Origin of the sequence: Chitinophaga filiformis, assembly GCF_900102545.1 — a bacterium.
GTDB classification, from domain to species: domain Bacteria; phylum Bacteroidota; class Bacteroidia; order Chitinophagales; family Chitinophagaceae; genus Chitinophaga; species Chitinophaga filiformis.
In genome coordinates, this window is sequence record NZ_FNBN01000003.1 from 1179517 (window position 1) to 1294859 (window position 115343).

90 protein-coding genes and 1 tRNA gene (2 of these 91 only partly in view) are annotated in these 115343 nt (G+C 47.1%); 53 read left to right on the forward strand and 38 right to left on the reverse strand.

Annotated features, from left to right (window positions below; genetic code table 11):
• Together BLR32_RS16950 and BLR32_RS16955 are read right to left on the reverse strand one after the other, a co-directional pair.
• A protein-coding gene (locus BLR32_RS16950; protein WP_089834192.1) for a glycoside hydrolase family 76 protein crosses the window boundary here: on the reverse strand, nucleotides 1–573 show its 5' portion. It extends 564 nt beyond the left edge of the window; only the first 573 of its 1137 coding nucleotides appear in the window; the start codon lies at nucleotides 571–573; its stop codon lies beyond the left edge, outside the window.
• Between the two features lie 168 nt (nucleotides 574–741).
• Nucleotides 742–1554: a 2,3,4,5-tetrahydropyridine-2,6-dicarboxylate N-succinyltransferase gene (locus BLR32_RS16955; RefSeq protein ID WP_089833842.1), complete on the reverse strand. Its 813-nt coding sequence runs from the start codon at nucleotides 1552–1554 to the stop codon at nucleotides 742–744.
• A gap of 90 nt (nucleotides 1555–1644) precedes the next feature.
• Between BLR32_RS16955 and BLR32_RS16960 the strand changes: the two genes are divergently transcribed.
• The 5 genes from BLR32_RS16960 (at nucleotide 1645) to miaA (ending at nucleotide 6407) form a co-directional block, all read left to right on the forward strand.
• Nucleotides 1645–2775 carry a glycosyltransferase family 4 protein gene (locus BLR32_RS16960; protein WP_089833844.1) on the forward strand — a complete coding sequence of 377 codons (1131 nt, stop codon included), beginning with the start codon at nucleotides 1645–1647 and terminating at the stop codon, nucleotides 2773–2775.
• 3 nt (nucleotides 2776–2778) lie between these two features.
• A complete protein-coding gene (locus BLR32_RS16965) occupies nucleotides 2779–3348 on the forward strand; it encodes an L-threonylcarbamoyladenylate synthase (protein ID WP_089833846.1) in 570 nt (189 codons plus the stop codon).
• Between the two features lie 30 nt (nucleotides 3349–3378).
• Nucleotides 3379–4812 (forward strand): CCA tRNA nucleotidyltransferase, encoded by a 1434-nt coding sequence (locus BLR32_RS16970; protein ID WP_176842318.1) that lies wholly within the window; start codon nucleotides 3379–3381, stop codon nucleotides 4810–4812.
• A 123-nt stretch (nucleotides 4813–4935) separates the two neighbouring features.
• Complete coding sequence (locus BLR32_RS16975; RefSeq protein ID WP_089833850.1) at nucleotides 4936–5511, forward strand: IS1096 element passenger TnpR family protein; 576 nt, start codon at nucleotides 4936–4938, stop codon at nucleotides 5509–5511.
• Nucleotides 5511–6407: a tRNA (adenosine(37)-N6)-dimethylallyltransferase MiaA gene (miaA, locus tag BLR32_RS16980; protein ID WP_089833852.1), complete on the forward strand. Its 897-nt coding sequence runs from the start codon at nucleotides 5511–5513 to the stop codon at nucleotides 6405–6407. Before BLR32_RS16975 ends, miaA begins: the two co-directional genes overlap by 1 nt.
• On the opposite strand, the gene BLR32_RS16985 is transcribed toward miaA, so the two are convergent.
• The 3 genes from BLR32_RS16985 to BLR32_RS16995 all read right to left on the reverse strand — a co-directional run bounded on the left by BLR32_RS16985 (nucleotide 6397) and on the right by BLR32_RS16995 (nucleotide 10768).
• Nucleotides 6397–7956, reverse strand: coding sequence for a hypothetical protein (locus BLR32_RS16985; protein ID WP_089833854.1), 1560 nt, complete (start codon nucleotides 7954–7956; stop codon nucleotides 6397–6399). The genes miaA and BLR32_RS16985 overlap by 11 nt on opposite strands.
• A gap of 119 nt (nucleotides 7957–8075) precedes the next feature.
• Nucleotides 8076–9665 (reverse strand): OmpP1/FadL family transporter, encoded by a 1590-nt coding sequence (locus BLR32_RS16990; RefSeq protein WP_089833856.1) that lies wholly within the window; start codon nucleotides 9663–9665, stop codon nucleotides 8076–8078.
• Between the two features lie 83 nt (nucleotides 9666–9748).
• On the reverse strand, nucleotides 9749–10768 hold the full coding sequence (locus BLR32_RS16995) for a hypothetical protein (protein ID WP_089833858.1): 1020 nt from the start codon (nucleotides 10766–10768) through the stop codon (nucleotides 9749–9751).
• Nucleotides 10769–11012: 244 nt separating this feature from the next.
• Here BLR32_RS16995 and proS point away from each other — a divergent pair, with 244 nt between their 5' ends.
• The 3 genes from proS (at nucleotide 11013) to BLR32_RS17010 (ending at nucleotide 16250) form a co-directional block, all read left to right on the forward strand.
• Nucleotides 11013–12488 (forward strand): proline--tRNA ligase, encoded by a 1476-nt coding sequence (gene proS / locus BLR32_RS17000; RefSeq protein ID WP_089833861.1) that lies wholly within the window; start codon nucleotides 11013–11015, stop codon nucleotides 12486–12488.
• 76 nt (nucleotides 12489–12564) lie between these two features.
• Nucleotides 12565–15492: a sensor histidine kinase gene (locus BLR32_RS17005; RefSeq protein WP_089833863.1), complete on the forward strand. Its 2928-nt coding sequence runs from the start codon at nucleotides 12565–12567 to the stop codon at nucleotides 15490–15492.
• The gene (locus BLR32_RS17010; protein WP_012793534.1) at nucleotides 15489–16250 is read left to right on the forward strand and encodes a LytR/AlgR family response regulator transcription factor; all 762 of its coding nucleotides are present in this window, start codon (nucleotides 15489–15491) and stop codon (nucleotides 16248–16250) included. Before BLR32_RS17005 ends, BLR32_RS17010 begins: the two co-directional genes overlap by 4 nt.
• A 2075-nt stretch (nucleotides 16251–18325) precedes the next feature.
• Here the strand turns inward: BLR32_RS17010 and BLR32_RS17025 are convergent.
• On the reverse strand, nucleotides 18326–19864 hold the full coding sequence (locus tag BLR32_RS17025; protein ID WP_089833870.1) for a trypsin-like peptidase domain-containing protein: 1539 nt from the start codon (nucleotides 19862–19864) through the stop codon (nucleotides 18326–18328).
• Nucleotides 19865–20157: 293 nt separating this feature from the next.
• A complete protein-coding gene (locus BLR32_RS17030) occupies nucleotides 20158–21150 on the reverse strand; it encodes an acyl-CoA reductase (RefSeq protein ID WP_089833872.1) in 993 nt (330 codons plus the stop codon).
• 92 nt (nucleotides 21151–21242) lie between these two features.
• On the opposite strand from BLR32_RS17030, the gene BLR32_RS17035 reads away from it, so the two are divergent.
• From BLR32_RS17035 to BLR32_RS17100, 14 genes are all read left to right on the forward strand, one after another.
• Nucleotides 21243–21590 (forward strand): 4Fe-4S dicluster domain-containing protein, encoded by a 348-nt coding sequence (locus tag BLR32_RS17035; RefSeq protein WP_089833874.1) that lies wholly within the window; start codon nucleotides 21243–21245, stop codon nucleotides 21588–21590.
• Nucleotides 21591–21773: 183 nt separating this feature from the next.
• A complete protein-coding gene (locus BLR32_RS17040; RefSeq protein WP_089833876.1) occupies nucleotides 21774–22763 on the forward strand; it encodes a D-alanine--D-alanine ligase in 990 nt (329 codons plus the stop codon).
• Between the two features lie 37 nt (nucleotides 22764–22800).
• Nucleotides 22801–23631 carry a PASTA domain-containing protein gene (locus BLR32_RS17045; protein WP_089833878.1) on the forward strand — a complete coding sequence of 277 codons (831 nt, stop codon included), beginning with the start codon at nucleotides 22801–22803 and terminating at the stop codon, nucleotides 23629–23631.
• A 66-nt stretch (nucleotides 23632–23697) separates the two neighbouring features.
• Nucleotides 23698–24006: a rhodanese-like domain-containing protein gene (locus BLR32_RS17050; protein WP_089833880.1), complete on the forward strand. Its 309-nt coding sequence runs from the start codon at nucleotides 23698–23700 to the stop codon at nucleotides 24004–24006.
• Between the two features lie 100 nt (nucleotides 24007–24106).
• Nucleotides 24107–24664, forward strand: coding sequence for an RNA polymerase sigma factor (locus BLR32_RS17055; protein ID WP_089833881.1), 558 nt, complete (start codon nucleotides 24107–24109; stop codon nucleotides 24662–24664).
• A 98-nt stretch (nucleotides 24665–24762) separates the two neighbouring features.
• Nucleotides 24763–25932 (forward strand): FecR family protein, encoded by a 1170-nt coding sequence (locus tag BLR32_RS17060; protein ID WP_089833883.1) that lies wholly within the window; start codon nucleotides 24763–24765, stop codon nucleotides 25930–25932.
• A 46-nt stretch (nucleotides 25933–25978) separates the two neighbouring features.
• On the forward strand, nucleotides 25979–29311 hold the full coding sequence (locus BLR32_RS17065) for a TonB-dependent receptor (protein ID WP_089833885.1): 3333 nt from the start codon (nucleotides 25979–25981) through the stop codon (nucleotides 29309–29311).
• 17 nt (nucleotides 29312–29328) lie between these two features.
• Entirely contained in the window at nucleotides 29329–30753 is a 1425-nt protein-coding gene (locus tag BLR32_RS17070) for a RagB/SusD family nutrient uptake outer membrane protein (protein WP_089833887.1), read from the forward strand.
• A 113-nt stretch (nucleotides 30754–30866) separates the two neighbouring features.
• Nucleotides 30867–31619, forward strand: a complete 753-nt coding sequence (locus tag BLR32_RS17075; protein ID WP_089833888.1) for an SGNH/GDSL hydrolase family protein — start codon at nucleotides 30867–30869, stop codon at nucleotides 31617–31619.
• 21 nt (nucleotides 31620–31640) lie between these two features.
• The gene (locus BLR32_RS17080) at nucleotides 31641–33272 is read left to right on the forward strand and encodes an FAD-dependent oxidoreductase (protein ID WP_089833890.1); all 1632 of its coding nucleotides are present in this window, start codon (nucleotides 31641–31643) and stop codon (nucleotides 33270–33272) included.
• A gap of 248 nt (nucleotides 33273–33520) precedes the next feature.
• Nucleotides 33521–35110, forward strand: coding sequence for a tetratricopeptide repeat protein (locus BLR32_RS17085; protein ID WP_245705448.1), 1590 nt, complete (start codon nucleotides 33521–33523; stop codon nucleotides 35108–35110).
• A gap of 215 nt (nucleotides 35111–35325) precedes the next feature.
• On the forward strand, nucleotides 35326–38091 hold the full coding sequence (locus BLR32_RS17090) for a TonB-dependent receptor (protein WP_176842319.1): 2766 nt from the start codon (nucleotides 35326–35328) through the stop codon (nucleotides 38089–38091).
• A 19-nt stretch (nucleotides 38092–38110) separates the two neighbouring features.
• A complete protein-coding gene (locus BLR32_RS17095) occupies nucleotides 38111–39469 on the forward strand; it encodes a hypothetical protein (RefSeq protein WP_089833895.1) in 1359 nt (452 codons plus the stop codon).
• A gap of 125 nt (nucleotides 39470–39594) precedes the next feature.
• Nucleotides 39595–40923 (forward strand): histidine-type phosphatase, encoded by a 1329-nt coding sequence (locus tag BLR32_RS17100; RefSeq protein WP_089833899.1) that lies wholly within the window; start codon nucleotides 39595–39597, stop codon nucleotides 40921–40923.
• 228 nt (nucleotides 40924–41151) lie between these two features.
• Here BLR32_RS17100 and BLR32_RS17105 read toward each other — a convergent pair whose 3' ends face one another.
• The 6 genes from BLR32_RS17105 to BLR32_RS17130 form a co-directional block, all read right to left on the reverse strand.
• Nucleotides 41152–42351: a hypothetical protein gene (locus BLR32_RS17105; protein WP_089833901.1), complete on the reverse strand. Its 1200-nt coding sequence runs from the start codon at nucleotides 42349–42351 to the stop codon at nucleotides 41152–41154.
• Entirely contained in the window at nucleotides 42348–43181 is an 834-nt protein-coding gene (locus tag BLR32_RS17110; RefSeq protein ID WP_089833903.1) for a type 1 glutamine amidotransferase, read from the reverse strand. Before BLR32_RS17110 ends, BLR32_RS17105 begins: the two co-directional genes overlap by 4 nt.
• 16 nt (nucleotides 43182–43197) lie before the next feature.
• A complete protein-coding gene (locus BLR32_RS17115) occupies nucleotides 43198–44298 on the reverse strand; it encodes a carboxylate-amine ligase (RefSeq protein ID WP_089833905.1) in 1101 nt (366 codons plus the stop codon).
• Nucleotides 44299–44375: 77 nt separating this feature from the next.
• Entirely contained in the window at nucleotides 44376–45482 is a 1107-nt protein-coding gene (locus BLR32_RS17120; protein WP_089833907.1) for an ATP-grasp domain-containing protein, read from the reverse strand.
• Nucleotides 45483–45596: 114 nt separating this feature from the next.
• A complete protein-coding gene (locus BLR32_RS17125) occupies nucleotides 45597–46304 on the reverse strand; it encodes an alpha/beta hydrolase-fold protein (protein ID WP_089833909.1) in 708 nt (235 codons plus the stop codon).
• Between the two features lie 131 nt (nucleotides 46305–46435).
• Nucleotides 46436–49729 carry a TonB-dependent receptor gene (locus BLR32_RS17130; protein ID WP_089833911.1) on the reverse strand — a complete coding sequence of 1098 codons (3294 nt, stop codon included), beginning with the start codon at nucleotides 49727–49729 and terminating at the stop codon, nucleotides 46436–46438.
• 368 nt (nucleotides 49730–50097) lie between these two features.
• Here BLR32_RS17130 and BLR32_RS17135 point away from each other — a divergent pair, with 368 nt between their 5' ends.
• Nucleotides 50098–51300, forward strand: coding sequence for a bifunctional 3,4-dihydroxy-2-butanone-4-phosphate synthase/GTP cyclohydrolase II (locus BLR32_RS17135; RefSeq protein WP_089833913.1), 1203 nt, complete (start codon nucleotides 50098–50100; stop codon nucleotides 51298–51300).
• Between the two features lie 571 nt (nucleotides 51301–51871).
• Nucleotides 51872–52345 (forward strand): hypothetical protein, encoded by a 474-nt coding sequence (locus tag BLR32_RS17140; protein WP_089833915.1) that lies wholly within the window; start codon nucleotides 51872–51874, stop codon nucleotides 52343–52345.
• 81 nt (nucleotides 52346–52426) lie between these two features.
• On the opposite strand, the gene BLR32_RS17145 is transcribed toward BLR32_RS17140, so the two are convergent.
• The 6 genes from BLR32_RS17145 to ggt form a co-directional block, all read right to left on the reverse strand.
• Entirely contained in the window at nucleotides 52427–57160 is a 4734-nt protein-coding gene (locus tag BLR32_RS17145; RefSeq protein ID WP_089833917.1) for a translocation/assembly module TamB domain-containing protein, read from the reverse strand.
• A gap of 191 nt (nucleotides 57161–57351) precedes the next feature.
• The gene (locus BLR32_RS17150; RefSeq protein ID WP_089833919.1) at nucleotides 57352–58224 is read right to left on the reverse strand and encodes a TraB/GumN family protein; all 873 of its coding nucleotides are present in this window, start codon (nucleotides 58222–58224) and stop codon (nucleotides 57352–57354) included.
• Between the two features lie 2 nt (nucleotides 58225–58226).
• Complete coding sequence (locus tag BLR32_RS17155; RefSeq protein ID WP_089833921.1) at nucleotides 58227–59273, reverse strand: aminotransferase class I/II-fold pyridoxal phosphate-dependent enzyme; 1047 nt, start codon at nucleotides 59271–59273, stop codon at nucleotides 58227–58229.
• Nucleotides 59274–59281: 8 nt separating this feature from the next.
• A complete protein-coding gene (locus BLR32_RS17160) occupies nucleotides 59282–59710 on the reverse strand; it encodes a hypothetical protein (protein ID WP_089833923.1) in 429 nt (142 codons plus the stop codon).
• Between the two features lie 6 nt (nucleotides 59711–59716).
• Nucleotides 59717–60250: a DUF1572 family protein gene (locus BLR32_RS17165; RefSeq protein ID WP_089833925.1), complete on the reverse strand. Its 534-nt coding sequence runs from the start codon at nucleotides 60248–60250 to the stop codon at nucleotides 59717–59719.
• Nucleotides 60251–60271: 21 nt separating this feature from the next.
• Nucleotides 60272–61969 (reverse strand): gamma-glutamyltransferase, encoded by a 1698-nt coding sequence (ggt, locus tag BLR32_RS17170; RefSeq protein WP_089833927.1) that lies wholly within the window; start codon nucleotides 61967–61969, stop codon nucleotides 60272–60274.
• Between the two features lie 161 nt (nucleotides 61970–62130).
• Between ggt and BLR32_RS17175 the strand changes: the two genes are divergently transcribed.
• The 3 genes from BLR32_RS17175 to BLR32_RS17185 all read left to right on the forward strand — a co-directional run bounded on the left by BLR32_RS17175 (nucleotide 62131) and on the right by BLR32_RS17185 (nucleotide 68032).
• Nucleotides 62131–64905: a TonB-dependent receptor gene (locus tag BLR32_RS17175; protein ID WP_089833929.1), complete on the forward strand. Its 2775-nt coding sequence runs from the start codon at nucleotides 62131–62133 to the stop codon at nucleotides 64903–64905.
• A 140-nt stretch (nucleotides 64906–65045) separates the two neighbouring features.
• The gene (locus BLR32_RS17180; RefSeq protein ID WP_089833931.1) at nucleotides 65046–65468 is read left to right on the forward strand and encodes a toxin-antitoxin system YwqK family antitoxin; all 423 of its coding nucleotides are present in this window, start codon (nucleotides 65046–65048) and stop codon (nucleotides 65466–65468) included.
• Between the two features lie 50 nt (nucleotides 65469–65518).
• Nucleotides 65519–68032, forward strand: coding sequence for a M14 metallopeptidase family protein (locus BLR32_RS17185; protein WP_089833933.1), 2514 nt, complete (start codon nucleotides 65519–65521; stop codon nucleotides 68030–68032).
• A gap of 114 nt (nucleotides 68033–68146) precedes the next feature.
• On the opposite strand, the gene BLR32_RS17190 is transcribed toward BLR32_RS17185, so the two are convergent.
• The 15 genes from BLR32_RS17190 to BLR32_RS17260 form a co-directional block, all read right to left on the reverse strand.
• Entirely contained in the window at nucleotides 68147–68749 is a 603-nt protein-coding gene (locus BLR32_RS17190; RefSeq protein ID WP_245705449.1) for a redoxin domain-containing protein, read from the reverse strand.
• Nucleotides 68750–68873: 124 nt separating this feature from the next.
• Complete coding sequence (locus BLR32_RS17195; RefSeq protein ID WP_089833935.1) at nucleotides 68874–69845, reverse strand: YihY/virulence factor BrkB family protein; 972 nt, start codon at nucleotides 69843–69845, stop codon at nucleotides 68874–68876.
• Between the two features lie 11 nt (nucleotides 69846–69856).
• Nucleotides 69857–70915 carry an endolytic transglycosylase MltG gene (gene mltG / locus BLR32_RS17200; RefSeq protein WP_089833937.1) on the reverse strand — a complete coding sequence of 353 codons (1059 nt, stop codon included), beginning with the start codon at nucleotides 70913–70915 and terminating at the stop codon, nucleotides 69857–69859.
• Between the two features lie 69 nt (nucleotides 70916–70984).
• Nucleotides 70985–71383, reverse strand: a complete 399-nt coding sequence (secG, locus tag BLR32_RS17205; RefSeq protein ID WP_089833939.1) for a preprotein translocase subunit SecG — start codon at nucleotides 71381–71383, stop codon at nucleotides 70985–70987.
• 11 nt (nucleotides 71384–71394) lie between these two features.
• Nucleotides 71395–72660: a hypothetical protein gene (locus BLR32_RS17210; protein WP_089833941.1), complete on the reverse strand. Its 1266-nt coding sequence runs from the start codon at nucleotides 72658–72660 to the stop codon at nucleotides 71395–71397.
• Nucleotides 72661–72707: 47 nt separating this feature from the next.
• On the reverse strand, nucleotides 72708–73223 hold the full coding sequence (gene lptE / locus BLR32_RS17215) for an LPS assembly lipoprotein LptE (RefSeq protein ID WP_089833944.1): 516 nt from the start codon (nucleotides 73221–73223) through the stop codon (nucleotides 72708–72710).
• Between the two features lie 55 nt (nucleotides 73224–73278).
• The gene (locus tag BLR32_RS17220; RefSeq protein WP_089833946.1) at nucleotides 73279–74532 is read right to left on the reverse strand and encodes a sigma-54 interaction domain-containing protein; all 1254 of its coding nucleotides are present in this window, start codon (nucleotides 74530–74532) and stop codon (nucleotides 73279–73281) included.
• A gap of 68 nt (nucleotides 74533–74600) precedes the next feature.
• Nucleotides 74601–76022 carry a tRNA (N6-isopentenyl adenosine(37)-C2)-methylthiotransferase MiaB gene (gene miaB / locus BLR32_RS17225; protein ID WP_089833947.1) on the reverse strand — a complete coding sequence of 474 codons (1422 nt, stop codon included), beginning with the start codon at nucleotides 76020–76022 and terminating at the stop codon, nucleotides 74601–74603.
• Nucleotides 76023–76107: 85 nt separating this feature from the next.
• Nucleotides 76108–76734 (reverse strand): response regulator transcription factor, encoded by a 627-nt coding sequence (locus tag BLR32_RS17230; RefSeq protein WP_089833949.1) that lies wholly within the window; start codon nucleotides 76732–76734, stop codon nucleotides 76108–76110.
• Nucleotides 76718–77590, reverse strand: a complete 873-nt coding sequence (locus BLR32_RS17235; RefSeq protein WP_089833951.1) for a sensor histidine kinase — start codon at nucleotides 77588–77590, stop codon at nucleotides 76718–76720. Before BLR32_RS17235 ends, BLR32_RS17230 begins: the two co-directional genes overlap by 17 nt.
• Nucleotides 77591–78273: 683 nt before the next feature.
• A complete protein-coding gene (locus BLR32_RS17240) occupies nucleotides 78274–78855 on the reverse strand; it encodes a histidine phosphatase family protein (RefSeq protein WP_089833953.1) in 582 nt (193 codons plus the stop codon).
• A gap of 60 nt (nucleotides 78856–78915) precedes the next feature.
• Nucleotides 78916–79584: a response regulator transcription factor gene (locus BLR32_RS17245; RefSeq protein WP_089833955.1), complete on the reverse strand. Its 669-nt coding sequence runs from the start codon at nucleotides 79582–79584 to the stop codon at nucleotides 78916–78918.
• 59 nt (nucleotides 79585–79643) lie between these two features.
• The gene (locus BLR32_RS17250) at nucleotides 79644–80384 is read right to left on the reverse strand and encodes a sensor histidine kinase (RefSeq protein ID WP_089833958.1); all 741 of its coding nucleotides are present in this window, start codon (nucleotides 80382–80384) and stop codon (nucleotides 79644–79646) included.
• A gap of 38 nt (nucleotides 80385–80422) precedes the next feature.
• Complete coding sequence (locus BLR32_RS17255; RefSeq protein WP_089833960.1) at nucleotides 80423–81085, reverse strand: hypothetical protein; 663 nt, start codon at nucleotides 81083–81085, stop codon at nucleotides 80423–80425.
• Between the two features lie 23 nt (nucleotides 81086–81108).
• A complete protein-coding gene (locus BLR32_RS17260) occupies nucleotides 81109–81621 on the reverse strand; it encodes a hypothetical protein (RefSeq protein WP_089833963.1) in 513 nt (170 codons plus the stop codon).
• A gap of 283 nt (nucleotides 81622–81904) precedes the next feature.
• On the opposite strand from BLR32_RS17260, the gene BLR32_RS17265 reads away from it, so the two are divergent.
• Nucleotides 81905–82519 (forward strand): MarR family transcriptional regulator, encoded by a 615-nt coding sequence (locus tag BLR32_RS17265; protein WP_089833964.1) that lies wholly within the window; start codon nucleotides 81905–81907, stop codon nucleotides 82517–82519.
• A 38-nt stretch (nucleotides 82520–82557) separates the two neighbouring features.
• Here BLR32_RS17265 and BLR32_RS17270 read toward each other — a convergent pair whose 3' ends face one another.
• A complete protein-coding gene (locus BLR32_RS17270) occupies nucleotides 82558–84015 on the reverse strand; it encodes an aminotransferase-like domain-containing protein (RefSeq protein ID WP_089833966.1) in 1458 nt (485 codons plus the stop codon).
• 65 nt (nucleotides 84016–84080) lie between these two features.
• Between BLR32_RS17270 and BLR32_RS17275 the strand changes: the two genes are divergently transcribed.
• The 8 genes from BLR32_RS17275 to BLR32_RS17310 all read left to right on the forward strand — a co-directional run bounded on the left by BLR32_RS17275 (nucleotide 84081) and on the right by BLR32_RS17310 (nucleotide 91252).
• Entirely contained in the window at nucleotides 84081–84431 is a 351-nt protein-coding gene (locus BLR32_RS17275) for an ArsR/SmtB family transcription factor (RefSeq protein WP_245705450.1), read from the forward strand.
• A 75-nt stretch (nucleotides 84432–84506) separates the two neighbouring features.
• A complete protein-coding gene (locus BLR32_RS17280; protein ID WP_089833968.1) occupies nucleotides 84507–85115 on the forward strand; it encodes a TetR/AcrR family transcriptional regulator in 609 nt (202 codons plus the stop codon).
• A 52-nt stretch (nucleotides 85116–85167) separates the two neighbouring features.
• On the forward strand, nucleotides 85168–86409 hold the full coding sequence (locus tag BLR32_RS17285; protein ID WP_245705451.1) for a TolC family protein: 1242 nt from the start codon (nucleotides 85168–85170) through the stop codon (nucleotides 86407–86409).
• 18 nt (nucleotides 86410–86427) lie between these two features.
• On the forward strand, nucleotides 86428–87360 hold the full coding sequence (locus BLR32_RS17290; protein WP_089833970.1) for an HlyD family secretion protein: 933 nt from the start codon (nucleotides 86428–86430) through the stop codon (nucleotides 87358–87360).
• Between the two features lie 2 nt (nucleotides 87361–87362).
• On the forward strand, nucleotides 87363–88286 hold the full coding sequence (locus tag BLR32_RS17295) for an ABC transporter ATP-binding protein (RefSeq protein WP_089833972.1): 924 nt from the start codon (nucleotides 87363–87365) through the stop codon (nucleotides 88284–88286).
• Nucleotides 88279–89022, forward strand: a complete 744-nt coding sequence (locus tag BLR32_RS17300) for an ABC transporter ATP-binding protein (RefSeq protein WP_089833974.1) — start codon at nucleotides 88279–88281, stop codon at nucleotides 89020–89022. Before BLR32_RS17295 ends, BLR32_RS17300 begins: the two co-directional genes overlap by 8 nt.
• A gap of 11 nt (nucleotides 89023–89033) precedes the next feature.
• Nucleotides 89034–90140, forward strand: a complete 1107-nt coding sequence (locus BLR32_RS17305) for an ABC transporter permease (protein ID WP_089833977.1) — start codon at nucleotides 89034–89036, stop codon at nucleotides 90138–90140.
• Nucleotides 90137–91252: an ABC transporter permease gene (locus tag BLR32_RS17310; RefSeq protein WP_089833979.1), complete on the forward strand. Its 1116-nt coding sequence runs from the start codon at nucleotides 90137–90139 to the stop codon at nucleotides 91250–91252. The genes BLR32_RS17305 and BLR32_RS17310 overlap by 4 nt, the downstream gene beginning before the upstream one ends.
• 73 nt (nucleotides 91253–91325) lie before the next feature.
• On the opposite strand, the gene BLR32_RS17315 is transcribed toward BLR32_RS17310, so the two are convergent.
• Nucleotides 91326–92753: an aminotransferase-like domain-containing protein gene (locus BLR32_RS17315; protein WP_089833981.1), complete on the reverse strand. Its 1428-nt coding sequence runs from the start codon at nucleotides 92751–92753 to the stop codon at nucleotides 91326–91328.
• Nucleotides 92754–93619: 866 nt separating this feature from the next.
• Between BLR32_RS17315 and BLR32_RS17325 the strand changes: the two genes are divergently transcribed.
• The 11 genes from BLR32_RS17325 to BLR32_RS17375 all read left to right on the forward strand — a co-directional run bounded on the left by BLR32_RS17325 (nucleotide 93620) and on the right by BLR32_RS17375 (nucleotide 103740).
• Nucleotides 93620–94150: an ArsR/SmtB family transcription factor gene (locus tag BLR32_RS17325; protein WP_089833985.1), complete on the forward strand. Its 531-nt coding sequence runs from the start codon at nucleotides 93620–93622 to the stop codon at nucleotides 94148–94150.
• 589 nt (nucleotides 94151–94739) lie between these two features.
• Nucleotides 94740–95738: a DNA-3-methyladenine glycosylase family protein gene (locus tag BLR32_RS17330; RefSeq protein WP_089833987.1), complete on the forward strand. Its 999-nt coding sequence runs from the start codon at nucleotides 94740–94742 to the stop codon at nucleotides 95736–95738.
• A gap of 311 nt (nucleotides 95739–96049) precedes the next feature.
• Nucleotides 96050–96586: a methylated-DNA--[protein]-cysteine S-methyltransferase gene (locus tag BLR32_RS17335; RefSeq protein ID WP_245705452.1), complete on the forward strand. Its 537-nt coding sequence runs from the start codon at nucleotides 96050–96052 to the stop codon at nucleotides 96584–96586.
• A 128-nt stretch (nucleotides 96587–96714) separates the two neighbouring features.
• Nucleotides 96715–97104, forward strand: a complete 390-nt coding sequence (locus tag BLR32_RS34075; RefSeq protein WP_089833991.1) for a hypothetical protein — start codon at nucleotides 96715–96717, stop codon at nucleotides 97102–97104.
• 11 nt (nucleotides 97105–97115) lie between these two features.
• A complete protein-coding gene (locus tag BLR32_RS17345) occupies nucleotides 97116–98522 on the forward strand; it encodes a pyridoxal phosphate-dependent decarboxylase family protein (protein ID WP_089833993.1) in 1407 nt (468 codons plus the stop codon).
• A 37-nt stretch (nucleotides 98523–98559) separates the two neighbouring features.
• A complete protein-coding gene (locus BLR32_RS17350; protein WP_089833995.1) occupies nucleotides 98560–99477 on the forward strand; it encodes an EamA family transporter in 918 nt (305 codons plus the stop codon).
• Nucleotides 99458–100393 carry a GNAT family N-acetyltransferase gene (locus BLR32_RS34080; protein WP_176842320.1) on the forward strand — a complete coding sequence of 312 codons (936 nt, stop codon included), beginning with the start codon at nucleotides 99458–99460 and terminating at the stop codon, nucleotides 100391–100393. The genes BLR32_RS17350 and BLR32_RS34080 overlap by 20 nt, the downstream gene beginning before the upstream one ends.
• 108 nt (nucleotides 100394–100501) lie before the next feature.
• Nucleotides 100502–101059: an NUDIX domain-containing protein gene (locus tag BLR32_RS17360; RefSeq protein WP_089833997.1), complete on the forward strand. Its 558-nt coding sequence runs from the start codon at nucleotides 100502–100504 to the stop codon at nucleotides 101057–101059.
• 38 nt (nucleotides 101060–101097) lie between these two features.
• The gene (rlmB, locus tag BLR32_RS17365; protein ID WP_089834000.1) at nucleotides 101098–101889 is read left to right on the forward strand and encodes a 23S rRNA (guanosine(2251)-2'-O)-methyltransferase RlmB; all 792 of its coding nucleotides are present in this window, start codon (nucleotides 101098–101100) and stop codon (nucleotides 101887–101889) included.
• 15 nt (nucleotides 101890–101904) lie between these two features.
• Complete coding sequence (locus BLR32_RS17370) at nucleotides 101905–102750, forward strand: hydroxymethylglutaryl-CoA lyase (protein ID WP_089834002.1); 846 nt, start codon at nucleotides 101905–101907, stop codon at nucleotides 102748–102750.
• A 9-nt stretch (nucleotides 102751–102759) separates the two neighbouring features.
• Nucleotides 102760–103740, forward strand: a complete 981-nt coding sequence (locus tag BLR32_RS17375) for a GSCFA domain-containing protein (RefSeq protein ID WP_089834004.1) — start codon at nucleotides 102760–102762, stop codon at nucleotides 103738–103740.
• Between the two features lie 774 nt (nucleotides 103741–104514).
• On the opposite strand, the gene BLR32_RS17380 is transcribed toward BLR32_RS17375, so the two are convergent.
• Nucleotides 104515–105999 (reverse strand): MFS transporter, encoded by a 1485-nt coding sequence (locus BLR32_RS17380; protein WP_089834006.1) that lies wholly within the window; start codon nucleotides 105997–105999, stop codon nucleotides 104515–104517.
• 165 nt (nucleotides 106000–106164) lie between these two features.
• On the opposite strand from BLR32_RS17380, the gene BLR32_RS17385 reads away from it, so the two are divergent.
• Nucleotides 106165–108405 carry a patatin-like phospholipase family protein gene (locus BLR32_RS17385; RefSeq protein ID WP_089834008.1) on the forward strand — a complete coding sequence of 747 codons (2241 nt, stop codon included), beginning with the start codon at nucleotides 106165–106167 and terminating at the stop codon, nucleotides 108403–108405.
• Here the strand turns inward: BLR32_RS17385 and miaE are convergent.
• Nucleotides 108402–108998, reverse strand: coding sequence for a MiaE family protein (gene miaE / locus BLR32_RS17390; protein WP_089834010.1), 597 nt, complete (start codon nucleotides 108996–108998; stop codon nucleotides 108402–108404). The genes BLR32_RS17385 and miaE overlap by 4 nt on opposite strands.
• Nucleotides 108999–109024: 26 nt before the next feature.
• On the opposite strand from miaE, the gene BLR32_RS17395 reads away from it, so the two are divergent.
• From BLR32_RS17395 to BLR32_RS17415, 5 genes are all read left to right on the forward strand, one after another.
• Nucleotides 109025–110134, forward strand: coding sequence for an aminotransferase class I/II-fold pyridoxal phosphate-dependent enzyme (locus BLR32_RS17395; protein WP_089834012.1), 1110 nt, complete (start codon nucleotides 109025–109027; stop codon nucleotides 110132–110134).
• Nucleotides 110135–110185: 51 nt separating this feature from the next.
• Entirely contained in the window at nucleotides 110186–112609 is a 2424-nt protein-coding gene (locus BLR32_RS17400; protein ID WP_089834014.1) for a penicillin acylase family protein, read from the forward strand.
• A 74-nt stretch (nucleotides 112610–112683) separates the two neighbouring features.
• Nucleotides 112684–112756 (forward strand) — tRNA-Lys (locus BLR32_RS17405).
• 94 nt (nucleotides 112757–112850) lie between these two features.
• On the forward strand, nucleotides 112851–113636 hold the full coding sequence (locus BLR32_RS17410; protein WP_089834196.1) for a Fic family protein: 786 nt from the start codon (nucleotides 112851–112853) through the stop codon (nucleotides 113634–113636).
• Between the two features lie 445 nt (nucleotides 113637–114081).
• Nucleotides 114082–115343, forward strand: the 5' portion of a protein-coding gene (locus BLR32_RS17415; RefSeq protein ID WP_089834016.1) for a TlpA family protein disulfide reductase. The gene runs 154 nt beyond the window's last position; only the first 1262 of its 1416 coding nucleotides appear in the window; the start codon lies at nucleotides 114082–114084; its stop codon lies beyond the right edge, outside the window.

The window sequence follows — 115343 nt, forward strand, 5'->3', positions numbered from 1 at the left end:
ATTCACACAGGCGTTTTTAGTATTGTTGGCAGTTGTCCACCAAAGACCACCACCAAGATTCGTATCCCACGCGCGGTTCCAGACCATGTCAAAGTTGTTCTTCGCCATATCTTTCATACCACCATCGTTGGTGATCTGAAAAGCGCGGATGCACATCAGGGCGCCCCAGATCACGTCATCGTTGAAGGTATTGGAGCTCCATAAGAGACCGTAGGCATCCCGCATGCCGTTGTAGAGATAGATCATCTTATTCCGCAGATCAGCGTCGTTGTTGACTGTATACGCATCAATCAGCGTCTCAATAGCCTCCGCCGTCCTCCAGAAATCCATTCTGCCGGTACGGGTGACGTCTGAGTAGTAATAAGACTTGTAAGAAGGACCATAAGTGCCATACTGCACATAAAACGCATTGTTATAGCACTGCATCGCTAGCAAAGCTTCCGAACGGGTAGGCTGTGCAGAAGCGACGGTAACAACAGCTTTAGTGGCATCAGCAGGAGATAATTTTTCAGCATCTTTTTTCCCGCAGCTGGTCATAGCAAGGACAAAGAGCATTAACAGTGGAATTCTCATGTTTTTCATTTTTTATGAGTGAAGGGTTTTATAACGTGATTCGTGGAAACGTGGGTTTTCGATCTGCTACAATAACAAGACAGCCGGGAGCAAAAAATTCCTTACAGACAATAAAAAAAAGCCGCTCCCTGAGAAGGAAGCGGCTCTGAAAAACATATGCAAATAGGCTTAAACAGCTACATTGAATTCTCTCAGTGTGTCGTTCAGACTGGTTTTCAGGTCTGTAGATGCTTTACGCTGACCGATGATCAGTGCACAAGGTACCTGGTATTCGCCGGCAGGGAATTTCTTGGTGTAAGAACCTGGAATTACCACGCTGCGTGCTGGTACACGGCCTTTATATTCAACTGGTTCCGGACCGGTTACATCGATGATCTTGGTGCTCTTGGTCAGTACTACGTTAGCGCCCAGTACCGCCTCTTTTTCCACGATCACACCTTCTACCACGATGCAGCGGGAGCCTACGAAGCAACCATCTTCGATGATCACCGGACCTGCCTGCAGCGGTTCCAGTACGCCGCCGATACCCACGCCACCGCTCAGGTGCACATTTTTACCGATCTGCGCGCAGGAGCCTACGGTAGCCCAGGTATCCACCATGGTGCCCTCGTCAACATAAGCGCCAATGTTTACGTAAGATGGCATCAGGATAGCTCCTTTACCAATAAAAGCGCCGTAACGGGCTATAGCATGAGGCACAACACGTACGCCCAGATCCTTGTAGCGGGATTTCAGTTTCATTTTATCATAGAACTCGAATGGTCCGAGATCTATGGTTTCCATTGGTTGAATAGAGAAATACATTAAAATGGCCTGTTTAACCCATTCATTTACCACCCATCCGTTCTCTCCAGGTTCTGCTACTCTGCTCTTGCCTTTGTCTACAGCTTCGATCACACATTTTACAGCATCACTATATTGTGATTCCTGTAATAAAGCGCGGTTCTCCCAGGCTGCTTTTACTAGTTCTTTTAGCTCCATCGTTGAAATTTTTTACAAACATAAGGAAAACCTGTTAGTAGTTGCAAGCTGGGGGCGATTGTGTAACTTTACAGCCCTTTAAATGACGCTATGAATATTGCTTTTGACGCAAAACGGGCCTACCAGAATAATACCGGGTTGGGAAATTACAGCCGGACGCTGATTAGCTCCCTGGCAACGTACTATCCTCAGCATAATTATTATCTCTATGCGCCGAAGCTGACAGACATGTACACAACGGAAGCCTATTCTAACATGCAGCTTGTATTACCGGAAAAACGGCTGCACCGCTGGTTCCGCAGTGCATGGAGAAGCAAATATGTGGTAGGGGAACTGGAAGCGAAAGGCATGGACATCTACCACGGACTCAGTCATGAAATCCCGTTTGGCATTCACGAAAGCAGTGTGAAGAGCGTCGTGACCATGCACGATCTTATTTTCGAACGCTATCCCGGACAATACAATCCCATCGATGTACAGACCTACCGGAAAAAGGCGAAATATGCCTGTCAGTATGCAGATAAAGTGATCGCCATCAGCGAACAGACCAAACAGGATCTTATTCAGTTTTATAAAACTCCTGCGGAAAAAATAGAAGTTGTTTATCAGAGTTGTGATGAATCCTTTGCCCTTACACACGATAAAACACGTATCGGGCAGATGAAGGAACAGTATGGACTGCCGGCATCCTACTTTCTGTATGTTGGTTCCATTATTGAAAGAAAGAACCTGATGGGAATTCTGCAGGCCATGCTGCAGTTGAAAGAAGAGATAGACATTCCGCTCGTCATATTAGGCGGTGGCAGTAGTTATAAGAATAAAGCAAAAGCTTTTGCGCAGAAACATGATCTTGCTGACCGGATCATCTGGCTGAATGAAAAAGCCAGAATAGCCGACGCAGACGTACCATTATTATACCAGGGTGCGGAAGCATTGATATATCCCTCTATCTTTGAGGGATTCGGTATTCCCATCCTGGAAGCACTCTGGAGCCGTACACCGGTGATCACCTCTTCCGGTTCCTGCTTCGGAGAAACAGCCGGCGATGCAGCGCTGTATATCAATCCCCTGCAGCCGGCCACGATTGCAGATGCGATGAGGAAGGTACTGAGCGACCAGTCATTCGCAGCGGCAATGAGAACAAAAGGATGGACGCATGCACAACTGTTCAGCCGGGAAAAATGTGCTGCGGCCGTGATGAAGGTCTACGAAAGTTTATAAATTATGATTGATTTTGAAAATGATGTAACGGCATCCCTGCAGGTATTACGCACCGGGGGACTGATCCTCTATCCCACAGACACCATCTGGGGTATAGGTTGCGATGCGACCGACGAAGCGGCCGTTAGAAAAGTATTTGACCTGAAGCAGCGTCCGGAGGCAAAAAGCCTGGTCATTCTGCTCACAGAAGTACGGGACCTGTTGAAATATGTAGCACATACCCCTCCTGATATTGCGGATATTATCGCCGGGTTCGACCGGCCTACCACCGTCATTTATGAAGGAGCGCTTGACCTTGCTCCCAATGTGATCAACAGTGATGGTACCGTTGCCATCCGGATCGTACAGGATACTTTCTGCCGTCACCTTATCAAGCGCCTACGGAAGCCGCTGGTGTCTACTTCTGCAAATATCAGCGGACAGCCCTCGCCGGCATCCTTCGGGGACGTAGACGCGAAAATAAAAGAGGGGGTGGACTATGTTGTTAACTACCGGCAGGATGATATTACGCCCGCAACGCCCTCCCGCATTATTAAGCTCCTGAAAGATGGCAGTGTTCAGGTGATCAGATAAAAAAACTTACTTTTGCCGTTTTACTCATTTATGATCAGCAGAAAGCCTATAGATATTCCCTGTACGCTGCAGGAACGGAAAGTGTTGGAACAGATAGCCTTAGCGGCCCACGAACTGGGTACGCCCTGCTACCTGATCGGCGGCTTTGTGCGGGATAAAATACTGAACAGGCGTACCAAAGATATGGACGTCGTATGCGTGGGAGACGGTATCGCCCTTGCCCATAAAGTGGCTGAATATTTTGATAATGCGAAGGTTAGCTTCTTCAAAACCTATGGCACCGCACAGGTGAAATGGAATGAGCTGGAAATCGAGTTCGTCGGCGCCAGGAAAGAAAGCTACCGCCATGAATCCCGGAACCCTGATGTACAACCCGGTACCCTCAAAGATGACCAGCTACGCCGTGACTTTACCATCAACGCCCTGGCTATCAGCCTGAATGAGGAAGATTATGGCAGCCTGGTGGACCCCTTTGGCGGTATTGCCGATATCGAGGCAAAAATCATCCGTACTCCACTGGAGCCTGCACAGACATTCATAGACGATCCCCTGCGTATGATGAGGGCTATACGTTTTGCGTCACAACTCCAGTTTACTATCTCTGAAGAAGCTTTCAGAGGTATTAAGGAAAATGCAGAACGTATTAAGATCATCTCACAGGAGCGTATCACGGACGAACTGAATAAGATCATGCTGTCTCCGGTGCCTTCCGTAGGTCTCGACCTGCTCTATAAAGCCGGTATTATGAAAATCATACTGCCGCAGATGGTAGACCTGGTAGGGGTAGAAACGGTGGATGGAAAAGGACACAAGGACAATTTCTACCATACCTTACAGGTAGTGGATAATATATCCCGCAATACCAAAGACCTTTGGCTGCGCTGGGCCGCTTTGCTGCATGATATCGGCAAGCCAGCCACCAAACGCTTTGAGCCCGGACATGGCTGGACCTTCCATGGTCACGATGCGGTGGGAGGAAAGATGGTAACCCGTATTTTTACCAAGCTGAAACTGCCGCTACATGAAAATATGCGACTGGTAAAGAAGCTGGTGGAATTGCACCTGCGCCCGATCAGCCTTACCAAAGAGAATATAACCGACTCTGCTATACGCAGATTACTATTCGACGCAGGAGATGATATAGACGGCCTGATGATGCTTTGTGAAGCAGATATCACCTCAAAGAATAAAGCGAAAGTAAAACGTTACCTGGAGAACTTCGAACTGGTGCGCCAGCGCCTGAAAGAAGTGGAGGAGAGTGACCGTATCCGCAACTGGCAACCACCCGTTACAGGAGAATTAATTATGGAGACTTTCGGTCTTTCGCCTTCCAGAGCAGTGGGAGACCTGAAAAATGCTATCCGTGAGGCGATCCTGGATGGGGTGATTCCCAATACCTACGAAGCTGCCTACGCATTCCTTCTCGAAAAAGCGAAAGAGATGGATTTGACACCAGTTAAATAAAAATGTTAATTTAGTAGTGTTAATTAATGTTAACACTGCCTTTTTCAGGATCAGGTGTGAAGTTTGTTTATATTCCGATCTGATCCTGGAAATACCAGATTATTAATAAAATCCTTTATTGTCATGCCTGTTTTGAAATTCAGAGTTTACTGGGAAGAAGATGAAAGTGTGTACAGGGATATTTCCATTAAACCGGACCAGACATTTTTACAATTTCATCAAACTATTTTACAGTCATTCGAATTTGACAATAAACATAAAGCGACTTTTTTCCGTAGCAATGATAACTGGCAACGGGGCAGAGAGATCATTCTTGAACAGGATGGCGCTGCGCGTAAAGTAGAACCACTGTTAATGGAAGATACGCCTATTGCTGCAGCTGTAAAAACACCCAATCAGAAGTTCATTTACCTCTATGACTATGCGAAAAACTGGACATTCCTGGTAGAACTGATCGGTGTATCAAAAGATGAAAACTCCAAAGTAGCATATCCTTTCTGTACAAGGAAAGAAGGCTTAGCCCCCAGCCAGTACGGTACCAAAGGCCTCGTAGGCGACAAACTGGTGGAAATGGAAGAGAAATATGACCTCAACAAAGAAGGCATGAGTGAGGATGGCTTTGGGGAAGAAGGAGAGGAAGATAATACTGATTCGGACGAAGAAGCAGGCGAAGAGAACAGCAACGAAGACATGTATTAGTGAAGACCGTTATTATCATCGCAGGTCCCACGGCGGCGGGCAAAACGGCTAAAGCAATAGAAGTGGCTCAACACTTTGATACAGCCGTTATCTCTGCAGACTCCCGCCAGTGTTATCGTGAAATAAGTATAGGTACAGCAAAACCCAGTCCGCAGGAACTGCAGGCTGTTCACCACTATTTTATTAATTCCCATTCCATACGGGAGGAAGTGAATGCCGGTCTTTATGAAAGACTGGCATTGGACTATGCTGCCGAAGTCTGGAAAGACCGGGACGTTGTGGTGATGTGTGGGGGTACAGGCCTGTATATCAAGGCTTTCTGTGAAGGTATTGATAACATTCCCGCAGCTCCCGCTGAAGTCCGGTCTTCTATCCAGGAGCGCTATGAAAAGGAAGGCCTGGCCTGGCTGCAACAGGAAGTGCAGGAGAAAGATCCTGCGTTTTATGCGGTAGCAGAGATCCAGAACCCGCAGCGCCTCATGAGGGCACTGGAGGTGCTGTATACTACCGGCCAGTCTATTACCAGTTTCAGAACAGGTAATACGGTAAAACGGGACTTTAATATCATCAAAACAGCCATTACGCTTCCTAAAGAACAACTGCACGACAATATTACACGCCGCGTACACCAGATGGTGGCCGAAGGCCTGCTGGAAGAAGTACGGGCTGTGTTGCCTTACCGCAATCATAACGCCCTGCAGACCGTTGGATATAAAGAGGTATTTGATTACCTGGATGGTACACTGAGCTGGGATGAGGCGGTTGAACAGATCGTCATCCATACCCGCCAGTATGCCAAAAGACAACTGACCTGGTTCCGGAAAGACAAGGATTTCAGGTGGTTTGAAGCCGGCGAAGGCTTGCTGGAAGAAGTAGATCAGCTGATCAAAACCTGACCCCACAGGTCAGCGCCATTCTCGTCGTAACACTGGTGATCTGTGCTGCCGGCGGATTCACATAGCCATAATTGTTTGGTAATAGCTCGTAAGGCGTCTCCCGCCGCTGCTGATGTCCTCCTGTAATCAGCGAAAGATCTATATAATAGCCGTCATTAGCCTTATAGCCTACACCCCCGCTGTAATAAGTCCGGGTACCATCAATATTGCTGTCCTTATAAGGACTGCCATACCGGGCAAAGCCAAGCCTTAATGCATAGCAGAGATATTTCAGTTCTGCACCCGCACGAACGTTGTCGGCAGTGCGATAGGTAGCTTTTACCAGTTCACTGTTGTAGTGATTATCCAATGCATTCCCATATTTCAGCTTCATGGAACGATAGTCATCCAGCTCATAATCAACGCTGATGAACCCTTGTGGACGATCAGTATTGCCTCCTGTATTGAACAGTAACACGGCGCTGGCAGTAGCCTTCCAGGGCGTTCTGAGACTATAGTTGAGATTGTCTTTGTCCGATTGGGTGGTATCATCGACCATATAGACCGTAGATGCCGTTACCACACCGGCCGATTTGGTATCAGTCAGCATTTCCGTCTGATAGTCCTTATTCACCCCATACCAGGTGGGCGATTGCAGGGTAAGGCCCAGGTTGAGCGGAAGGACCGGTTTATAGATACCCCCTAATTTCAGATTGACGCCTATACCGTTTGTCGTAGTGGTTTGTGTTACCTTGAAATAGTTCAGGTCAGCATGCACCGGGTTGATATTCGTTTCTGTCCAGATGTTCTGCTGTCCCTGTTTGATAAAGTCAAAATTCATACTACCCCCGAGGAACAGCTTGTCACTGCGCTGCTTTCCGAACACAAGGGCCAGTTCTGTAACGCCTCCATGAGCAATGGTATGATTGGATTGATGCACCAGCACACTGTAGTCGTCCGCTTCAGCAGCAGACGTAAACTTATATTGATCGCCGTCCCTGTGGGGATTAATCAGGTAAGTCTGGTAGGCCAGGGTAGCGGTATGCCTGAGCGTTACATCCTCTCCGGCGGATAATAAGGCGTCAGGGTTTTTTACATGGGCATTGTCTGCCTGGATAAAATAGTTGAGCGACTGGGAGGAATTGGCGATGCTTCCCTGGTAGAATACATCGTCCCGGAAGTTGTTCGTCCTGTTTACGCCCATGGCAAAGACCAGGGGGCGCTCTTTTTCCTTGCTGCGTATCAGTAGGGTGAAATTGTCAAATTTCAGGCTTCCCTTTTTAGCATTGTCTTTATTGCCAAGATAAGTGTCGGTATTTTTAATGTGCTGATAGCCAATAGAAAAGGAAAGGTCATTATGCTGGAAAAAACCGGCGGCAGCAGGATTCACATAGATCGCAGCTATTTCCCCTCCCAATGCGCCTGTAGCGCCTCCGATGGCTTGTCCGCGGGCTGAGCCGACGGATATGTCGCTGCTGAATTTTAGTGCCTCCTGTAATGTTTGCGCGGTAACAGGATACGCCATCGCCGCTAAGGCAACAGCCAGTAATAGTGACAGTTTGTAAGTCATAGGTTTGTATAGCCGGCGCAAAAATAGAGAAAAATGAGTTGATCTCTCCTCCATTCATAAAAAGGGCGTCCACGATAAGCGGACGCCCTTTTTAAATAGCATATGTTTTACTGACCGGATTAGAATTTCCAGCCAAAAGTAGCATTGATATTTGCTTGTTTGCTGTCGATCGTTGCAGGAGCCGGTGTTGTATAGTGGTCAGCCGGATCAGCATTGGATGACAGAACATAAGGCTGGTTGGTGAAAGTATTACTACCGTATACCAGGCCCAGGTCCAAATAGAAACCACGGTTCCTGTAGCCAATACCACCGGTAAAGTACTCGCGCTTACCATCAATAGCACTGTTCTTATAAGGACTTGCATACAGCGCATAACCCAGTCGGAAAGCGATAACATGCAGCTTTAACTCGCCACCCACGCGGATATTGGATGCTCCCTGGTAAGTGGATTTGATAGCCTGATTACGCTGGTCGGAATCTTCCTTGTCAAAGCTGTTGTCGTTCCGGAAACGCATTTTCATGGAAGCATAGTCCATGTATTCATAGTCGAAGGTGATGAAACCTGTCGGCTTCCTGGTGTCGGCTGAAGGAGCGAACAGGAAGGCCGCGCTCAGTATTCCTTTCCAGGGAGTTCTCACAGTGTACTTTGACTCATCTTCAAAACCATCATTGGTATCGGTAGAGGAGGAGGACAGTACGCCCAGCGTCTTGGTAGAGGCGGTCATATCTGTTCTGTAGGTATCTGTGAAGCTGATCCAGGAAGGAGAGTGGAAGGCCGCACCCAGGCTTAAGGCTTTAACAGGTTTGTAGATACCACCGATCTTGAGGTTGATACCGGTTCCTTCTGATCTGAGATGCTCGGTAACATCAAAACTGTTGAGGTCTGTCGGCACCGTATTCTGGTTTGTTTCCTTCCATGTCCTTGAATTTTTGTAAGTCATGGTCGGAATATTCAGACTACCACCCAGGTATAACTTATCATCATAGTTAGCTGCGAAAGCGAATGCCACATCATAGGCGCCGCCTTTTGCATCAACGATATTCTCCTGTTTTACATTGATACTGCGGTCCTGTGCCTGCGCCGCAGAATAGAAGGTGCCGTCAGGCTGGTTGTTATTGTCCGTATAAGGAGAAATAAGCCCTGTCTGATAAGCCAGCGCAGAAGTGTGGGCAAGGGAGCCGATCGTCTGACTGCCGCCTAGCTGTTGATCCGGGTTGGTAACGCCGGCAGCTTCTGCGTCCAGGTAATAATTCAGCGACAGGGAGGAACTTGTATTGGTGCCCGTATAATAGATGCGCTGATTGTAATTCTGCGTACGGTTCAGACCCAATCCGAAGCTGAAGTTCTGCCATTTACTTTCCGGCTTTTTCCTTCTGCCACCAAAGATCAGGGTCACATTAGAAATAAGCGGAATGAACTTATTATCGTCACCTTTCGTATTCAGGTAAGTGCCGGTGTTGGAAATATTCTGAAAACCAACAGTAAAAGAGAAATCATTTGTTCTGAAGAAACCAACGCCTGCCGGGTTGACATACAGGGAAGAGGCCTCTCCTCCCAATGCGCCTAAAGCGCCGCCTACGGATTGTCCTCTTGTTGTACCTGAAGGTGCAGTCGTGCTGAATCGTAAAGCATCGTCTATTGTTTGTGCCTGCAGGGATATACAGGTTCCCGTCAATGCCAGTGCGAACACCATTCTTTTAATCATCATAGTAGAATTAAGGGTTAAAAAATACCCTGGCTTTTGACCAGGGTACATTTCGTAGAATATCAATGATCAAATCATTTTAGGTATTAGTTCCTTGATCTGCCTGCGCGACCACCGCCGCCGCCACCACCGATGGAACCACCACCGCCGCCACTGGATCTTGGCGTATAGGATGGAGCCGGTGTATAAGAACGCTGTGGTTGCTGCGCTGGCTGGAATGACCTGGTAGGAGGATTGTAAGAGCCACTGGTGCGGCCACCGCCATCACTACCTACAGGACGTTCGCCGGAAGAAGGCGTAAATGAACGTCTTGGTGTGTAATAACCATCAGGGTTATTTCTGCTACCGGTAGTAGGACGATCTACTACACGTCCGCCAGGATCAGTAGTACCCGAACCCCTTCTGGCAGGAACATAGTCTGTTCTGGTTGTACGACCACCAGGATTTGGCGTTGTACCACCAACTACTCTGCCGCCTGGGTAAGATGTACCAAAGCTGCCGCGTGTACGACGTCCCGGAGAAGAATAACCGTAGTAGCCTCCGTGACCACCGTAGTAGCCTGGATAGTAGCCACCATAATATCCGCCATAGTACCATGGGTTGTATGACCAGCTGCTATACCACGGACTGTACCAAGGATTGTAACCCCAGCCATAACCGAAGCCTATGCTGATAGAAGGACCCCAGAAAGAACTGTAGTAAGGTGAACCCCAGCCATAGCCTCCACCATAGCCGTAGTAGCTGCTGATACCCCAGCCACTGCCGTAGTAAGGACTACCGTAGTAGGGGCTGCCATAAGCACCGGAATAGACATTAGGTGAATAGTAGTCGTAGTAAGAACCCTTATAGTTATTGTTGTTAAACATGTCTATACGACGTGAATAATCCCCCTGGTCTTCATCATCATATGTAACATAAGTACCACCGTCACCAGCAGCATCAGTTGAACTAACGTTATCGTTATTTTGATTATTGCTTGCGGCATAAGTGGGTTTAACTCTCGGAGAGTAGTACACATCGTCCGGTGTTTGTGTGGTTTTATATGCTGACGAACAACTGCTTAGAATAAACAGCGCCAGTGCAGCGAGGTAAGGAACTGATTTCATTTTCGGAATTTTTAGCCTGATTTCTATAGTAAATTTACACTATTTTTAACGTAAAGAACGGTTAATGCTACAATAATATCTAGCCACTCATAATATTTTACCAAACTGTTTGCACGTTTCTGATTTTCATGTAGGTTTGTGACATTTTACCTTTTGGTAATATATCCAGTACAAATATTAAGCCAAATTCAGATTTGATTTTAAATATATGTACCGGCCATGATTATAAATATTTCAACACTATATGAGTAAAGAGATCACAGCCCGTTCTGAAGATTATTCACAATGGTATAATGATTTGGTTCTGAAAGGAGGATTGGCAGATTATTCTGCGGTGAAGGGATGTATGGTGATCAAGCCATACGGTTTTGCACTTTGGGAAGGCATGAGAGATGTGCTGGACAAAAAATTCAAAGACACCGGACACCAGAACGCTTACTTCCCCTTATTCATTCCTAAAAGCTTCCTGAGTAAAGAGGAAGATCATATTGAAGGCTTCGCAAAGGAATGCGCCGTTGTAACACACCACCGTCTGATGAAAAATCCGAACGGTAAAGGTGTCGTGGTAGATCCTACCGCTAAATTGGAAGAAGAGCTGATCGTTCGTCCTACTTCTGAAACGATCATCTGGAATACATATAAAGACTGGATCCAGTCTTACCGTGACCTGCCGCTGCTGATCAACCAGTGGGCAAACGTAGTGCGTTGGGAAATGCGTACCCGCCTGTTCCTGCGTACCGCTGAATTCCTCTGGCAGGAAGGTCATACCGCGCATGCTACTGCTGAAGAAGCAATTGCGGAGACCGAGCAGATGCTGGAAGTGTATGCTGACTTCGCCGAGAACTATATGGCAATGCCGGTAGTAAGAGGAGTTAAATCGCCTGCTGAACGTTTTGCAGGTGCTATCGACACTTATTGTATCGAGGCCCTGATGCAGGATGGTAAGGCCCTGCAGGCAGGTACTTCCCACTTCCTGGGACAAAACTTCGCTAAGGCGTTTGATGTGCAGTTCTCCAATAAAGAGAACAAACTGGAATACGTTTGGGCTACTTCCTGGGGTGTGTCCACCCGTCTGATCGGTGCACTGGTAATGGCGCACAGCGATGACGACGGTCTGGTGCTGCCTCCACGCATCGCTCCTTTACAGGTAGTGATCGTGCCTATTTATAAAGGTGATGAACAGAAGGCAAAGATCGACGCAAAAGTACATGAGATCATGGCCGACCTGAAAAAAGCCGGTGTCCGTGTAAAATACGACGACAGCGACAACGCACGTCCAGGATGGAAATTTGCAGAATATGAAATGAAGGGCGTACCTGTGCGTATTGCACTGGGTGCCCGCGATCTGGAGAACAACGTGGCTGAGGTAGCCCGTCGCGACTCCAAAACAAAGGAAAGCCTGCCACTGGATGGCTTGGCTGCACGTATCGGTACACTGCTGGAAGATATTCAGCAGCAGATGTACAACAAGGCGCTGGCCTTCCGTGACGAGCATATTACACCTGCTGATACCATGGAGGAATTTGAACGCCTGCTGGAAGAAAAAGGCGGCTTCATTTCTGCTCACTGGGATGGCACCACAGAGACGGAAGAAAAGATTAAGGAGCGCACTAAAGCAACAATACGTTGCATACCTTTAAACAACAAACAAGAGGCAGGTACCTGTATCCTTACAGGCAAGCCTTCTACGCAAAGGGTTTTATTTGCCCGCGCATATTAAATAACAAGATTTTCCGGTAGTGCCAGCCAGACAAGCTGGTACTGCCGGTTTTATTGTCAAAATCCGACTCGTCCTGATGCCTAAGATCCGTTATATATTTTTATGGTGGATACTAATGGTTCTGAGCATTGGCCAAGCCCTTGCTCAGGGGCTGATGATCCGTAATTACAACGTAAAAGACGGTCTGGCAAACGCTACGGTCTACGATGCGGTGCAGGATAAAGAAGGATTTATCTGGTTTTCTACCCCTACCGGCGTCAGTAAGTTCGACGGCAAACGCTTCCGTAATTATTCCAAAAAAGACGGACTCACAGACAACGACGTCGTAAAACTTGCTGCCGATTCAAAAGGACGCGTCTGGTTTTTTACTCTCAACGGCTTACCTTCTTTCTTTTGGAATTATACCATTCATACCAGTCAGAATGACTCCTCCCTGTATGTGGATGCCCGCGGACTATACATGCAGTATATGTTCGAAGACTATGCGGGATTCATCTGGTTCCTGAATACGGGTAACCGTATTATTCAATACAGCGGGAGAAAGACTACTTACGACAAACTGGGCGCCAAGCGCGCCGACCTGTTCTACTTCCTCCGTAACGATACTATTTTTAAACCCCGGCAGTCCTACTTCAATCTGCCTGACCTGAAAGATGTCGATAGCGCTGATCAGAAAATATCAAATGTGTGTTCTTTTCCCCTTGATCAGGAGACAGTCCGGCGTATACGGAAGCAACCGGTGATCATCGTGGATAATAACCTCTATCTATACAATAACAAAGAAACCGTTTGTTTTCTCAAAGGAAGCGACTGGGGCATCAAGGATGAGATCAGTAACATTTGTGTAGATAACGATAACCTGTGGATAGGCACCCCGAGAACACTTTATTATCTGAAAGGATTTTTCCGTGGCGAAAAGAAGCCCGTCAAATTATTGCAGAACCATTATATCACTTCGCTGCTCAAAGACAGAGATGGGAATATCTGGATCACAACATTCGGAGATGGTGTTTATAACATACCCTACAAGAATTTTTACTTTAACTATCTCGACAATACGAATGGCCTGTTTTCACACTCCATTTTCAGTATCTGCAAGGACCAGAAGACCGGCCTGCTGCTGATAGGACAGAACGCCGGCGTATTGAATACGATAGACAGCAATAACAGATACCGTCAGTTCAACCTGGATACCAGCAGTGGGCGCAACAGTATCCTCAGCATCCAGCCCTATAAGCCAAACGAAATGCTGATCGGTGCTGATAACGGATTATACTCATTCAATACCGTTCTGCAGCGAAAAACATTGCTGCAACGTGTGAATACACTTAAGGATGTGGATATCAGTCCCGGTGGCAAAATACGGATAGCTGCCAAAAACCAGGTGATCTGTGACGGTTATAAAATTGATAAAGAGGATGAGCTGCTCACCTCTATAGCCTGTATCAATGACTCTGCTTATTACGTCGGTTCCAACGCCGGCCTGTTCTATGGCAGCGATGGCACGCGTGCATTGAAAATACGGAGCACCAGACCTGCTTTGCATTTAAGCATAAAAGACCTGAAATGGATCAATGGCGAACTCTGGGTCGGTACCGCCGATCACGGAATATACGTGTTCAGGGCAGATAACAGCCTGGAAGCACATCTGAGCACAGCAGATAAACTGGTCAGCGATATTTGTCAGCAGCTCTACTACGATGGTATAGGCCGCTTGTATGTTGCGACCAATAAAGGCGTTTCCGTTATAGACGCACAAACAAAAAGACTCATCCGCAATATCACCTCCAACGACGGTCTGATGAGTGATGATGCGCGGGGAGTATATTATCATAAGGGGATTTTATATATAGCTACTTCCAATGGACTGAGCTATTTCAATGATGCGAAGATGCCGGTAGATACAGTACCGCCGGCTATTTATCTGAATCATGTGCGGTATGGCGACAGCTCTTACCTGCCTGGCAAACAGTTTGTGCTGATGTACAAGCGGAAGGCCTCATTTGAGGTGGAATTTGGCGCGATTGCCTATGACCTGCCTGAGCTGGTAGAGTACCAGTACAACTTTTCAAGCGATACCTCAAGTGGATGGATCACGACAATGTCTAATATCGTACCTTTCCCGGACCTGCAGCCGGATACCTATCAACTGCAGATCAGGGCCAGGAAATATAGAAGTAACTGGAGTCGGCCGGTGGTCATTACTGTTACTATCCTGCCGCGCTGGTATCAGCAATGGTGGGCACGGGGTGTTCTGATACTGCTGGGATTAATACTGATGGCCTTCGTGTTAAGGGATGTGATCAGAAGGATACAGCGGGCAGAGATGAGGAAGACCGAGTATAACCGGCGGATAGCAGAACTGGAGGCCAAAGCGCTGACAAACCAGATGAATCCTCACTTCATCTTCAACTCCCTGAATTCAGTACAGCACCTGATCATGGAAAAAGAGGAGAAGCAGGCATTGAACTTCCTGGCAGATTTTGCCACCCTGATGCGGCAGATGCTGAACAACTCCCGGAAATCATTTATATCGCTGGAAGAAGAAATTGCCTTCCTGACACGGTATATTGAACTGGAGAAGATCCGTTTTGCGAATGTGTTTACGTATCACTTCCTGCTGCAGGATGACCTGAAAGATTATACGATCTATATACCGCCCATGATTATACAGCCGATTGTAGAAAATGCCATTAAGCACGGACTGGCTCCGAAAAATGGAAGCGGGCGACTGGAAGTAAAACTGGTGCTCCGCGAGGATATGTTATACTGCTCCGTAGATGATGACGGGATCGGGTGGGACCGTGCCAATGAGATCAAAAGCGGGCGATTGGTAAGGCATGAATCCACCGCTCTGAGCGTGATTAGGGAAAGGTTGCAGATTATAAAATCTTTTAATGGAAATGTTGGAAAGTTAGAAATTATTGATAAATTTAAGTCTGGTTTCGGCAATAAGGAGGGTACCCTGGTTGAAATTCTGATTCCCATTGTTAAGATGTTATGAGTAATATTAAAGCTGCGATCGTAGACGATGAAGTCCGCAACATCCATATTTTGCGAAATATTCTGGAGAATTACTGTAAAGATGTTACGGTAGCGGGTGAGGCGCAGAACATTCATGACGCGGCGGAAATGATCAAGAATACCCAGATAGACGTTTTGTTTCTGGATATTGAAATGCCGCCCCATAATGGCTTCCAGCTACTGGAAATGTTCCCTGTGTTGAACTTCGAAGTGATATTCATTACAGCCTTTCAGGAATATGCATTGCAGGCGATCAAATTTGCTGCGTTGGATTATCTGCTCAAACCTATCAAGGTGAGTGAGGTGGAGGATGCTTTGGAAAAAGTGAAGAAGAGCAAAAAAGGCCGCCTGAATGAACTGGCTTCTATCCTTAAGGACTACGTTAAGAACAATGACAATGCTTTCTCCAAGATAGTCATCCCCGTTAATGACGGTTACAACGTTATCGATCTGAAAGATATCATTTACTGTGAAGCATTTGACAGCTATACCAAAATACAGCTGATCAATAACGTGTCACATCTTATCTCCAAATCACTGAAGGAGTATGAAGAAATGTTGTCAGATAAGGGTTTCTATCGTGTACATAAATCCTTCCTGATCAACATTCACCATATTGTCAAGATCATCAAAGGTCTGGGTACCGCTGTTGTCATGAGCGACCAGAAAAACATCCCGATTTCTTCCCGTAAGAAAGACGAGTTCTTCGCACAACTGAAAGGGGTGATCAATTTGTAAGCGATTATCATTTATTGTTATTAACTGCTGCCGCCATAAGGGGGCTTTTGGTGTTTATGTGTTCCTGGTTTTATTATCATCGGCGTTGTAATCATTAATTGTTATGAACAAACGTCCCGGGGTGAAATCTCGGGCTACAAACCACCCGGGGTTGAAAACCCCGGGCTACAAACACCACGACCCCTATGGGGTCGATTGATTTTTTGTTTCCCGGTTTTATTATCATCGGCGTTGTAATCATTAATTGTTATGAACAAACGTCCCGGGGTGAAATCTCGGGCTACAAACCACCCGGGGTTGAAAACCCCGGGCTACAAACACCACGACCCCTATGGGGTCGATTGATTTTTTGTTTCCCGGTTTTATTATCATCGGCGTTGCATTCATTAATTGTTATGAACAAACGTCCCGGGGTTAAAAACCCCGGGCTACAAACACCACGACCCCTATGGGGTCGATTGATTTTTTGTTTCCCGGTTTTATTATCATCGGCGTTGTAATCATTAATTGTTATGAACAAACGTCCCGGGGTTGAAACCCCGGGCTACAAACAACACGACCCCTATGGGGTCGATTGATTTTTTGTTTCCCGGTTTTATTGTCATCGGCGTTGTAATCATTAATTGTTATGAACAAACGTCCCGGGGTTTTCAACCCCGGGCTACAAACACCACGACCCCTACGGGGTCGATTGATTTTTTGTTTCCCGGTTTATTATCATCGGCGTTGCATTCATTAATTGTTATGAACAAACGTCCCGGGGTTGAAAACCCCGGGCTACAAATAACACGACCCCTATGGGGTCGATTGATATTTTGTTTCCCGGTTTTATTATCATCGGCGTTGTAATCATTAATTGTTATGAACAAACGTCCCGGGGTTAAAAACCCCGGGCTACAAACAACACGACCCCTATGGGGTCGATTGATATTTTGTTTCCCGGTTTTATTATCATCGGCGTTGTAATCATTAATTGTTATGAACAAACGTCCCGGGGTTAAAAACCCCGGGCTACAAACAACACGACCCCTATGGGGTCGATTGATATTTTGTTTCCCGGTTTTATTATCATCGGCGTTGTATTCATTGATTGTTATGAACAAACGTCCCGGGGTTGAAAACCCCGGGCTACAAACACCACGACCCCTATGGGGTCGATTGATGTTTGTTTCCCGGTTTTATTATCATCGGCGTTGTAATCATTATTGTTATGAACAAATGTCCCGGGGTTGAAACCCCGGGCTATAAACAACACGACCCCTATGGGGGCGATTGATATTTTGTTTCCCGGTTTTATTATCATCGGCGTTGTATTCATTGATTGTTATGAACAAACGTCCCGGGGTTGAAAACCCCGGGCTACAAACAATACGACCCCTATGGGGTCGATTGATTTTTTGTTTCCCGGTTTTATTATCATCGGCGTTGTAATCATTAATTGTTATGAACAAACGTCCCGGGTTAAAACCCCGGGCTACAAACACCACGACCCCTACGGGGTCGATTGATTTTTTGTTTCCCGGTTTATTATCATCGGCGTTGTAATCATTAATTATTATGAACAAACGTCCCGGGGTTAAAAACCCCGGGCTACAAACAATACGACCCCTATGGGGTCGATTGATGTTTTGTTCCACGGTTTTTATTACGACCGGCGTTGTATTCATCAATTGTTATGTTGGTTGTAATGTACTCTTTCATATAGCCGGCCTAATATAATTGAGGAGGCCGTACGCAGGCGAGCGGGCAGGTGGGAATCACTGGCCTTAGTTATTTGAAGTGCTGACGCGCCCTACCAGGGGTTTAATAAACATTCCGAAGCTAATCCGCCTTCCCGAGGCCCAATGTTAAGGAACTTCAAAGAACTACAGCCAGTGATCCCAGCCTGCACCGTGAGCCAAGTAGGCCGGCACAATAATCGCCATCAGCCTAAGAAGCATTCGCTGCATTGAGTCCCAGCCTGCACCGTGAGCAGTAAGGCCGGCGCAATAATAGCTGTCGACCTGATAAAAAAAGAAAGTCCCGGAACATTCCCGGGACCCTCTCTCCTTAACCTATAAACCTATATGAAAACGTTAGAACTCTGCTCCATTAGCAAGGTCGATATTATAGTAGTACACACCGTTTAGCTCCGGGTACACCCCCTCTACCTGCACTTTCTTCTGCTTATCCAATATCCTCCTCAGATCCTCTACTGAATTCACCGGCTGCCCGCCAGCTTTCAGAATAATGAAAGACTGTTTCATGTTAGTTTGTTTCTTGAGAATACCACCACTGATGTTATCTACATACACACCACCACGAATACCCAGTTTAGCCGCATCGGCCTTATCAAGCGTAATCAGGTCAGCACCTAACGCATCCAGTACATTGGTCTTAACGATATCCGTATTACCATCTGCATTTTTAAGAATGGTGCTGGTAGTATATGACTTATTATTACGCATATAGCTGATGCTGATCTTGTCGCCTGGTTTGTAACGGGCGATCTGCTCTGTCATCTGTGGAATAGAAGGGGTTTCTATACCATTGATACCAGTGATCACGTCGCCTTTCTTAATACCCGCTGCAGCAGCAGAACCGGTTTCCTGTACACCTGTAACGGTCACACCCACGATATCTCTTCTGATACCTGCTTCCGCCCATCTTTCTTCCGGAATGCTGGTAGGATCCTGGTAGTAGATACCCAGGTACGCACGTTGTACGTTACCATATTTCATCAGGTCATTCACCACTTTCTTCACCAGGTTCACCGGGATAGCGTAGGAGTAACCAGCATATGCACCGGTAGGAGAAGCGATGGCAGAGTTGATACCGATCAGTTCACCCGCAGTGTTGATTAACGCACCACCACTGTTACCCTGGTTCACTGCAGCATCTGTCTGGATGAATGATTCGATAGCATTTCTTCTTACCTGTTTATTTATACCGATGGTACGGGCTTTAGCACTTACTATACCCGCAGTAACGGTGGTTTCCAGGTTTAAAGGATAACCCACTGCCAGTACCCACTGGCCTATCTCCACGTCGTCGGAGTTACCATACAGCAGGTAAGGAAGATTTTTTGCGTCAATCTTAATCACTGCCAGGTCAGTATTCGGGTCGGTACCAATTACTTTGGCTTTGTAAGTTTTGTAGTTGTTGAGTGTTACGGCTATTTCATCCGCATCGTCCACTACGTGGTTGTTAGTGATGATATAACCATCGTCGGAGATCAGCACACCGGAACCGGAGGCCATCTGACCTGGGACATAGTATTTACGTCCGCCGCCTTCACCCTGGAATTCATCACCGAAAAAGTCATCGCCAAAAAGGTCCTGTAACACACTTCTCCTTCTCTGGAGATTGTTCGTCACCTGACGGGGATTGATCTTTGTCTTGATATGTACTACACCAGGTACAGCTATTTTAGCGGCCTGGCTAAAATCGGTAGGAGGCGTTGCATTCTTTACTTCGGCACCAGGCATGTAGCTGGTGTAATTTACCGGAATGTTTTCTGATCCATTTTGATAGGGGCCTGCCTGCCGGGGTTGGTACCTGTTGTACGCATAGATGCTGGCAACAGCAGTTGCCGCGCTGATTAGTACAGTTGCCGCAATTTGCCGGAATTTCATATGTTTCGTTGTTTAAAGTTTAAATTTTATAAGGAATGAATATCAATTTGCATGCCTTGTGATACAAATTTAAGGGGGCACGCCACTGAACAAGAACCACTCCTGTTACTTTAACACATTTTTATATGAATAGTTAATATGATCTTAACGCCGGTACTGACAGATTGTTGTTTTTCATGACAAGATTGTAGGCATTTACACGCCGGGAACAGACATTGTTGCAGGCCTGATACCCGGTGGTAGGGACGGCATCCAACGGATTATCCGCTGATGCCACCGGACCATAATGACGCTTATAATCCTGTCAGGAACTGCATGGTATCTACACCATCCGCATAATCTGACAGGGAGGGCTGCTGCGCCATTCCAAAGGGAGTGAAGCCATGTCCGACAATACATTGAAGGTCATTATTTCCCTTCAGCTCTTCACGCAGCATGGCAGCATCGGTATAATAGCTGTAATGCAGCACGCTGATAGGAGAAAAAACAGCAGCAGATTCCTGCAGAATGATATTGTCGTTCGTGAGGTATGCAGTATTGCTCAGCAGCACCAGCGCCAGGTTATAGTCGTAGTTGTTCTTATACTTATGATGATCTGCCAGGTAGGAGTATTTGCGGAGAGCTTTCAGCAGCGCCTCGAAATCGTAGTTTTCCGGAACGAAGATGCTGGTTACGTTCCTGCAGCCCAGACCAAAGTAAAGCATGACATCATCTGCCAGTGCTTCCAGTTCGGTAGCTGTTTCAGTTCCATCCAGCACGGCTACGGAAGTCCGGTTCCTGCGGATGATATGTGGATATTTGGCAAAGTAGTATTCAAAGTAACGGGCAGAATTGTTGCTGCCGGTAGCAATATAGGCGTCGCAGTTCTTCAGTATGTCCTGTACCTGGGTCTGCTCAGCATATTCAGGATACCATTCCTTGACTTTGTCAATGACATGCTGCATCAATATCGTATCTTTGGAAGAGAGCTTCAGGCGTACCTGATGCCCGCTAAGAAAGCCGCAGAGCCAGTCGTGGAAACCTACCAGCGGAATATTGCCCGCAGCAACTATACCAACCTGACGGGGAGAAGAGACAGGAGCAGTATAAGCAGCCAGCCATTCATTTAAGCGGGATTCGTCCAGGTAATAACGGCAAATGTTTTGCAGGGAAAGATCAATAAACTCGGGAGTAAACCATCCGTTGGCCTGAAAGGCCCTGTCCTTCACTATCTGAAGGTCTGAATCATTGCCTGACAGGTATTGTCCTAAACGTACCAGGGCTGTTACTTTTGCTGAACTGCTCATGAAACTGTATAAATAATTAACTTTTTAAACCTAGATATTCTATTTTTGTCTGCAAAATTAATGGCTTACTACTTAAACAAAAAGTTTATACTATGGCAATAAAGATAACAGACGAATGTATTAATTGTGGTGCTTGTGAACCTGAATGTCCGAATAACGCTATTTATGAGGGTGGTGTTGAATGGGCAATGGCAGATGGTACTACCGTTAAAGGTCCATACGTATTGATGGATGGATCCTCTATGGATGCTGATCAACGTAATGCCCCAATTAGTGTAGACACTTATTATATCGTTCCTAACAAGTGTACAGAATGCCAGGGCTTCCATGAAGAGCCTCAGTGTGCAGCTGTTTGTCCGGTTGATTGCTGCGTTCCTGATGAAATGTACCAGGAAACAGTAGACGAACTGCTCGCCAAGAAAGAAAAATTGCACATCTAATAATATTATTATAAAGGAAGCATAAGGAACTACCCGGTAACTGGTCGCCGAATAGCATCGGAACGCATACCGGAGCTTAAAGGGAAGAAAGGACGTAAACTTTCTTCCCTTTTCTTTTACAGTAAAAAAAATCTACATCCACTAATTTTCTATTAACTTTATCCGCTTATTATTAAATTATATATGAAAAAGAACATCGCCCTGGTTGCCGGCGGATACTCTGGTGAGTATGTGATTTCAGTACAGAGTGCCGCAGTGATAGAAAAGAATATTGACAGCAGCAAGTATAACGTCTATAAGATCTCTATTACCCGTGATGGTTGGAATTACATTGGCACTGAAGGCCAGTCAGTTGCAGTAGACAGGAACGATTTCTCATTGACAATCAATGGTAATAAGATAACATTCGATGCAGTATTCATCGGTATACATGGTACCCCAGGTGAAGACGGTCGTTTACAGGGCTATTTTGAAATGCTGGGCATCCCTTTTACCAGCTGTGGGATGGTAACCTCTGCGCTTACCTTCAACAAGAGCTATTGTAACAAGGTAGTATCCTCCCTGGGTGTCGTAAACGTATCAAAATCAGTGCATATCTTCCGTGATCAGCCTTTTGATACTAAAGAAATACTCCGGGACCTGAAACTGCCGGTGTTCGTAAAACCAGCAGAAGGCGGCAGCAGCATCGGTATGTCCAAGGTCAATACGGCCGAAGAGCTGATGCCGGCTATCGAAAAAGCCTTTAAAGAGGACGTACAGATTCTGATAGAAGAATTTATCAAAGGCAGGGAGATCACCTGCGGTTTATATAAGGCCAATGGAGAATTCACGGTACTGCCGGTGACTGAGATCATCAGCAGCAAGGAATTCTTTGATTATGAGGCGAAATACACGCCAGGCGTAACCAGAGAGGTAACCCCTGCAGAAGCACCTTCTGAGGTGACCAACCTGATACAGGCAACCGCCAGAAAACTGTATGACAAACTGAATTGCAGAGGGATAGTGAGAATGGACTTCATCTGGGAGGAAGCGAACAACCGCCTGTTCTTCCTGGAAGTGAACACCATGCCAGGACAATCAGAAAATAGCCTGGTACCTCAGCAGGTAAGAGCTGCAGGTAAAACCCTGCAGGAGTTTTACGGCACATTAATTGAAGAATGCCTGAGGAAGTAAACAGATCCGAGTTCATCTTAACGTTAAAATATAATCTGTGTTCAATAAAATAACGAACCGCTCTTTCGGCTTTAACCTGCTGGTTGTTGTAGGAATTTTCGCCGTTCTGGGGCTGCTTTTCTTTTCATTACTGGGGGTAATCACAAAGCATGGGGACACCCTGACTGTTCCGGACGTTTATAAGAAAAATATACAGGAAGCCACCATGATCCTCGAAAAAGAAGGATTCAGCGTGGACGTAAGGGACTCGATCTACGTAGACAGTCTGCCTGGCCTGGCCGTATGGGAACAAACACCCGCCAAAGGCTCTATCGTGAAGGTAGGACGTACTATCTATCTGACTATCAACAAAGTAATACCTCCTATGGTGCAAATGCCGGATCTGACAGGGCTGACCTTCCGCAGTGCGGAAATGACCCTGCACAGTCTCAGGCTGAACGTGGGAGATACCATTTATAAACCGGACTTTGCTACCAATACCGTATTACAGCAGCTGCTGAACGGTAAAACCGTAAAACCCGGCAGGGAAGTTCCCGAGGGCAGTAGTATTACCCTCGTACTGAGCAGCGGTACCGGTAACACCGAAAACCCCGCACCAGACCTGATAGGACTCACTTTCCTGGAAGCAAAGGAAACACTGAGCGCCAGCAACCTGGGTCTCGGTACTGTGCTCATTGATCCTTCTGTGACAGATACGGCCAACGCTTTTGTAGTGAGACAAACGCCTCCACGCCGTAACAGCCTGAATGAGCTGAACATGGTAAGAGCAGGAGAGACCATCGACCTCTGGCTGTCAGGTACCCGTCCAACAAAGGATAGCGGTGCTACCCCAGCGCCACCGGCAGCATCACCTGAACAACCAGAATAATCATCGCCAAAATCCGGCAATACTGTAATATTGCTGTATATATCACAAACAAGTAAATAAACAGTCATGGAAAATATAAGCGCAACAGAACTGAAAAAGCGCATGGACAATGGGGAAAGCCTGAACATCGTAGATGTACGGGAACCACATGAGCATGCAGAGTTCAATATCGGAGGTATCCTGGTGCCACTTGGAGATATCCGTGCAATGCAGGTAGATGAGCTGGAAGATCTGAAAGACCAGGAAGTGATCGTGTACTGCCGCAGCGGTGGCCGTAGCGGACAGGCAGCCATGATCCTGGAAACAATGGGTTTTCAGAACGTAAAGAACCTGACCGGCGGTATGCTGGCCTGGCAGGAACAGGTTGGTAAATAACTGATCAATATATCATTTAAATTATGCCTTCCGGCGTGTATGATGCACTCGTGTCATTACGGCCCGGAAGGCGTTTTTAATAGCATCCCCATTGCCTGAAATGCAAGATGATCTATATACAGAGAAAGCTATGCTGACCCGTATTGCTGATGGCGATGAGCATGCTTTCACACAGTTCTTCAGAGCGATTTCTCCGTGGATGGGTCATGTGGTCAGAAAGGTGGTGAAACAGGAGGATGCCGTTCATGAAGTGCTGCAGGAGTTCTTTATCAAATTATGGCTGCACCGGGATAAACTGCCCGCAGTTGAGCAACTGAACGCCTACCTCAAAAGAATGGCCCTGAACGAATGTTTTACCTGGCTGAACCGCCAGGCGCTCTTGCAACAAAGACAGGCAGATATCCGGAACGCCGGTTTAACCACTACAAATGACACAGAGGCCAACCTCTCTTACAGGGAAACCCAACGCATCATTGCCACCGCTGTAAGCGCCCTGCCCACCCAACGCCGCCAGATTTTCGAAATGAGCCGCCAGGAAGGTCTGAACGCGACCGAAATTGCCAATAAACTCAAGCTTTCCCCCAGCTACGTCCGAAATACCATCAGCGCCGCCCTCCAATATATCAGAGAACAGTTGAAACTCGCCGGCAAACTCTGACAACATTTTTTTTCTCCCCGATAGGTACACCCACACTTTTCCCACAGTCTATATAAGTGGAAGCTATTTCCGGCAACACCGGGTACTCCGCCAGACACATGGACGAACAACGTATTCAATACCTGATCAGCGGTTTTCTCGAAGGAAACCTCTCTGCAGCCGAAATGGCTGAACTGGACGATTTCCTGATAGATCCGGCCAACAGGGAGACGTTTGTGGCTACTGCAAGTCGCCTGACAGAGGAAATGCAGGAACAGGCTCCTTTTGATGAAAGCCTGGAACCGGTATTGTCCCGTGTATTGGATGTAGACCGAACACCTGTTACAAGGCCCGGAATAGTACCTTTCCGTTTCTCCTACTGGCGAGTGGCCGCTGTTGTTGTATTGGCAGCCGGTATTGGCGGTTATTTCTATTGGTCGCACAACACATCGAAAGCGCCTCAACTGGCACAAAAGGAAGCAGCTACGCCGGCAGCAATCCTGCCCGGCAGTAACAAGGCGACCCTCATCCTGGAAGATGGCACAACGGTATCGCTTGACAGTACCGGCAATCAGACCATCAGACAGGGAAATACTATTGTACAGCGCAACAACGGACAACTGTTATACAGTGGTCAGCCAGCCACTGCAAAGCTGAGCTATAATATACTGGCTACGCCAAAAGGAGGACAATACCAGGTGGTGCTGCCCGATGGTACGAAAGTATGGCTGAACGCTGCTTCACGTCTGAAATATCCTGTTGCTTTTACAGGCAGTGAACGCCTGGTGGAACTGGAAGGGGAGGCCTATTTCGAGACTGTCAAAGATGCACACAAACCATTTAAAGTGAAAGCAGGAGAATTCGAAGTACAGGTGCTCGGCACCAGCTTCGATGTCATGGCCTATAAAGACGAAAAGAACACCCATACCACATTGATCAGTGGCGCCGTGAAAGTAGCGTCAGAAAAGGAAAGCAGGCTCTTACAGCCGGGCCAGCAGGCTGTCGTAAATACCAATGCCGGTATTGGAGTAAATACAGTGAATACCGACGAAGTGATTGCCTGGAAGAACGGTTATTTCTCCTTCAGGGATGCCGATATCGCCGCCGTTATGCGCCAACTGGAACGCTGGTATGATGTGACGGTATCTTATCCCTCAGGCATACCCAAAGGCACTTTTTCCGGTGAGATGGGAAGAGGGCTGACACTTTCTGAAGCATTAAAAATATTGGAACAGACTAACGTAAATTTTAAAATAGAAGAAGGCAGACACATTGTTATACTGCCCTGAGTATTAGCATTCTTTTATCGTCCCGTTATATAAAAACTTCCATGTTATGAAGCAGACCTTACTACTTCTACTGGCATTGCTATGCCTGAAAGTGAATGCCGCCGACACATCCACACAGATCACTTACACAGGGAAAGATGTTCCGCTGAAAAAGATCTTTTCCATCATCAAAGAACAGACAGGATATGTATTTTTTTATCGCAATGAAGACATTGCCGGTGTTAAACCAGTTACTGTTTCTTTTAACAAAACATCCCTGGAAGCTGCACTGAACACTATTCTGAAAGACCAGCAACTGCAGTATGTGATACAGGGTAATACGATTGTTATCAGCAGAAAGAAGACCCTCAGGCCGGCTACTATTGATGACGCCTCGCCCCCGGCTGATACCAGCATACAGGGGAAAGTAGTGAATAGCAAAGGAGAACCACAGCCAGGTGCTACTGTGCTGATCAAGGGAACCAAACGTGGTACCACAGCCAATGAGAATGGTGTATTCACATTACGAAATGTTCCCGACAATGCGGTGTTGCTCATATCTGCCCTTGGATTGAAGGCAAGGGAAATACCGGTGACAGGTGTTAGTGGTCCGCTGACAGTGACACTGGAAAGCGGCACAGAAGCGCTGAGCGAAGTAGTAGTGGTGGGATACGGGCAGGTAAAGAAGAGTGACCTAACCGGCGCCGTTGCTACGGTACCGGTAGGAGAGATAAAGAAAGTTGCGGTGACTTCGTTGGATCAGGCCATACAGGGACGCGTGGCGGGTGTACAGGTAACACAGAACTCTGGTGCTCCTGGTGGTTCTACCACTATCCGTATACGTGGTGGTAACTCCATTCAGGGCGACAACGAACCCCTGTATGTAATAGATGGTGTACCCTTCAAAAATGGTGGTGCTGAAAGTGGTTCCAGCTTCAATGTGCTCAGCACCCTGAACCCAGGAGATATTGAATCGATGACCATCCTGAAAGACGCTTCCTCTACCGCTATCTATGGTTCCCGCGGCTCTAACGGTGTAGTGATCATCACGACCAAACGGGGGAAGGCAGGACGTACTATTGTTAGTTTCGATACTTACTATGGTACACAGGATGTGCGTCGCAAATACCCGGTACTGAATGCAAAGGAGTATGCTGCTTTTGTGAATGAAGCGAATACCAACGATGGCCTGCCAGCTGTTTATACGCCGCAGCAGGTAGAAGCATTCGGTGAAGGCACCGATTGGCAGGATGAGATCTTTCGCACAGCGCCCATTGCCAATTACCAGTTGTCTATGAGCGGCGGCGATGAGAAAACACAGTTTGCTGTATCTGCCGGTTATTTTACGCAGAAAGGAGTCGTGGAGAACTCAGATTTTAACCGGTATTCCTTTCGCGTGAACCTGGACAGGAAGATCAATAATAAGATCAAGGTGGGAAACAGCCTGACCATCAATCGTACCGCTACTAATCAGTCCCGTACCGATGGTAGCCTGGGAAGCGCTGGACTGGTCACCATGGCAGCATTACAGTTCCCGCCTTTGCTGAAAGCACGCAATGCAGATGGGACTTACCTGATCACAGATCCTGCACTGAATTTTACTGCGGATAATCCGGTAGCCCTGGCGTTTGACAGTAAGAATAAGAACACTGCCTATCGCTTCTTCGGCAACATCTTCGGCGAATACCAGATCATAGAAGGACTCACATTAAAAGTGCTGGTCGGTATAGATGGTATTCTGCAGAAGCAGGACAGCTACCTGCCCAGAAGCGTGTCCAGCGGCCTTGCACAGGGTGGCGTGGCGTCTATCTACAACGAACAGTCTGTTACCTGGCTGAATGAAAATCTGCTGACCTACTCCCGTACCTTCAACAAGGTACATAGCTTTTCTGCACTCGTGGGATACACACAACAGGAGAACCGCACAGAGAATAGTAATGCCTCTTCCAGGAGTTTCGTGAATGACATTCTTGGTACGGGCAATCTGGGTACCGGTGCAGTGGCCACTATCCCCGGTTCAGGTATCGGTGGTTGGGGATTGGTCTCCTACCTGGGAAGAATTAATTACGGGTATCGTGATAAATACCTGTTGACGGCCTCCTTCCGTGCAGATGGCTCTTCTCGTTTTGGTGTGAATAACCGCTTTGGGTTCTTCCCTTCAGGGGCGATAGCATGGAAGGTTTCGGAAGAACCCTTTTTGAAGAATAATAAGTCCGTCAGTGATCTGAAACTGCGTGTAACCTATGGTACTACGGGCAACCAGGACGGTATCGGTAACTATCCTGCCTATTCATTACTGGGTACACAGAATTATGTGCTGGGCAACAATATCTCAACAGGCCTCGGTCCCAGCCAGATCGCCAATCCTGACCTCTCCTGGGAGAAAACGGCACAAGGGGATGTAGGGGTTGACCTGGGCTTGTTTAACAGCCGTGTCATGATTACGGCAGATGCCTACCTGAAAAAGACCAGCGACCTGCTTTTGAATGTAACGATCCCCAGTTCTTCCGGTTATTCCAGCGCCATCAGGAACCTGGGTAAAGTGCAGAACAAGGGGATTGAGTTGAGCCTGTCCACTGTCAACGTAGACGGAGCTTTCCGGTGGACGACAGACATCAACTATGTAGCCAATCGTAATAAAGTGCTCAACATCGGCAAGGCACCGCAGATCTTTGCCGGACAGGTGGCCAATATTGCGCAGAACGTGAATTCAGGTATCATCCGTGTGGGAGAACCACTGGGTACTTTCTACGGTTATGTGACCGATGGCCTGTACCAGTCGGAAGCAGAACTGGCGGGACTGGCAGATGCCAGTGCAAAGAAAGTGGGCGACAGGAAATATAAAGACCTTAATGGCGACAAGAAGATCGATGATAAGGACAGGCAGATCATTGGAAGCGCACAACCGAAATTCAGCGGTGGTATCAGCAATACCTTCTCTTATAAAGGCATTGACCTCACTGTCTTCCTGCAGGGCGTATATGGCAATAAGATCCTGAATGCAAACCGTTTTGAACTGGAATACCTGAATGGCACTACGAACCAGGATAGGGACATGCTCGACAGATGGACGCCCACACATACCAATACAGATATTCCCCGTGCCGCCACTACCAGGCCGGCTAACCGCATCTCCACGCGGCAGATCGAAGATGGTTCTTACCTGCGTTTGAAGAACATCCAGCTCGGTTATAATCTGCCTGATGCCTGGCTGAAGGCAGCGAAGATCCACTCCGTGCGGCTTTACATTACTGCACAGAACCTTATTACCTGGACAAAATACAGCGGCTACGATCCGGAGGTGAATCGCTTCGGACAGGATAACCGCAGCCAGGGATTTGACTATGCCAGTTATCCCGCCGCCAAAACATTTCTCTTCGGATTAAATATCACCTTGTAAGTATTAACAGCACGTATATGAAAAAGCTATTTTTTCTACTGATCTGTACACAGATGTCCTGCAACCTGTTGGACCAGCAACTGGAATCGAGCTTCACTCCGGACAATTTCTATAAGAATGCCGACGATGCCAAAGCGGCTGTCAGCGCTGCCTACGACCCCATGAAAGGTCAGAATATGTATGACCAGGTGATATGGGTATTACAGGATCAGGCTACGGATGATGCGGAATGGGGCGGAGGTCGCTCTACCGCCAACCAGGCAAAGAATGATGTAGATAAGTATTCCTTCACACCTGCTACCTCTACTTTTCAATCCATATGGACTGCTGCATATGCTGGTATCAACAAGGCAAACGCTGTACTGGCGCATGTACCGGGTATTAACATGGATACAGACACGAAAAACCAATATCTGGCAGAAGCTAAATTTTTAAGAGGGTTTTATTATTTTACACTGGTACGCCTCTTCGGAGGAGTGCCTTTGATCCTGCAGGAAACTACTTCCCTTGATAACCTGGAAGTAGCAAGAGTCACAGCAGATGAGATATATCAGCAGGTGATAAAAGACTTTTCGGAAGCAGCAACTATATTGCCTGTTTCCTATTCCGGCGCTAACCTGGGCCGGGCCACCAAAGGAGCTGCCATTGCTTTTTTGGCCAAAGTATACCTGACCCGCGAAGATTGGCCCAACGCGTCGGCAAAGTGTAAGGAAGTAATGGATCTCGGCGTATATGATATCTGGGATAAATTTGAGGATGCTTTCTTGATCGCCAATAAGAACGGAAAAGAGGCTGTTTTTGAAGTACAGGCACTGGGTGGTGGTTTAGGAGAAGGCAGTTATATGCAGGGATATATGCGTCCCAATTTTGATAAGGTGAATGGTATTGCCGGATTTGGGGATGATCCGGTCACAAAAAACCTGTACGATACTTACCGGGCTACGGATAAACGCCGTGACGTGACGATCAGGTTGTACTCTGCTACATCCACACCTGCTGCGCCGGCCAGCATCACATTCCCGGCGTACGTATATAAGTACAGAGACCCTGCAGCAACAGCCAATGGCGAAGGAAGTAACAATTTCCCCGTCATCCGTTATGCAGATGTGTTGCTGATGTATGCAGAAGCATTGAATGAGCAGGGCGCCGGTAATCCGGATGCTTTCAATGCTATCAACCGTATTCGCAGACGCGCCGGTATTCCCGAGCTGGAATTGACTTTAGGACAGGCGCAATTCCGCGACAGCGTATTGTTGGAAAGAAGACTGGAACTGGCCTTTGAAGGACACCGCTGGTATGACCTGGTGCGCACAAAACGGCTGATCAGTGCTATGAAAGCCCAGAACCCGTCTATTATAGTGAGTGAAAGACATTATTTGTACCCGATCCCCCAGACAGAGATCGATGTAAATGCTAAATTGAAACAGAACCCTGATTATTAGTATCACAAATAAACAGATGAATTAACAAATAGCTTATTGAGATTCATCGTACGGTGCTAACAGCATCCCGGGCTGAGGGCCGGATTTACTTAACCAGGTAGAACCACGATTATATGGAAAGACGAACATTTTTACAGGCAGGATTATTAGCCACTTCCTTTTCCCTTCCGGGGAAATATCTGTCTGCCTCCCCGTTCCCGGAGTATACATCTCCATCAGCAGGAAATGATGAACCTCCCATGGTGATCAATGCAGGCATCGGTGGAAATAATACGGTAGACATGCTGGCAAGGATTGAAAAGGATTGCCTGTCCCATCATCCGGAACTGACTGTACTCATGGCTGGTACCAACGACATGAACAGCATGAAACATGTACCGCTGAAAGACTATGAAAAGAACATGCGTGACATGGTGAAGATGATCAGCAGTACAGGCAGTAAGGTATTACTGATGACGATCCTGCCAGCTTATGAGCCTTACCTGTACACCCGCCACCCGAAGGCGTTTTATGATCCGGAAGGCTATGTGGCCAGAAGAAAAGCTGTGAATGAGGTGATCGCAAAGATAGCGGCAGATACGCATCAGACATTACTGGACATGGGACATATATTTGAACGCGCCGGCAATATTGGCAAAGACAAAGACAGTCTCATACAGAATGAACTTAACAGCGGAAAAACAGACGGTGTTCATCCCACGCCGGAGGGCTACCGCCTGATGGGTGTGGTGGTCTATGATTGCGTCATCCGGCAACAACTGCCGCAGAAAAGGATCGTATGCTTCGGCGACAGCATCACTCATGGTGATGGTGGTACAGAAGGGCATAGTTATCCGGCATATCTCAAAAAATTATTGGTTCCTTAAAACAGATTTAAATCCACAGTTATGAAGCATCTTGTTACAGTGTTACTCTTTTGTCTGTTATGCTTTACCCAGGCGCATGCACAGTCGCCGGTAGACGCAGACGTTGTGATCTATGGCGGTACCTCCGCTGCCATCACCGCTGCCGTACAGGTGAAAAAAATGAATAAATCAGTTGTGATCGTATCGCCTGACAAGCACCTGGGCGGTTTATCTTCCGGCGGACTAGGTTTTACCGATACAGGAAATAAATCGGTGATCGGTGGACTTGCACGTGAATTCTATCATCGTGTATACCTGCATTATCAGCAGCCTTCTGCATGGAACTGGCAACCACAATCTGAATATGGCAACAAAGGGCAGGGCACTCCCGCTATAGACGGAGCAGAACGCACCATGTGGATCTTCGAGCCGCATGTGGCAGAACAGGTATTTGAAGATTTTGTCAAGGAGCATAATATCAAAGTATATCGTGATGAATGGCTGGACCGTGACAAAGGCATCACCAAAAAAGGACAAAAGATCATTGCCATCAAAACACTGAGCGGTAAAACATTCCGCGGCAGGATGTTCATTGACGCTACTTATGAAGGAGATCTGATGGCAGCCGCCAAAGTATCCTATCGTGTAGGGAGGGAAGCGAACAGCGAGTATAACGAAAAATGGAACGGTGTACAGATAGATGTATTACATCACGGGCATTATTTTAAGAAACCTGTTAGTGCGTATAAAGTACCGGGAGATGCCAGCAGCGGTTTATTACCATTGATTTCACCAGAGCCGCCAGGTGAAAAAGGGAGTGGAGATAAGCGTGTGCAGGCTTATTGCTTCCGCATGTGCCTCACCGATCTTCCTGCTAACCGTATTCCATTTGCCCGCCCGAAGGGATATGATTCTACGCAGTATGAATTGCTGGTGAGAGTGTTTACGAGTGGATGGGAAGAAGCATTCAATAAATACGATCCTATTCCTAACCATAAAACAGATGTCAATAACCACGGGCCTTTCAGTACTGATTACATCGGTATGAACTATGATTACCCGGATGCCTCTTATAAAAAAAGGAAAGAGATCATTGCCGCTCATGCCACCTATCAGAAAGGGCTGTTGTACTTTATGGCTACTGATCCGCGGGTACCTGATAATATCCGTGCACATATGAATAAATGGGGATTGTCAAAGGATGAATTCAAAGATAACGGCAACTGGCCGCATCAGTTATATATCCGCGAAGCCCGCCGCATGGCAGGTCTGGAAACAATGACAGAACATGAAGTACTGGGCGAAAAACAGGTGGACAATCCTGTTGGTATGGGCTCTTATACGCTGGATTCCCATAACACGCAACGATATGTACAGGAAGATGGTACTGTGCAGAATGAAGGGGATGTAGAGGTACGTGTACCAGCACCTTACCGTATCAGTTACGGATCTATTGTACCAAAGAAAGAAGAATGTGAGAACCTGCTCGTGCCGGTATGTGTGTCCTCTACCCATATCGCTTATGGAAGTATCAGGATGGAACCGGTGTTCATGATATTAGGTCAGAGTGCGGCAACGGCAGCTATCCAGGCCATCGATGCAAAGAAGGCCGTACAGGATATTAGTTATGATCAATTGAAAGCGCAGCTGTTGAAGGATAAGCAGCAATTATAATGTTTGATAGCTGCAGAAACAATTTGATAGCTGTTCTGCAATCATTAGCGCCGGGTGTAGTATATTGAACCGGCTTATGCCTTCCGGCGTATATGATGTACCTCGTATCATCAGGGCCCGGAAGGCATTTTTATGTGACACCCCCGCAGCGTAACTTAACCATTACTTAACATTAAACTTGTTTCTTTGCGGCACAGTTTGGGGGAACATTTGTCATGATCAGATCTTTTATACTTTGTTTATTATTGATGTGTAGCATCGCTGCACAGAGCCAAAATCAGGACTACACAGAACTTACCTATACAGAACAACTCAGCAGACGCTTCCCGGATTCTGCTTTTGCCCTCTTAAAAGAAGTATATAGTAAATCTGTAGAAAAGAAGGATCCGCTTACCACCGGCATTTCCCTCCAGCACATGGGAAATATCTGTTATTACCTGGGTAGCTATCCCCAGGCACTCGACTTCCACCACAAAGCCGACAGCATCTTCCGCAACCAGCAACGTAAAGACCTGGTAGCAGATAACCTGGACGACATGGGCATTCTCTATTATTATAACCGGCAACTGCCTATGGCCCGGAAGCAGTACGATGAAGCCCTGTCTATCTACCGGGAACTCAAAAACGACAAAGGCCTGGCCAATACCTATGGGAAGATCGGCCACCTTTATGAAAAGCAGGCTAAATATGATAGCGCCTTCTATTTCGAGCGACTCGCCCTGCAGCAATACAGTAAGATCTCCGAGAAAACGGGCATGGGTAAGATCTATGAGAATATGGGCAGTATTTATGAAGACCTGGAGCAATTCGATTCTGCTTCCTATTACTTCCAGCATTCCTACGATCTCTATAAAGAAGCCAAAGAAGAAGTGGCCATTACCGAGGTGCTGAACAACCTGGGGGATATCTACCGGAAGACCGGGCACTATAAGGAAGCCCTGGTTGAAACCCGCAAGGCGCTTTACCAGGCGGAGAAAATGAACAATCTCCATGACAAAGGGGCTGCCTGGCATGACCTGGGTAAGGCCTTCAGTCTCCTGAACCAGAACGACAGCGCCTACCATTACATGGAATTGTCCCGACGGGCGGCCATTGATATCTATTCGGCAGACAATAACCGCCAGACTGCCTTCCTCAGCGTCCTGTTTGATATTAATAAGAAGAATGTTGAGATCATGAACCTGGAGCACGAACGGGACGTCAATATCATCATAGGTATTGCTACAGCCATCGTGATAGCCCTCCTGTTGATATTAGGCTGGGTGGTCATCAGCAGGCAGCGGCTCAGTATCCGTAATGCGGGTCAGTTGGCCCGCCAGCAGCAGGAGATGCATGAAACCCAGCAGGAGCTGATGCAGGCTGCCCTGCAAAACAAACAGCTGAAGGAAGATAAACTGGTGCAGGAACTGGAACTGAAAGGCAAGGCGCTTACCTCACACACCCTGCACGTGATCCAGAAAAACCAACTGCTGGAAGACCTGCGTAACCGCCTGGACGCCATGGCCAGGGATGAAAAAAGGGACCAGAAGAAACAGATCCAGCAGCTTATTCAGCAGATCAACCTGGATTTTAACCATGACCAGTACTGGAATGAGTTCCGGGAGATCTTTGAACAGGTGCATGGAGACTTCTTCGTAAAACTGAAAAACCGCCGGGAGGATCTTACCTATAATGACTTCAGATTGGCGGCTTTTATCAAATTAAACCTCACTTCGCAGGATATGGCTACCCTGTTAGCCATCTCTCTCGACAGTTTAAGAGTGTCGCGCTACCGCCTGAAAAAGAAATTAAACCTCGACGAAGGGGAGAGTCTGACGGCATTTATTCATGCATTGTGATACACATCGGGAAACCCGATGTATACGGTAACAATTTGTTAATGAACATTGGCTGTCTTTGCTATGTGTTACAGGTCAGTGAGTTATAATTCGCTGTTTACGCTTTGTTTCTCTTTTGTATACGCCCCTGTTAACGATGTTACGTTTTGCTTACGGTGCTTTTTGTGAGGCTTAAACTGCTTTTTTCAATTTGCACTCACAAAAAAATGCTACTCATGAAGCAACTAGTATTGCTGTTTATCCTGCTGTCAGGGATTACGTATTCCGCTTACGCACAAAAGGCCGGGTTAAGTGGCCTGGTGGTGGACAAGCGATCCGGGGAACCGCTTCCCGGTACGACCATAGAAATCGAAATGGCCGGGAAGAAACGTTTCCTGACTTCCGGTCTGAATGGAGAATTCCTTATTAAGGGCCTGCAGAACGGTACCTGTAAAATAGAAGCGAAGTATATCGGCTATAAGAAATATGAAGCAGAAGTAACAATTAACAACCAGTCTACCCTTAAAATAGAACTGGAGCAAAAGAAAAATGACCTGGCCGAAGTGAACGTGGTCGGTAAACGTGACCATGGCAGTGATGCCTATGCCCTGCAGAATGACCGTAGGGCCAATGTAGTGATGAACTCCGTATCAGCCCGTAACATTGAAGTTTCTCCCGATCTTTCCGTGGCCAACGTAGTACAGCGTATTTCTGGTGTTACACTGGAAAGAAGCACCAACGGTGAAGGCCAGTATGCCATTATCCGTGGTATGGACAAGCGCTATATCTACACCCTGGTGAACGGGATCAAAATTCCCAGCCCGGACAACAAGAACCGTTATGTACCCCTGGATATCTTCCCGGCCGACCTGCTGGATCGCCTGGAAGTGATCAAATCCCTGACCCCTAACCGGGAAGGTGATGCTATTGGTGGTGCCGTAAATATGGTAATGAAGGATGCTCCCCGCCAGTTCAGCGTCAAAGCTAATGCGGCTGCAGGCCTGGCTGCCAATACCGGCAACTTTACCACTTTTGACCATAGCCTGAGCCTGGATCGTTCTCCCCGTGCCACCAATCCTGCTGGTTACCAGGCAACGATGAACGATTTTCCGAATAGCGCTTTCTCCCGCTCAGATAAAAGCCATCCCATCGCATCACTTTTTGGTCTGTCACTGGGTGGCCGCCTGCTGAACGACAAACTTGGTGTGATAGTAGCTGGCAGTTATCAGAATAATTACCGGGATGTGAAGTCTGTGTTCTTCGGTACAGAAACCGATATGAACAATGGCAACGCAAAAGTAGTGAGCATCGAATCACGTAACTATTCTATCCAGCAACAGCGTAGCGGTCTGCACGCCAAACTGGATTATAAATGCAACGACGATAATAAGATCAATCTGTACGTAGCTTACATGAACCTTAACAAAAATGAGTTCCGCTTTGCTACAGACACCAGCCTGCAATTAGGCCGTCCTGGTCCTGGTTTTGGCCGTATCAGCAATAGCTACCGTACTTACCACGATCAGCAGCAGATCTTCAACACCACCCTGAATGGTCAGAATGAGCTGGCGCATCACCTGCATATGGACTGGAGCCTGGTATATTCCAAAGCAACAGATAACCGCCCGGATGAAGCAACCCTGCACCTGGTGACCGGTGTATCCAAAGATCCGGCTACAGGAGCTGCTGTACAGGCGCCCCTGAACCTGGACGAGTCCAGTCGTGAGTTTCAGCGTAACAGCGACGAGGATAAGAGCGCTTACCTGAACTTTATTTATAAATCAGAGATTGGCAAAGCAGATGTAGACTGGAGCATAGGTGGTATGTATCGCCACAAGACCCGCAACAGCAGTTATGACAACTACAACCTGCGACCATCCGATCCAAGCAACCAGGTATACGATGGCGATATCTCCCACAACAATTTTTCTGTGTTTAATGGCGAAGGTACCTCCGACAATGCCCTGAATTATAAGGCTACTGAAAACGTAGGTGCAGCGTATGCCATGGTGAAAATTGAACTAAAGCAATTTGAACTGACCGGTGGCGCCCGTTTTGAGAATACAGACCTCAACTGGCAGAGTGCCGTACCACAAACCGTGAAAGGTAAAACCGGCGGCATCACCTATTACGATGTATTGCCCAGTGCATTGCTGAAATACTCCCTGGATAAGAAACAGGCCCTGCGCCTCTCTTATTATTCCGCTATCAGCCGTCCTAACTTCTACGAAGTGATCCCTCACTATGGCGGAGATCCGGACGCTGACTACCAGGAGATCGGCAACCCGAACCTGAAAAGAACCACTGCAGATAACTTTGACCTGCGTTATGAATACTTCCCGAAAGCATTGGATTACCTGCTGGCAGGCGTGTTCTACAAACGACTGAACAATCCGATCGAATATGCACTGGAAGATGTGGGTACCAATACTTATTACATGCCCGACAACTTTGGTAAAGCGAGCAACTACGGTGTAGAACTGGACATGACGAAATACTTCCGCTGGTTTGGTGTGCGTGCAAACTATACCTTCACTCACTCTGCCATCACCACTACAAAGATCCTTTATTACAGTACCGCCACCGGTACTTCCGATAAACAGGTGGATCAGACCCGCCCCCTGCAGGGACAGTCTGCACACGTAGCCAACCTGTCGCTGTTATTTAAGGACGACAATAAACTGGGTCTGAACGCACAGCTGGCCATGGGTTATACCAGCCGTCGCATTAACACGGTAAGCCAGTTCCTGGATAATGATATCTGGCAGAAAGGTTTTGCACAGATGGACTTCTCGCTCGAGAAACGCCTGGCAAAACGCTGGTATGTCTATGGAAAAGTGAATAATATCCTGAACACGCCTTACCAGCTGGAGATCCGCCAGCCTTACACCGGCAGTGGTGTAGTAGGCACAGTGCCTTTCCAGGAGCTGGGTAAGAACACTTTCGTAAGAAAAGATACTTACGGAGCAAACTACCTGTTGGGTGTGAAATTCAAACTCTAATCATTCAAAAGACTACATCATGCAAACCAGACATATTTTAATTGCTGCTACGCTGATCTTCAGCGCCTGTCATAAAGAAGAAACGGTACACATATCCGACGCACATATTTCTGTTGGTCAGACCATCACTTCAGATACTCTTAGCGGTGCTGTGAAAGGTACGCTGGCTGCAGGCAAAACTTATTATTTCCGCACAGATGTCACCATCAACCAGGGAGATACCCTGCTGATGCAGGCCGGTGCTAAACTGATTGCCATCGGCGATGGTAAGACCACGGCTACCAGTCCGCAGATTACCTGCAACGGTACTTTCATCAGCCTTGGTACTGCAGATGCAAATAACTTCATTACCGTAGCTGATAGCCTGCGTAAACCAGAGAACATTGGTAAAGGCTACTGGGGTGGTATCCAGTGTGGTGCTGCCAGTGGTGATGTGATCATTAAATGGACGCACCTGGAGTTTGCAGGTGGCCCTGCTGGTCCCTCTGCTGATCCGGCAGTATTTGCTGAAGGTGATCCCAGGAACCTTATTACATATACAAACTATAATGGCCATTTCATCCTGGAAGATTCCTGGCTGTATGGTAGTACAGACGATGGTATCCGCATCCTGCACGGTAATGTAAGTGTGATGCGCAATACTTTTGAAGCCAATGGTAAGGCTGGTGGTGAAGCGCTGAACCTGAAAGCCGGTTCTGTAGGTGATGTGGCATACAACCTGGTGATCGGCGCTGCTACCAACGCTTTCAAAGTGTCCAACAGTGGTGGTGGTCCGGTACAGACCAAAGTATACCTGTACAACAATACGATCCTGAACTGTGGCATGCGCCAGGTGAAATCAGGTCGTGGTGGTTCTATCAACTATGAAAAAGGAGCACAGGGTAAGATCTATAACAACATCATCGTTGACTGCCGTTATGGTATGCGTATCACGCCGGATGCAGATACTACGCATACAACCTACAATAATCAGTTCTTTTACTCCAATGCGCAAACGCAGATCGATCAGTTTTATACAGCAGATGGCGTAGGCCGTAAGCAGTCGAACGATATCATGGGAGCGGCAACGCCTGAGAGCAATGCGCCGATGTTTGCCAGCTATGACGTGAACCAGTTTGACTTTGCTAAAAATAAAGCACCGCTGGACATCTCTGCCATGCCGTTCACGATCATCACTGCGCAGCAATATGACTTTAGCCTGCTGCCTGGTTCACCTGCGCTGAAATCGGCTAATGCTGATGTGATGCAGGCACAGAAAACAGTGCCACAGGGTGGTTTGTATGGCGCTACTACGCTGCAGCCTTCTGTAGACATGGGAGCCTATCCTTCCAACGGTTCCGGTAACCAGCATATTACCTCCAGCTTATTATCCAAATAAATGTTCAGAGGTTGTATCAAAAGTAATTTGATACAACCTCTGAACACTTAATAAGCTAGCGTCATAAACAGTAACCGAAGCTACTTAGTGTAGTAAAAAAGAGGTTATATCAAATTATTTCGACGATGCATTACAGAAACAGCTTACTCGTCATTCTGTCGCTTGCTTTCTTTTCCTGTGCCCATGCGCAGGAGAAGAAATTCCTGGGCACTAAAACGCCTTATCCATTTAAGGCGGTAAGATATACGCCACCACCGGGGGGCTTTACACCGGTATTTGTGAATTATGTGGGTCGTCATGGGGCCCGTTTCCTCACTAAGGCAGGCGCGGATATTAAAGTACAGGCCCTGTTACAACAGGCGCAGCAAAGCGCTGCATTGACGCCAGTAGGCGTGCAGTTGCTGGCTATGACAAACCGCTTCCTGACAATAGAGCAAAACAATTATGAGAACATTAGCCAGTTAGGTGCTGCCGAACAGGCTGGGATAGGGGAACGCATCCTGAAAAATAATGGCCCGGCCTTTAAGGGCCGCGGCCTGGATGTGGAGGTAACTCATAAGGTGCGCACCCGACAGAGTGCAACAGCTTTCCTCTCCGCGTTTAAAAATTACAGCGGTGATAAAACAATTCATGCTGCGCCGGCAGATACAGCTGAAAATGTATTGCGCTTCTATGACCTGTCGCCCGCTTACACGACGTTCAAAGATGGACCTGTAGTAACAGGACGCGCCGATTCGCTGGAGCAGGATGCCCGCACCGCAAGCGTGGCACAGGCAGTATGGAAAAAGGTGTTTAAACCATCCTTCGCTTTACAGGAAGAGAAGGCACTGACCTTTACAAAAAGTCTGTATGACTTATATAGCGTGCAGTTCTCCATTCCGCTTGAAATTAAAGCAAAAGGTTATCAGCACGACAGCATCAATTTCGGGATCGCATTTGATGCGTCTTCACTGGCATGGATGAGCTTTATCAATGATGCGGAGGATTTTTACGAAAAAGGACCAGGACTGGATACACTGGGCATTCAGGTGACGGTTGCAGTGCCCTTGCTGGCCGACTTCCTGAACAGTACCGCTGCGGCTATCAATGGCAACCTGCAGAAAGACGCAGTACTGCGGTTTACACATGCCGAGGCGATTTCGCCCTTTGCTACTTTGTTAGGTATTCCCGCTGCCAGCCATCCCACTGCTTCAGTGTACCGGTATGCCCAACACTGGCAGGCATCAGGTATTATCCCGCTGAGCGCAAACATTCAGTGGATCGTATACTCGAATGGGAAAGATTACCTGGTGAAAGTATTGCTGAATGAACGTGAGGTGCAGTTGCCTGTTAAAACAGCACATTACCCTTATTATAAATGGGAGGATGTGCAACAATACTATGCGGACAAATTACATAAGATAGGAACAACGCCGGATGCAGACATGCACCGGTATTTGCTGGAGTTAAAGTAGGTTCATTGCTTAGTCAGAAGGCGCCTCCATTCACCTGGGGGCGCTTTTTTATTATCACAATTAATGTAATGAGGGTATGCAGCTATGACCAACTGAAGTAACTTTCCTATATCTGGGAATTTACTGAGCTGTCCTACATTGAACTGCCCGATCCTACTGATAACCGGGACAGAAAACACCAATAAATAAGCACAGCTGCAGGAAGTATGTCCGATAGCAGTAGAAACATTATAAAGCCTGTTCAAAGAAAGCACAGCTACCGCCTGTCCAGTTCTGCAGTTTGCCTTGCGACACACCGATCATTTTACTCTTACTGATCCTGGCGAGATTGTGCACCAGTAAAGGCAAAGGACTGCTGTCGGGCCATACATACATCATGCGTATCTCACAGTAGGCAGGGCCTTCCGGTGTTTCCACAGCAGGCGCATACTGCACTTTATGTTGCAGGATCCAGTTCTCAGGATCGGATATCTTATCCAGGTCGGCCTGTGTTACATCTATCAGCACGCCTTGCCCTGCAAAAGAGAAAAGCGGCTTCAGGACGTAGTTTTCCAGGTCCGCAGGGATCACCGGCAATTGATGGAGGAACCAGCTTTTAGGAGCATATTCACTGTGAATGAACGGCAGGATGTATTTGCTGATGCGGTAGAACCAGTTGGGATGTGTGATCCATTCCACTTCCAGCTCCTGGAAGAGATGCACGTGCTTACCCAGCAATTCCTGCTGCCGGCGCAGGTCGTCAAATATGACGCGGTTATAGATACGTTTGATCTGGATACGTTTGCCATCCAGTTCATAATACAGTTTCTTACCTTCCTGGATCAGTTCTGTGATACAGACCACTTTAATACCCAGTTTATGTTCGGTATAGTAGAAGTCGATCCTTGTTTTCTGTTCACGCGGTTTTACTTCCAATAGTACTACTTCTTCCGGCTCACAGGGACCGATGATCACCTCTTTCAGCAGTTCAAAATAAGATGTTGCATTCAGGCCATTGAAGAAGTTGCAGAGCGTATCAGGAATGGTAAAGTGCGTCCTGAACTGACGTGCCATTAATTCCTGGAAAGCGTATAAAGAAGGAAATCCCTGAAGTTCTATCAGTTTGGGTGTCAGATTGCCCTCTTCATCACGACATACGGCGAAGTCAATGACCATGAAGTGAGGATGGTCATTTTCATGCGGCACTTTGAGGTCATGGGGAATGGCATCCCTGGTTTGCTGTTTGAAATCCGGGTGGAGGATAACAGCAACAATTTCGTCACAGGCTTTCTGCAGTCTGGCCGTTAGTTGCGCCGGAATGAATACAGGTGTCTCCGCCACTTTAAAGGCGGGTGCTTCTCCTGCCTCGGCCGCAATACCTGAAAGGAAATCCTGGTATTGGTGGGAAGTGAACTGAGAATTGTATGTGTTACGTATCGAGGGGATCATTGTTGTAAAGAGCGTTTAAAGATCGCGTTATCAAGAAAAGCCGGTATAAAAGCATCATGCGTCAACATGATCTTGTCGGGGTCAGAAAGATGCTCCAGCATGCTGTAGTATTTTTCTGCGCCGTAATTGGTAATCACCTGGTTCTTCTTTTCATGTTGCAGCAGGTACATACGCATGCCTGCAGCATCTGCTTCGGGATGGAACTGTGTACCCAGGCAGTAATCGCTGAAGCGGATCGCCATGGTAGCACGTTCCAGTGGTACATGCGGACGTTCCTTTTCTATAGCCAGCACTTCTGCGCCGATGGCTTCCATTTTCTGATGATTCAGCTCAATGACCTGCCAGTTGCGACTGTCAACAATATAGTAAGGCTCCGGTAATTCGTTGAATACCAGCTCTTCCTCACCAGCAGCCGTTTTATGTACGGGAAAGACGCCAAATGCCGGAGACCTGCGGCGGCATACATTGCCCAATCCGAGATAGCGGCACATCAGCTGAAAACTGTGGCAGATCAGTAATACCTGTTTTTTTTCAATAGCGGTTTCATTCCATTCCCTGATGTCTTCCATGAGACGGAAGTAATGTTGTTCCCATTCACTGCCTTCGCTATCCAGCGGGCTCCCGGGACCGCCTGTGGAGATATAGATGTCGTAGGATAGATCTGGCACCTGCTGCTGTACCCTCACCTCATATTCATGAAATGAAAGCTGCAGCGCATGTCTTTCAGCATAGCTGGTCAATATTTCCCTGATGCAGCGCATACCTTCATTAGGGACCTGTTCATACATATCCAGAACGGCTACTTTCCAGTGCTGTTTTTTTGGACTCATACTGCAAAGTTACAATTTAGCAGTCTTTCAGAAACTGATTAGTGATGAAGTCTGTCACAGATACAAGGTCTTTAGTGGCTGCATAGACCTTCAGCTGCTGGTCGGCGCCAGTACCGTTTTCAAGGATGTGACGGGTGTTTTCTACATAGTGACGGCTACCCAGATCATCTACCACATCATCTACAAAGTCCAGCAGTTCCTGGATGAGCAGGCGGGCATTCACCTCTTCTTCCTTGCCGAAATCGATCAGGCTACCATCTATCCCATAGCGGGAAGCGCGCCATTTGTTCTCATTGACCAGGGCGCGGTTGTAAATGATGAAGTTCAGGTTCTGCATGCGCAGTTTATAGATCTTGGCGCATACGGCCTGGAAAAGTGCAGCAATAGTACAGGTTTCTTTTACGGTAAGCGGCACGTCGCAGATGCGGAATTCGACCGTGTCAAAGAAAGGATGCACCCGCAGGTCCCACCATACCTTTTTCGCATTGTCTATGCAATTGGTTTTCACCAGCAACTGGATGTACCGGTCATATTCTTCGATGCTGGCAAAATAGTCGGGAATACCGGTACGGGGAAACTTATCGAAAACCTTTGTACGGTATGATTTAAAGCCGGTATTACGGCCTTCCCAGAAAGGAGAGTTGGTACTGAGGGCAAATACGTGCGGCAGGAAATAACGCACAGAATTGGCAATATGCAGGGCCATTTCCCTGCTTTCCATACCCACGTGTACATGTAATCCGAAAATGAGATTGGAACGGGCCGCATCCTGCATTTCGTTCACGATCTCGGAATAGCGGGGATGATCGGTGATCAGCTGCAACTCCCAGTTAGAGAAGGGATGAGTGCCGGAAGCACCGACGCTGAAACCCAGGTCGCCCGCTATCTGGGCAATGGTACGGCGCAGCATGGAAACGTCTTCACAGGCTTCGTCTATATTGGCGCATACCTGGGTGCCTACTTCAACTACCGCCTGGTGAAATTCTGCTTTTACCTTATCGCGGAGCACCCGGTGTGCCTGTTCTACAATCTTTTGTTCATGGGACCGAAGTTCCCGGGTGGCCGGGTCCATGACCATATATTCCTCTTCAATACCGAGGGTGAAATTCTTGAGCATGTGGTGTTGGTGTACAATCTTTACAAATGGCGAATGACGGATCACGGATGGTGATCCGTCATTTCAGGACACCAAAGTTATTCTTTCTTTTTAGTCTTTTTGGCCGGTGTTTTTTTGGCCGGTGTTTCTTTTTCAAGTACGGCTTCTTTCAGCTCGGTTCCATTTTTAGACGATTTAGCGGACGTTACAGCGCCAGGTTTTTTAGCAGCAGCCTTTTTGGCGCCAGGCACGATAGCTGTTTGCTGACCGTTGATGGCGTGTTGCAGGAAATTGCCCCAGGTCAGATTATCAGTACCAGGCGTTTGCTGCTGGGCGCGCTGGATAGCATAAGTGGCAGCTGTTTCCACCACCCATTCAAAATTCTCTGCACCAATCACCTTTTCATTGGTTTCCGGCGCCGGGTTCCAGCAGTCGATGAGATAAGGCACGTTGTTGCGAACGGCGATTTCCACCGAATTAAAATCATATCCCAGGTACTGGTTCAACCTGGCCACCTGGTCGGCGATGATAGTCAGCAGGGAGCTGTCTCCATTATCTTCTGCCAGGTAACGCTGGTTTTCCGGCTGATAGGGGTCATAAGGGATCACCCTCACATACCGGCCGCCAATACAGTAACAACGGTAATACGCTTCGTATTTGATCTCTTCCTGGAGCATCATCACCAACTGTCCCGTGCGGGCATGTTGTGCAAAGAACTCCTCACGGTCATGTATTTTATACACATGTTTCCATCCGCCACCATTGAATGGCTTCATGTAGGCAGGGAAACCAATATAATCGAAAATTGCATCCCAGTCGAAAGGATATACCAGGTTCCTGAACGATTGATCGCTGGTATTCAGGGGAAGCTCCCTGGAAGGAATAAGAGCGGTTTTAGGCACCTGTACACCGGTTCGCTGGGCCAGTTCATTGTCGACGAATTTATCGTCAGCACTCCACCAGAAAGGATTGTTGATAACAGCTGTACCATCCAGGGCGGCCTGTTTAAGCCAGGCGCGGTAGAAAGGAACGTCCTGTGAGATGCGGTCAAGAAGAACAGTGTATTCGGAGCGAACACCCTGTATCACTTTATCCAGCGATACTGCTTCAGCAGTGATGCCGTCTACCTGTTTTTCATTCACACGATCAATAAATGCCTGGGGAAAACCATTTTCCTGGCCGAAAAGGAGTCCTATTTTTTTCATCTGTAAAGAGTTTTACTGTTTGGTTATCCGTCGTTTACAAAGCAGCGTTTGAGAATCAATATTCGCGCCAACAGCCCCTTCATCTGTCCCTTGTATTGGGGGCGCTGATAGTCCCTATTTTATCAGGGAGAGATAGTAGGGTAGCATTTCCAGCCAGGTAGGCCAGTCGTGTGTCCTGTTGGGCCTTACATCCAGCCAGTGCATAATACCTTTGCTGGTAAGAATGCCCGACATGGTTTCATTCTGACTGCGGGTAATGTCTTTTTCGGCTACGCCTAATATGATCCCCATCCGCCACAGGGCTTCATGCGGATTATCCGGCATAAAGTCTACCGGGTTGTGAAAATACACGTTGTCATCATAATGGCCGTTAAGCCTTGATTTTAAGTCAAATACGCCACTAAGGCTGAACAAGTAGGAAACCTTTTCGGGATAGCGGAACGCGAAATTAGCGGCATGATATCCGCCAAAACTGCAACCGGCTACCGCCACTCGGTGAACGCCTGTTTCCATTGTCACTTTTTCCAGTACTTCATGACGAAGCATACTGTCATATCTGATATGATTGAGGGCTCTCTGTGCCGGAGATATGTGAGGATTATACCAGCTGTCGCTATCTATACTATCCGGACAATAGATCCTGATCAGCTGATTATCAACAAACCATTGTAAGGCCTGAATCAGTCCCCTGTCCTTATGTTCGTGATGCCGCCCCATAGATGTAGGGAAGAGTATCAGCGGATAACCCTCTTCTCCGTACACCAGCATTTCAAATTCATGGCCCAGGTGTGGGGAATGCCATTTGTAATGTTGTTCCTGCATCGTTATAAATATAAAGAAAAAAGTCTAACAGCCTGTGAAGGAATAATTAAGTAATGAGTAGTAAATGGCGGTCATAAAAAAAGGGCTGTCCGCAACGGACAACCCTTTTTTTTCTATGAAAAGTGCTCAGACTATCTGAAAGTATAACGGAAGCCAAGCTGCGCCTGCCAACGTGCAGACTGTACACCGAAATCATCGATGGTTGCAACAGTCTTGTTGTCGTTCTTAACAGGGTTTTTGAAGTTGAACTGTGGAGTGGTACCATCAGCTGCAAAACCTACCAGGTTGATGAGACCATAGTTGTTATAGTTCATGCCGGTACGGGTTGAGTAGATGCGGCCCCAGTCGTTGTTAAGCATGTTACCCAGGTTGAAGATATCGAAGGTAACCTGTACAGTGTGACGTTTACCGTTCTTCTGTCCAACGAAGATATCCTGTGCTAAGTGCAGGTCGAAGATGTGGGTGAATGGAACACGGGCACCATTCTTTTCAGCATATTGACCTCTGCGTTTGCTCAGGTATTTATCGCCATTGATGAATGCATCCAATGCAGCCCACTGCTGTTCAGGAGTCACTGTTACGCCATTGGTAGTGTAAGATACCAGGTTGATCTCTGACATAGTTCTTGGTACATAGATCAGGTTCAGACCCCTGTCGCTGCTGGTAGTGTAATCCTTCACGATGTTGGTAGACGGATCGATGTAACCGTAAGAGTATCTGTCGCCGGACTGACCGGTATAGTATAACGAGATCTGAGTAGCCAGGTGTTTCAGGTACTCTTTCTTATAAGTCACGGAAGCTACGATCCTTGAACCTACGTCGAAGATAGAATAACCCAGGTCTACATCGTTACGGCCTCTTACGTTTGGAACTCTCCATTGAGAGGAGTTCTGGGAAGACTGACCGTCGTTGATAGATTTAGAACGGCCATAGGTATATGATGCATTACCACTGAAGCCATTATCGAATGATTTCTGTAACTGTGCAGTGATGTTATATGCATAACCTTTGCTGGTATTATCAGCAAACATGATATCGGTATAGTTACCACGTACAGCTGAACCTACGTTCTGCCATATCGGACGGTTGTCGTTACCATTACCGGTTACGTGTGTACCGCTCTGAATGTATGACAGGTTGTAGTAAACAACGTTGTTGATGTTTTTAGTATAGATAGCTTCCAGGCTACCGATCATACCCCATGGTAAACGCTGATCTACAGCAAGGCTGGTTCTGAATACCTGTGGGAATTTGAAGTTCTTCGCAAACAGATCGATCTGTCCTGATGGCGCTACTGTAATGCTAGGCTGGTTGAAAGGATCGGTGATGAAAGGGATCTTGGTGTTAGCAGGACCTTCTGGTTTGGTAGGATCATATTTCAGGGTCATACCACCCAGGGTCACACCGTTGTTGTTGTACATACCACCCAGCCATACATATGGAATACGGCTGGTAAAGATACCGGCGCCACCACGTATCTGCGTTGTCTGATCACCTTTCACATCCCAGTTGAATGCGATACGTGGAGACAGCAGTATCCTGGCATCAGGTTTAGTGCCTGTTTTAGCGCCTTTGATATCCCATTTACCTGCTGCTACAACAGCTGGTAATACGGTATTATTGAAGTCGTTGTTCGTAGCAGGATCAGTCAGCAGCATAGGCAGGTCAGCACGTACACCCAGTGACACGCGTAAACGGTCATTCACCTGGTAGTCGTCCTGCGCATAGAAACCCAGCTGGAGTGCCTTGAATTTCGCAGCACCGTTTGTGTTATCTCCGGTAGTTTTATCTACAGCGGAGAAGGAACGCTGATACTGAACAGGAGAAGCATTTGCCATGAAATCTGCCAGGCTCGCAAAAGTATAAGAACCATAGTTCTGACGGATAAATACGTTCGTCATATTATAGAACTCATTACTTGTACCCAGGGAGATAGTGTGTTTACCTCTGTACAATTCCAGGTTGTCAGTCAGTGTGAATACATTCTGTTTCAGCAGGTTGGCAACAGAGAATTCTTCTGTACCGAAGCTGATAGACTCTTTGGTAATGAATACAGAAGTATAGGGAGAACCCATGATACCACGGTCATCTCTTACGATGTTTGCGCCTACCAGCAGGGAGTTGGAAGCCCTGTTACCAAACTGGCTTTTCAGCTCGGCGGTGGTAGCATTCGTAGTAGACGGGAAGAGAATACCTTTATTGGCAAAAGTGATAGTGCTGGCGCTTGACTTACCCGGGCTCACACTTTCACCATGCACGTAACTGTGACGGATAGTGAATTTGTTAGCATCGTTGATGTTCCAGTCCAGTCTTGCAAAGAACTTACGGCCATCCAGAGAGTTTTCAACTGTTTCATAACCACCTGGATCATAACCGGAAGCCTTCAGTTTGGCAGTGAGATCAGCCAGTTCCTGCTGTGTAGCATGAGCGCTACCAGGACCGTTTGCATATGTAGAATAAATGAACGGCTGTGGACGGGTTTCTTTCTGCCACTCTGCGTTCACGAAGTAGAACAGTTTGTTCTTGATGATTGGACCGCCTAAACGTGCACCATAAGTCTTAGAAGAGAAGTCAGCCAGTTTAAACCTTTTGCTCTCATCTTTATTAGGCGTTTTACCAGCAAAGCTTTCATTACGCACGAAATAGTAAGCAGAACCTTCGATCTCGTTGGTACCACTTCTGGTTACCGCGTTGATGGCGCCACCGGCAAAACCACCCTGTTTTACGTCGAATGGAGATACGTTGATATTGAACTGGTCAATGATGTCGATACTGAAAGGAGAGATACCGATCTGGCCACCGTTGGTACCATTCTCTGCCAGACCGAATACATCGTTCTGAACAGCACCATCTACGAAAGTAGCGTTATACTTGTTGTTGGTACCTGCGATGGAGATAGTCTGGTTACCGCTACCATCTTTGGTCAGTTTTGCCTGAGGAGTCAGACGTACGAAGTCTGTCAGGTTCCTGCCCACAGTAGGTAACGCGTCTATCTGGGAACGGTTCAGTACAGTCTGCGCACCTTTACGGCTGGAGTTGAATACGCCGCCGCTTCTCTGGCCGACTATCTGTACTTCTTTGATATCCTGGGCTTTTTCTCCCAGTTTCATGTTCAGTCTGAATGGCTGGCCAAGGGCGAGGTAAATGTCTCCCTGGCTGAATTCGGTATAGCCGATATAAGAGGCGGTCACCTTGTATGGTCCGCCAACATTCATGTTAGGAAGTCTGTAATAGCCTTCAACATCGGTAGTTGTACCGTACTTTGTACCGGAAGGTACGTGGATAACAACAACGGTTGCACCTGGTAAAGCCTCATTAGCAGGTCCGGTTATCTTACCGATCATGCTACTGGTAGTAACCTGGGCGTAGGATTGAAATGCGATAAACAGTACAATGAATGTAGAGAGTAGTCTTTTAAATCCCATAAACGAGCGATTTGATTTATTACGCAAAGGTGATAAATAAATTTCTACAGATTTTAACTATAAATTAACAAATTGTTAAGGCCTTGACCTGATTAGATTTAGAGGATATAATTTTGGATAGCTACTATTTTAAACAGGTATTTCATCGAGTTTGTTCAAGAATTTGGCCTATAAATTCTAAAAAATCGAATTGGCATCTTGTAAATACCACAAATATTGCAGTGTATGGTATCAATTGACCTGCTTAGGGACTCAGATGCTTATATGGTTTATTGCCATATACGTGCAGTGATCTTTAGGTAAGTAGATAGGATAGGGTATGGTGCTTTTTTTAGCATAACTTTGCGAATTAACTTTAATAAAGCGCTATGCTAGATACAATAGAATCAGCCATAGAAGATATCAGGAATGGTAAGCTGGTAATAGTCGTAGACGACGAGGACAGGGAAAATGAGGGAGATTTCGTCACAGCAGCAAGGAACGTAACGCCGGAGATTATCAATTTTATGAGCCGTTACGGCCGTGGTTTAATATGTGCACCGCTGGTAGAAGAGCGTTGTGATGAACTGAAACTGGAAATGATGGTGCGCGACAATACCGCCCTGCACCAAACACCCTTTACCGTATCAGTGGACCTATTAGGTCACGGATGCACCACAGGTATATCAGCACACGACCGCGCCAAGACCGTACAGGCCTTGATAGACCCTAATACCCGCCCTGAAGAACTCGGGAAACCGGGACATATCTTCCCCCTGAGGGCAAAAAGCGGCGGTGTATTACGCCGTACCGGTCACACCGAAGCAACCGTCGACCTGGCAAGACTGGCCGGGTTTGAACCTGCCGGTGTACTGGTAGAGATCATGAACGAAGATGGTACCATGGCCAGGCTGCCGGAACTGAAGGAAATAGCAGACAAGTTTGACCTGAAGCTCATTTCCATCAAAGATCTGATCGAATACCGCCTCGAAAAGGAAACCCTGATCGAAGAACAGGTAACTGTACACATGCCTACGGCCTACGGCGATTTTGAACTGGTGGCTTTCAAACAACTGAACTCAGGCGACCTCCACATGGCCCTGAAAAAGGGTACCTGGGAGAAAGGTGAACCGGTATTGGTACGTATCCACTCCTCCTGCGCCACCGGCGATGTCCTGCACTCACTCCGCTGCGATTGCGGCGAACAGCTGCACAAGGCCATGGAAATGGTAGAACGCGCTGGTAAAGGCCTGATACTGTACATGAACCAGGAAGGCCGTGGTATCGGACTGCTGAATAAGCTGAAAGCCTATAAGCTCCAGGAAGAAGGCAGGGATACTGTACAGGCAAACCTCGAACTGGGCTTTAAAATGGACGAACGCGACTATGGAGTAGGAGCACAGATCCTGCGCCACATGAACATTACCAAAATGCGCCTGATTACCAATAACCCCCGTAAAAGAGCGGGATTAAAAGGATATGGCCTTGAAATAGTGGAGAATGTACCGATCGAAGTACATCCGAACCCACATAACGAATTCTATCTCAAGACCAAACGCGATAAGCTGGGTCATGAAATCCTGAGGGGATAATATCGTAGATCCCCGTCAATTAAAAAAGGAATCAGTGGAAGCTGATTCCTTTTTTAATGTAGTTATACATGAGAGAACAAGCAGAGAATAAGCAGAGAAGACGGAGAGAACAAGCGTCGAACAAGCGTCGAACAAGCGTCGAACAAGCGTCGAAGAAGCGACGAAGAAGCGACGGCGAAGCAACCCCGATCGGTGCTGTATTTTAATAATTTTTAAACATTTTTTTAATTTCTCATGTTATACTATTGTATCAATTGCAACCGAAGTATGATAGTTATCTCTATTTAGCTGCTAAATTTCGCCAACAATGTTAGCCAGGTATTTACAGTTAATGATATTGATGACAATAATTATTTCACTAAATTGGTACTACCTTTGCAACCCATTAGTAAAACACATCAGGATATGAGGCTACAGGACACCAACGTGAGACTTTTAACGCCTAAAGCGTTTTTATCCCTTGTAGGAAAAAACAAGGGACAAATCCTGTCAAGCAAATTTATCCCGCCTAAAATTGGCCAACGTGGTTTTGGACATGTAAAGGTTGCCTTAAAATCACCGGTAATTTTTGATGTCAAAAAACAGGCGTACTTCTCCTCCGCCATCAGCAAACCATGCGCAACACACACCTCCTCCTGTGCTCGATGAAGGTTTGATCAAACATTTTTTAGAAAATCAAAGCAAACAGTTAGAGTTACAGGCTTTAGAAGCAAAGTTCAGAGAAAAACAAATGGAGCAGGACCATGCAATAGCATTGCAGTCTCTGCATATACAAAATCTGAATGAAGATCGTCTTGGAAAGAACAAATTGGTCAGCCAAAAGCAACTGTATTATTTCTGGGGAGTGATTGTCGTGACCTTTCTGGTAGTTCTTACTATTGCTATCTGCTTAAACAAGGAGTCTGTAGCTTTGGAGATACTGAAAGTAGTTGTACCAGCTATTTTATCTGCTGTAGGCAGCTATTTTTATGGCGTGGCGCAAGGGGAGAAGAAAGGAAAGAAAGCTAAGTACGAATCTTACGAAGAAATTGAGCCTGAGGAATAATTCTCAGGCTTTTTCTTTCCTATAAGAACGTTACGATTTATGTGATAATATGATGTATCAAATTTATAGAGACAAAGCTGCTTAATTTTCCCCTTTCCTCTTCAAACTGTCCTCTTTTTCACGCTGTCTTTCAATCTCTTCCTGCCGGAGGGCTTCCATCCGTCTAAATGAGTCGATACGTCTTTGCCTGCTCCGCTCATTAAACAGCTCTGAAAACTTATTATACTCCCTAATATAGGAAATACCCAGACCTGCCTTGTTACGGTTCACCAGGTTATAGACATCATAATCCGATTTACTGAAGGCATTGATACGAAGGCGCCCTTCTGGTGTCAGGAGATATTCCGCCCGGAAGTCACCCGCAAAACGGTTGGCATTGGCAGAGGTACTGGCCTTACCCCAGTCATAGTCCCCACCCACATACAGCCTGATCCTGTTATTGTACAGGTTACTGGTCACACCCGCACTCACCTGGTTACGGTCGAGAGAGGCATTGTCCTGACTACCAATATTATAAGCCCTGTAGTTTACATTGATACCGATACCGCTGTTCTTCAGCAGCGTGCCCGTGATATTGTTCAGGATGGCAGAAGCTTGCGCACTCAGCGCCTGGCCTACACTGTTCTTACCGGTAGTAGCCACACTGGCGCCCCCGGCCGAGTTAGGATCTTCCGGCAGGAACTGGTTGAACAACAAGAGACCAGCCATCTGTTGCAGCGCCTTGTTCTGGTCCTGGTTGATCTCCCTCAGTTTGGCTGCTACACCACTTTCATATGCCACAGAACCTACTTCCGGTAGACTGATCTCATAAGTAATGTCCGGTTTCATCAGCTCATTCCGGAGATTGATGAGAATGTCCACCCTTTCCGTACGGGTGGCCAGCTTATCGCCGGCAGTAGAGGAGTTGCCTACCAGGTTGTAGAGACTTACTTTAGGAAGGGTATATTTCGCATGGATATCTACCTTTGCTTCATTAGGATCGCCATTCCAGGTGATGGAACTGCTTTTGTCAATGTCAAACTTCCAGCTGGTCAGCCTTTGCAGGGTAAAATTGTAAGACCCGTTATTGATTTCATAGTTACCGAACATGGTAAAATCCCCTTCGGTATTCACGTTGATCTGGAGATTACCTGTACCGTTCGCAGAGATCATATCACCAGAAGCGGCATCCATGATCACATCGATCTGGGCATCAGGTGTAGCGGAAATGTCCAGCTTTACACTCAGTTTTACGTTGTCCTTCTTCTTTTTCTTTTCTTCTTTCATCTCCGTTCCGTACGACTTGAACGTGATGTAATCAGAACGACCAATGTCCTTGCTATCCGACAAGGGCAGATAGAAATGCGTGGTCCTGCCCGGCCTCGCCTGTATACGCAGCTGCAGGTCGTTCAGCGGACCAGAGAAATAGACCTTACCATCCGCGATCACATTCCCGTAGAACAGGTCACTATCTGCCGCACCTGTATTCAGGAAGATGAAGTTGCGGGCAGTCACGTCAAAATCAAAGTTCAGGTTATTGAAATGATCATGGGAGATATAACCGCTGGCCGTGGCCCTGCTGTTATTCTTATCTACTATGAAGAAGTTTCCGAATTCAATCAGCTTATCGTCTATGTTCAGGTTGAGCCGCGGAATGGTATAGTAGGTGCCCAGGTATAACACCTTCACGCCTGCACTGTCTACACGGAGGTTACCATGTACAGATGGCTGCTGGGTCGTGCCCGTTATAGACAATTTACCGGAGGCCATCCCTTTCAGGTCTGTCACATATTCATTCACAAAGCGGTCCAACACACTGAGGGAAGTACCATTCAGCTCCACATTCGCCTGCAGCCTGTTGTTGGTAGAAGAAACGCCTGCCAGGCCTTCCGCAAAGAAATTCTTACCCTTATTTTCCGATCTGACGGAGAAGGTAACGTCACCAGTTTCCTGTTTGTAGCCCCCTTCAAAAGCCACTAGGCCAATGGAGTCGTTGTCAATACGCAGTTCACTGGCGGTGATCAGGGCATTGACGTCCAGGTTGTGGGTAGGATCGGAGATATTGATGGTGCCATCTGCAAAACCCTCTATACGCATGCTGGTTAGCTGGGAGGGGATTACGTCTGAGAGGTTCAGGTTCTTTAGGTTCACGATAAACTTGGACTCGTCCGGGTTGAATTCGTTCGTCTCTACCGTGATGCTTTGTTCGTTTCTCGTTACCTGCAGGTTATGAATGGTCAGGAAGTCCTTGCTCCAGTAGATCTCATTACCCGGAGTAACATTCCACTGGCGCTCATTGACAGTAAAGGCGCTGTTGAGGAAGCTCACCTTCACACCTTCCTCCACCGTAATCACCCTGGCATAGAAACCGTCCAGTGTGGAGGAATCTATTGCCTGAAGGTCCACTTTGATATAAGAAGTATCCCTGCCGGAGTTGGCCAGGATCAGCGGATGTTGTAGTAATACTTTGTCGCCGGAAGACACCTTCGCTATACTGGTGCTGATATCTATCTTATCAAAAGTGCCGGTACTTTTCAGCTGCAGTCCTTCAAAATGATAATTCCTGTAGGAGGCCAGCGGCACATTGACATTCAGCGCGAGGTTCCCCCTGATGGTATTCAGGTTGCCTTCTATGGTGGAGTTGTCAAAGCCGGAAATATCTTTCGAAAAACCGCGTATCAGTTTGTCTACCTGTCCCAGCTGGAAAGCGAAAGAGAAATCCTGCTGGATATTGTCTTTGGGCGCCTCAGGGAAGTAGCTGGGGTAATATTTGTTCAGCAACAGGCGGAAAGCATCCGGCAATTGCATGAAGCTGTAATTCCCTTTTACATATCCGCCAATCTCACTACCCTGGATTGCCAGCACTTTCACATTATTTTCCAGGTGGGTGGATACGTTGAGGGAGTCGAACTCCAGCCTGCGCTGGTCCTTGAAGAGGGACACATTGTATACCCTGGCAGAACCGTCGAAGTTATCTATGTTATCACCTGCAAAGTTGAGGGCCAGTTTAGCCTGCAGTACAATAGAATCGCCTGTCAGTTTTAAAGCTCTCAGGTTGCCATGGCGTATGTCGGAATTAAAATCGAATACCGGTACATTACCGTTGAAATCTATGGTACCGGCAAAATCCATATCCAGGTTAGGATCATTGACCGTCAGGGAGCCATTGAAGAATTTACGGCTCATTTCTCCTTTGGTCTTGATATTACTGTAGTCGTAACCGTTCAGGGTGATCCTCTGTATGTCAGCGTCTACTGCTGCCTTCAGGGTCCTGAAGTTGAAACCTTCTCCGTTCAGTTTTGCGCTGAGGGAGACGGTAGATATTTCAGGTACATTCAGCAGGGTGCCTATATTGAAAGCATCTGTGGTCAGGCTTCCTGAATATACCGGCACATCCCTGTTCGTTTTGAAGTTAAGGTCGGAGTTCAGGTTACCAAGATTGGTCTGGAATTTACCGTATGCTACAAAGTCGTTGACGAATCCTGTGAAAGAACCCATAAACCGGATGTTGGTCAGCCTGTCCAGTTGCAGGGGATCTACATTCCGCAATTCAGGAGCGATACTGATAATATCATTGCCGGTGGTCAGTAGTTCCTCTGCGTTAAAGTCGATGTAGGTGTTATTGATATCCGGAAGGCCGCGCATTTCCAATCCTCCTTTCAGGCTGGTGGTAGTGCCCGCCTGCAGCCGGATGTTGGAGGCTTTCAGGTTGCTGACAGGGCCACGGGCATCTCCGCTCAGGGAAATCTCCTTTTTCCAGTCGGATAGTTCGGGTGCAAAGTAGGCGACATCGTCAGAATGAAGGCTGCTATTCACAAAATGCGCCCGCATATATACCTCATCCACATAATGGTTCATGTCACTGATATCGGCATACTGCATCGTATAGTAATCGCGCAGGTGACTGCGGTTCGTGAACAGGTCCATGTGGGAGAACTCCATTTCCACCGGCGACATCTTAAACTTTGCCGTCAGCTTTTTCACTTCGAAGCCGCTCCGTTCCTTTGTGCTCATGGTCAGGTCGCCCAGTATGCTGTCTTTTACCAGGCTGGTATTGGTCAGCGAAAGGTCGATCTTGTTGAAGCGGATATGATTGGGTGCAAAGTAGCCAGCGTTTACAGGGGTGGGATCTTCCAGGTCATCTACCCCTAATGTACCGTCCTTAATGGAGACCTCTTTCACCAGCAGCTTCCAGTTGGCGCTGTTCCAGCGAAGGGCGGGAATAGCCGCTGTATCTGTCAGCGGTGCTGCCGGTGGTGCAGGCCTTTTCTTACGGAGGGGAGAAGCTGGGTACCGGGAAATGATAAACGTAGGTTTATCCAGCGTCAGCTCCTGTATATCAATATTGTGCAGGTTAAGGTCGATATTCTTGGCGTCAAGATAAATGCGTTTAGCCGCCACACGCATGTCTTCGCCCACCCAGGCGTCTATCTGGTTGATGCGCACATTGCGCAGGTCTGTCTTGCGCAGGTCCAGGGAAATACCTCCGCTGCCTTTACGGGGCTTCAGGGTTGTATCAGGGGGAGCGCTGAATTCGTCAGCGATGAACTGATAATTCCAAACAGAGTCATTTCTGAGACGTATCAGGTTTATATCGGCATCTTCCAGTCCGATAAACTTTATAACGGGTTTGTCCTGGAAAAAGAACCAGTCTGTAATACGTAGCTGCAGTACGCGGGCATAGAGCAGGGTGTCCTTGTGGCGGTCTTCTATCAGCGTGCCTTCCAGGCGAAAACTGTTAAACAGGCGTAGGTTGACATGCTCGATTTCTACTCTGGTCCTCAGTTGCGCTGACAGGCGTTGGGCGGCTTGATGCACCAGGAAGTTCTGTACCACCGGGATGTTTACCAGTACGCCGATCAGGATGATCAGGCCCAGTAAACTCAGGAAGATAGCAGCTAATATTTTACGTACTTTTTTCAGACGGCGAGATTTAATCCGGCAAAAATAGTTGAATTACTTGATAGAACTATAAGAGAACGCAGAAGTACCGGCTATCGTCTGTGAGTATTGTATGAGTATTGTAGTTATAACACAGGTTTAACAGTATATCCTTCTTTCCTCAACAGTGCAATAACCCCCGTGTTACCACCCAGATGGCCCGCGCCTACAGCAAAGAAAGTGGATGCTTTGCCCGCTTCATTGCTGATGATACCGATCCAGTTACGGTTACGCCTGTCCAGCAGCAGCTCTTTATACTGGATCATATCTTCCGTTTCAATGATCTGGTTGTACAATGCCTGTATGTCGCCCTGCTTGTATGCCGTTATCATTTTATAATACACATCCCTGGATTTCACCGTGTCGGTAATGGTTTTAAGCATCATTGCGGCTTCTTCCGTATCAGGGATACTGTCAAAAATGGCCAGCTGGTCCATGACGGTTTCCAGTCCTTTGATAGGCAGCTGCTGTGCTTTGGCCAGTTTGAGAAATTCCAGCTCTGTAGATGCCGGCTGATTACAGCTGGTGGCAAAGAACTTCTGCAGCATGAGGGAATATATCACCAATGGTTTCAGCTTATCCAGCTGCGCCAGTTGTATACTCAGGGTATCATGGAACCAGGCAGACAATTTCTCATAATCGGCTGCTGCAAACAGCGCCTTAAAAGAATAGGGCTCCGGCATCAGCACGGCCGTTTGTAAACGACTGATTTCCTGTACATCGTCAATGTTTACTTCCAGGTACAGCGCTTTGGATTGCTTCAGGGCATTGAGGGTGGCAGGAGAGAATTGATGGTCCTGCGGACAGATAGCATGAATGGTACCATACAGCCAGGAAGGGCTTTGCAGGCCTTTACCGGATATTTCCCAGAGCAAAGAAGATTTTGGCTGCTGCTGGGCTTTGACGGTCAGCAACAACAGGCTGCAGGAAAGCAGTAAGGACATCTTTTTGAATAACATGACTATCTGTTTACAAGTAATTTATGGAGTATATACAAATCTTCCTCCGAATGCTGGGCAGAAACAATGATCCTGTTCACAGGAGGACTATCCGGATTAGGATACCCAAATGAGGAGATCATAATATCATGTTCCAGCAGGTATTTTTCGATACCCGCACTATCCTTCAGCAGGAATACCGGCAGGTGGAAGGGGTTATGCAAATATCCGACATTTCCTGTGAGGGATTCAAAATAACTGATCCGCTGCTGCAACAGCTGCCGTTGTTCGCCATGCAGCGAAAAGCTTTGCAGGAAAGCCCAGGCATTGGCAGGCATCATAGGTGTGGCGCCGGTGAACAGCGGCAGCTTTTTAATGGCTGCAATGGCTGATGCATGGCCTGATACTACTCCTCCCTGCGCGCTGTAAGCCTTGGTAAGGGATGCTGCCAGCAGGTAATGTACGGGAGGATGCTGTGGCAGTGTATGAACGATACCATTGCCCTCTTCACCGATCACTCCAATACCGTGCGCATCGTCAATAAGCACCAGTACATGTCGCTGCAGCGCCTGCAGCCAGGAGAAATCATTGATAATGCTGGTGAGCGGGTTCACACTGTCTGTCACGATCACGAAGCTATTATCCGGATGTGCATTGATCTTCTCGACTGTTGCTGCCGTCCAGGCAGACCATTCCTGTGCTGGAATGACCGGCTGCCCTTTCCATAAAGCCGGATGTGCAGATGGCGCATACAACAGTTCGCCCTGTGTAGCGGCATATTGCACGGCCGCCTGGGAGGCGAGATAACCGGAAGAAAAGGTAGCCGCGGCCTGTTGCTGCTGCAGTACTGCCAGGGCATGTTCCAGCTCATCATACAGGTGTAGTCTTGTGTTGGCGATACGGGAGGAAATAAACGTGGTCCCGTATTCGTCAATACCCTGTTTCAGCAGCTCCTTAAAAGCAGGATGCGCATGTAAGCCCAGATAAGAAAATCCGGAAAAGAAGAGGTATTCTTTTCCGGAGATATTCGTTTTGCCGGTAGGCGTGGTATGTGTGAATTGTGCCTGCATGTCGTGAGTTATTCCGATTTCGTCTTCAATATGAAATAATAATCCCCTGATTTCACCTTCATATCAAAATGCGTCTCATCAAGGTTTACAACAGTCACCAGGTTTTCTGCAGACCGTAAGCCATTAGCTGCAGTAACTGAAATCACCTTACCGTCGCTCAGCAGTTTATACTTGCCGGAATCCGGTTTATTATCAATGGTAGCGATGAACAGGTTATTGTCAAGGAACTGGTAAAACACGTTGGTGTAATATCCTCTTTTCAGATCAGTAGCCTGGTTGATCTGTGTAATATCATAGGCCGATCCCGGTGGAATGACCACATCATATACCCGCCATTTCTTGTGCAACAGCAGTTTGTTGGTACTGCCGCTGTTACATGCGCTGAACACAAGGGCAAGTATGACTGCGGATAGGATGGCCTGTAATCTGATCTTCATGGTATATTATTGTTGCTTTTTTCCGAACATGTCCTGGTTAAAGGCCTGCGATTGTCCTTTAGGGATAGACAGGCTTTTCCAGTCAGATTTTTTGATCATTTTACCAATGTACACAATTTGCCCTACATGGTAGGGGATATGGCTTAGCTGCCTGTTGATGGCATCCAGCACAATATGCGGCTCGCTGCGGATGTAGACAGTCTTTTCCAGATCTTCGGGCTGTAAGGCACCAATGGCATCCAGCATACATTTCCAGCCAGATTCCCACAGTTTGATGATCTCTTCTGCGGATGTTTTGTCCTCTTCAAATTCCACATCCCTGTTACGCCAGGGCTTTTCACCGTCAGAGGTTAAGAAATCCGTCCAGCGGGAATGCATATTACCGCTCACATGTTTCACGATCAGGCAGATACTGTTTGGCTCTCCCTCCGGCTGCCAGTGCAGCTGTTCGCCGTTCAGTTCAGCGAGCGTTTTATCACCCAGGGATTTATAGTATGCAAATCTTTTCAGCACACTATCCAGGAAGATTTGTCCTATCATAAGAAAGTAGTTTAATGATGATCAATAACCGGCAGCACTGTCATCGCCTCTCTTATCGCCCACGGCTTCCAGTTGTCCTTTGCCATTTACTTTAATCACTTCCGTACGACCAATAGCACCACGGGATATTACCTTATATCCCATCTGCCGCAGTCCCTGTAAAGGCGTCTCATCAAAGTCTTCTTCCACATCCACCACGTCGGGCAGCCATTGATGATGGAACTTGGGAGCATCTACTGCCTGCTGGGTAGGTAGGTTGAATTCAAGGATATTGAGCAGGGTCTGGAATACAGAAGTGATGATGGTGGAGCCTCCGGGCGTACCTGCTACAATATAAGGTTTATCCTTCTTCAGCACGATGGTAGGCGTCATAGAGCTTAACATACGCTTGCCGGGAGCTACTGCATTTGCTTCTGTTCCTACCAGGCCATACATATTGGGCACACCGGGTTTAACACTGAAATCGTCCATTTCATTGTTCAGGAAAAAACCGGCACCGCCTACTACCACTTTGGAGCCATAGCCACCATTCAGGGTGGTGGTCACTGATACAGCGTTGCCCTCGGTATCCATCACTGAAAGGTGTGTGGTCTCGTCACTCTCATAAACAGTTCCCGCACCGGTTAGTTTACTGGACCCGGCCTGACGGGGATTGTAATCTTTCATACGCTCACGCAGGTAGGCAGCAGAAGTGAGTTGTTTTACCGGTACTTTCACAAAATCAGGATCACCCAGGAATTGTGCACGGTCTGCATAGGCGCGGCGTTCCGCTTCTATCATAAGTTGCATGGCAGAGACGGAATGAAAGCCCCAGGCAGCCAGTGGGTATTTTTCCACCATGCCCATCATCTGCTGCAGGGCAACGCCGCCGCTGGAAGGTAATGGCATGGTAACGATGCGGTAATCTTTGTAGAAAAAGGAAACGGCTGGTCGCTCTTTAGCCTCATAAGCCTTCAGGTCTGCTTCAGTGATCAGGCCTTTGCCGCGTTTCATTTCTGCAATGATGAGCGCTGCAGTTTCTCCTTCATAAAAACCTGCACGGCCATTTGTACTGATCCTTTTCAGGGTGGCGGCAAGGTCTTTCTGTACCAGGGTATCACCCGCTTTCCAGGGCCTTTTTCTTACAAAAGCGTTGGCTTGTGTATTGAGTTTACTGAACTGTTCCTGTGTTGCATTCAGGCTGTTGGCTTCCCTTTCAGTGATAGCGAATCCTTTTTCAGCCAGTGTAATAGCAGGCGCGATGAGCTGTTGGATAGTCAGCTTAGCATAAGGCAGGGAGGCAAAGATACCGGCTACGGTACCGGGCACCCCTGATGCCAGGTGTCCATCCTGGCTGAGTTTTGTATTAGCATTGCCGGATGCGTCAATATACATATTGCGGGAGGCCGCCGAAGGCGCCTTTTCTCTGTAGTCGATAGCCAGGTCTTTCCCGTCTTTCAGATGTGCTACCAGGAAGCCTCCACCGCCCAGGTTACCCGCCGCGGGATATACTACTGCCAGTGCCAGCTGGGTAGCAATGGCGGCATCTACGGCATTACCACCCTGCTGCAGCATCTGCAGGCCGGCCTGACTGGCCAGCGGGTGGGCCGATACAACGGCGCCATGGCTGGCGGTAACACTTTTTTTGACTTGATAATGAAAGGCATTAATGGCAGTTGGCTGCTGGGCATAAGCTGTGCTGGCAAGGATTATAGCCAGTAAAACCGGAATTGTACGCATGCGTGTATGAGTTTAATCCTAAGTTGAATCTTGATAAGTTGTTCTAAATGCGCTGTCAAATTAGTATTTTAGATAATAGACAGATCAATTCGTTCTTGTAGCAAATAACATAACCAAAAGAACAACTCAAAATCTAAAAACCCAAATCTAAATCGAATCTTATGTTACACCCGCTAGTCCATCTGAGGGGCCTTGTGCTTCTTATCCTCCTTACTTTATGTGTATCAGCCTCGTATGGCCAGACAGGCGCCATTAAGGGGACTGTTACTGACGGCAAAGCACCGCTGCCCGGTGTTACTTTGCGTATCGAGAACACGAATAGAGGCACATATACGGATGCGCAGGGCCGCTTTTCCATGGAAGTAGTTCCCGGTAATCACACGGTATTGATCAGTTATCTGGGCTACCCGTCGGAGCGTAGACAGGTGACCGTTATCGCCGGACAAACCACCACGCTGGATGTGGTCATGAAAGAGGGAGGTACCAACATCAATGAACTGGTGGTATTAGGCTCCCGTAACCGGCCACGTACACAGACGGAAACGCCTGTTCCCGTAGATGTGATTGATATCAGGCGTATTGTTGCTGACGCTCCGCAGGTCTCTATCAACCAGATCCTGAACTATGTAGCACCGTCTTTCAGCGCTGGTACACAAACTGTTGCAGACGGTACCGATCATATCGATCCGGCTTCCCTGCGCGGGCTGGGGCCTGACCAGGTGCTGGTATTGGTGAATGGTAAACGCAGGTACAATACCGCCCTGGTGAATGTGAACGGTAGCTTCGGCCGTGGTGCGGTAGGTACCGATATGAATGCGATTCCCACATCTGCCATTGACCGTATCGAGATACTGCGTGATGGTGCTGCCGCTCAGTATGGCTCTGATGCTATTGCCGGCGTGATCAACATCGTGCTGAAAAGCAGCGTGAACCGCCTGAACGTAAATGTAACCACCGGCGCCAACGTAACTTCACAGGCAGACGATAACATGGATGGTCAGACCGTGCAGACAGGCGTTAACTATGGTATTCCTGTTGGCAATAAAGGAGGATATATTAACTTCGGGGGCTCTTATGATTACCGTAATTATACCAACCGTTCCGGACCATGGGTGGGCGCTATCTATCGTACTTATCCCGGCGGTGTTGATAAAACGGATTCCTTCCTGGTGGCCAATAACATCACCCGTAATGATATCCGCATGCGTGCCGGTCAATCGAAACTGCGCAGCGCACAGTTGTTTGTCAATGCCAGCATCCCACTGGAAAACAATGCGGAAGTTTACTTCTTCGGGGGTATCGGTTACCGTAACGGCAATGCCGCCGGTGTATACCGCTTGCCGCACGACAGCAGGAATGTAATGGAGATCTATCCCCTGGGCTTCCTGCCGGAAATACACAGCGATATTTATGACCGATCTTTTGCAGGAGGGATACGTGGTAACCTGGGCGACTGGAAAGTTGACTTCAGTAATACCTATGGCCGCAATGAGTTTGGTTTCAAAGTGGAGAATTCACTGAACGCATCCCTTGGTAAAGCGTCTCCTACAAGCTTTACCTGTGGAGGACCCATCTTCACCCAGAATACGACCAACCTAGATTTCTCCCGCCGCATTGATGTGCTGGAAGGACTGGATGTAGCCTTTGGCGCAGAGCATCGCTTCGAGCAATATCAGCTGGTGGCAGGGGCTGAAAATTCTTATACTGACTATGGCCGTGCAAGAAAGATCGGCGTAGACGCCAATGGTAAAGACATTCTGATACCAGACCCGCAAGGATCTGTTAATACTATATTCGGACCTGATGGTTCCGCCAGACCCGGTGGCGCGCAGGTATTCCCTGGCTTCCGTCCGGAGAATGCGATCAGGGCCACCCGCAGCGCTATATCCGCTTATGTGGATGTAGAAGCCAACTTCTCATCAGCATTCCTGCTGGGAGGCGCTGTACGTTTTGAAAACTATAACGATTTCGGTAGTACGCTAAATGGAAAACTGACTGCCCGTTATAAACTGAGTGAGCACACTGCCATCAGGGGATCGGCCAGCACCGGCTTCAGAGCGCCATCCCTGCACCAGCGCTTTTACTCTTCTACCTCCACTTTGTTTGTGGATGGTGTGCCTTATGAAGTGGGTACCTTCACCAATGACAGCCGGCCTGCGCAGCTGCTGGGTATCCCGCAGTTGAAACCGGAGAAATCCAAAAGCATCAGCGCCGGTTTTACCAGTACCTTCGGCAAGTTTAACCTGACGCTGGATGGGTACTTTACACATATTGACGACCGCATCGTATATACGGACCAGTTCTCCGGTAATAATGCAGATACAGCGTCTGCCGTTGACAAGGAAATATACCAGCTGCTGTCGCTCGCCAATGCCAACAGGGCTGCTTTCTTTGCCAATGCAATCAATTCCGAAACCAAGGGAGTAGACCTGGTACTGACCTACAGCACAAAGCTGGGTAGAGGTACACTCCGTGCCGACCTTTCAGGTACTTACAGCTATACGCAAAGAGTAGGGGCCATCAAGGCGTCTGAAAAGCTGAAAGGCAAGGAGAATATCTATTTCAGCCGGGCCAGCAGGATCTACCTGGAAAGGACGGTACCACGTGAGAAAGTGAACCTGACACTGTCTTACAACATCGGTAAGTTCAACGCCTTCCTGCGTAGCGTTCACTTCGGTTCAGTGGAAGAAGCCACCAACGATCCTGCTTTCTTCCAGACTTATTCCGCTAAGGTAGTGACCGATGTAGCTGTGGGTTATAAACTGATACCTGCCCTGAAACTGACCATTGGTTCCAACAACGTATTTGACGTATATCCGGACCTCGTAGCCAATCCTGCCAATACCACCAACAACCAGTTCAGGTACAGCAGAAGGGTGACACAGTTCGGTTATAACGGCCGTTTCCTGTTTGCAAGGCTGGAACTGAACCTGTAATTATTTACTGTAACTAAATAGATATCAATGGAATGAGCAATTACGTGTGTTCATTCCATTGATATAGTAACTTTCCTGTTATTTATATTATTATATTTTACTATATTGAGTGTGCCTTTAAGATATTTATCTGCATCAGCATGTCCGGTGAACGAACTTCTATAAACACATACAGCGCATTGCTCCAGGGATTTCTTCTGTCACTGTTTGTTATCAGTGGATCAGGTTGTATTGCCGCAGAGGAACCACACAGTAGTGAACGCTTACGCCAGGTGATGCGGGAAGAGAACGGTCATATCCAGTGGAAAGTATACAGTTTCACAGACGATCCTTACAAAGAGAAGGTGGAAATCTATTATGAGAATGGTAAACTGAAAGAAGTGTATTTCCGGAGAGCGGGGAGAATGGAAGGCGTCAGAACTGTTTTCTTTGATAACGGCAAACTATCGGAAACAGGCAACTGGCATGAAGATAACAGGGTGGGGGAGTTCCGCTATTACCGGCAGGACGGGCGTCTGGAATGCGTGCAGTACTTCGGATTGATAGGTGAAAGTGTAGAGTAAGAAAAAACCTTTCAATTGTTTATCTTAGGTAAATAAATTGAAGGATCCATATGCGCAAATTCCTGTTATCGTCCCTAATACTGCTCATGATGCAGACAGGGTTTTCACAGATCCTGCCTACGCCAGATCAGTTTCTCGGTTATGCGCCCGGAACCCAGTTCACGCCTCATTACCGCGTGCTTGAATACTTCAGAGCCGTTGCGGCCCTTACGCCCAATATGCAGCTGACCCAATATGGCACTACTTACGAAGGCCGGCCCCTGATGCTGGCGGTAATATCTTCCCCTGAAAATATCAGTAGAATTGAACAGATAAGACAACACAACCTGGAACTGGCCAGTGGTAACGGCAAGCCTGCCACCGGCGATCCTGTGATTGTCTGGCTGAGCTATAACGTACACGGCAATGAAGCAGTTTCCACGGAAGCGGCCATGGTTACCCTGTACATGCTGGCCAATAAAGAGAATAAAGCACAGCAGGAATGGCTGAAGAATACGGTCGTGATCATTGATCCCTGCCTCAATCCCGACGGACGGGAACGCTATGTGAACTTCTACAACCAGGTGCATACCCGTTATGCAGATCCCTTATTGTTTGCAAGAGAACACAATGAACCATGGCCGGGTGGAAGGGCAAACCACTATTACTTTGACCTGAACCGCGACTGGGCCTGGCAAACACAGATAGAATCGCAGCAGCGGGTGACCCAGTATAACCGCTGGATGCCACAGGTACATGTGGATTTTCATGAGCAGTCCATTGACGCCCCTTACTACTTTGCCCCCGCAGCAGAACCGTTCCATGATATTATCAAACCCTGGCAGCGCAGTATGCAGATGCTGATCGGTAAGAACAATGCACGGTACTTTGATAAAGAAGGCTGGCTGTACTTTACCAAGGAATTCTTTGATATGTTTTACCCCAGCTATGGGGATACTTATCCTACCTACAATGGCGCCATCGGCATGACGTATGAACAGGGTGGCGGCGGACGGGCAGGACTGGCGGGATTGAAACAGGACGGCGATACCCTGACCCTGACAGAACGCATTGCCCATCACCGTACTACAGGACTTTCCACCATAGAAATATCCTCACAACAGGCCCCCTTGCTGCTGAAGGAATTCGCCCACTATTTCCTGGAAGCCATCCGTGCGCCCGAAGGCCCTTACATGTCTTATGTGGTAAAAGCTTCCGGGAATCAGGAGAAACTGGCTTCCCTGGGTACTTTACTCAACAGGAATGGCATCCGTTTTGGGTATGGCTCAGCTGCGAATAAAGCCATAGGATTTAACTATTTCAACGGTAAAACGGAGAATTTCAACATAGAAAAGGAAGACATGGTGATCAGTGCTGCACAGGCCAGGTCTAACCTGCTGAAAGTATTGTTCGAACCTGATTCCCGTTTAGCCGATTCCGTCACTTATGATATCACTGCCTGGTCCCTGCCTTATGCCTATGGCCTGCAAACCTATGGCGTGCGTCAGCCGCTGACGCCGGCAAAGGATAGTCTGCAGAACAACGTGAACGCCTATCTCGCGGCAACAAGGCCTTATGCTTACCTGGCCCGCTGGAACAGTATCAAAGATGTGCGGTTCCTCTCAGCATTACTACAGAAACGCATCCGTGTAAGATATGCGGAAGGCGATTTCATTGCCGGTGGCAAAGCCTTTCCTGCAGGTACCCTGATCATTACCAGGTCGGGCAATGAGGCTGCAGGCGCACAGTTTGACGAACAGGTCGTTGCACTGGCCAATACCTATAAAACAGGACTGGACGCAGTGAATACGGGCTTTGTAGAGAAGGGCGTCGACTTCGGTTCCGAGAAAGTACGGTTTATCAAACCTATCAGGGTGGCTGTTGTAATGGGCGAAGACGTTTCTTCCCTTGCAGCGGGAGAGGTATGGCATTTCTTCGAACAGCAGATCGGTTATCCGCTTACCATCGTAGATGAAAAACAACTGTCGCGGGTAAACTGGAAAACCCTCGATGTATTGATACTCCCGGATGGCAATTATAAATTCCTGGCAGAGAAAGAAAATACCAATAAACTGAGGGACTGGATTGCCGGCGGCGGTAAACTGATTGCGCTACAGGGTGCGCTGGCACAGGTGGCTAACCTGGACTGGGGCATTCACCAGAAAAAAGAGGAAGAGGAGAAGGAGGAAAAGAAAGATGATTACTCCCTGCTGAAATCTTACGCCAACCGTGAACGGGAAGGTGTTAAGCAACTCATTCCCGGCGCTATTTACAAAGTGCAGCTGGATACTACCCATCCGCTGGCCTTCGGATTTCCTGCAGTGTATTATACCCTCAAACAGGACAGCCGGATCTACGACTACCTGGAAGACGGCGGCTGGAATGTAGGCATCCTGAAGAAAGACAACTACCTGAGCGGCTTTGTAGGTATGGAAACACGCAGGAAGCTCAGAGATGGCTTACTCTTTGGTGTAAAAGAAATAGGTGAAGGTAAGATCGTACTGATGGCAGACGACCCGTTGTTCCGCAGTTTCTGGGAAAACGGAAAACTGATGTTTGGGAATGCGTTGTTTATGGTGTGGTAGTTCTTAAAATCTTGTCTGACTATGACGCAATAGCTTTAAGCTTGTATGTGTGGCAGTCCTTAGATCTTATCTGACTATGATGCAATAGCTTTAAAACCGTAGGTATGATAATATTTAAAACCTTTTTATATTGCAACCCAGCGCCTGTGTGGAGTTCAACCGCACGGTCTTACCTGCCAGCATATCATTGATGGCATTACTCAGGTGCCGCATCTTAACAGCTTCGGCGTTACCCGGACTATCGTCAATAGCGCCCTTATAAACGAGTTTTGCCTGCTGGTTGAACAGGTAACACTCCGGCATATGATTAGCCTCAAAAGCGTCTGCTAATTCGGTTTTTTTATCTACTACGTAATACCAGTTGAATTGCTGTCCGGCGGCATAGGTCTTCATAGCTGCCAGCATTGTTTTTTCATCTGCACCCGCGGTATTTGAATTGATCAGTACCACCCCGATATTATTGCTGAGTGCATATTTGCAGATCTCCTGCGTACGGCCCTGGTTCCGCTCAATATAGGGACAGGTATTACCTGAGAACATCACCAGTAATCCGTTACTTAATCTTGCTTTATTGAGCGTGATCTCTTTACCGGAAAAATCCTGGAGTACAACATCTGCTTTAGGTAAAGGTGCTCCTATTTCCAACGGAAGGGTACCGGGAGGCTGCATAGCCACCAGCCAGGAGCACAGGATCAATAGACAGTATACGTTTCTCATAAATATAGGTTTCAGGTTAACGCTAACCCCTTGCTTACTTGTTTTTTAGGGATCTACAATGACTGGAACCGACCTGAGGGTTCCTCCGTAAAGATACGAATATGTGTGATTTTTATCTAATTTATCAGGAGAGACCACGTACCTCTTCCGGGAGATTTTCCTTCCGGGTTTCGGCGGTTTCCTTCAGGATCCGGATGCTGGCATTCAGCTCAAAACCGATCAGCAGGATGAAGGAATAGAGGTAGACAGACAACATGAGAATGAGGATAGTGCCCACGGAGCCGTATATCTTGTTGTAGTTGGCGAAGTTGTTCACAAAAAACGAAAAGAGGATGGTCACCAGGATCATCATAATAGTGGCAAAGGTGGATCCTGCGGTAATGAACTTCCATCGTTTGGTCGTAGCCGGCACAAAGCGGTAGATCACAGAAAGCATGGAGAAGAACAGTAAAGCGATCAGTACCCAACGGGTGATATCGGCCAGGGATAATATCCGGGCATCGGTAATGCCCAGGTATTTGAAAATGAAGCTCAGTACAGTACCCTGCGCAATGATCAGGATAATGGTCAGCAGTAGTAAAAAGATCAGTATGAGTGTCAGCTTCAGGGCCATGAGCCTTTTCTGCCACCATTTTCTGCGACGGAAGCCGGGCGACTTCTTATTGAAAGAACGGGCCAGTCCCATTACCGCATTGGAGGAAGCAAAAAATCCCGTCAGGAAGGCGATGGACAGCAATCCGTTACGGTGGGTATACAGGAAGTCATGGATCATGTCCCGTATGATGATATAAGTATTATAGTTGGGGGTCACATCTTCTGCCAGTTCGTACAGGGTCGCCTCCACATTTTTCATGGGGATGTAGGGTACGAGGGTGAACAGGAAGATGAAGAAAGGGGGAATGGCCAGCAGGAAGTTGAATGAGATTGCTGCTGCCCGTTCCCCGAGACTCCGGTTAGTCATTTCCTTCAGAAAGAATTTGACCACATCGTACAGGGGCACCCCCTCAAAACCGGGCAACACCAGTGTTTTGCTGATGTTTACCAGTTTACGGAAAGGCCTGGATGTAAGAATGATCTTTTCTGGTCTGAATGGCATTACTGTTTATGTTAAATGCCCCGCGCATTTAAAGCAGCATGGAATGCCTGTGCATTTTTCATGTGCTCAGCGTAGGTGGCGGCAAAAGCATGATATCCGGAGAAATCAGCTTTAGCGCAAAAATAGATATAATCAGTTTCCGGTGTATTCAGCACGGCCTGGATGGTCTTAACAGAAGGGGTACAGATAGGGCCCGGCGGTAGGCCGGCATTCTGATAGGTGTTATAAGGCGACTGATACGCAATATGTCCTTCCCTGATCCTGCGGATGGAGAAATCCTGAAGGGCAAATTTCACCGTAGGATCTGCCTGCAGGCGCATGCCTTTGCGGAAGCGGTTGATATATACACTGGCAATCAGTGGTTTCTCATCATTTTTATTGGTTTCCTCTTCTACGATAGAGGCGATGATCATTACCTGTACGGTGCTCAGATCGAGACGGCGGGCAGCAGCCTTCCGTTCTTCTGTCCAGAAAGCGGCAGTTTCCTTTTCGATCTTCTTGAACGCGGCTTCTGCGGTGGTGTTCCAGTAGAACTGGTAGCTGTTTGGAATGAAGGCGCACATCACGGTATTGGTGTCCAGTCCGAACTGACGGAGGTATACCTGGTCGCTGAGCAAAGCACGGAAGGTAGCAGAATCGGCTTCCAGGTTAGAGCAGATCTTCCTGACAAGGTCTTGTTTGGTGCGCAGTTTGGTAATGGTTACGGTTACCGGCGTCTGTCGACCGGCACGCAGCAGCTTCACAATGTCGAAGTTGCTCATACCACGGCTGATCTTATACTTACCGGCTCTTACACGTTTGGGATATCCCAGTTCACGGGCCACCCAATCGAAACTGTTGCGGCTGCGGATGATTTCCTGTTCTTCCAGGCCATCCAGCACATCTTTATACGTGCTGCCGGTATGTACATAGAAAAATTTACTATCCCCAAACGCTTTAGTATTGGGGCCAAATACACGATACCCTATGTATACGAGCAGTCCTGCGAGGATAGCACAGGCAACTACCAGCATACGTTTAATCCACAGATTCTTCGTTTGACTTTTTTTTGCTTTACTTCTCTTTGCCATAGGATGGTATTCAATAAAAAACCTCGCTTGTGACGGCGAGGTTCTGAAATAGCTTTAATAGCCGGGATATTAGTGTCTTTTTGGAGCCTGAGCCGGAGCTGGCGCCGAATTTGCCGGTGTAGCCGGTGCCTGCTGGGCAGGAGCTGAAGTCGGATTTACCGGTGTAGCTGGTACCTGAGCCGGAGCTGTAGGGACGGTCACATTCTGTTCCATGATGGCTTTTCTTGTTTCAGGAGCTGAACTCTTGCCAACAAACATAGAAGATGTGAGGCACAGTACGGCAATGATAGCAGACAGTACCCAGGTGCCTTTTTCCAGCACATCTGTGGTCTGACGTACACCCATCACCTGGTTGCCAAAACCACCAAAACTACCGGATAAACCACCACCTTTCGGGTTTTGAACCAGTACAAAAAAGCCCAATAACACACAGGCCAGGATGATTAATATGCCGAAAATCAACAACATAGTATAATAAATTAACTTTTTTCTGTTAGTAACTTAAGTTCTTTGATCTTTTGCGCAAAATAAGCGCTTTTGTTGGGATTAAGCAAACTTAATTTTTGATATATGTGGATCGCTGTCTGGTACTGATGCTGACGTGCCCAGATCTCAGCCAGCGTTTCCGAAACGATGTCGTCATTCAGTGTGATGGATTCCATTGCCATCTTTTCCACTGCTTCTGATACTTCAGGATCAGCGTCTTCGTAACTACGGTGCATCTGCTGCTGATACCATTGCTTACTGGCCTTTTCGGCGAAGGTGTGCTTCATCTCCCTGAGCCAGGAAGTAAAGCTCTTCATTTCAGCTGCTCCTTTTTCATTGAGTTCATCTGCCTGCTCAGGTTCTTTCAAACGCTTGTAAGCGAAATAATCATCTGTATACAACGGTTGATAGGTCAGAGACGTCTCAGCGGTATCAGAAGTATCCAGCGGAAATATCTTAATAGGCTCTGTATCTATCGCGGCGGTGAGCGGAAGCTTTGCAGCTGTTGCTGCCGGCTCCTGGGCAGGTGCTGCCGGAGATGTTCCCCTGGCAGGAGTGGCTGTTAATGGCTCCTGGGCAGGTGCTGCCGGAGGTGTTTCCCTTGCAGAAGTAGCTGTTAATGGCTCCTGAACAGGTGCTGCCGGAGATGTTTCCCTGGCAGGAGTGGCTGTTAAAGCTTCCTGTACAGGTGCTGCCGCTGGCGCTTCCCAGGTAGGTGCGGCTGTTGCCGTTGCTGGCTGGGAAGGTGTGCTTGTGACAGGTGTGGCTATCACATCATTCGCAGTAACTGTTAATTCTTCTTCTTCTGTATTGTAAGCCGGAGCAGTAAAACTTTCCTGTCTAGCAGTTTGCTCCGCTGACGGTGCTTTGGGCACGGTTACATGGATCTTGGATTCAGGTACAGGCTGTGGTGCAGGAGCCGCTGTTTCCGGTTCATCTGGGAACACATTGACAGGCGCTTCATGTACGGGCGCGGGTACAGGTGTTGGTGCTTCCTCTACCGGTGCCTCAGGAGCAACGCTTTTCTCCTCGGTGGTCACAAAGCGGTAAAAGTAATGCATATTGGTACTGTACTGCTGTGCCTTCTTTACCGCCGGCGCCAGCAGATTCTTCTGCACGGTATATTGCTTGCGCGCCAGCAGCAGGCGGGCCGCCGTAAAGTAGGGATATGACGTTACCAGCCGTTCCAGTGCTGCTTCATCAACCTGTTTAATATCAGGTTGTTGGAAGATATGTTGAATGATCCTGTTTGCGGTCATGCTGCTAAAGTATGAAAAAAAATTAAATACGAAAGCTTTTGTAATACTTACCAGTTAGCGAACGCTTTATTGAAAATATCATCCACTATTTGTGGCAGAATCGTGTTCTCTAACAGGCCATTTTCCACTGTACTTGGCAACTGGGAAGCGGGGAAGTCGGCAGAGCGGGTGAACGACTGCGTATATCCCTTTTTATCGCCTATTCTTTTCACGAACGTAATATTAATAGTAACAGTCAACCTGGAAGTGGCAGCCTGGTCCACATTGGTTACCGCAGCATTGCTGAAGGAATAACCCGTTACGTTGCCTTTGAATTCATAATCGGCCCCTTCTTCATTGATCTGTACCAGTTTGGTCTGCGACTGTACTTTGGTACGCAGTCTTTCGGTCAGGTTCTGGCTCAGTGTCGGGTTGTTGATAGGCGCCCTGTTCTCAATAAAACGCACGTTCACGGTTTTTGCGCCCGGCTCAATACTGGCGCCTGTAGCAGAATAGTGAACGGAACAGCCGCCCAATACCAGCAGTAAGCTGACGGTCATTATCCCCTGGAGTAATCTGATCATCTTAAAAGTGTTAAGGCTGCCTGCCAGTTATGGAGTCATCCCGGCAGGTGGCCTGCTATTCGTTAATGTTGTATTCTTTGAGTTTTCTATATAAGGTCCTTTCGGAAATGCCCAGGTCAAGCGCTGCATCCTTCCTTTTGCCCTTATGTTTCTTCAGGGCCTTGACGATCAGTTCTTTTTCTTTGTCGGCTATAGACAAGGTTTCCTCTACTTCTTCGTGGTGATCGATCTTGTTGCTATCTTGTAAGATGATCGGCTGGGGCGAAGAAATGGTGGCAGGAACAGGGCTTGTAGCCACACTCACCTCTGGCTGGGGATGGAAGCTGTGCATCAGGTGACTATCCTGGAAATTGCTGGCATGGGCAATATTAGGGTTCTGCAGGATGTCGAAGAACATCTTTTTCAGTTCTGTCACATCCTTCTTCATATCGAAGAACAGTTTATACAGTATATCCCTTTCGTTGGAAAAGTCTCCGTTAGGCTTCGCCTGTGGCGCTGCGATCATCGGCAGCCTGGAAGGTTCATTCACTTCCGGCAGGAAACGTCTCAGTTCATGCGCTGTAACCAGTTTATCCTGTGCCAGTACGGAGATTTGCTCTGCCATATTCTTCAGCTCACGCACGTTACCCCTCCACGGATAATTGACCAGGATGTTACGGGCCTCGTCATCCAGCTGGATGCTCGGTGTTTTGTAACGTTCCGAGAAATCCACGCAGAATTTACGGAACAATAATGGAATATCCTCTTTTCTGTCCCGTAGGGAAGGTACCCTGATAGGAACGGTATTCAAACGGTAATAAAGGTCTTCCCTGAATTTCCCCTGCTGGGTATGATCGAGCAGGTCCCTGTTGGTGGCTGTGATCACCCGCACATCTGTTTTCTGCACTTTGGAAGATCCGACCCTGATAAATTCGCCGGTTTCCAGTACACGCAGCAGGCGGGCCTGTGTACCCAGCGGCATTTCCCCGATCTCATCCAGGAAAATAGTACCGCCATTTACAGTTTCAAAATATCCTTTACGGCTATCTACCGCGCCGGTAAATGAGCCTTTTTCATGGCCGAAAAGTTCTGAATCGATGGTCCCTTCAGGGATAGCGCCGCAGTTTACGGCAATGAAAGGGTTGTGTTTACGGGCACTAAGTGAATGGATAATACTGGAAAACGCTTCTTTACCAACGCCACTTTCTCCAACTATCAACACGGTCAGATCCGTGTTGGCCACCTGTGCTGCCACCTGCAAGGCATAATTCAGTGCAGGCGAATTTCCGATAATGCCAAACCTGTTTTTAATGGACTGTACGTTATCCATATCCTCAATTTACCCTTTTACCGGCTGTAGAAGCCTGTAAAAGGTGCTGTGATCCAATAATTTGTCTTTTATGCTCTCCCCGTCGAAACTCCCAATAAAGTACCTGCAGTACAATCGTTCACCTGCACCCAAACGTATTCACCCTTGCGGAAATCTTCTTTAGGGAAGATGACCACCTTGTTATGATCTGTTCTACCGAAGAGGTGATCTTCAGAGCGTTTGGAGGTGCCTTCGATCAGTACTTTAAACGTCTTACCTACATCCTGCTGCATACTTCTGAGTGATTGTCCGCGGTGCAGCTCCACCACTTCCGACAGCCTCCTTTTTTTAACTTCTTCCGGTACATCATCCTGGTAGCGGCGTGCAGCCAGCGTACCGGGGCGTTCGGAGTAGAAGAACATGTAGGCCAGGTCGTATCTGGCATAGTCCATCAGGCTCATAGTATCCTGGTGATCTTCTTCTGTTTCTGTACAGAAGCCGGTAATGACATCCGTGGACAGGGCACAGTCAGGTAATATTTCACGGATGCGGTCAACTTTTTTAATGTACCATTCCCTGGTATAGGTACGGTTCATCAGCTGCAGTATACGGGTGCTGCCGCTTTGCATAGGCAGGTGAATGTATTTGCAGATGTTCTCGTACTTCGCCATGGTAAACAGCACATCATCGGTAATGTCTTTCGGATGGGAGGTGCTGAAACGAACCCTGAGCAATGGGCTGATGAGAGCTACTTTCTCAAGCAGATTGGCAAAGGTAGTTACAACAGATGCATCCTGCGGGTCAACCCAATAGTAGGAATCCACGTTCTGTCCCAGGAGGGTTACTTCACGGTAGCCCCTGTTGAACAGGTCTGTAGCTTCCTGCAGGATAGACGCTACGTCTCTGCTGCGCTCACGCCCGCGGGTAAAAGGTACCACGCAGAAAGAGCACATGTTGTTACAACCCCGCATGATGGAAACAAAGGCGGTTACACCGTTGCTATCCAGCCTGACCGGGTTGATGTCGCCATAGGTTTCTTCACGGCTGAGCAATACGTTCACTGCCTTCTGACCGGTTTCAGCCTCTTCGATGAGGGCAGGCAGGGTTCTGTAAGCATCAGGGCCTACCACCATATCCACCAGCTTTTCCTCTTCCAGCAGTTTGGCTTTCAGGCGCTCAGCCATACATCCGAGCACACCCACCAGTAGTTCCGGGTTCTTTTGCTTTATATGTCTGAACTCTAATAAACGTCTGCGTACGGTTGTTTCCGCTTTTTCCCTGATCGAGCAGGTATTGAGCAGTATCAGGCTGGCCTCTTCCACATTACGGGTAGGGCCAAAACCATCTTCTTTGAGAATGGAAGCCACGATCTCACTGTCGTTAAAGTTCATCTGGCAACCATAGCTCTCTATATAGAATTTCTTGGTATAAGTCTGTGTTTCTCCTTCCAGAGGTGCGTAAGCTTCACCCTGGCGACTTTCGTCATGCACTTTTGTAACCTGTTCCAGCATCCTTTGCAACTAATTTTAGGAAAGCAAAAGTACACAATAAAATCTGAAAATGACAGAATGGCATGATAGGTAATATAGCTATTGATTACAGCCCTTTTTCCAGTAGAAAACGGGTGAGGGCAGCGGGACTTTTAAGCTGGAGTTTCTGCATAATGTTCTTCCGGTGGGTTTCTACAGTGTAAATGCTCAGGTAAAGATGCGCCGCTATCTGCTGATTGGTAAGCTGCTGATTGATCAGCTGGAGGATCTCCGTTTCCCGGCGGGTCAGGTTAAACTCCCTGAAAGGGGGATTTTCCGCGTCCTGCTGGTACATACGGGCTATAGGAGGGAAGCATTGCTTTCCCTTACTTACCTGCCGGATGGCTTGCAGCAGTTCTTCCTTGTTGCAGGTTTTCAGCAGGTAACCATCTGCCCCGTAGCTGAGGGCCAGGGAAACCAGGTGGGGATCATTATAGCTGGACAGGATAATAGTCCGGATATGAGGGAAATCCTGGCGGATGAGCTTTGTAGCTTCCAGCCCGTTCAATATGGGCATATTAATGTCCAGGATAACGATATCGGGTCTGTGACGGGACAGGAGGTTCATCAGTTCCTGGCCGTTGGCGGCAATAGCCAGGACGGTCACATTGGGAACCTGTTGGAGGATGGAGTGGATACCGTCGGCAAAAAGTGTGTGGTCATCAGCGAGGATGAGATTAACAGGTAGCTGCATGTTGTGGAATTACGGGGATGTTAATGATAAAGGTGGTGCCGGAAATGCCTGAATCAACGTGTAATTTGCCTCCCAAAGATCTTACCCGGCTACGTACGCCCGATAGCCCTATGCCCTGCACCCTGCCGTTGGTGGCAGGGAGTCCCACACCGTCGTCTTCCACGATTATTTCCAGGTAATCCGGGTAATACAGCAGTTGGACAGTAGCGGCAGAAGCTTTTGCATGCCTGATGATGTTACTGGTCAGTTCCATGATAATGCGGTATAGTATCAGCTCCTGCCGGGGATCGAAACAGGATTGGTATTTATTGCTGCAGAAATGGAACAGGATATTAGGTGAGTTAAGCAGCGAAAAGTAAGATTGCAGTATATCAGTAAGTGGAATATTACCAAAAAGGGGTGGAACCAGGTTATGTGCCGCACGCCGCACATTCTGGCTGGTCTGATCTACCAGCTGTAACAGGCTGGTGGCTTTCAGTTCGTCCTGTTTTGTCCGGAAGCGCAGATTTTGCAGGTTTATCCGGATAGCGGCCAGGTTGCCGCCTATTTCATCATGGATATCGGCCGCAATACGTTTACGCTCTGCCTCCTGTATATCCAGCTCATGATTGGCCATCATAGCCTGTTGCTGCTGAAGCTTCAGCAACAGTTCCTTCTGTTTTCTCTTATAGGTATCCAGCCGGCGCATCATCACCAGTATCCAGACAGCTACACTCCATATGCAGGTGAGGGGTAAAATACCGGAAGACACAAGATAAGTGGTAACGCTATAGGTGAACCGCAGGGAATAACTATGTACCGGTCCTAAAATGGCCGGCGCAGAGGGGATTAAATGCATGAACAGTTCCTCGCTCATATGTCGTACAGAGAATGAAGGGGTATGAATCTTATAACTGACAGATTATCTATATCTACTGGGGTAATGCTGAAAAAGTTGTCCCTAATTTAGGTACAAGCTACAAAAAAAAAGTGTTGCTACAGTGAAAGTAGGGGGAGTTTGTTAAAAAAATTAACAATTGAGAGGGGGCGTTGGTACAACCCCGGGGAAAACGGAATGGGTGCCCCCGGGTCGACGGAATGGATACAATCCACAAAACAATATGGAATGGCCGGATAAAACATAATCATTCGCGGCGATAGACCCCGGTAGGGGTCTTATTGTTTGTAGCGCGGGGTGCAACCCCGGGAAAACGGACGGGTGCGCCCTGGGAAAACGGAATGGGTGCGCCCCGGGTCGACGGAATGGATACAATCCACAAAACAATATGGAATGGCCGGATAAAACATAATCATTCGCGGCGATAGACCCCGGTAGGGGTCTTATTGTTTGTAGCGCGGGGTGCAACCCCGGGAAAACGGAATGGTGCGCCCCGGGAAAACGATATAAATGTCCCGGAACAATTCGCCGAAACCAGGATTTGAACAGGTATTGACGCCGTATAAACAATGGTTCTCCTATGGGTATCTTACGTTCAAAGACGTAAGATACCCATAGGAGAACCATTGCTAATACCTGATTATATCCTGAGAAGATCGGCTTTACACCTCGATCAAATGCGCTGTACAATTATACAGCTCACATTCCCACTGGTCATCATTCACCGTAAATCGGGTAACAGAGGTATTTTTAAGATTGCTATCCTGTGTAAGTGTAGGCGCCAGTTTACGCAGCAGATGACGGATAAAACTGCCATGGCTCACGATGAGAATATGTTTTCCGGCATGTTCCTTCAGCAGCTGATCCAGGAAATCCATGCCACGGCCCAGTACGGATTGCTCGGTTTCCATACCCAGTTCCAGCTGTCGCCAGCCTGCACCCCAGCGGGCAATCCTGTCAGCCTCGGTAGTACCTTCGGTTTGTCCGCCGGATACTTCCATGAGGCGTTTATCCTGGCGTACATCCATAATACCCAGTCCGGCAGCGATGATCTCGCCGGTTTGTCTTGCGCGTGATAACTGACTGGTGAAGATCAGGTCCCAATGTTCGTCAGAAAGGCGGATAGCCAGTTTGCGGGCCTGTTCAAGTCCTTCCGGGTCCAGAGGAATATCTGTGCTGCCCTGCATTTTCCCTTCTTTGTTCCATGCAGTACTTCCGTGACGGATCAGGGCTATACGTGTCATAAGGCACTCTTATCTGTTGGTTGCCGCAAATATACGCAGAGAATGCCAGTAATGAAAGCTTCACAGCAGTTCAGCCTCACTGATCAGGTTATTTTTCAGTGCAAATACCACTACGCCGGCTGTATTTTTCACATTCATTTTTTCCAGTATGCGGGTCCGGTGTCCTTCTACGGTGCGCTTGCTGAGGAAAATCTTTTCACCTATTTCCTGGGCGGTAAACTGCTGGCAGATGAGACGGATGATCTCTTTCTCACGGTCGGTGAATGTAACAGGGGTATTATCGCGTGAGGGGTTAAAACGGCTTCTGACGATCATAGAAGCCAGCTTGGCAGAGGTTTGCCTGCAGTAGAAGATATTGTCTTCGTATACGCTGTTGATGGCCTCAATGATCTCCTGTTTGTCGGCATTCTTTAACAGGTAACCTTTGGCGCCGGCTTCCAGCATTTCGACGATCAGTTCTTCTTCATCAAACATGGACAGGGCGATAATCCTGATATGAGGCAACCGCTGCAAGAGGGTACGGGTGGCCGTAATACCATCCATTAAAGGCATCTTCAGATCTGTCATGACTACATCTGCTTCGACAGTTTCAAGTAGTTCCAGTAATTCCCTCCCGTTGTTGGCTTGTCCTACAAGGGTAATATCAGGTTGCCTCGAAAGCATTAGTGCGAGTCCGTCACGGAAAATTTCATGATCGTCAGCTATCACTAATCTAATGTCGTGATTCATTGAATGTAAGAATTGGGGTACGGAGTTGTCTCTCTGAAATTTCAGTGTATAAAGTTACATTATCCCTCGGGAATTTTTACGAAATAGTTGGTACCCTGGCCGGGTATGGAATCAATGGATAAGGAGCCACCCAGAATATCGGTACGGATGGCCAGGCTTTTCATTCCCAGTCCGGACGATTCAGTCCTGGCTTTTTTAACATCAAATCCGATCCCGTTTTCTTTGATCAATACCAGGTAAAAGCCATGCTCCCTGGTCAATGCAATCTGCAGCTGTGTGGCTTTTGCATGCTTCAGCGTGTTGTGGGCAATCTCCTGAATGATGCGGAAAATATGGATCTCTTTTTCCGGCGGAATATTGATCTTCCCTGAAGTATGGAACTTTATTTCCAAAGGCTGCTTATCGGATAATTGTCTGATAAATTCGTGTAGTGCTTCCGTCAGTCCTTTGCGCTCCAGTGTGGCAGGCAGGAGATTGTGCGAGATCTGCCGGAGACCGCGGATCACTTCATCAATGTAACCAGACGATTTTGCAATAACCTGCTGATCCCGTTCATCAGTTACAATGATACTGTGAATGTTCAGTTTGATGGTGGATAACAAAGGTCCCATACTGTCATGCAGATCTGCTGCGATCCTTTTCCGCTCATTCTCCAGGATGGTAATCTCGGCTGTAATACGCTCCCGCTGCAACTGTATGTAACGGCGGTGATATAATACGATGGATACCACGAAGAAGAGGATAATGACCGCAATCAGCACCGAAATGAATATCGTGATATAGAATATTTTATCGTCCATGGGGTATAATCATTTTGAGGCATCAGGTGCCGGCAATGCTATGCATCAAAATGTTTGTTAAAGTAGTAGGATGATTTAACAGGTATGCATAAAACTGCTATAGCATAGATCAAATTTACAAAAGCGTTGATATAATTAAACATAAAAATGATCCGTAAGGACAGTACCGTATCCGACCCGATAAACAGGGACGCCTCATAAATGATCTGGTATATAAAGAGAATGATAAATCCCAGGCAGACAAGGAAACGGGCATTCCGGAAAAGTGACTTGTTATCTTTTACGATGAGGTAGTTGATCTCATTAATGCTGAGCAGCACGGTTACAAAGGCATAGGTGACGCGGAAATAGGGACTGAAAGTTTCTATTTTATTGAAGATGATATTTTCAATGATCCAGACAGCGGCAAATCCAAACAGCAATCCGATAAAGAGCGGCCGCTTTCGTTTTAGTGTACCCCATACAAAGAACTGGTAGACGATCACAATAGACTCCGCCAGTCCGTAAAGGTTCGACGGAACGGCATTGCTGGTTTCCAGTACGCTGATACAAATGAAACTGATCGTTTCTGAAAGGAAAGCCAGCGAGAGGAGCAGGAGAAAGGGCTGAAAGCTTGGAACCGTTTTGTTAAAGCGTATCAGCCCTATCGCTAAAGGAATAACCACCAGCTGGCTTACCAGAAAAGCGCCTAAATTATTCATCAGGAACAGGATGATAACGGTAATTATAATTTGGCTTTGCAGAGTGGCGGACAACGCTGACCACTTTCCATGGCCTGTTCAAGATTGGCAGCTCTGGCCGGCTGTATACCTGGTATAATAGCCGCTTTATCGCGCGATACCAGTGTGGTGAGAATGTCGGTACCGGAAGAATCCACCGGCAGCAATATCATTCTTACCTGGCCTTTTTCATCCTTACCCATGTAGATACGGAGGCCTTGAGCGCCTTTGGCATTGAGTATGGCAGCAATGGCATGCCGGTTAAAAGTTTCCCCCTCAGGAATATTGAATGCGCTATCAAGATAGTTGCCGGGTAACTTACTCTGGAGTTCTTTTCTTCCGGTGAGGAAACCCTGACGCAGACGGCGGGCTTCATCGATCGGAATCACATGTTCAAGGGCTTTAACTTTATCCAGCGGAATGTCCCTTTGCTGATCATCATGATGAGGGGTACATTTTGTAAGTGCTGCTATGAGGACGGCAGCAGAAAAGAAACGTAGAAAATTACGATGCTCCATAAATAGCGGTTTTATGATGATTGAATATGTAAGCTACCAGATAACACCGGAAATGGGCCGGGTAAAAATGCTGAAAATAAAACGTATAAATACCTGATATATACTCGTGCTCGTGACAGTGCGTGAAATCATCGTGATGTAATGGGGTGTTGCTGATGCGCTAAAGATAAAGCAAAAAAACGGACCACCGGAACCGGGCCAGAATATCGAAAAAATTATAATATCTGGTACTTATACAAGTAGTGGTTCTGAGTTATTTTTGCGCTCCTTTTGAACATTGACAATGGAAAAAACATCAGGGTTCAGTCCTGAGCAGCAATTGACCTCGCTTGATGCGCGGTTGTTACTATCCTTACAAAGGCTCAGCGACATGTTAAAAGCTATCCAGTGGGAACAGGCAAGGATCCTGGGAATCACACCCTTACAATTACAGATATTGCTTTTCACCGGGCATCATACTGCTGCAGTCAACAAAGTAGCGTACATCGCTATGGAACTGCAATTGAGCCGTCCCACCATCAGCGATGCGGCTGCTGCGCTGGTCAGCAAAGGACTGCTGCGTATTGAGAAAGACCTGAAAGACAAACGCAGTTATTCCTTCCTGCTTACAGATGCAGGCCTGGAAGTACTGGAGCAGGCTGAAAAGTATACAGAAGATCTGTATGCGATAGTAGGGAAGAAACCTTCACGGGAGAAAATGCATCTTTACCAGTCTGTTTATACGATTATCGCCGGACTGAGTAATGAAAAAGGTGGGATGCAGCGTATGTGCTTCAACTGCGCTCACTATGAAGGAAACAGGAAAAGACAACACGGATGCCGCCTGATGCAAAGGAAACTGGCATCGGCAGAATTGCAGATAGATTGTCTGCATCATTCCACCTTATCCTGGCCATAAAGAACAGCAATATCATATTAATATCCGATAGAGGATGTTTATAGCTGCTGAATTACCTTTGCCAGCTTTCCTAGTCCTTTAATGATCAGGGGTTCCTGCAGCGATGCATAACCCAGTCTCAGACCCTTGATGCTGCTGTGCTGTGGAGTATAATAACTCAGAGGATTGACCATGTTCATTCCGGCCGACTGTACCTTTCGGAGCAACTGTTCCGCTTCTACCGCTTTATGTAACTGAAGCCAGATGGCCAGTCCTCCCTGCGGACGCATGTAATGTGCCTGCCCTGCAAAGATGGAATGTATAATACTGTTGGCCAGTTCCAGTCTTTTCATATATACATACCTGGTATTATGGATATGCCTGCGGATATCACCCGCCGCCATGAGATTGGCAATAGCCTGTTGTAATACAGGATCGCCTTCATGCTCCACAATACTACGGTATGCAGACAGGGAGCTGATAAAAGCCGCTGGTCCGCATACAAAGCTGATAGGTAGTGTATGCATGACCGATCCTATATAAATAACATTATCCGCATGCTCCATACCCGCCAGCGGAATATGGTGTGTGTGAAAGTGATACTCGTGGTCATAATCATCTTCTATAATCACGAAGTTGTATTGTTTACTTAATGCCAGTAATTCCCTGCGCTTTTCCGGTGAGAGAGTTGTAGTGGTAGGGTACTGGTGATGTGGCGTAATATACAGCGCCTTTAACGGTGTGGTGCGACAACAGGCTTCCAGCTCCTCAATATTGATTCCATCCGGACCGGAAGGAATGTAATGCAGTTGTGCCCCGGCTACCTTAAAGGCGTGCCATGCAGGCTGATAACCGGGATGCTCAACGGCTACATGATCTCCCGGCAATAACAGGGTCTGCGCCGTCAGGTACAGGGCCATCTGCATGCCATGGGTGATGCAGATATTCTCCGTAGTGACTGCCAGTCCCCGGTCATTATTCAACATGGTATTCACTTCCTGTAACAGCAGTTCATTCCCTCGCTCGGTATTATTACTGAATATCTGTCGCTGGTTTTCCTGTTGGAATAATCGCCGGCATTCCCTGCTGATCTCGGCAACAGGGATCAGGTTCAGGTCAGGACGACCGTCGTCAAATATGATATCGTAATTACCGCTGGGATTGGATGGAGAAAGGGAGATGTTCACATGACGGAAAGGGATATGCAAAGAGGGCTTCGGAGGAGCTTCCTGTCCTGGTGGTCCCTTTTGGCCCGCGGGCATACTGTCGCTTACCCGTGTACCGCTCTTATAATGGGAAGTAAGCCACCCTGCAGCGGTAAGCTGGTCGTATGCAAGAATAATCGTATTCCTGTTCACTTTTAATTGCTGAGCCAGCACGCGCGAGCCTGGTAGTAAAGCGCCGGGGAGCAGTCTTCCCCGCATTATTTCATTGATGATATACGCTTTGATCTGTTGGTATATAGGCTCTTTGCTGTTAAACGACAGCTGGATCTGCACATGTCTGTAACTCTTCATAGCTGGCAATAAGGTAATCCTTTCATATACGCAAGGCTACAGCAGACGGTTGTTAATTTTTGTTAATGGAAAAAATAAATATTGGTATGAGCCCGCTAACGGCTGTCGGATTTTCGCAGACATTGAAAAATATCTATTTTTACAGAATGGATGCAGTTACGATAGAGAAAGCAGCAAATGCTATTGCTGATAAGCACCGGTTATCCATTATACTGGCAGCGTCCCGGCAATCCGCTATTCAGTGTTGTGAAATTACAGAGCTTACCGGTTTGTCACAACCCACTGTGTCTCACCACATTAAGATCCTGGTAGATAGTGGGCTACTCATATATGACAAAACCGGCCGGAATGTTCAGTTAACCATTAATAAGGAGATGATGAAATTCCTCTCTTCCTTTTTCGGACAACTAAGCTGATTTTATTTTTGTTTTGGTAGATTGATACCTACCTATTACCTTTGTTTAACCAAATGGTTAAATCAAGTAGTTTAAATGGCAAAAGAAAGAAACACAGAGGAATTGATTATAGAAGCCGCCAAAAAGATATTTATAAAACGCGGCCTGGCTGGTGCACGCATGCAGGATATTGCAGATGAAGCGGGTATTAACAAGGCCATGTTGCATTATTATTACCGGAACAAGGAAAAGCTGTTTGAAATAGTATTTAATGAAGCTTTTTCAAAGATGATGGGAAGGCTGGGCAATATCCTGACCAAGCCTATGCCACTGGAAGAGAAGATCAGAATGCTGGTAGAAAATTATATTACCAATATCGCGGAAACGCCATATCTGCCCATCTTCGTATTGAATGAAATCAATCAGCAGCCGGAGATGATGGTGAAAAAAATAAGCTCACAGCCGGCATTCCCCGATATTATGCTCTTTATGAAAGAAATAATCGAGGCAGGTAAAAAGGGTACTATTAAAGAGGTCAGCCCGGTGCAGTTATTCATGAATATAGTATCCATGTGCATCTTTCCCTTTGTGGCAAGGCCACTCATACAAGGGGTTTTTCAACAGGACAGTGTACAGTTTGATATGCTGATAGAAGAACGTAAAAAACTGGTAGGAGATGTTATCATTTCCTGGTTAAAGCCTTAGGGCTTTTTTTTGAACTGTAATTAACCAAATGGTTAAAATAAATAGTTAGCAAATGATGAAGTATCTCGTATGGGCCATGCTGTTATGCACAACGCCCCTCATGGCGCAAACAAACCTGACCTTAGAGGATTGTTACCAGCTGGCGCAAAAGAACTATCCGCTGATCAAGCAGCGGGAGCTGATCAGCAGGACCGGTAACTACACGGTGGCTAACGCTGCTAAGGGGTATCTGCCGCAATTGAACTTCTCCGGTCAGGCTACTTACCAGTCGCAGGTAGTGGAGATTCCCTTTCCCGGTGCTCCTCAGTTAAGTAAAGACCAGTATAAGGTGCAGGCGGAAGTAACGCAGACCATTTTCGACGGTGGGAATATTCACTACCAGAAAGAGCTGAGTAAGGCCAATACCGCCATTCAGCAGCAACAACTGGAGGTGAACCTGTACAACATAAAGGATAGGGTAAGCCAGCTCTTTTTTGGTATCCTGCTGATCGACGAACAACTACGCCAGAACGAGTTGAGGATGGAAGACATCCGGAGCGGGATCCACAAAACCGAAGGTGCTGTCAGCAATGGTACTGCCCTGCGCAGTAGCCTGGATGAACTGAAAGCGGAATTGCTGAACGTTGAACAGGCACAGGTGCAGTTGAAGGCCAGCCGGCAGGCCTACCTGCAGGTACTGGCACTGTTCATTAACCAGCCCCTGGATGATCAGACCCGGCTGACAAGGCCTGCGCCTACTACGATGCCCGCAGAAATCCGCCGGCCGGAACTGCTCTTGTATGACTACCAGCAGCGCAGTTATGATGTGCAGGAGAAACAGCTGAAGGTAAACTACCTGCCTAAGGTCAGCGCCTTTGTACAGGGAAGTTATGGGAGGCCTACGCTGAATTTTGTCAGCAACGAATTCGGCTTCTATGCCCTGGGCGGTATCCGCTTCAGCTGGGGATTAGGCAGCCTTTATACAAATAAGAACAGCAGACAGATATTACGCATCAGCAAGCAGGACGTGGACGTACGCAAGGAGACATTCCTCTTCGATACAAAGCTTACTATGACCCGTCAACAGATTGAAGCCGCTCAGTATAGTGACCTTATTCATCAGGATGAAGAGATCATTGCACTGCGTACTTCCGTAAAAAAGGCGGCTGTAGCGCAACTGGAAAACGGGGTGATCACCTCACATGATTACATCAGTTATGTGAACGCTGAAAGCCAGGCCAGGCAAAACCTCATCCTGCATGAGATCCAGTTGCTGCAGGTACAATACAATAACAGAAACACATCCGGTAACTAATAAATCGTCGTTTGAGATATGAAATACTTATCAATTCCAGTGATCTTCTTCTTCCTGGCTGCCTGCTCCGGCAGGGAAACAGAAGCCGATGCTTCGGGCAACTTTGAAGCAGATGAAGTGATTGTGTCTGCACAACAGAATGGACAGCTGCTATCGTTTACTGTACAGGAAGGAGATACCCTGCGTGAAGGCGCGGTAGTAGGACAGATAGACGTTAACGGTCTCGCGCTGCAGAAAGAACAGGCGGAAGCCACTATCAGTGCCTTAAGAGAAAAGACTACCGATCCGCAGCCACAACTGGCATTGGTACGCAAACAACTGGCCGTGCAGGAGGCGCAGCTAAAGCAGTTATTGCATGAACAGCAGCGTACAGAGAATCTTGTAAAAGCAGATGCAGCCACGCCCAAGCAACTGGACGACATCAATGCATCCGTAGACCAGTTACAAAAACAACTGATCGTGACGCGTCAGCAACTGACCGTCAATGAGACCAGCGTTGCTGATAAGAACAGGAGCGTACTGAGTGAAAGAGGTCCTTTGCAGAAATCACTGGCACGCTACGATGATGAGATCAGAAAAGGTGTGATTGTGAATCCCGTGAAAGGTACAGTGCTGGCAAGATACGCATTACAGGGCGAGATGGCGGTAATTGGAAAAGCATTATACAAGATAGCAGATACAGATACGCTGTTGCTGAAAGCATATATCACCGGCTCTCAATTGCCGGAGATCAAACTGGGACAGTCCGTTAAGGTATTGATCGATGCAGGAGAGAAGAATTATAAAACCTATTCCGGTGTGATCTCTTATGTTTCCAGTAAGTCGGAGTTTACGCCTAAAACCATCCAGACAAAAGAAGAACGCGCTAACCTTGTATATGCCATCAAGATCCGCGTTCCCAATGATGGTTATCTGAAAATAGGCATGTTCGCTATCACTCAATTCCATTGATCATGGATACAGTCATACTGCAACATATCAGTAAGTCGTATGTCAAAGAAGGACCGCCCGCCTTACAGGATATATCGTTCTCTGTAAAAAAAGGAGAGCTGTTCGGATTGATAGGACCAGATGGTGCAGGCAAGTCAACCATCTTCCGCATCCTTACCACATTGCTGCTATCAGATAAGGGAACCGCTACTGTAGCAGGATATGACGTGGTTCAGCATTACCATGAGATCCGCAGTTGCGTGGGATATATGCCGGGCAAGTTCTCGCTCTACCAGGACTTAACCATCGAAGAGAACCTGCATTTTTTTGCCACACTGTTTGGTACTACGGTAGAAGCCAACTATGCACTGATCAAAGATATTTACGAGCAGATCGCTCCTTTTAAGAACAGGCGTGCAGGGAAGCTGTCGGGTGGTATGAAACAAAAACTGGCACTCTGCTGTGCACTCATACACCGGCCGGAAGTACTCTTCCTCGATGAACCTACTACCGGTGTAGACGCTGTATCCCGTAAGGAATTCTGGGAGATGTTGCAACGCCTGAAAACAGAAGGCATCACGATAGTAGTGTCTACTCCTTACATGGACGAGGCCAGTCTCTGTGAAAGGATTGCGCTGATACAAACCGGTCAGATACTTTCTATTGACACGCCCGCTAATATCATCAAAGATTACCCGGGTAAGTTGTATGCATTGAGGGCTCCGAAAGTACATCAGTTGCTGAAGGATACGAGACAGTATGCAGGTATCAGGTTGTGTTATGCTGCTGGAGATAAACTGCACCTGTCTTTCAAAGACGAAGGAAAGGATCATCCGGCAGAATTGTTATCCTGGTTGGAAAGTAAAGGGCATCAGGGTGTTCATATTGAAGAGATCACGCCAGATATAGAAGACTGTTTTATTGCTAAAACAAGCACACATGAGTGAAAAGGCAATTGTCTGTAAAGACCTGACAAAACGTTTCGGCGATTTCTTTGCGGTGAACCATATTTCTTTTGACGTTGACCAGGGAGAGATCTTCGGATTCCTTGGGGCGAATGGCGCAGGGAAAACGACCGCTATGCGTATGTTGTGCGGCTTGTCTTATCCGACTTCAGGAGAGGCGACTGTAGCAGGCTATAATGTGTTCAGACAACAGGAAGCTATCAAACGTAACATCGGTTATATGAGTCAGAAGTTCTCTTTATATGAGAGTCTGACAGTGAGGGAGAACATCCGTTTTTATGGCGGTGTTTATGGCTTGTCAGACAAGCAGCTGAAAGAGAAAGGGGATGAGCTGATCACCAAACTGGGTTTAGAGAAGGAAGCAAAGATGATGGTAGGTAGTCTTCCTTTAGGATGGAAGCAGAAGCTGGCATTCTCTGTGGCTATTATCCACCAGCCCAGGATCGTATTCCTCGATGAGCCTACCGGCGGTGTAGACCCGGTAACACGTAGGCAGTTCTGGGACCTGATATACGATGCAGCAGCCAATGGGATCACGGTGTTCGTCACCACACACTATATGGACGAAGCAGAATACTGTAACCGTATTTCCATCATGGTAGACGGGCGTATCGATGCACTGGACTCACCGGCAAATCTCAAGAAACAGTTTGATGCCGCCTCCATGAATGAGGTATTTTATGCACTGGCGAGAACAGCAAAGCGTTCCGCCGATTAAACAAGATATACATGAAACAGTTCATGGTATTTGTCAGAAAAGAGTTTTACCACGTATTCCGGGACAGGCGCACATTGCTGATCCTGTTCGGATTGCCGGTCATGCAGATCCTGTTGTTCGGTTATGCACTGACAACAGAAATAAAGAATGCGGAGATCATTATAGTAGATCACGCCGGTGATATGGCTTCACAACAGCTCACTACTATGATCGCCGCCAGTAAATATTTTGATATCAATGCCAGGGTGGTGTCTGATGAAGATATCTATAAGGCCTTCAAAAAAGGAAAGGTGAAATGTGCGGTGGTATTTCCGTCAGGCTTCGGCAATGATCTGCAGCACGGACAGACAGCGCAGATACAGATTATTGCAGATGCTGCCGATCCCAATACAGCGAAGACATTAACCAATTACCTCACGGCTATTATCGGGGATTATCAGCAGCAGATCAGTCCTACTGCCAATGTTCCCATGCGTATAGAGCCGGTCACCCGCATGCTATACAATCCGGAAATGAATGGCTCCATGAACTTTATACCCGGTGTAATGGCGCTGGTGCTGATGATCATTTGTACGACACTGACATCGGTATCTATTGTGCGGGAGAAGGAGATGGGTACCATGGAGATACTGCTGGTATCGCCCTTTAAACCCACTTACGTGGTATTGGCAAAAGCAGTGCCTTACCTCGCATTATCGCTGATAGATCTGATCATCATCCTGCTGCTGAGTGTGTTCTTACTGGATATGCCTATCAGGGGGAATATTATACTCCTCTTCCTCGAAAGCACGTTGTTCATCATCTGTTGTCTTTCACTGGGACTGCTCATTTCCAGCGTGACCCGTACACAACAGATTGCGATGATGGTATCTATGATGGGCATGATGTTGCCTACCATCTTATTTACCGGCTTCATCTTCCCGCTGGAGAATATGCCTGTGCCTTTGCAGGTCGTCTCCAATGCGGTGCCTTCACGTTGGTTTTATGTGATCATCAAAGCCGTTATGTTGAAAGGATTGGGGATAGGAGTGATATGGAAGGAAACACTGGTATTGGCAGGGATGACCACTGCCTTGTTAATTATCAGTATTAAGAGCTTTAAAACACGTCTGTCATGAGAACACTGCGACTATTACTGGAGAAGGAATTCAGGCAGATATTCCGCGATAAGGGACTTTTACCCATCCTCTTTATCATGCCGATGGTGCAGCTGCTGATCATGCCGCTGGCGGCGAATTTTGACGTGAAGAATATTAACCTGGCTGTGGTAGACAGAGATCATTCTACCTATACACAGCAAATGGTATCGAAGATCGCTTCTTCCGGATACTTCCGCATTACCGGTTATTATACTGATTACACGCCGGCCATGCATCAGATAGAAAGGGAAAAAGCAGATATCATCCTGGAGATACCTGCGCATTTCGAAACAGATCTCGTGCGGGAAAGCAAGGCATCCGTCTATCTGGCTGCAGATGCTATCAACGGTACCAAGGCTGGATTAGGGAGTGCTTATCTCAACACCATCCTCGGTGATTTCAACAACGAGATCCGCATGAAATGGCTACCGACAAAGGCTGCTGCTGTCGGAACCATCGATATCACTTCTTCCAACTGGTTCAATCCTGAGATGAACTATCATCTTTATATGGTGCCGGGCATACTGGTGCTATTAGTGACGATGGTAGGTGGTTTCATTGCTGCATTGAACATCGTAAAGGAAAAGGAGATCGGCACCATTGAGCAGATCAACGTGACGCCTATCAAAAAGTGGCAGTTCATCATCGGAAAGATGATTCCCTTCTGGACAATTGGTATGGTCGATTTTACAATCGGTCTGCTGCTGGCGAGGTATGTGTATGGGGTGATTCCTGTGGGTAGTCTTCTGCTGTTATACAGCTTCCTCTCTATCTACCTGGTAGCGTTGCTGGGCTTCGGTCTGCTGATCTCTACGTACAGCGATAACCAGTTACAGGCTATGTTCGTGGCCTTCTTCTTCATCATGATATTCATGCTGATGAGCGGCTTATTCGTTTCGGTGGATAATATGCCGCCATGGGCGAAGATGATTACGAAGTTGACGCCGGTCACACATTTCATCGATGTGGTGAGGATGATCGTACTGAAGGGGAGTCATTTCAGCGATATTAAGATGCAGTTCCTGTATGAGATTGCTTTCGCTGTTGTGCTGAATGGCTGGGCGATCCTGAACTACCGTAAAACAGCATAAGTTTTTGTATACAGTATATACAGTTGTAGGTTTACGCAGTCGGCCGGGATAGTCTTATCCCGGCCTTCCTTATTTATGACATCTTCCGGATCAGTCGTCCCAATGTTTTAAGTCCTTCATCAATTTGTTTGCTCCAGGGATTGCTGAAGCTGATGCGCATACAGTTGTTATAGCGTTCCTGCAGGGAGAAGATCCTGCCGGGTGCAAAAGAGATCTTGTGTTTTATGGCTTGTTCATACAGTTCGTAAGTATTGACTTTAGGATTTAGCTCTACCCATAGTACAAAACCTCCCTGTGGGCGGGATACGCAGCAGTCTTCCGGAAAGTATTCCCTGACAGCCTGCAGGTAGCGCATATATTGGGTGTGCAGGGATTTTCTCATACCTCTGAGATGGTGCTCATACCGGTCATTCTCCAGGAAGCACGCGATGGCGGCGCTGGGCAGGGAGGGGGAGGAGATAGAGTGATGCCTTTTCAGGTTCAGTACTTTTTCTTTAAACTTACCAGGTACGGTCCAGCCTACGCGATATCCCGGCGCCAGTGACTTAGAAAAGGAGTTGCATAGCAGTACCAGTCCGTTGGTATCAAATGTCTGACATACACCCGGGCGTTCTTTGCCGAAGTACATGTCGCCATAGATATCATCTTCGATGAGGGGGATATTGTACTTTTCCAGCAATCTGACGAGTGCCTGTTTGTTGCAATCCGGCATACACGCGCCCAGCGGGTTGGTGAAATTCGTTACGAACAGACAGGCCTTGATTTTAAACTTCGGGATTGCTTTGTCGAGGTATTCGAGGTCTACGCCGGTAGCGGCGTGGGTAGGGACTTCGAGTACTTTTAATCCCAGGCTTTCTGCCAGTTGCAGGGAACCGTAATATGCCGGGCTTTCCAGTGCGATGGTATCGCCTGGTTGTGTGACGGCGGAAAGGCAGAGTGTCAGTGCGTCCATGCAGCCGTTAGTAGTGATGATATCATCTTCGCTGATAGCGCCGCCCCAGAGTATGGAATTACGCGCTATTTGCCTGCGGAGGTCCGGGTTGCCTTGCACAGGCTCGTATGCGAGTCCGGCGCTGGGAGACTTACGCAGTGCCTGTATCATTGCCTTGGAGATCTTCGCTGTGGGCAGCAGTGATTCCGGTGGTGCTGCGGAGGCGAACCGCGTGATATTCTGCATGCTCATATCCTGGGATACCTGTGTGATCATTTCATGCAGTGTCACTTCTGAGGGCTTTTTTACGGCTTCGCATGCTTTGGGCATTTCCGGCATTCTGCGGGGGCTGAAGATCACGTAATAGCCTGATTTTGGGCGGGATTCTATCAGTCCTTTTGCTTCCAGGTGGTAGTAGGCCTGGAAGGCGGTGCTCATACTCACGCCTTGTTCTTCGCTCATGGTGCGCACGGAAGGGAGTTTGTCTCCGATCTTCAGGACGTCTTTGGAGATGAGTTGTTCCAGTTTGTCGGCGATCTGGAGGTAGAGATGTTCGGCTGTTTTTAGCATGGTGAATCTGATATGGTTCAAAAGTAAGGAAAAAGCGTCTGATATGGTTGGGGATTTTTTGAGTCTACTGCTTGGGAGGAGTGTTCTGAGATTTAGCGGTATGGGGGATTGTTTGGCTCGCGGTTCCAGGTGGGACCACGGGCTGTATCCCTTTTCGACACTTACTATTAGGCTGTATCAATCGTGGTTGGCTTTAGATCTTTATTAAACCCCTGTCAAGCGTGTCAGGGTCTCAAAGGGATAAGGCCCTTTGGTCTCCACCTGGAACCGTCCGCTGCTTGGGGGTTATGGGTGAGTGGAGTGTGCTGATATTTAGAGCGGTATGGGGGATTGTTTGGCTCGCGGTTCCAGGTAGGACCACGGGCTGTATCCCTTTTCGGCACTTACTATTGGGCTTTATCAATCGTGGTTGGCTTTAGATCTTTATTAAACCCCTGTCAGGCGTGTCAGGGTCTCAAAGGGATAAGGCCCTTTGATCTCCACCTGGAACCGTCCGCCACTTGGGGGTGGAGTGTGCTGATATTTAGAGCGGTATGGGGGATTGTTTGGCTCGCGGTTCCAGGTGGGACCACGGGCTGTATCCCTTTTCGGCACTTACTATTAGGCTTTATCAATCGTAGTTGGCTTTAGATCTTTATTAAACCCCTGTCAAGCGTGTCAGGGTCTCAAAGGGATAAGGCCCTTTGGTCTCCACCTGGAACCGTCCGCTGCTTTGGAGTTATGGGTGAAGGGAGGAGTGTCTGTTATTAACGACGGCATCTATATTATGGACGACTCCGTTTTCTTGCGGAGTTTATAAGTTTAGTCGATAAATATTTTGCGCAACTAGAAAATTGCATAACTTTACGCAACTAAAAAATTGCATAATGGATGAACTGTTTAAAGGTGTAGCCGATCCGGTACGCAGGGAGATCCTTTCCCTGTTACGTTTGCAGCCATTAAATGTGAATCAGATCAATGAGCATTTTGGAGATATTAGCAGGCAGGCAGTATCCAAACATTTGCAATTGCTGGAGGAAAGCGGCTGGATAAAGATTTATCAGGCAGGTAGAGAGCGGTACGGATATCTTAATAAAACAGCATTCTATTCTCTTAAAGAATGGCTCGATGCTTATCTGCAATGGGGAGAGCAATCAGTGGAAAATGATCATGGTGTTTTCCTGGAATGGACAGCTTATGAGAAAGGTGCGCCCCTGACACATCCCGTGATGTTGCAGGCCATGCTGAGTAAAGATAAGGAGTTTGACGGTCTGTTCTATAATGCAGTAAGGACAACAGGGATTTTTTGTAAGCCGTCCTGTTCAGCAAATCCACGCCCTGATAACGTCACTTTTTATCTTACAAGAGAAGAAGCACTGAAGAACGGCTATCGTGCTTGTAAGCGTTGTAAGCCGTAACCTTATATAATTGAAATGGAATCCATGAAATAAGCCACGTAGTATAGGTTGCACGATGTATAAGTCGCATAGCATAACTACATAATACAGGTAGGTAGTGTATAAGTCGCATAGCATAAACTACATAATACAGGTAGGTAGTGTATAAGCCGCATAGCATAAACTACATAATACAGGTAGGTAGTGTATAAGCCGCATAGCATAAACTACATAATACAGGTAGGCAGTGTATAAGTCGCATAGCATAAACTACATAATACAGGTAGGTAGTGTATAAGACGCATAACATAAGCTACATAATACAGGTAGGTAGTGTATAAGTCGCATAACATAAGCTACATAATACAGGTAAGTAGTGTATAAGTTGCATAGCATAAACTACATAGTACAGGTAGGCAGTGTATAAGTCGCATTGTATGAACCGCTTAGTATAAACTGCGCAGTATAAGCAGTACGAAGTAGAGGTTGCATAGAAGTCGGGAGAATAAACCATATAATATGCGGTATAGTATATAAGTCATATAGATATACTCATAGCATAAGTGGTTGTAGAAATCAGGGCTAATTATCTAATTATTAATGAATATTCATGAGTCAACAAACAGTTGTCAATATACCGGTTACTGATCACGATAATTTTTCCTTTGCAGAATGTCTGGTGTTTCTGGGGCGTTCGGAAAAGGAATGTCTGCATTATGTAGAGGATGGAGTTATACAGAAAATGATCGTCTCAAACGGTCAGCCGGTGTTGGTGGAGATCAGTGATGATCCTGCATCAAAGGTATTGCGTGCAACAGTCAGGAGCACAAGTAGTGGCGGAGAACCGAACGACCTGAATGGGGTGAATAGATTGATTGGATTGAATGGATTCAATGGATTGAATGACTCAAATGAGTCAGATAGCACAATAAGCATCAATGAAGAGTATATCCGCCGGTATATCAGTCATTGGCTGCATCTGGATGCGGATTTGCGGTCATTCTACGGCTTTGCAGCAAAAGATACTGTACTGGCTTCCCTTGTAGCGCGTTATAAGGGATTGAGACTGATCGGTATCCCTGATCTGTTTGAAGCACTGACATGGAGCATTACCGGACAGCAGATCACCCTGGCTTTTGCCTACACCTTGCGCCGGCGTTTTATTCAGGCATTCGGACATCATGCAGTTATAGATGGGAAGGACCACTATGTATATCCCCATCCCTCAGTGATTGCAGCATTGGAACCTGCCTCCTTAATTGAGATGCAATTTTCCCGTAGTAAAGCAGATTACATCATCCGCCTGGCACAATCCATGACAGACGGATTCCTGACAGCAGAACAACTGGAGAATATGGACTATCAGCAGGCAAGAGAGCATCTGGTATCATTCAGGGGTATTGGAAACTGGTCAGCTAACTATGTATTAATGAAACACCACCGCCATCACCAGGCATTGCCATTGGAAGATGCAGGTTTACATAACGCATTGAAATATCAGCTGCAATTGTCTTCTAAACCATCAATAGCAGATGTAAAAGCATATACGCAGCATTGGAAAGAACATGCAGCATATGCCACGTTTTATCTATGGCGATCGCTTTACTAACTAAAAGCATCACCAACATAATACTAAACAATACATAATCTGATAACATCAATAACATCAGCAACATCAAGTAACATCAACAACGTCAACAATAATAGCAACATAACAATATCAACAACATAACAACGTCAACAACATCAACAATAATAGCAACATAACAATATCGACAACATAACAATATCAGCAACATAACAATATCGACAACATAGCAATATCGACAACATAGCAATATCAACAATATCAACATATCAACAACATCAATACCACTAGTAACATCAATAATACTAGTAATACTAATAATACTAAATGATATGATAACGTCTCACATACCGCCAATAATGCCGTCAGATGTAGGACCAGAGAAGCCATCACATATACATACCATTATAACTCCGGTAGGACCACTTACTATTATTGGTGATGCGCATGCCATCAACACATTGACTTTCAAAGAGGGAATATCCATCACCCATGATTCCTTACCTGATACATTGCTACAATGCATAGAAGAGCTGGAAGCATATTTCGCCGGAAGTTTACAACAATTCACTTTTCCTATTGCACAACCTGGAACGGAGTTTCAGCAAACAGTGTGGCAACAACTGACAATAATCCCTTATGGTCAGACCATATCATATATGCAACTGGCAAAACGGATCAACAATCCCAAAAGTATCCGGGCAGTCGGCACCACTAATGGCAAGAACAGAATAGCGATTGTTGTACCCTGTCACAGAGTAATAGGCAGTGATGGTTCCCTCACTGGTTATGCAGGCGGAATCTGGCGTAAGAAATGGTTAATAGAGCATGAAATAAAGCAGAAGTTTGGATCATTGGAGTTGTTCTGATTCAACCGTTCTGCTATAAATGGAACACAGGTGCAGCGCAGGGGTTTCAGATGGAGATGCAGGGCCTTAGCCCTTTGAGATGCTGATGCGATTGACAGGGGTTTAATAGGGATTCTAAGGCCCTACGTTTGATAAAGCCTGATAGTAAGTATCGAAAAGGGGGACAGCCCGGAATCTCTCATCTGAAAAACCCAAGCGGCGCCGGTAAACGATATCTGCAAAAGAGTGCGCAACTCCTACGTTTGATAAAGCCTGATAGTAAGTATCGAAAAGGGGTACAGCCCGGAATCTCTCATCTGAAAAACCCAAGCGGCGCCGGTAAACATATCCGCAACACCACTAAAAAACAAATCGCAACCAAACAAAACTCCCAAAGAAAACAAATCAAAACATTCCGAAACCACAAACTAATCAAGCTCGCCAACCCCCAATCTGATCTGGTCAAAAATTACAAAACTGAATCTGTTTTATATCCCGAATTTATTCCAATTTTGAAGAATCATTCCCATAGTAGTTAAATCAACCTCAGATGAATCAGTTATTACGCCAGGATCTAAAACAAGTAGACGCTTTCCTCCAGGAAATAAAAGACTACAGCATATCTTTTTTATCAGAATTAGACGCACTGCCGGTAAAATCCGCCAGCGCTACATTTGAGCGTTTAGAACTACCACGAAAGGGAATGGGCGCCAGAAACACCCTGCTACAATTCAGAGAACGCTACGGCCGACATCTCGCCGGCAACAGCGGCCCACGAAACTGGGGATTTGTGACGGGTGGCGCAACAGTACCGGCAATAGCCGGCGACTGGCTAACAGCAGTTTTCGATATGAATGCCGCGGATAAGGATACGGCGCCATTACAGATAGAAACGGAAACAATTGCAATGCTCCGGCAACTGTTCGGGTTGCCGGATGCATTTTCCGGATGCTTCGTCACCGGCGCTACGATGGCTAATTTCGCCGGCCTCGCTATCGCACGACAATGGCTCGGAACACAACTGGGAGTAGACGTCGCCCAGGAAGGTATGGCCGCACTGGCAAGTGTGAAAATCATCTCCTGCACACCGCATTCCAGCACGATAAAATCACTCGCCATGCTGGGATTCGGAAGAAATGCCATACTGAAGTTATCCAGTCTGCCGGAAAGAGAAGCGATCGATATAAACGTACTGGAAGATTATCTGAAAGCACATAAAGGAACACCACTAATAGTTGTAGCCAGTGCAGGGACTGTCAATACCGTAGACTTTGACGATCTCGCCGCTATCGCCAGACTAAAACAGGAATACGGCTTCTGGTTACATATAGACGCAGCATTCGGCGCCTTCGCCGCCTGTGTACCCGAATACAAATACTTGTTGAACGGCTGGGACGCGGCGGACAGCATCACTATCGACGCACATAAATGGCTAAACGTTCCTTATGACGCCGCAATGATCTTTACCCGTCACCCGCAACTGCAACTCGATACGTTTAAGAACGCAGGTGCAGCTTACCCGGGAGATCCCGCGGCCGACTTTAAATATAGCAACTACACACCCGAAAACTCGCGACGCCTGCGTGCATTACCCGCCTGGTATTCGCTGGTAGCCTACGGTGCAGATGTATACGCCGATATTGTGAATAATAATATACAGTTGGCGCGTCAGCTGGGGACACTGATAGAAAAGAATGACGCATTTCATTTACTGGCGCCTGTCAGATTATGTGTTGTATGCTTTACATTAAATGTAGCCGACGAAGAAAAGCAGGCAGCTACTGATGCCTTGCTGAAGGCTCTGGACGAGGGAGGAAAAGTGATGTTGACATCCACCGTTTACCAGGGAGTGCCGGCTATCCGTGCGGCATTGGTGAACTGGCGTACAACAGAGAATGACCTCGCCATTGTGTGGGAAGAGATAAAGCAGCAGGCAGCAGCGCTAATGGTAAAATAGCCTTCTTTAGAATTATTCACCATAACAACTTCGGAGTATGAAAAAGTCAAACACGAATGCCTATATGGCATTGGTGGTAGTCAGTATTTTCTGGGGTACCACTTACCTGGCCTCCAGGATCGGTGTACGCCACATGCATGGCCTTATGCTGGCGGGAATCAGGCAGACAATTGCCGGTATGCTTTTAACGAGTTTCTTTTTGCTGAAGGGATATAAGTTCCCGGAGAAAGTTGTCTTGTCGCGGCTCTTTGTAATCGGTGTGATGATGCTCTGCCTGAGCAATGGCCTGATCACATGGGCAATGCAATATATACCCAGCGGACTTTGCGCAATCATCGTAGCAACAGTGCCTATCTGGATAACCATATTCAGCTACTTCCTGGTACAACGTACGAAGTTCACGATGATGTTAGTAACAGGAATGCTGATTGGGTTGCTGGGAGTAGGAGGGATCTTCTATGATTATCTGGCCAGTCTGACCAACCCGGAATTCCGCTTCGGCATCTTCCTGACATTGGTGGCCTGTATCAGCTGGGCGATAGGATCAGTGTTGACAGCACGCTGGGCACTGAAGATCAACTTTCTTTATGGTGCAGGTTTCCAGATGTTGTTCAGTGGTATCGTGATGACGATCGTTGCAACGATGATGGGACAGTCGTTACCGTTAGATGGATTTAATATCGAATTGTGGGGTAGTCTGCTGTACCTGATCTTTATTGGATCGATATTGGGTTATTCATCTTATGTGTTCGTGTTAAATAATTTACCACCGTCCCTGGCCTCTGTATATGCTTATATCAATCCGATAGTAGCGGTATTGCTGGGGTGGCTGATATTACAGGAACACCTGAACTGGGTAACGGGTATGTCCTGCCTGGTAACGCTGGGAGGCGTATATATGGTTAACAGAGCTGTCAATAAAAACAAACAACAATATGGCGCCACTACAAAATAATGAAGTAAAACTGGTTGACTATATACCAGCTTATCAGCCTCATTTCGAGCGACTGAACAGGTGGTGGATAGAGAAGTATTTTGCTATGGAACCCGGAGATGTGGACGTGCTTGGTAAGCCCGACCAGCACATCATTGCAAAGGGAGGTAACATTATTTTTGCAATGGTAGGTGAAACAATTGCGGGCACCGTAGCGTTAAAACCTATAGATGCAGAAACAGCAGAAATGACCAAGATGGCTGTTGATGAAGCTTATCAGGGACACCGGCTAGGTTGGAAGCTGGCAGAGGGCATCCTGGAACTAGCCAGAAAAAAAGGATTGAAGAAAGTTGTCTTGTACTCAAATACAAAACTGGTAGTTGCATTGAACATGTATCAAAAGCTGGGATTCCGCGAAATACCTGTGGAAGAAGGGCGATACAATCGGTGCTCAATCAAGATGGAAATAGTTTTGGGTGAAGAAAACAGACTTTATGCGATAGCCGATGGATTAATTAATGCAATAAATATTGCAGTGCCACTTTTGCGACAGATCCCTGAAACAGTAGCAGCAGAGCGGGTTAGCAGAGGTAAGTGGAGTCCGAAAGAGATCATCGGACACTTGATAGATTCAGCAATTAATAATAATGTTCGTTTTATACGATCCCAACAGATATCTTTGTTGGAGATTCCTGGATATGCGCAGGATTTTTGGGTAAGGGGACAAGCCTGGCAGTTCAGCAGCTGGCAGGAATTGATTGAATTATGGGCGGGCATGAATAAACATCTGGCGTTAACTATACGCGCCATACCCGCGGAGGCACTGCAACATCTGATTAAAATTAATGAGAACGAACCTGTCACACTGGAATATGTGGTGATAGATTATTTGGAGCATTTAAAACACCACCTGACTCAGGTGAAAATAATATTATAAAGATACGATTTAGATTTAGGTATGATGTTCAAAAGGTATTTACCGCCGACATCTGGTTGACACCGTCTCGTTTTTAACGAGGCGGTTTTTTTTTGCTTTCTTTGTTATATGGATACACAAACAAATCCCTGGACGATCTTATCCAGTGAAAAGATATATGATAACCCCTGGATAGGGGTAACAGAACATAAGGTCCTGAACCCTTCCGGCGGCCGGGGCATCTACGGCATTGTTCATTTTAAGAATGCTGCTATTGGAGTGGTAGCCCTGGACGAAGAAAACCATATCTACCTGGTAGGACAATACCGCCTGGCATTGGAACAGTTCACCTGGGAAATTCCCGAAGGAGGAGGTCCGCTGGGAGTAGACCCGCTGGTAAGTGCTAAGAGGGAGCTGCTGGAGGAAACCGGCCTGGTGGCCAGCGACTGGAAACTAATTGTGAAGATGCACCTGTCTAACTCAGTATGTGATGAGGCAGGAGTTGTATACCTGGCCCGCGGACTGGAGCAAAGAACAGCAGAACCGGAGGAAACGGAGCAGCTATATATAAAAAGGGTGCCTTTTGAAGCTGCTTACCAGATGGTTAAGAACCATGAGATCACCGACTCCCTGTCCATTGCCGCCATTCAGAAGATAAAGCTGATGATGCTGGAAGGAGAGATATGAATTCCCCAATTGGCATTAAATTCCGTTCTTTGCAGATAATGGAACAAAGAAGATTTAAAAAGCCTGGTGGATTTCGCCAGCATGCCCCCAAGCCCAAGGCATCGTCTATGGTGATTGGCAGGCAGCCGGTTGTGGAAGCGATCAATGCAGGAAAGGCAATAGAACGTATTTACATGTTGCGCGGAGCAACCGGGGATATCATCCCCCAGATCAAGAAGTTAGCTGATCAGTATAACATCCCGGTGAACCTCGTTCCGGTGGAAAAACTGAATGGGTTAACGTCATTCAATCACCAGGGTGTCATTGCCATTACAGGGCAGATCAGTTATCTTGACCTGCAGGATGTGATATCACATGTGACCGAACAGGGAGAGACGCCTTTGTTCCTCATTCTCGATGGAATCACAGACGTCCGCAATATAGGCGCTATCGCCCGTAGTGCTGTTTGCTGCGGTGCCCAGGCTATTATTATCCCCGACAGGGGAATAGCTGCCCTGAACGAAGAAGCTATTAAATCTTCTGCCGGCGCCCTGGAACGGATCTCCGTATGCCGGGTGAACAGTCTGCTGAAAGCGATCGATACCCTTCACCTGAACGGTATCAAGGTCATTGCCAGCGAAATGGAAGCGGAGACTAAACTGTATGATTGCCAACTGCAGGAGCCGGTAGCTGTGATTATGGGCTCGGAAGATAAAGGTGTATACCCAGCCCTCCTGAAGGCGTCAGATACGCTGTTCCACATTCCTATGGCCGGAAACTTCGAATCCTTCAATGTATCTGTTGCTGCAGGCATCATCCTGTATGAAGCCATGAAGCAAAGAGGCGCATAAAAAAATCACCAGTAAATGAAACTCATCGAATGTCCACGTGATGCCATGCAAGGCTGGCACAGGCAAATAAGCACGGATGAAAAGGTTGAATATCTGAATGCACTGCTGAAAGTAGGATTTAACACCCTCGATTGCGGCAGCTTCGTATCTCCTAAAACCATCCCCCAGATGGCGGATACTGCTGAGGTGATCCCCCGGTTGGACATGAGCGGCACAAAAAGTCAGTTGCTGGCTATTGTAGCCAATCAGCGGGGTGCTGCAGAAGCCGTGGTGTTCGATGAGATTGCTTACCTGGGATATCCTTTTTCCATATCAGAAACGTTTCAGCTACGTAATACCAACAAGACCATCCTGGACTCGCTGGAGCTGGTGGATACCTTCCAGGAATTGTGTATTAAAAACAATAAGCAACTGGTGGTATATATCTCCATGGGGTTTGGTAACCCTTACGGGGATCATTATGATGCTTCCATTGCCCTCCGGTGGGTAGACGAACTGGTACAGCGGGATATTGCGATCATCTCCCTGGCAGATACGGTGGGGGTAGCCACTCCGGAGACCATCAACAAACTGTTTTCAACCTTGATACCGGCTTACCCCACAGTGGAGTTTGGCGCACATTTTCACTCTGCGCCCCACAACTGGGAAGAAAAAGTGGCGGCAGCTTACGATCATGGGTGCCGTCGTTTTGATAGTGCGATCAAGGGAATAGGTGGTTGTCCGATGGCCCACAATGAACTGGTAGGGAATCTGGCTACTGAGCGCCTGCTGGATTTCAGTGTGGAACGCCATGAACAGCTGGGCCTCGACATCACAGCGCTCTGGGCTGCCCAGGAAATTGCGGACCGTATTTTTTATTAGTCTCGTATCATGACAAATTTTCGACTGACATTTCCCGTCTCTCCAATTGCTACCCCTGTCGAGTATAACGACAAAATACTGCTGATGGGATCCTGTTTTGCAGAGGAGATAGGGGAGCGGTTACAACAATATCATTTTGATGCCCTGATAAATCCTCACGGCATCTTATACAATCCGATCAGCATTACCCAGGCACTGCACACCTATCTCGACAGGGAGCAGTACACGGAGGACGATCTCTTCTCTCACGGTGACTTATGGCATAGCTGGGACCATCACAGCCGCTTTTCCGGCCTGCAGGTGGAAACGGTGCTTAAGGAAATCAATGCGTCGCAGGAAGCGGCAGCCAAACGGCTGGAAGAAGCTGACTGGCTGATCATCACACTTGGGTCTGCATACGTTTATACACTCGCTTCCGGCAATCAGATAGTGGGCAATTGTCATAAAGTACCTTCTTCTCAATTTAATAAGAAACTACTCTCTCCACCGGATGCAATTGCCGCATTAGATAACCTGATGCACCGTCTGTTCTTCCGGAATAAGAAAGTAAAGATCCTGTTTACGATCAGTCCTGTACGTTACGCCAGGGATGGAGTGGTGGAAAATAATCTCAGTAAGGCGGTGCTGATACAGACAGTACATCACCTGGTCAATAAATTCGACCGGCTTTTTTATTTTCCTGCCTACGAACTCGTAATAGACGATCTGCGGGATTACCGTTTTTATAAAGAGGACCTGGTACATCCCAATGAACTGGCTGTCAACTATGTATGGGAACATTTCACTGCCAGCTATATCTCCGAAGAAGGACGTCAGCTGTTACCGCTGGTAGAAGATCTCAATCGTGCAAAGCAACACCGGCCATTCAATCCGGCAAGCAGTCAGCACAAGCAATTCCTTCAAACCTATGCAAAGAAAACGAAGCAGTTAATGAAGGAATATCCATTTCTGAGGTTGGAAAAAACACTGGCTTATTTCGAAGGAAAATAAAGACTCTTTTTGCATAGTTTGATAGCATTGGTTTGCACTGGTTTACTTTGGTTTACACTGTTTTACTCTGGTTTACTTTGGTTTACTTTGGTTTCAGATGAGAGATTCCGGGCTGTATCCCTTTTCGAGTCTTGCTATTGAGCTTTATCAGTCGTATTTAGCAGATGGATATTTATTAAACCCCTATCAAGCGCGTCGGCACTCTCAAAGGGATAAGGCCCTGCATCTCCATCTGAAACCGCCGTAGATTAGCGATTCCAGCTGTAACAGGACTGAACAGTAATCAGAGATACAAAAGAGGAGTTCAAGAAAGCGATACAGACGAGGGATTCACGTAATAAAATTTCGTAAACCCCTCGTCTGTATTCTTTTGAGATAAGGCAGTGTTTCTGCCAATCGCAGAAAGGAATATCCTTTCCTGCTTACGATTTCCAATAATCCGTTCTTACTATAATCCGTCCTTACTACAGCAGGAACACTTCACCTGCGGCGGTTTCAGATGGAGATGCAGGGCCTTATCCCTTTGAGAGTGCCGACACGCTTGATGGGAGTTTAATGGAAATACGAAAGCCCATACGCCCGATAAAGCTCAATAGTAAGACTCGAAAAGGGATACAGCCCGGAATCTCTCATCTGAAACCATAGCAACACACCATAGCAACACACCATAGCAACACTCTAAAGCAATACACCAGCGCAATACTCTAAAGCAATACACCAGAGTAACACCCCAGCGCAATACACCAGCGCAAGAACACCAGCGCAAGAACACCATTACTCCTGATGAATCATATTCCCCTTAATCCCCACAACCCCAATCACAAAACATATCAACGCAATGATAATCGGATACAGCAACCCTGCCAGATGATGATGCGTCTGCGTCACGAGTAAGGTAGACACCGTCGGTAATAATCCTCCGAAAACACCATTCCCGATATGATAAGGAAACGACATAGAAGTATACCGTATACGCGTAGGAAAAAGCTCCACCAGGAAGGCCGCTATCGGACCATACACCATGGTAACGAAAATAACCTGTATAAATACCAGTAATATCAACCACCAGAGTTGAGGAGTACTAACAATAATCTCTTTTACTGTTTCAGATTTACCATCCGTAACGGTAACCGTCTCACGAGCTTTTGAGCCATCAGTAAAGGTCCTGACCTTCACAGTTTTCTCAATATTCTGCATCTTACTATTCCGCGAGATGGAGTTCTCAATACTGTATTTGGTAGTGTCTTCTGTTTTCAGACTGAGATCCGCCACGCGATCCATACCCGCATAGATAGGATAGTAAGCCAAAGCAGCGATCAGCATACCTGTCATCATGATCTTCTTACGACCTACTTTATCAGACAGTTTACCAAAATAGATAAAGAACGGCGTACCCAGCACAAGCGCTACGGCGATAATGATATTGGACTGCACAAACTCCACCTGCATAGTTTTCTGCAGGAATGAAAGGGCATAGAATTGTCCTGTATACCAGATCACGCCCTGTCCCATAGCAGCGCCAAAAAGCGCCAGCAATACCAGCCGGAGATTCTCCTTTTTACCGAAGCTCTCTTTAATGGGATTAGTCGAAGTTTTACCTTCTGATTTCAGTTGCAGGAAAAGCGGAGATTCCTGTAAGCGTATCCGGATATAATATGACATGATCACCAGTAGAATGGACAGCCAGAATGGAATACGCCATCCCCAGCTGTTGAAATCCTCTGTAGAAAGGCTTGTACGCGTAATCAATATCACCGCAAGGGAGACAAACAGACCCAGTGTGGCAGTCGTTTGGATAAAACTGGTATAGTATCCCCGCTGATGATGGGGAGAATGTTCTGCTACATAGGTGGCGGCGCCGCCGTATTCACCTCCCAGGGCAAGGCCCTGTAATAACCTCAATACCAATACGATAATAGGCGCAAGAATACCTATACTTTCATAACTGGGAATGAGGCCGATAGCGAAGGTGGAACCACCCATGATCATTAAAGTGAGCAGAAAGGTATACTTCCGTCCGACAAGGTCTCCCAGTCTGCCAAATACAAGGGCGCCGAAAGGCCTTACAATGAATCCCACAGCAAAGGTGGCCAATGTGGCAATGTAGGCCAGATCAGGATTGCTTGGCGGAAAAAACTTCTGGGAAATGATGGCGGAAAGACTACCAAAGATGTAGAAATCATACCATTCAATCAATGTTCCTGCGGAAGAGGCCAGTATTACCTGCCAGATGGATTGTGTAAATTTGCTGTTGTTCATACGTGGTTACTTGGTTAATCGAATGTATAATATAGGAAAATTGTCGTAAATGTTATAGAATTTACATATTTCTATGGGGGAAAAGGGTTGATAACGCGTCTGATATTAGAAGTATTTCTATTAACTTTATTGGGACTTCAGGATTTGCACCACTCAAGAACAAATATGCGTAAACGCCAGGCTTTAGTTTATTTCATCATGATGCTCCTGTTACCCGCAGTTATTTTTGCGCAGGAGGCAGGGAGAAGGCCCAAAATCGGCCTTACCCTGAGCGGTGGTGGCGCTAAAGGTCTGGCTCATATAGGTATTCTCCAGGCGATTGACAGTGCCGGTCTGAAAGTGGACTATATTACCGGCACCAGTATGGGGAGTATCATTGGAGCGCTCTATGCCATGGGGTATTCCGGAGACGCTATGGAAAAGATAGCCCATGGGATGGACTGGGATAATCTGTTCTCCAATCAGCCGGTACTGACCGACATTTCCTACGAAGAAAAGAGGGAATACAACAAATACCTGATAGAAATACCTTTTGAATACGGGAAACCCAAACTGGCATCCGGTGTAATTGCCGGCGAGCAGTTATGGCTCGAACTGGCCCGCTTATGCTGGCCGGTAAATGGTGTGAAAGATTTCTCACAATTTAACATCCCCTTTAAATGTATTGCCACCGACGTTACGACCGGTGATATCGTTACCCTGGATACCGGCGATATTGTGACCGCTATCCGCGCCAGTATGGCCATTCCTTCAGTATTTACGGCTGTAAAGATCGGTGATAAAAAGCTGGTGGATGGTGGTGTGGTACGCAACTTTCCTGTGATCACCGCGAAAGAAATGGGAGCAGATCTTGTGATCGGGTCTAATGTGAGCGGCGGATTACGGCAGGCCGACCAGCTGGTTACGCCACTGGACATCATTTACCAGCTGGGTTTTTATAAGGATGCCGACGACTTTAAACAGGCTAAGAAGGTGACGGATATCTACATTCAGCATCACCTGGATAATTATAGTGCTGCCAGCTTTGGCAGTGTGGATTCGCTGCTTGAGCTGGGGAAAAGAAAAGGGGCGGAAATGTATCCGATATTCAAGAGGATGGCCGATTCACTGAATGCATTATATCCGCCGGAAGTGCCTTTTCAGAAGAACCGTTTGCCTTTTACTCCGGATATAGAGTTGGTAGACATCAACGTAACAGGATTAGTGCATTCTGATGTGAGCTTTTTCCTCGGAAGACTGGGCCTGGTAAAAAATGGATGTTATACTCCTGCAGATATTAAAGAGGCAGTGCTGAATGTATTTGGTACGCGCTTTTATAAGATGATTACCTATCACCTGGAGCCAAAAGGAGATGGTAAAAGTGAGATGAATATTTCCGTGGAAGAGAACCCGTTGACGTATGTAAAATTCGCCCTGCAATACAACAGTTTCACGAATGCCAGCGCTATAGTGAACATCACACAGCGCAACTTCATTGTGCCGAACTCCCGTGCTTTCGTGAGTCTGGCGATAGGTGAGAACCCAAGGATATTGGCAGAGTACTTCAAATACCTCGGACCAAAAAGGAATTTCGGATTCGGGCTGGGTGCTTATTATGAGGATAATGCACTGACTTTATACAAAGATTTCAAACGGCAGATGGAATATCACCTGAAATATCTGAATGGCGATATCCATTTCCAGTATACACTGAACCGCATGATGGCAGTGGGTGTGGGCAACAGGTATGAGTTCCTGAATATCAGTCCCCGGTATGAATCTGAAGAAGTGCTGAGAGGAAACGGGAACCAGATGAACAGTTATTTATACGTAGGCATCAACTCTCTTGACCGGAAGATTTTTCCACGCCGTGGGGTAGACTTCCAGCTTGAATCAGGCTGGGTGTACCGGCAGCAGGAAGGCTACCGTCTGTATAAGGATGGTGTGGAAGTGTCGCCGGGAGATTACAATTATAAGTTCAACGATTACCAGCGCACGATCATGCAGATGAAGTACAATATTCCTTTCAACCGCAATGGTACTTTACAGGTACAGTTAGGAGGTGCAGCTAACTTTAATCATCAGCAGGGACCTATTAATGCATTCCTATTGGGAGGATTAAACAATGTGATCCGCAACCAGCTACCTGTTGTAGGCATCAGGGAAGGGGAGATCACAACGTCCAGTGCCGCTACTATCCAGTTGTCTTACCAGTATGAACTGATGCGTAATACTTATGCCATTCCACGTGCAGGTGTGGCTTTGTATGATTTCCTGGGAGATGTTTCCGCGAAATACAAGTACATGAGTGGTTATGGTGTGACGGGCGGATATTCTTCTTTCCTCGGCCCTATAGAAGCGTCCCTGATGTATTGTGATCAGGATGGACGTTTACGGATGTATGTAAACATCGGCTTCAACTTTTAGTGCATCCTGTCGCCCCTTACTTCCAGGTTGTTAATGATGTCGGCCTCTATGGTCAGCCATTCCTGCCAGCGCGTCCTTACCTGCTCTTCCGGTAGGTATTCATTCGCCAGGTCTATAAACAGGCGGTAGTGACCCGCTTCAGATATCATGAATTTACGGTAGAATTCGCGCAGGTATTCGTCTTCCAGTCCCTCGCTCAGCAAACGGAAACGCTCGCAGCTACGGGCTTCGATGAGGGCAAAGATGAGCAGTCTGTCCAACAGTACTGACTGTGGATCGCCTCCTTTATTCTGATGTGTCATCAGGGCGTTCACATACATATCTTTCCGCTGTCTTCCCAGTGAATAACCGCGTTTACGCATCTCTGCCAGCACCTGACGGAAATGCCCCCATTCCTCTGTCACAATAGGAGCTAATTCCTGTACCAGCCTGTCCTTTTCAGGATAGCGCTGTATCAGTGATATGCAGGAAGTCGCGGCTTTTTGTTCGCAGAAGGCATGGTCTGTCAGAACTTCTTCCAGGGAAATAGCTGCCAGGTTTACCCAGCGTGGATCAGTAGGAAGGTGCAGACCTAAAATGGACACTTTACTCATAGGGCAAAGTTACTTAGCTTTGGGAGATGAAAGAAGATTTTCTTTTAAAGCAATTGGCCCAGCGTCAGGAACAGCATGCGTTCCGGCAGCTGAGGCTTCCGGCAGCAGGCGCGGTGGATTTCTGTTCGAACGATTACCTGGGACTGGCGCATAGTGCTGCGATGCAGGAAGGCGTGCATACTTTATTGCAGGCAAGGCCGTATATGCATGGTAGTACAGGTTCCCGCTTACTGGCGGGGAATTATGCCTGGATAGAAGAGGCGGAAAGCATGCTGGCCACTTTTCATCAGAGTGGAGCAGGGCTGATCTATAATTCCGGTTATGATGCAAATCTGGGTTTATTTTCTGCTGTACCACAGAAGGGAGATACGATCATTTATGATCAACTGATCCATGCGTCTATCAGAGATGGTATCCGATTGTCGAAAGCGCAGGCATTTTCTTTTTTGCATAATGAGCTGGAGGACCTGGGGAAAAAGCTGCAACATGCTACAGGTAATATATTCGTAGCGGTGGAATCCGTCTATTCCATGGATGGTGATATGGCGCCGTTGAAAGAGATAGCAGCGATGTGTGAACAGTACGGAGCACATCTGATTGTGGATGAAGCGCATGCTACGGGTGTAGTGGGAGAGAAAGGAGAGGGCCTTGTGCAGCACCTGCAATTGCAGGGCGCCTGTTTTGCACGGGTGCATACCTTCGGTAAAGCAGTAGGGTGCCATGGGGCAGTGGTGCTGGGTAGTCCGCACCTGCGGGATTTTCTCATTAATTTTTCCAGGTCATTCATTTATACCACGGCTTTGCCAGCGACGGCTATAGCGGCTATTGTGGCCAGTTATGAGCTATTCCCGTATATGCGTTCCGCCCGTGAACATCTCAGGGCCTTAATTGATCATTTCAGGAAAGGAGTGGCCAGTTTGAGTACATTATACAGCGAAACGCCTATCCAGATCGTGCTGACACCAGGCAATGAGACTACACGCAGCCTGGCTTCCAGTTTGCAGTCGGCCGGCCTGGATGTAAGACCTATCCTGCATCCTACGGTTCCAAAGGGGAAAGAACGTCTGAGAATCGTATTGCATAGTTTCAATACGATGGAGGAAGTGGACCGGCTGATAAAAGCGTTGGTGGAATAGTGACAATACCGCCGGTATATTTTATGTATATTAGCAGATAACCTAGCACGTATGAGATTTGTTCCCTTTACCGTTAGCGCGGTGATAACCATTGCTTTGATAGTATGTCTTGATCGTTCCTGGGGCTCGCTGCCACCGTTGGGAAGGTTGTTAAGTCCGCAGGAGGGCTTCTGGCAGAATGCAACATCTATCAGCAAAGACTATAATGAAGACCTGCACGTTCCCGGGCTGAAAGGAAAGGTGGAAGTATGGCTGGATGACAGAATGGTGCCTCACATCTTCGCGGAAAATAGTACAGACGCTTATTACGTACAAGGATATATGCATGCCCGCGATCGTCTGTGGCAGATGGAGCTGCAGTCGTTTGCCGCTGCAGGTCGTCTTTCAGAGATCCTGGGAAGCAAAATGCTCAACTACGACCGGCAGCAACGCCGTCTGGGGATGTTATACGGCGCAGAGCAGGCGCTGAAAGCGATGGAAGCCGATCCTGTAGCCGGACCCGCCATCAATGCTTATTCTGATGGTATCAATGCTTATATCAGCACACTTACAAAAGCAACACTCCCACTTGAATATAAACTGCTGAATTATAAGCCCGAGAAATGGACGCCGCTGAACTCAGCCCTGTTGCTGAAGATGATGGCGGCAGATCTGGCTGGAGGGGCTAATGATCTCGTTTATACGAACGCCCGTCAGCTGTTCAGCAAAGAAGACTTTGCTAAAATGTACCCTGACTTCGGGGATAGTATTGATCCTATCATCCCGAGAGGAACACAATATCCTGCGCCTACTGCAGAAGTCACCACACCAGCAGACAGTATCCTGAAAGCGGCAGGTGTAATGCTGCATTTTAAGGAAGATAAACCTGATCCTGATAATGGTAGTAATAACTGGGCGGTATCTGGTTCCAAAACACGTTCCGGTGCGCCTATCCTTGCTAATGATCCTCACCTGGGTCTGAGTCTGCCTTCGCTCTGGTATGAAGTACAGATCCATACACCTGAGATGAATGTGTATGGTGCTTCATTACCTGGTGCTCCGGGTGTTATCATCGGGTTTAATGACCATATTGCCTGGGGGGTGACTAACGGGGCTGAAGATGTGAAAGATTTCTACCTGATGCAGTTCCGTAATGGTAAACAACAATACCTGTTCAATGGCGCTTACCGCAATGCAGACCTGCGTATTGAGAAGATCAATGTGAAAGGGGAGAAGCCGTATTATGATACGGTGGCTTATACGCTATGGGGACCTGTGGTGTACGACAATGTATTCCCCGATACAGCTACCAATCACCAGTTCCTCGCAATGCGTTGGAAAGCGCTGGATCCTTCTGCCGAGATCAGGACATTCCTGGAGCTCAATAAAGCCCATAATTACAAGGATTATTTAGCTGCTTTAAAATATTACACCTGTCCTGCCCAGAACTTTGCATTTGCCGCTAAAACGGGTGAAATAGCCCTTTGGCATAACGGACAATTCCCTTTACGCTTTAAAGATCAGGGTAAATGGATCATGCCGGGAAGCGATAGTACCTTTGCATGGCAGGGATATGTGCCACAGGAAGAGAATCCGCATATTCTCAATCCCGCGCGTGGTTTTGTCAGCTCTGCCAATCAGCATCCGACCGACAGTACTTATCCTTACCGCTATGTGGCTGATTTCGATCTCTTCCGGGGGAAACGCATCAACGAAGTACTCGCAGCTGATAGTCAGATCACCGTGCAGCAGATGATGGATCTGCAGAATGATGTGCTGAATCCTTTTGCACGTGCGGCCCTGCCGATGATCAGAAAACATCTGCCTGTCTCCCTGCTTACATCTGACCAGCGTACTTACTGGGAACTGCTGGACAAATGGAACCTGCAGAGTAGTGCGGATAGTAAAGCGGCAACTATCTTCAACATCTTCTGGGATAAGCTGCAATCTGCTATATGGGATGATGATATCGTTCGTGAAAAGACACCGTTGCAACAGCCATGGGAAAAGACCACCTTGCTCTGGCTCATTCGTGATTCTTCCATGAAATTCATCGATAATATCCATACGCCGGAAAAAGAAACGCTCTCCCAAACGATTCTGACCGCTTTCACCTTTGCGGCAGATAGTGCCAAAGTGTTAGACGGTGAGCATAAATTAGAGTTTGGCCGTTTCCGTGGTACGAATATCCGTCACCTGACACGGTCAATTATTCCTTTCAGCGCTATGAACCTGCGTACCGGTGGAGGTCGCCATATTGTGAATGCTACTAAACAAATACATGGACCTTCATGGAAAATGGTGGTACAGCTGAGTGAGAAGACAGAAGCGTATGGCATCTATCCCGGCGGACAAAGCGGTAATCCAGGTAGTCCGTTCTATGATAATGCAGTACAGGATTGGGTACAGGGAAAATATTATCTGCTGCATGTGTTTGATCCGAAGGAGAGTACAGACCCGGCAGTGAAGTTTAAGGTGCGGTTTAGTAAGGGTTGAAAATTTTTCTAAGAAATATTTGGAAGGGAATATATAATTCCTATCTTTGCACTCCCAATCACAAAAAAGGGAATGATTCCGTAGCTCAGTTGGTAGAGCAATACACTTTTAATGTATGGGTCCTGGGTTCGAGTCCCAGCGGGATCACGAAATTAAAATTAAGCCGCATAGATCGCAGGATTTAGGCGGCTTTTCTGTTTTTACGCACTATCTGTTATATTTATATTGCTATTTGAAAAGTATGAAACTGCAAATAATACCAGACAGCTTATTGGATCAATATAGAATGCATGTAACAGAATATGCATTGTCGGGCAGATTTTCTCAATTAAAAGACGCGGAAATTTCCACGGATGGGTTTAGTTTTTATACTTCTGTGGCTTCAGTATATTCCAGTAAAATTGAAGGGGAGACAATAGAGCTGGATTCTTATATTAAGCACAAACGTTTCGGGGTCGAATTTCAACCAGATTATACACGTAAGATAGATGATTTGTATCTGGCTTATCAGTTCGCGAGCGCCGCTGCATTGGACCGTAACCGTTTAGCTGAAGCTCATGCTCTTTTAACCAGGCATATCCTTCCGAAGAGCTACCAAGGTAAATTCAGGAGTAAGAATATGTACGTGACCACTAAAGATGGTCGTATTGAATACGTCGCTGCTTCGCCTTTTCAAGTGGAAGAAGCAATGGAAAAGCTATATGTAGACATTAATCTACTGTTGAAAAACGATCTCACTATAGAGGAGGCATTATACTTTGCAAGTATGATCCACCTTGTATTTGTAAAAATTCACCCGTGGAATGATGGTAATGGTCGTAGTGCACGATTGTTAGAAAAATGGTTCCTTGCGAGGAAGTTTGGAGAGAAGGCCTGGTTCGTTCAATCAGAAAAATACTATTATGTGCATCATCAGACCTATTATGATAATATACGTGCATTAGGACTTGAATATGATTTTCTGGATTATAGCAAGGCGATGCCGTTTTTATTGATGTTGCCGGAAGCGCTGAGAAGTGAGGGATAGGTAGACTCAATCCGAAAAGTTAGTAATGGAATAACATAGTAGATATTGTGTCGGTTTAACGTTAGCCCCAAAAGGTTTAGTGTCCTATTCAGACTGAATAGAGGGAAGGTGAGTACAAGCGGGATTATTTTTCTCGTAGGTCATATTTTTCCATTAAAGCTTTTACTTTCGCAGGCCACCAAAGATATGCTACGCGGTCTGACCGTCGCTATTGACAGCCATTCTTCATTACAAGCGGAAGAAATTACCAGGGAGATTATAAAGTCTCCCGTTTTGTATATGCAACATATTATAAAGGATAACGAATCCTTTTATTTTCCAGTCATTTTCTTAGCGCAGAAAAATTAACCGCTTGAAAGGCCTGAAACGTTTAGCCTAACCAAATCCGACAGATCATTTTTGCTGTTCCGAATTAATTGATTAATATGAGGTTAAATCAAATAGTATGACAAAATTTAAGTTTTGGAATATTATCCCTGCGCTGTTCCTTGTCGCCCCAATTTCATTTCTCAGTAATCCTGTTAAAGCGCAACAGATTCAGTTTATATCCAAAACCGGCCCTAAAAAAGTAAAGGTTTTTTATACCCCCTTTCTACCTGCCAATACCATGCTGGTAGATTCGCTTGCTGTAGACACCGTTGGGCTCATGACTTTCAACATCGATAAGCCGGCAATGGCTATGCTCTATGTGGATATGCTGATGCCATTTACCATGTGCCTGCAGCCTGGCGAAATAACCACCGTTACATTCAGTAAACAAGGCATAGCGTTTTCACAGCCCAATGCCTACTACCAGCATAAAAAGCAACAGCTTGGCTATACGAGCGCCAGCGCCCGAACATATATGCTGCCCGAAAGCCTAAATCTAAAGCAAACCATAAAGGCAATTGACAGCTTCCACACGATCGAAATGGCATTCCTGGAACCCTACAAATCAGCCTTGCCCGGCTGGTTCTATGAACGTGAAAAGCTGTTATATCACGTTCAGGCACAAACAGCAAAAATTATTGCGGCAAATAAAAGGCAGGTTAGCTACGCCGACCTGATAAAGATAGACCCCGCCTTAAAAGAGGTGATCAAAGTCCCGGCTCATGCAGAGCTCAACTTCCGGCCCGAATATTATATGTATCTATCCTTTTACTTTTTTAAGGCATATGCGAACGATGATGCCGAAACGTACCCCGTTCGCCACCGTAAGGTAATACAGGCAATACAGGCGGCAAAATTTCCGGCAAGTACTATCGAAAATTACAACATCTTTTGGCTGTCCTTCATGATACCAACCGTTGGTAACACCACTACTCTTAATGAATATGTACAGCTGTGGCAGGCGGCAAAGCAATCCATCACCAACAAATCCAGCCTGCTGTTAATAGATGGTATGCTAAGGGGAAAAGCCAATGAACTCAACGACGTGGCTACACTCAAAAAGAATAGTACGATTCCTGCCATTGACTTTGAAGACGAAAAGGGAAACAAGGTATCCCTGTCAAAATGGAAAGGAAAATGGATCTACCTGGATATTTGGGCAACCTGGTGCGCACCCTGCCGCATCGATATGGAAAAAAAGAAGGAACTGGGCTTTGATAACCTGGGTGATGGCATTGTATTGGTTAATGTGTGCGCAGACAGTAAGCGTGCCGACTGGCAAAACGCCATCAATACCCTAAAGCCTCCTGGTGTAAATCTGTATGCTGGCAATGACAT

What these genes read in the sequence shown, in the direction of transcription:
- BLR32_RS17125 (WP_089833909.1), bottom strand. Translation starts at nt 46,304, where the DNA reads ATGCAGGAACAACATTACAAATGGCATTCCCCACACCTGGGCCATGAA.
- BLR32_RS17385 (WP_089834008.1), top strand. Translation starts at nt 106,165, where the DNA reads ATGCGTAAACGCCAGGCTTTAGTTTATTTCATCATGATGCTCCTGTTA.
- BLR32_RS17160 (WP_089833923.1), bottom strand. Translation starts at nt 59,710, where the DNA reads ATGAAGATCAGATTACAGGCCATCCTATCCGCAGTCATACTTGCCCTT.
- BLR32_RS17380 (WP_089834006.1), bottom strand. Translation starts at nt 105,999, where the DNA reads ATGAACAACAGCAAATTTACACAATCCATCTGGCAGGTAATACTGGCC.
- BLR32_RS17300 (WP_089833974.1), top strand. Translation starts at nt 88,279, where the DNA reads ATGAGTGAAAAGGCAATTGTCTGTAAAGACCTGACAAAACGTTTCGGC.
- BLR32_RS17250 (WP_089833958.1), bottom strand. Translation starts at nt 80,384, where the DNA reads ATGGACGATAAAATATTCTATATCACGATATTCATTTCGGTGCTGATT.
- BLR32_RS17005 (WP_089833863.1), top strand. Translation starts at nt 12,565, where the DNA reads ATGCCTAAGATCCGTTATATATTTTTATGGTGGATACTAATGGTTCTG.
- BLR32_RS17280 (WP_089833968.1), top strand. Translation starts at nt 84,507, where the DNA reads ATGGCAAAAGAAAGAAACACAGAGGAATTGATTATAGAAGCCGCCAAA.
- BLR32_RS17035 (WP_089833874.1), top strand. Translation starts at nt 21,243, where the DNA reads ATGGCAATAAAGATAACAGACGAATGTATTAATTGTGGTGCTTGTGAA.
- BLR32_RS17165 (WP_089833925.1), bottom strand. Translation starts at nt 60,250, where the DNA reads ATGATAGGACAAATCTTCCTGGATAGTGTGCTGAAAAGATTTGCATAC.
- BLR32_RS17130 (WP_089833911.1), bottom strand. Translation starts at nt 49,729, where the DNA reads ATGGGATTTAAAAGACTACTCTCTACATTCATTGTACTGTTTATCGCA.
- BLR32_RS17330 (WP_089833987.1), top strand. Translation starts at nt 94,740, where the DNA reads ATGAGTCAACAAACAGTTGTCAATATACCGGTTACTGATCACGATAAT.
- BLR32_RS17110 (WP_089833903.1), bottom strand. Translation starts at nt 43,181, where the DNA reads ATGAGTCCAAAAAAACAGCACTGGAAAGTAGCCGTTCTGGATATGTAT.
- ggt (WP_089833927.1), bottom strand. Translation starts at nt 61,969, where the DNA reads ATGCGTACAATTCCGGTTTTACTGGCTATAATCCTTGCCAGCACAGCT.
- BLR32_RS17050 (WP_089833880.1), top strand. Translation starts at nt 23,698, where the DNA reads ATGGAAAATATAAGCGCAACAGAACTGAAAAAGCGCATGGACAATGGG.
- BLR32_RS17055 (WP_089833881.1), top strand. Translation starts at nt 24,107, where the DNA reads ATGCAAGATGATCTATATACAGAGAAAGCTATGCTGACCCGTATTGCT.
- BLR32_RS17095 (WP_089833895.1), top strand. Translation starts at nt 38,111, where the DNA reads ATGCAAACCAGACATATTTTAATTGCTGCTACGCTGATCTTCAGCGCC.
- BLR32_RS17345 (WP_089833993.1), top strand. Translation starts at nt 97,116, where the DNA reads ATGAATCAGTTATTACGCCAGGATCTAAAACAAGTAGACGCTTTCCTC.
- BLR32_RS17245 (WP_089833955.1), bottom strand. Translation starts at nt 79,584, where the DNA reads ATGAATCACGACATTAGATTAGTGATAGCTGACGATCATGAAATTTTC.
- BLR32_RS17230 (WP_089833949.1), bottom strand. Translation starts at nt 76,734, where the DNA reads ATGCAGCTACCTGTTAATCTCATCCTCGCTGATGACCACACACTTTTT.
- BLR32_RS17360 (WP_089833997.1), top strand. Translation starts at nt 100,502, where the DNA reads ATGGATACACAAACAAATCCCTGGACGATCTTATCCAGTGAAAAGATA.
- BLR32_RS17085 (WP_245705448.1), top strand. Translation starts at nt 33,521, where the DNA reads ATGTGTAGCATCGCTGCACAGAGCCAAAATCAGGACTACACAGAACTT.
- BLR32_RS17030 (WP_089833872.1), bottom strand. Translation starts at nt 21,150, where the DNA reads ATGAGCAGTTCAGCAAAAGTAACAGCCCTGGTACGTTTAGGACAATAC.
- BLR32_RS17240 (WP_089833953.1), bottom strand. Translation starts at nt 78,855, where the DNA reads ATGACACGTATAGCCCTGATCCGTCACGGAAGTACTGCATGGAACAAA.
- BLR32_RS17350 (WP_089833995.1), top strand. Translation starts at nt 98,560, where the DNA reads ATGAAAAAGTCAAACACGAATGCCTATATGGCATTGGTGGTAGTCAGT.
- miaB (WP_089833947.1), bottom strand. Translation starts at nt 76,022, where the DNA reads ATGCTGGAACAGGTTACAAAAGTGCATGACGAAAGTCGCCAGGGTGAA.
- BLR32_RS17210 (WP_089833941.1), bottom strand. Translation starts at nt 72,660, where the DNA reads ATGACCGCAAACAGGATCATTCAACATATCTTCCAACAACCTGATATT.
- proS (WP_089833861.1), top strand. Translation starts at nt 11,013, where the DNA reads ATGAGTAAAGAGATCACAGCCCGTTCTGAAGATTATTCACAATGGTAT.
- BLR32_RS17190 (WP_245705449.1), bottom strand. Translation starts at nt 68,749, where the DNA reads ATGAGAAACGTATACTGTCTATTGATCCTGTGCTCCTGGCTGGTGGCT.
- BLR32_RS17180 (WP_089833931.1), top strand. Translation starts at nt 65,046, where the DNA reads ATGTCCGGTGAACGAACTTCTATAAACACATACAGCGCATTGCTCCAG.
- BLR32_RS17175 (WP_089833929.1), top strand. Translation starts at nt 62,131, where the DNA reads ATGTTACACCCGCTAGTCCATCTGAGGGGCCTTGTGCTTCTTATCCTC.
- BLR32_RS17065 (WP_089833885.1), top strand. Translation starts at nt 25,979, where the DNA reads ATGAAGCAGACCTTACTACTTCTACTGGCATTGCTATGCCTGAAAGTG.
- BLR32_RS17295 (WP_089833972.1), top strand. Translation starts at nt 87,363, where the DNA reads ATGGATACAGTCATACTGCAACATATCAGTAAGTCGTATGTCAAAGAA.
- BLR32_RS17325 (WP_089833985.1), top strand. Translation starts at nt 93,620, where the DNA reads ATGGATGAACTGTTTAAAGGTGTAGCCGATCCGGTACGCAGGGAGATC.
- BLR32_RS17115 (WP_089833905.1), bottom strand. Translation starts at nt 44,298, where the DNA reads ATGCTCAAGAATTTCACCCTCGGTATTGAAGAGGAATATATGGTCATG.
- BLR32_RS16970 (WP_176842318.1), top strand. Translation starts at nt 3,379, where the DNA reads ATGATCAGCAGAAAGCCTATAGATATTCCCTGTACGCTGCAGGAACGG.
- rlmB (WP_089834000.1), top strand. Translation starts at nt 101,098, where the DNA reads ATGGAACAAAGAAGATTTAAAAAGCCTGGTGGATTTCGCCAGCATGCC.
- lptE (WP_089833944.1), bottom strand. Translation starts at nt 73,223, where the DNA reads ATGATCAGATTACTCCAGGGGATAATGACCGTCAGCTTACTGCTGGTA.
- BLR32_RS17150 (WP_089833919.1), bottom strand. Translation starts at nt 58,224, where the DNA reads ATGTTATTCAAAAAGATGTCCTTACTGCTTTCCTGCAGCCTGTTGTTG.
- BLR32_RS16975 (WP_089833850.1), top strand. Translation starts at nt 4,936, where the DNA reads ATGCCTGTTTTGAAATTCAGAGTTTACTGGGAAGAAGATGAAAGTGTG.
- BLR32_RS17070 (WP_089833887.1), top strand. Translation starts at nt 29,329, where the DNA reads ATGAAAAAGCTATTTTTTCTACTGATCTGTACACAGATGTCCTGCAAC.
- BLR32_RS16960 (WP_089833844.1), top strand. Translation starts at nt 1,645, where the DNA reads ATGAATATTGCTTTTGACGCAAAACGGGCCTACCAGAATAATACCGGG.
- BLR32_RS17105 (WP_089833901.1), bottom strand. Translation starts at nt 42,351, where the DNA reads ATGATCCCCTCGATACGTAACACATACAATTCTCAGTTCACTTCCCAC.
- BLR32_RS17040 (WP_089833876.1), top strand. Translation starts at nt 21,774, where the DNA reads ATGAAAAAGAACATCGCCCTGGTTGCCGGCGGATACTCTGGTGAGTAT.
- BLR32_RS17375 (WP_089834004.1), top strand. Translation starts at nt 102,760, where the DNA reads ATGACAAATTTTCGACTGACATTTCCCGTCTCTCCAATTGCTACCCCT.
- BLR32_RS17260 (WP_089833963.1), bottom strand. Translation starts at nt 81,621, where the DNA reads ATGGAGCATCGTAATTTTCTACGTTTCTTTTCTGCTGCCGTCCTCATA.
- BLR32_RS16965 (WP_089833846.1), top strand. Translation starts at nt 2,779, where the DNA reads ATGATTGATTTTGAAAATGATGTAACGGCATCCCTGCAGGTATTACGC.
- BLR32_RS17270 (WP_089833966.1), bottom strand. Translation starts at nt 84,015, where the DNA reads ATGAAGAGTTACAGACATGTGCAGATCCAGCTGTCGTTTAACAGCAAA.
- BLR32_RS17235 (WP_089833951.1), bottom strand. Translation starts at nt 77,590, where the DNA reads ATGAGCGAGGAACTGTTCATGCATTTAATCCCCTCTGCGCCGGCCATT.
- BLR32_RS34080 (WP_176842320.1), top strand. Translation starts at nt 99,458, where the DNA reads ATGGCGCCACTACAAAATAATGAAGTAAAACTGGTTGACTATATACCA.
- mltG (WP_089833937.1), bottom strand. Translation starts at nt 70,915, where the DNA reads ATGGCAAAGAGAAGTAAAGCAAAAAAAAGTCAAACGAAGAATCTGTGG.
- BLR32_RS17010 (WP_012793534.1), top strand. Translation starts at nt 15,489, where the DNA reads ATGAGTAATATTAAAGCTGCGATCGTAGACGATGAAGTCCGCAACATC.
- BLR32_RS16955 (WP_089833842.1), bottom strand. Translation starts at nt 1,554, where the DNA reads ATGGAGCTAAAAGAACTAGTAAAAGCAGCCTGGGAGAACCGCGCTTTA.
- BLR32_RS17140 (WP_089833915.1), top strand. Translation starts at nt 51,872, where the DNA reads ATGTCAAAAAACAGGCGTACTTCTCCTCCGCCATCAGCAAACCATGCG.
- BLR32_RS17290 (WP_089833970.1), top strand. Translation starts at nt 86,428, where the DNA reads ATGAAATACTTATCAATTCCAGTGATCTTCTTCTTCCTGGCTGCCTGC.
- BLR32_RS17075 (WP_089833888.1), top strand. Translation starts at nt 30,867, where the DNA reads ATGGAAAGACGAACATTTTTACAGGCAGGATTATTAGCCACTTCCTTT.
- BLR32_RS17100 (WP_089833899.1), top strand. Translation starts at nt 39,595, where the DNA reads ATGCATTACAGAAACAGCTTACTCGTCATTCTGTCGCTTGCTTTCTTT.
- BLR32_RS17135 (WP_089833913.1), top strand. Translation starts at nt 50,098, where the DNA reads ATGCTAGATACAATAGAATCAGCCATAGAAGATATCAGGAATGGTAAG.
- BLR32_RS17335 (WP_245705452.1), top strand. Translation starts at nt 96,050, where the DNA reads ATGATAACGTCTCACATACCGCCAATAATGCCGTCAGATGTAGGACCA.
- BLR32_RS16990 (WP_089833856.1), bottom strand. Translation starts at nt 9,665, where the DNA reads ATGATGATTAAAAGAATGGTGTTCGCACTGGCATTGACGGGAACCTGT.
- BLR32_RS17155 (WP_089833921.1), bottom strand. Translation starts at nt 59,273, where the DNA reads ATGCAGGCACAATTCACACATACCACGCCTACCGGCAAAACGAATATC.
- secG (WP_089833939.1), bottom strand. Translation starts at nt 71,383, where the DNA reads ATGTTGTTGATTTTCGGCATATTAATCATCCTGGCCTGTGTGTTATTG.
- BLR32_RS17255 (WP_089833960.1), bottom strand. Translation starts at nt 81,085, where the DNA reads ATGAATAATTTAGGCGCTTTTCTGGTAAGCCAGCTGGTGGTTATTCCT.
- BLR32_RS17120 (WP_089833907.1), bottom strand. Translation starts at nt 45,482, where the DNA reads ATGAAAAAAATAGGACTCCTTTTCGGCCAGGAAAATGGTTTTCCCCAG.
- BLR32_RS17080 (WP_089833890.1), top strand. Translation starts at nt 31,641, where the DNA reads ATGAAGCATCTTGTTACAGTGTTACTCTTTTGTCTGTTATGCTTTACC.
- BLR32_RS17275 (WP_245705450.1), top strand. Translation starts at nt 84,081, where the DNA reads ATGGAAAAAATAAATATTGGTATGAGCCCGCTAACGGCTGTCGGATTT.
- BLR32_RS16985 (WP_089833854.1), bottom strand. Translation starts at nt 7,956, where the DNA reads ATGACTTACAAACTGTCACTATTACTGGCTGTTGCCTTAGCGGCGATG.
- BLR32_RS17410 (WP_089834196.1), top strand. Translation starts at nt 112,851, where the DNA reads ATGAAACTGCAAATAATACCAGACAGCTTATTGGATCAATATAGAATG.
- BLR32_RS17395 (WP_089834012.1), top strand. Translation starts at nt 109,025, where the DNA reads ATGAAAGAAGATTTTCTTTTAAAGCAATTGGCCCAGCGTCAGGAACAG.
- BLR32_RS17315 (WP_089833981.1), bottom strand. Translation starts at nt 92,753, where the DNA reads ATGCTAAAAACAGCCGAACATCTCTACCTCCAGATCGCCGACAAACTG.
- BLR32_RS17185 (WP_089833933.1), top strand. Translation starts at nt 65,519, where the DNA reads ATGCGCAAATTCCTGTTATCGTCCCTAATACTGCTCATGATGCAGACA.
- miaE (WP_089834010.1), bottom strand. Translation starts at nt 108,998, where the DNA reads ATGAGTAAAGTGTCCATTTTAGGTCTGCACCTTCCTACTGATCCACGC.
- BLR32_RS17310 (WP_089833979.1), top strand. Translation starts at nt 90,137, where the DNA reads ATGAGAACACTGCGACTATTACTGGAGAAGGAATTCAGGCAGATATTC.
- BLR32_RS16995 (WP_089833858.1), bottom strand. Translation starts at nt 10,768, where the DNA reads ATGAAATCAGTTCCTTACCTCGCTGCACTGGCGCTGTTTATTCTAAGC.
- BLR32_RS17265 (WP_089833964.1), top strand. Translation starts at nt 81,905, where the DNA reads ATGGAAAAAACATCAGGGTTCAGTCCTGAGCAGCAATTGACCTCGCTT.
- BLR32_RS17400 (WP_089834014.1), top strand. Translation starts at nt 110,186, where the DNA reads ATGAGATTTGTTCCCTTTACCGTTAGCGCGGTGATAACCATTGCTTTG.
- BLR32_RS17285 (WP_245705451.1), top strand. Translation starts at nt 85,168, where the DNA reads ATGATGAAGTATCTCGTATGGGCCATGCTGTTATGCACAACGCCCCTC.
- BLR32_RS17220 (WP_089833946.1), bottom strand. Translation starts at nt 74,532, where the DNA reads ATGGATAACGTACAGTCCATTAAAAACAGGTTTGGCATTATCGGAAAT.
- BLR32_RS17195 (WP_089833935.1), bottom strand. Translation starts at nt 69,845, where the DNA reads ATGCCATTCAGACCAGAAAAGATCATTCTTACATCCAGGCCTTTCCGT.
- BLR32_RS17090 (WP_176842319.1), top strand. Translation starts at nt 35,326, where the DNA reads ATGAAGCAACTAGTATTGCTGTTTATCCTGCTGTCAGGGATTACGTAT.
- BLR32_RS17060 (WP_089833883.1), top strand. Translation starts at nt 24,763, where the DNA reads ATGGACGAACAACGTATTCAATACCTGATCAGCGGTTTTCTCGAAGGA.
- BLR32_RS17025 (WP_089833870.1), bottom strand. Translation starts at nt 19,864, where the DNA reads ATGAAATTCCGGCAAATTGCGGCAACTGTACTAATCAGCGCGGCAACT.
- BLR32_RS17305 (WP_089833977.1), top strand. Translation starts at nt 89,034, where the DNA reads ATGAAACAGTTCATGGTATTTGTCAGAAAAGAGTTTTACCACGTATTC.
- BLR32_RS17370 (WP_089834002.1), top strand. Translation starts at nt 101,905, where the DNA reads ATGAAACTCATCGAATGTCCACGTGATGCCATGCAAGGCTGGCACAGG.